97 protein-coding genes and 1 riboswitch (1 of these 98 only partly in view) are annotated in these 114,478 nt (G+C 71.4%); of the genes, 19 read left to right on the forward strand and 78 right to left on the reverse strand.

Annotated features, from left to right (window positions below; translation table 11 throughout):
- The first annotated feature begins 170 nt into the window (after window positions 1-170).
- Complete coding sequence (locus tag ACF09C_RS20605; RefSeq protein ID WP_392093090.1) at window positions 171-476, forward strand: hypothetical protein; 306 nt, start codon at window positions 171-173, stop codon at window positions 474-476.
- Here the strand turns inward: ACF09C_RS20605 and ACF09C_RS20610 are convergent.
- The gene (locus tag ACF09C_RS20610; protein ID WP_392093092.1) at window positions 439-1,611 is read right to left on the reverse strand and encodes an acyl-CoA dehydrogenase family protein; all 1,173 of its coding nucleotides are present in this window, start codon (window positions 1,609-1,611) and stop codon (window positions 439-441) included. The two genes, ACF09C_RS20605 and ACF09C_RS20610, sit on opposite strands and share 38 nt — an antisense overlap.
- A 168-nt stretch (window positions 1,612-1,779) precedes the next feature.
- The gene (locus ACF09C_RS20615) at window positions 1,780-1,926 is read right to left on the reverse strand and encodes an SCO1431 family membrane protein (protein WP_392093094.1); all 147 of its coding nucleotides are present in this window, start codon (window positions 1,924-1,926) and stop codon (window positions 1,780-1,782) included.
- 257 nt (window positions 1,927-2,183) lie between these two features.
- Between ACF09C_RS20615 and ACF09C_RS20620 the strand changes: the two genes are divergently transcribed.
- A complete protein-coding gene (locus ACF09C_RS20620; protein WP_392093095.1) occupies window positions 2,184-2,576 on the forward strand; it encodes a hypothetical protein in 393 nt (130 codons plus the stop codon).
- On the forward strand, window positions 2,573-6,484 hold the full coding sequence (locus ACF09C_RS20625) for a hypothetical protein (RefSeq protein WP_392093097.1): 3,912 nt from the start codon (window positions 2,573-2,575) through the stop codon (window positions 6,482-6,484). Before ACF09C_RS20620 ends, ACF09C_RS20625 begins: the two co-directional genes overlap by 4 nt.
- Before the next feature lie 299 nt (window positions 6,485-6,783).
- Here ACF09C_RS20625 and ACF09C_RS20630 read toward each other — a convergent pair whose 3' ends face one another.
- The 3 genes from ACF09C_RS20630 to ACF09C_RS20640 all read right to left on the reverse strand — a co-directional run bounded on the left by ACF09C_RS20630 (window position 6,784) and on the right by ACF09C_RS20640 (window position 17,945).
- Entirely contained in the window at window positions 6,784-7,527 is a 744-nt protein-coding gene (locus ACF09C_RS20630; protein ID WP_392093099.1) for a barstar family protein, read from the reverse strand.
- Between the two features lie 81 nt (window positions 7,528-7,608).
- On the reverse strand, window positions 7,609-16,404 hold the full coding sequence (locus ACF09C_RS20635; RefSeq protein WP_392093100.1) for a SpvB/TcaC N-terminal domain-containing protein: 8,796 nt from the start codon (window positions 16,402-16,404) through the stop codon (window positions 7,609-7,611).
- Between the two features lie 182 nt (window positions 16,405-16,586).
- The gene (locus ACF09C_RS20640; protein ID WP_392093102.1) at window positions 16,587-17,945 is read right to left on the reverse strand and encodes a peptidase C39 family protein; all 1,359 of its coding nucleotides are present in this window, start codon (window positions 17,943-17,945) and stop codon (window positions 16,587-16,589) included.
- Between the two features lie 207 nt (window positions 17,946-18,152).
- On the opposite strand from ACF09C_RS20640, the gene ACF09C_RS20645 reads away from it, so the two are divergent.
- Entirely contained in the window at window positions 18,153-18,788 is a 636-nt protein-coding gene (locus ACF09C_RS20645) for a uridine kinase (RefSeq protein WP_392093103.1), read from the forward strand.
- A gap of 365 nt (window positions 18,789-19,153) precedes the next feature.
- Complete coding sequence (locus ACF09C_RS20650) at window positions 19,154-21,040, forward strand: AAA family ATPase (protein ID WP_392093105.1); 1,887 nt, start codon at window positions 19,154-19,156, stop codon at window positions 21,038-21,040.
- Window positions 21,041-21,136: 96 nt separating this feature from the next.
- Here the strand turns inward: ACF09C_RS20650 and ACF09C_RS20655 are convergent, their stop codons facing one another.
- From ACF09C_RS20655 to ribD, 10 genes are all read right to left on the reverse strand, one after another.
- On the reverse strand, window positions 21,137-22,195 hold the full coding sequence (locus tag ACF09C_RS20655) for a hemolysin family protein (RefSeq protein WP_392093106.1): 1,059 nt from the start codon (window positions 22,193-22,195) through the stop codon (window positions 21,137-21,139).
- Entirely contained in the window at window positions 22,192-23,532 is a 1,341-nt protein-coding gene (locus ACF09C_RS20660; RefSeq protein WP_392093108.1) for a hemolysin family protein, read from the reverse strand. Before ACF09C_RS20660 ends, ACF09C_RS20655 begins: the two co-directional genes overlap by 4 nt.
- 265 nt (window positions 23,533-23,797) lie before the next feature.
- Complete coding sequence (locus ACF09C_RS20665; protein WP_392093110.1) at window positions 23,798-24,259, reverse strand: PH domain-containing protein; 462 nt, start codon at window positions 24,257-24,259, stop codon at window positions 23,798-23,800.
- Window positions 24,260-24,302: 43 nt separating this feature from the next.
- Window positions 24,303-25,151 (reverse strand): ATP phosphoribosyltransferase, encoded by an 849-nt coding sequence (gene hisG, locus ACF09C_RS20670; RefSeq protein ID WP_392093112.1) that lies wholly within the window; start codon window positions 25,149-25,151, stop codon window positions 24,303-24,305.
- A gap of 73 nt (window positions 25,152-25,224) precedes the next feature.
- On the reverse strand, window positions 25,225-25,506 hold the full coding sequence (locus ACF09C_RS20675; RefSeq protein WP_392093113.1) for a phosphoribosyl-ATP diphosphatase: 282 nt from the start codon (window positions 25,504-25,506) through the stop codon (window positions 25,225-25,227).
- Window positions 25,507-25,541: 35 nt separating this feature from the next.
- Window positions 25,542-26,027, reverse strand: coding sequence for a 6,7-dimethyl-8-ribityllumazine synthase (gene ribH, locus ACF09C_RS20680; protein WP_260231098.1), 486 nt, complete (start codon window positions 26,025-26,027; stop codon window positions 25,542-25,544).
- Between the two features lie 39 nt (window positions 26,028-26,066).
- On the reverse strand, window positions 26,067-27,356 hold the full coding sequence (locus ACF09C_RS20685) for a bifunctional 3,4-dihydroxy-2-butanone-4-phosphate synthase/GTP cyclohydrolase II (RefSeq protein WP_392093115.1): 1,290 nt from the start codon (window positions 27,354-27,356) through the stop codon (window positions 26,067-26,069).
- A complete protein-coding gene (locus ACF09C_RS20690; RefSeq protein WP_392093660.1) occupies window positions 27,353-27,946 on the reverse strand; it encodes a nicotinamide riboside transporter PnuC in 594 nt (197 codons plus the stop codon). Before ACF09C_RS20690 ends, ACF09C_RS20685 begins: the two co-directional genes overlap by 4 nt.
- A gap of 44 nt (window positions 27,947-27,990) precedes the next feature.
- Window positions 27,991-28,599: a riboflavin synthase gene (locus tag ACF09C_RS20695; RefSeq protein WP_392093117.1), complete on the reverse strand. Its 609-nt coding sequence runs from the start codon at window positions 28,597-28,599 to the stop codon at window positions 27,991-27,993.
- Between the two features lie 2 nt (window positions 28,600-28,601).
- Complete coding sequence (ribD, locus tag ACF09C_RS20700; protein WP_392093119.1) at window positions 28,602-29,690, reverse strand: bifunctional diaminohydroxyphosphoribosylaminopyrimidine deaminase/5-amino-6-(5-phosphoribosylamino)uracil reductase RibD; 1,089 nt, start codon at window positions 29,688-29,690, stop codon at window positions 28,602-28,604.
- A gap of 163 nt (window positions 29,691-29,853) precedes the next feature.
- Window positions 29,854-29,983, reverse strand: a riboswitch (FMN riboswitch).
- A gap of 243 nt (window positions 29,984-30,226) precedes the next feature.
- Between ribD and ACF09C_RS20705 the strand changes: the two genes are divergently transcribed.
- Both ACF09C_RS20705 and ACF09C_RS20710 read left to right on the forward strand, forming a co-directional pair.
- Window positions 30,227-32,599, forward strand: coding sequence for a chitinase C-terminal domain-containing protein (locus ACF09C_RS20705; RefSeq protein WP_392093120.1), 2,373 nt, complete (start codon window positions 30,227-30,229; stop codon window positions 32,597-32,599).
- A gap of 125 nt (window positions 32,600-32,724) precedes the next feature.
- On the forward strand, window positions 32,725-33,501 hold the full coding sequence (locus ACF09C_RS20710) for an SDR family oxidoreductase (RefSeq protein WP_392093121.1): 777 nt from the start codon (window positions 32,725-32,727) through the stop codon (window positions 33,499-33,501).
- On the opposite strand, the gene ACF09C_RS20715 is transcribed toward ACF09C_RS20710, so the two are convergent.
- Window positions 33,480-34,604, reverse strand: a complete 1,125-nt coding sequence (locus tag ACF09C_RS20715; protein ID WP_392093123.1) for an ROK family transcriptional regulator — start codon at window positions 34,602-34,604, stop codon at window positions 33,480-33,482. The two genes, ACF09C_RS20710 and ACF09C_RS20715, sit on opposite strands and share 22 nt — an antisense overlap.
- Window positions 34,605-34,706: 102 nt before the next feature.
- Here ACF09C_RS20715 and ACF09C_RS20720 point away from each other — a divergent pair, with 102 nt between their 5' ends.
- From ACF09C_RS20720 to ACF09C_RS20730, 3 genes are all read left to right on the forward strand, one after another.
- Window positions 34,707-35,927 (forward strand): MFS transporter, encoded by a 1,221-nt coding sequence (locus ACF09C_RS20720; RefSeq protein WP_392093125.1) that lies wholly within the window; start codon window positions 34,707-34,709, stop codon window positions 35,925-35,927.
- Window positions 35,928-36,056: 129 nt separating this feature from the next.
- Complete coding sequence (locus tag ACF09C_RS20725; RefSeq protein WP_392093127.1) at window positions 36,057-37,457, forward strand: uracil-xanthine permease family protein; 1,401 nt, start codon at window positions 36,057-36,059, stop codon at window positions 37,455-37,457.
- 75 nt (window positions 37,458-37,532) lie between these two features.
- Window positions 37,533-38,234: a DUF5995 family protein gene (locus ACF09C_RS20730; RefSeq protein ID WP_392093128.1), complete on the forward strand. Its 702-nt coding sequence runs from the start codon at window positions 37,533-37,535 to the stop codon at window positions 38,232-38,234.
- 19 nt (window positions 38,235-38,253) lie between these two features.
- Here the strand turns inward: ACF09C_RS20730 and ACF09C_RS20735 are convergent, their stop codons facing one another.
- Window positions 38,254-39,951 carry a flavin monoamine oxidase family protein gene (locus ACF09C_RS20735; RefSeq protein ID WP_392093130.1) on the reverse strand — a complete coding sequence of 566 codons (1,698 nt, stop codon included), beginning with the start codon at window positions 39,949-39,951 and terminating at the stop codon, window positions 38,254-38,256.
- Window positions 39,952-40,010: 59 nt separating this feature from the next.
- Window positions 40,011-40,817: a carbon-nitrogen hydrolase family protein gene (locus tag ACF09C_RS20740; protein ID WP_392093132.1), complete on the reverse strand. Its 807-nt coding sequence runs from the start codon at window positions 40,815-40,817 to the stop codon at window positions 40,011-40,013.
- A gap of 272 nt (window positions 40,818-41,089) precedes the next feature.
- Between ACF09C_RS20740 and ACF09C_RS20745 the strand changes: the two genes are divergently transcribed.
- The gene (locus ACF09C_RS20745; RefSeq protein ID WP_392093133.1) at window positions 41,090-41,635 is read left to right on the forward strand and encodes a Repetin; all 546 of its coding nucleotides are present in this window, start codon (window positions 41,090-41,092) and stop codon (window positions 41,633-41,635) included.
- A gap of 60 nt (window positions 41,636-41,695) precedes the next feature.
- On the opposite strand, the gene ACF09C_RS20750 is transcribed toward ACF09C_RS20745, so the two are convergent.
- Together ACF09C_RS20750 and ACF09C_RS20755 are read right to left on the reverse strand one after the other, a co-directional pair.
- The gene (locus tag ACF09C_RS20750) at window positions 41,696-42,151 is read right to left on the reverse strand and encodes an Lrp/AsnC family transcriptional regulator (RefSeq protein ID WP_015032260.1); all 456 of its coding nucleotides are present in this window, start codon (window positions 42,149-42,151) and stop codon (window positions 41,696-41,698) included.
- Between the two features lie 10 nt (window positions 42,152-42,161).
- Window positions 42,162-43,643, reverse strand: coding sequence for an amino acid permease (locus ACF09C_RS20755; RefSeq protein ID WP_392093135.1), 1,482 nt, complete (start codon window positions 43,641-43,643; stop codon window positions 42,162-42,164).
- Window positions 43,644-43,998: 355 nt separating this feature from the next.
- On the opposite strand from ACF09C_RS20755, the gene ACF09C_RS20760 reads away from it, so the two are divergent.
- The gene (locus ACF09C_RS20760; RefSeq protein ID WP_392093137.1) at window positions 43,999-44,988 is read left to right on the forward strand and encodes a GDSL-type esterase/lipase family protein; all 990 of its coding nucleotides are present in this window, start codon (window positions 43,999-44,001) and stop codon (window positions 44,986-44,988) included.
- 68 nt (window positions 44,989-45,056) lie between these two features.
- On the opposite strand, the gene ACF09C_RS20765 is transcribed toward ACF09C_RS20760, so the two are convergent.
- The 8 genes from ACF09C_RS20765 to fmt all read right to left on the reverse strand — a co-directional run bounded on the left by ACF09C_RS20765 (window position 45,057) and on the right by fmt (window position 52,275).
- On the reverse strand, window positions 45,057-46,499 hold the full coding sequence (locus tag ACF09C_RS20765; protein ID WP_392093138.1) for a GuaB1 family IMP dehydrogenase-related protein: 1,443 nt from the start codon (window positions 46,497-46,499) through the stop codon (window positions 45,057-45,059).
- 105 nt (window positions 46,500-46,604) lie between these two features.
- Window positions 46,605-46,973 carry a barstar family protein gene (locus tag ACF09C_RS20770; protein ID WP_392093139.1) on the reverse strand — a complete coding sequence of 123 codons (369 nt, stop codon included), beginning with the start codon at window positions 46,971-46,973 and terminating at the stop codon, window positions 46,605-46,607.
- Entirely contained in the window at window positions 46,960-47,370 is a 411-nt protein-coding gene (locus tag ACF09C_RS20775) for a ribonuclease domain-containing protein (protein ID WP_392093141.1), read from the reverse strand. The genes ACF09C_RS20770 and ACF09C_RS20775 overlap by 14 nt, the downstream gene beginning before the upstream one ends.
- A 73-nt stretch (window positions 47,371-47,443) precedes the next feature.
- Window positions 47,444-48,460 (reverse strand): sugar-binding domain-containing protein, encoded by a 1,017-nt coding sequence (locus tag ACF09C_RS20780; RefSeq protein ID WP_362420638.1) that lies wholly within the window; start codon window positions 48,458-48,460, stop codon window positions 47,444-47,446.
- 222 nt (window positions 48,461-48,682) lie between these two features.
- On the reverse strand, window positions 48,683-49,366 hold the full coding sequence (rpe, locus tag ACF09C_RS20785) for a ribulose-phosphate 3-epimerase (RefSeq protein ID WP_392093143.1): 684 nt from the start codon (window positions 49,364-49,366) through the stop codon (window positions 48,683-48,685).
- A gap of 134 nt (window positions 49,367-49,500) precedes the next feature.
- Window positions 49,501-50,922, reverse strand: coding sequence for an RsmB/NOP family class I SAM-dependent RNA methyltransferase (locus tag ACF09C_RS20790; RefSeq protein ID WP_392093145.1), 1,422 nt, complete (start codon window positions 50,920-50,922; stop codon window positions 49,501-49,503).
- 38 nt (window positions 50,923-50,960) lie between these two features.
- Window positions 50,961-51,356, reverse strand: a complete 396-nt coding sequence (locus tag ACF09C_RS20795) for a hypothetical protein (protein ID WP_392093147.1) — start codon at window positions 51,354-51,356, stop codon at window positions 50,961-50,963.
- Window positions 51,343-52,275 carry a methionyl-tRNA formyltransferase gene (gene fmt / locus ACF09C_RS20800; protein WP_392093149.1) on the reverse strand — a complete coding sequence of 311 codons (933 nt, stop codon included), beginning with the start codon at window positions 52,273-52,275 and terminating at the stop codon, window positions 51,343-51,345. Before fmt ends, ACF09C_RS20795 begins: the two co-directional genes overlap by 14 nt.
- A 222-nt stretch (window positions 52,276-52,497) precedes the next feature.
- Between fmt and ACF09C_RS20805 the strand changes: the two genes are divergently transcribed.
- The gene (locus tag ACF09C_RS20805) at window positions 52,498-53,016 is read left to right on the forward strand and encodes a hypothetical protein (protein WP_392093151.1); all 519 of its coding nucleotides are present in this window, start codon (window positions 52,498-52,500) and stop codon (window positions 53,014-53,016) included.
- Window positions 53,017-53,124: 108 nt separating this feature from the next.
- On the opposite strand, the gene ACF09C_RS20810 is transcribed toward ACF09C_RS20805, so the two are convergent.
- The 14 genes from ACF09C_RS20810 to pyrR all read right to left on the reverse strand — a co-directional run bounded on the left by ACF09C_RS20810 (window position 53,125) and on the right by pyrR (window position 69,704).
- The gene (locus ACF09C_RS20810; protein ID WP_392093153.1) at window positions 53,125-55,269 is read right to left on the reverse strand and encodes a primosomal protein N'; all 2,145 of its coding nucleotides are present in this window, start codon (window positions 55,267-55,269) and stop codon (window positions 53,125-53,127) included.
- A 116-nt stretch (window positions 55,270-55,385) separates the two neighbouring features.
- A complete protein-coding gene (metK, locus tag ACF09C_RS20815; RefSeq protein ID WP_392093154.1) occupies window positions 55,386-56,594 on the reverse strand; it encodes a methionine adenosyltransferase in 1,209 nt (402 codons plus the stop codon).
- 257 nt (window positions 56,595-56,851) lie between these two features.
- Entirely contained in the window at window positions 56,852-58,129 is a 1,278-nt protein-coding gene (gene coaBC, locus ACF09C_RS20820; RefSeq protein WP_392093156.1) for a bifunctional phosphopantothenoylcysteine decarboxylase/phosphopantothenate--cysteine ligase CoaBC, read from the reverse strand.
- 68 nt (window positions 58,130-58,197) lie between these two features.
- The gene (rpoZ, locus tag ACF09C_RS20825) at window positions 58,198-58,470 is read right to left on the reverse strand and encodes a DNA-directed RNA polymerase subunit omega (RefSeq protein WP_005319902.1); all 273 of its coding nucleotides are present in this window, start codon (window positions 58,468-58,470) and stop codon (window positions 58,198-58,200) included.
- A 70-nt stretch (window positions 58,471-58,540) separates the two neighbouring features.
- Window positions 58,541-59,104: a guanylate kinase gene (gene gmk / locus ACF09C_RS20830; RefSeq protein WP_362428740.1), complete on the reverse strand. Its 564-nt coding sequence runs from the start codon at window positions 59,102-59,104 to the stop codon at window positions 58,541-58,543.
- Window positions 59,105-59,153: 49 nt separating this feature from the next.
- Window positions 59,154-59,477 (reverse strand): integration host factor, encoded by a 324-nt coding sequence (locus ACF09C_RS20835; protein WP_030693098.1) that lies wholly within the window; start codon window positions 59,475-59,477, stop codon window positions 59,154-59,156.
- A gap of 274 nt (window positions 59,478-59,751) precedes the next feature.
- Window positions 59,752-60,588 (reverse strand): orotidine-5'-phosphate decarboxylase, encoded by an 837-nt coding sequence (gene pyrF, locus ACF09C_RS20840; protein ID WP_392093159.1) that lies wholly within the window; start codon window positions 60,586-60,588, stop codon window positions 59,752-59,754.
- On the reverse strand, window positions 60,585-61,697 hold the full coding sequence (locus tag ACF09C_RS20845; protein ID WP_392093161.1) for a quinone-dependent dihydroorotate dehydrogenase: 1,113 nt from the start codon (window positions 61,695-61,697) through the stop codon (window positions 60,585-60,587). The genes pyrF and ACF09C_RS20845 overlap by 4 nt, the downstream gene beginning before the upstream one ends.
- 55 nt (window positions 61,698-61,752) lie before the next feature.
- Window positions 61,753-65,061, reverse strand: a complete 3,309-nt coding sequence (gene carB, locus ACF09C_RS20850; RefSeq protein WP_392093163.1) for a carbamoyl-phosphate synthase large subunit — start codon at window positions 65,059-65,061, stop codon at window positions 61,753-61,755.
- Window positions 65,054-66,196, reverse strand: coding sequence for a glutamine-hydrolyzing carbamoyl-phosphate synthase small subunit (carA, locus tag ACF09C_RS20855; protein ID WP_362428753.1), 1,143 nt, complete (start codon window positions 66,194-66,196; stop codon window positions 65,054-65,056). Before carA ends, carB begins: the two co-directional genes overlap by 8 nt.
- The gene (locus ACF09C_RS20860) at window positions 66,193-66,759 is read right to left on the reverse strand and encodes a hypothetical protein (RefSeq protein WP_392093165.1); all 567 of its coding nucleotides are present in this window, start codon (window positions 66,757-66,759) and stop codon (window positions 66,193-66,195) included. Before ACF09C_RS20860 ends, carA begins: the two co-directional genes overlap by 4 nt.
- Window positions 66,756-68,042, reverse strand: coding sequence for a dihydroorotase (locus tag ACF09C_RS20865; protein WP_392093166.1), 1,287 nt, complete (start codon window positions 68,040-68,042; stop codon window positions 66,756-66,758). Before ACF09C_RS20865 ends, ACF09C_RS20860 begins: the two co-directional genes overlap by 4 nt.
- Window positions 68,043-68,044: 2 nt before the next feature.
- Entirely contained in the window at window positions 68,045-69,028 is a 984-nt protein-coding gene (locus ACF09C_RS20870) for an aspartate carbamoyltransferase catalytic subunit (protein ID WP_392093168.1), read from the reverse strand.
- Window positions 69,029-69,140: 112 nt separating this feature from the next.
- Window positions 69,141-69,704: a bifunctional pyr operon transcriptional regulator/uracil phosphoribosyltransferase PyrR gene (gene pyrR, locus ACF09C_RS20875; RefSeq protein ID WP_362428765.1), complete on the reverse strand. Its 564-nt coding sequence runs from the start codon at window positions 69,702-69,704 to the stop codon at window positions 69,141-69,143.
- Window positions 69,705-69,958: 254 nt separating this feature from the next.
- Here pyrR and bldD point away from each other — a divergent pair, with 254 nt between their 5' ends.
- Window positions 69,959-70,459, forward strand: coding sequence for a transcriptional regulator BldD (gene bldD, locus ACF09C_RS20880; protein WP_362371794.1), 501 nt, complete (start codon window positions 69,959-69,961; stop codon window positions 70,457-70,459).
- Between the two features lie 166 nt (window positions 70,460-70,625).
- On the opposite strand, the gene nusB is transcribed toward bldD, so the two are convergent.
- The 15 genes from nusB to ACF09C_RS20955 form a co-directional block, all read right to left on the reverse strand.
- Window positions 70,626-71,057, reverse strand: coding sequence for a transcription antitermination factor NusB (gene nusB, locus ACF09C_RS20885; RefSeq protein WP_392093171.1), 432 nt, complete (start codon window positions 71,055-71,057; stop codon window positions 70,626-70,628).
- Between the two features lie 2 nt (window positions 71,058-71,059).
- A complete protein-coding gene (efp, locus tag ACF09C_RS20890) occupies window positions 71,060-71,626 on the reverse strand; it encodes an elongation factor P (RefSeq protein WP_392093173.1) in 567 nt (188 codons plus the stop codon).
- Between the two features lie 49 nt (window positions 71,627-71,675).
- The gene (locus ACF09C_RS20895; RefSeq protein ID WP_392093175.1) at window positions 71,676-72,782 is read right to left on the reverse strand and encodes an aminopeptidase P family protein; all 1,107 of its coding nucleotides are present in this window, start codon (window positions 72,780-72,782) and stop codon (window positions 71,676-71,678) included.
- An 82-nt stretch (window positions 72,783-72,864) separates the two neighbouring features.
- Window positions 72,865-73,779: an AAA family ATPase gene (locus tag ACF09C_RS20900; protein ID WP_392093177.1), complete on the reverse strand. Its 915-nt coding sequence runs from the start codon at window positions 73,777-73,779 to the stop codon at window positions 72,865-72,867.
- A 121-nt stretch (window positions 73,780-73,900) separates the two neighbouring features.
- Window positions 73,901-74,347, reverse strand: a complete 447-nt coding sequence (gene aroQ, locus ACF09C_RS20905) for a type II 3-dehydroquinate dehydratase (protein ID WP_392093178.1) — start codon at window positions 74,345-74,347, stop codon at window positions 73,901-73,903.
- The gene (gene aroB, locus ACF09C_RS20910; RefSeq protein WP_392093180.1) at window positions 74,344-75,438 is read right to left on the reverse strand and encodes a 3-dehydroquinate synthase; all 1,095 of its coding nucleotides are present in this window, start codon (window positions 75,436-75,438) and stop codon (window positions 74,344-74,346) included. Before aroB ends, aroQ begins: the two co-directional genes overlap by 4 nt.
- Complete coding sequence (locus ACF09C_RS20915) at window positions 75,435-75,953, reverse strand: shikimate kinase (RefSeq protein WP_392093182.1); 519 nt, start codon at window positions 75,951-75,953, stop codon at window positions 75,435-75,437. Before ACF09C_RS20915 ends, aroB begins: the two co-directional genes overlap by 4 nt.
- On the reverse strand, window positions 75,950-77,134 hold the full coding sequence (gene aroC, locus ACF09C_RS20920; RefSeq protein WP_392093184.1) for a chorismate synthase: 1,185 nt from the start codon (window positions 77,132-77,134) through the stop codon (window positions 75,950-75,952). The genes ACF09C_RS20915 and aroC overlap by 4 nt, the downstream gene beginning before the upstream one ends.
- A 155-nt stretch (window positions 77,135-77,289) precedes the next feature.
- Window positions 77,290-77,466, reverse strand: coding sequence for a hypothetical protein (locus ACF09C_RS20925; RefSeq protein ID WP_392093186.1), 177 nt, complete (start codon window positions 77,464-77,466; stop codon window positions 77,290-77,292).
- A complete protein-coding gene (locus ACF09C_RS20930; protein WP_392093188.1) occupies window positions 77,463-78,290 on the reverse strand; it encodes a shikimate dehydrogenase in 828 nt (275 codons plus the stop codon). The genes ACF09C_RS20925 and ACF09C_RS20930 overlap by 4 nt, the downstream gene beginning before the upstream one ends.
- Complete coding sequence (mltG, locus tag ACF09C_RS20935) at window positions 78,290-80,068, reverse strand: endolytic transglycosylase MltG (RefSeq protein WP_392093189.1); 1,779 nt, start codon at window positions 80,066-80,068, stop codon at window positions 78,290-78,292. The genes ACF09C_RS20930 and mltG overlap by 1 nt, the downstream gene beginning before the upstream one ends.
- A gap of 101 nt (window positions 80,069-80,169) precedes the next feature.
- A complete protein-coding gene (ruvX, locus tag ACF09C_RS20940; RefSeq protein WP_392093662.1) occupies window positions 80,170-80,634 on the reverse strand; it encodes a Holliday junction resolvase RuvX in 465 nt (154 codons plus the stop codon).
- Between the two features lie 2 nt (window positions 80,635-80,636).
- The gene (alaS, locus tag ACF09C_RS20945; protein ID WP_392093191.1) at window positions 80,637-83,306 is read right to left on the reverse strand and encodes an alanine--tRNA ligase; all 2,670 of its coding nucleotides are present in this window, start codon (window positions 83,304-83,306) and stop codon (window positions 80,637-80,639) included.
- The gene (locus ACF09C_RS20950; RefSeq protein WP_392093192.1) at window positions 83,306-83,656 is read right to left on the reverse strand and encodes a DUF6167 family protein; all 351 of its coding nucleotides are present in this window, start codon (window positions 83,654-83,656) and stop codon (window positions 83,306-83,308) included. The genes alaS and ACF09C_RS20950 overlap by 1 nt, the downstream gene beginning before the upstream one ends.
- Window positions 83,657-83,663: 7 nt before the next feature.
- The gene (locus ACF09C_RS20955) at window positions 83,664-84,098 is read right to left on the reverse strand and encodes a DUF948 domain-containing protein (protein WP_392093194.1); all 435 of its coding nucleotides are present in this window, start codon (window positions 84,096-84,098) and stop codon (window positions 83,664-83,666) included.
- A gap of 170 nt (window positions 84,099-84,268) precedes the next feature.
- Here ACF09C_RS20955 and ACF09C_RS20960 point away from each other — a divergent pair, with 170 nt between their 5' ends.
- Window positions 84,269-86,431 carry an ATP-binding protein gene (locus ACF09C_RS20960; protein WP_392093196.1) on the forward strand — a complete coding sequence of 721 codons (2,163 nt, stop codon included), beginning with the start codon at window positions 84,269-84,271 and terminating at the stop codon, window positions 86,429-86,431.
- Between the two features lie 56 nt (window positions 86,432-86,487).
- Here ACF09C_RS20960 and rpsD read toward each other — a convergent pair whose 3' ends face one another.
- The 6 genes from rpsD to ACF09C_RS20990 all read right to left on the reverse strand — a co-directional run bounded on the left by rpsD (window position 86,488) and on the right by ACF09C_RS20990 (window position 92,331).
- Window positions 86,488-87,102 carry a 30S ribosomal protein S4 gene (rpsD, locus tag ACF09C_RS20965; protein ID WP_362004808.1) on the reverse strand — a complete coding sequence of 205 codons (615 nt, stop codon included), beginning with the start codon at window positions 87,100-87,102 and terminating at the stop codon, window positions 86,488-86,490.
- Window positions 87,103-87,453: 351 nt separating this feature from the next.
- Window positions 87,454-88,155, reverse strand: a complete 702-nt coding sequence (locus ACF09C_RS20970; protein WP_392093199.1) for an HNH endonuclease family protein — start codon at window positions 88,153-88,155, stop codon at window positions 87,454-87,456.
- A 36-nt stretch (window positions 88,156-88,191) separates the two neighbouring features.
- Window positions 88,192-89,544, reverse strand: coding sequence for a replication-associated recombination protein A (locus ACF09C_RS20975; RefSeq protein WP_392093664.1), 1,353 nt, complete (start codon window positions 89,542-89,544; stop codon window positions 88,192-88,194).
- 51 nt (window positions 89,545-89,595) lie between these two features.
- A complete protein-coding gene (locus ACF09C_RS20980; protein WP_392093200.1) occupies window positions 89,596-90,210 on the reverse strand; it encodes a vitamin K epoxide reductase family protein in 615 nt (204 codons plus the stop codon).
- Window positions 90,211-90,350: 140 nt separating this feature from the next.
- Complete coding sequence (gene hisS / locus ACF09C_RS20985; protein WP_392093202.1) at window positions 90,351-91,613, reverse strand: histidine--tRNA ligase; 1,263 nt, start codon at window positions 91,611-91,613, stop codon at window positions 90,351-90,353.
- Window positions 91,614-91,623: 10 nt separating this feature from the next.
- Complete coding sequence (locus tag ACF09C_RS20990; RefSeq protein ID WP_392093204.1) at window positions 91,624-92,331, reverse strand: MBL fold metallo-hydrolase; 708 nt, start codon at window positions 92,329-92,331, stop codon at window positions 91,624-91,626.
- A gap of 152 nt (window positions 92,332-92,483) precedes the next feature.
- On the opposite strand from ACF09C_RS20990, the gene ACF09C_RS20995 reads away from it, so the two are divergent.
- Window positions 92,484-93,281: a peptidylprolyl isomerase gene (locus ACF09C_RS20995; RefSeq protein ID WP_392093206.1), complete on the forward strand. Its 798-nt coding sequence runs from the start codon at window positions 92,484-92,486 to the stop codon at window positions 93,279-93,281.
- Window positions 93,282-93,469: 188 nt separating this feature from the next.
- On the forward strand, window positions 93,470-94,699 hold the full coding sequence (locus tag ACF09C_RS21000; RefSeq protein ID WP_392093207.1) for a DUF349 domain-containing protein: 1,230 nt from the start codon (window positions 93,470-93,472) through the stop codon (window positions 94,697-94,699).
- A gap of 80 nt (window positions 94,700-94,779) precedes the next feature.
- On the opposite strand, the gene ACF09C_RS21005 is transcribed toward ACF09C_RS21000, so the two are convergent.
- The 15 genes from ACF09C_RS21005 to pgsA all read right to left on the reverse strand — a co-directional run bounded on the left by ACF09C_RS21005 (window position 94,780) and on the right by pgsA (window position 110,350).
- Window positions 94,780-97,254, reverse strand: coding sequence for a RelA/SpoT family protein (locus ACF09C_RS21005; protein WP_392093209.1), 2,475 nt, complete (start codon window positions 97,252-97,254; stop codon window positions 94,780-94,782).
- Between the two features lie 199 nt (window positions 97,255-97,453).
- Entirely contained in the window at window positions 97,454-98,005 is a 552-nt protein-coding gene (locus ACF09C_RS21010; protein WP_392093210.1) for an adenine phosphoribosyltransferase, read from the reverse strand.
- Window positions 98,002-99,108: a protein translocase subunit SecF gene (gene secF, locus ACF09C_RS21015; protein WP_392093212.1), complete on the reverse strand. Its 1,107-nt coding sequence runs from the start codon at window positions 99,106-99,108 to the stop codon at window positions 98,002-98,004. Before secF ends, ACF09C_RS21010 begins: the two co-directional genes overlap by 4 nt.
- A gap of 1 nt (window position 99,109) precedes the next feature.
- Window positions 99,110-100,882 (reverse strand): protein translocase subunit SecD, encoded by a 1,773-nt coding sequence (gene secD, locus ACF09C_RS21020; RefSeq protein ID WP_392093214.1) that lies wholly within the window; start codon window positions 100,880-100,882, stop codon window positions 99,110-99,112.
- A 145-nt stretch (window positions 100,883-101,027) separates the two neighbouring features.
- Window positions 101,028-101,486 carry a preprotein translocase subunit YajC gene (yajC, locus tag ACF09C_RS21025; protein ID WP_362426648.1) on the reverse strand — a complete coding sequence of 153 codons (459 nt, stop codon included), beginning with the start codon at window positions 101,484-101,486 and terminating at the stop codon, window positions 101,028-101,030.
- A gap of 176 nt (window positions 101,487-101,662) precedes the next feature.
- A complete protein-coding gene (ruvB, locus tag ACF09C_RS21030; protein WP_392093217.1) occupies window positions 101,663-102,742 on the reverse strand; it encodes a Holliday junction branch migration DNA helicase RuvB in 1,080 nt (359 codons plus the stop codon).
- 270 nt (window positions 102,743-103,012) lie between these two features.
- The gene (gene ruvA, locus ACF09C_RS21035) at window positions 103,013-103,645 is read right to left on the reverse strand and encodes a Holliday junction branch migration protein RuvA (RefSeq protein ID WP_392093219.1); all 633 of its coding nucleotides are present in this window, start codon (window positions 103,643-103,645) and stop codon (window positions 103,013-103,015) included.
- Window positions 103,642-104,184, reverse strand: a complete 543-nt coding sequence (ruvC, locus tag ACF09C_RS21040; RefSeq protein ID WP_362004764.1) for a crossover junction endodeoxyribonuclease RuvC — start codon at window positions 104,182-104,184, stop codon at window positions 103,642-103,644. The genes ruvA and ruvC overlap by 4 nt, the downstream gene beginning before the upstream one ends.
- Window positions 104,185-104,327: 143 nt before the next feature.
- Window positions 104,328-105,080 carry a YebC/PmpR family DNA-binding transcriptional regulator gene (locus ACF09C_RS21045; protein ID WP_260230384.1) on the reverse strand — a complete coding sequence of 251 codons (753 nt, stop codon included), beginning with the start codon at window positions 105,078-105,080 and terminating at the stop codon, window positions 104,328-104,330.
- Between the two features lie 62 nt (window positions 105,081-105,142).
- Window positions 105,143-105,733: a pyridoxal 5'-phosphate synthase glutaminase subunit PdxT gene (pdxT, locus tag ACF09C_RS21050; protein ID WP_392093222.1), complete on the reverse strand. Its 591-nt coding sequence runs from the start codon at window positions 105,731-105,733 to the stop codon at window positions 105,143-105,145.
- A gap of 6 nt (window positions 105,734-105,739) precedes the next feature.
- On the reverse strand, window positions 105,740-106,663 hold the full coding sequence (gene pdxS / locus ACF09C_RS21055) for a pyridoxal 5'-phosphate synthase lyase subunit PdxS (RefSeq protein WP_392093224.1): 924 nt from the start codon (window positions 106,661-106,663) through the stop codon (window positions 105,740-105,742).
- A gap of 123 nt (window positions 106,664-106,786) precedes the next feature.
- A complete protein-coding gene (locus tag ACF09C_RS21060) occupies window positions 106,787-107,329 on the reverse strand; it encodes a hypothetical protein (protein ID WP_392093226.1) in 543 nt (180 codons plus the stop codon).
- A gap of 197 nt (window positions 107,330-107,526) precedes the next feature.
- Window positions 107,527-108,690, reverse strand: coding sequence for a glycosyltransferase family 4 protein (locus tag ACF09C_RS21065; protein WP_392093228.1), 1,164 nt, complete (start codon window positions 108,688-108,690; stop codon window positions 107,527-107,529).
- Window positions 108,687-109,673 carry a phosphatidylinositol mannoside acyltransferase gene (locus tag ACF09C_RS21070; RefSeq protein ID WP_392093230.1) on the reverse strand — a complete coding sequence of 329 codons (987 nt, stop codon included), beginning with the start codon at window positions 109,671-109,673 and terminating at the stop codon, window positions 108,687-108,689. The genes ACF09C_RS21065 and ACF09C_RS21070 overlap by 4 nt, the downstream gene beginning before the upstream one ends.
- Window positions 109,670-110,350, reverse strand: a complete 681-nt coding sequence (gene pgsA / locus ACF09C_RS21075; protein ID WP_392093232.1) for a phosphatidylinositol phosphate synthase — start codon at window positions 110,348-110,350, stop codon at window positions 109,670-109,672. The genes ACF09C_RS21070 and pgsA overlap by 4 nt, the downstream gene beginning before the upstream one ends.
- Before the next feature lie 251 nt (window positions 110,351-110,601).
- On the opposite strand from pgsA, the gene ACF09C_RS21080 reads away from it, so the two are divergent.
- Window positions 110,602-112,809, forward strand: a complete 2,208-nt coding sequence (locus ACF09C_RS21080; RefSeq protein ID WP_392093234.1) for an elongation factor G-like protein EF-G2 — start codon at window positions 110,602-110,604, stop codon at window positions 112,807-112,809.
- Between the two features lie 183 nt (window positions 112,810-112,992).
- On the forward strand, window positions 112,993-114,478 hold the 5' portion of the coding sequence (locus ACF09C_RS21085) for a hypothetical protein (RefSeq protein WP_392093236.1). 173 nt of this gene lie beyond the right edge of the window; 1,486 of the gene's 1,659 nt are visible here — the first part of the coding sequence; its start codon is at window positions 112,993-112,995; the stop codon falls past the right edge of the window.

Raw genomic sequence — 114,478 nt, forward strand, 5'->3', positions numbered from 1 at the left:
GCGGGACCCGATCGCGCCGCACACCGCGCCCCGCACCGCACGCACACCGCGCCCGGCCCGCGCCGGCCGGGCGCGAGCCGGGCGCGGGCCCGGCCGCCGGGTATCCGTCGAACGCCTCCTCGAATCCGCCCGGCGGTGACCCGCGCCGGGCGGGGCGCGTTGGGCACGGCATGACCACGCTGTACACGGCCCCCATCGGCACCGGGCGGCGGAGACTCGCCGAGCCGCGCTTTGAAGAATCGGTTCCCCGGCCGCCCGTGCCGGCACCGGCGCCCGCGCACCTCGCGGACCCGCCCATCTACCGGGCGATGCTCCACCAGTGGGCGAGCAACGGCCGGACCCTCCCGGGCCGGACCGACCAGGAGTGGAACCGGCTGACCGCCGCCCCGGTGTGGGCGGACCGGACCGTGCGCGTGAGCGGGGTCAGCGGGACCCTGGTCAGCGGGACTCCGGGCCGACCAGGTGCCGTGCGATGACCATCCGCTGGATCTGATTGGTCCCCTCGACGATCTGCAGCACCTTCGCCTCGCGCATGTACCGCTCCGCCGGGAAGTCCGCCGTGTAGCCGTAGCCGCCGAGCACCTGCACCGCGTCCGTCGTGACCTGCATCGCGGCGTCCGAGCAGAAGAGCTTCGCCATGGCCGCCGCGCGCCCGAAGGGACGCCCCTCGTCGCGCTGCCGCGCCGCCTCCAGGTACAGCGCACGGCCCGCCTCGATCCGGGTCGCCATGTCGGCGAGCAGGAAGCGGAGCCCCTGGAAGTCGGCGATCGGCCGGCCGAACTGCCGCCGCTCGCGCGCGTACGCCACGGCGACGTCCAGCGCCGCCTGGGCGACGCCCACCGCGCACGCCGCGATCCCGAGCCGCCCCGAGTCCAGGGCGGAGAGCGCGATGGCGAACCCCTGCCCCTCCTCGCCGATCCGCCGCGCGTCGGGGACGCGCACCCCGTCGAGGTGGAGCTGGGCGGTGGGCGAGCCCTTCATCCCCATCTTCCGCTCGGGCGGGGCCGCGCCGAGCCCCTCTGCGTCCCCCGGGACGAGGAAGGCGGTGATCCCCTTGGCGCCCTCCTCGCCCGTGCGGGCCATGACCGTGAGGAAGTCGGCGATCGGGCCGTGCGTGATCCATGCCTTGGTGCCGGTGAGCACCCAGTCCTCGCCGTCCCGCTCCGCCTTCGTCCGCAGCGAGGCCGCGTCCGAACCGGAGGCCGGTTCGGAGAGGCAGTACGCGCCGAGGAGGCCGCCGCCGAGCATCGCAGGGAGGTGGGCGGCCCGCTGTTCGTCCGTACCGAAGTTCGCCAGCGCGTGGCAGGAGAGCGAGTGCACGCTGACCCCGAGCCCGACGGTGAGGCGGGCGGCGGCCAGCTCTTCGAGGACCTGGAGGTACACCTCGTAGGGCTGGTCGCCGCCGCCGTAGGCGGAGTCGTACGGAAGGCCGAGCAGGCCGGAGGAGGAGAGCAGGGAGAACAGCTCGCGGGGGAAGCGGCCGGCGGCCTCCTCCTCGGCGGCGCGGGGGGCGATCTCCCGCTCGGCGATCTCCCGGACCAGGGCGAGCAGCTCACCGGCCTCCTCGGTCGGCAGCCGGCGGTCCACTCCCTGCGGGACGCGGTCGGGCATACGGCGTACTCCTCCCCGTCGGGCGCCGTGCCTGCGCGCGGCGCCACCGGTGGTCACTGCTGCGCCGATGCTGCCCCCGGCGGTTCACGGCGGGGGTCGCCCGACGCCCGTGGCGCGGGGAGTATGCCCGTTCGGCGGCGTCCGGTCACCCGGGCCGCCACTTCGGGCTCACATCAGGCCGGCCTGCGTGACGAACATGGCGAGGACGACGACGAGGGTCCAGCCGAGGACGTGCTCGAGGATCTTCGGACCGTCGTCCTTGGGCCCCCCGGTGCGGGCACGGGAGCGGGCGGCGGCGTGGGTGGTGGCGGTCATGGCGACCACAGTGCCAGCCGGGGGCGGCCGCGCGGTAGAGACGTCGGTCACGCCCCCGGGGCCCGTACGACCCTCGTCAGCGGATGCCGACAGTCGCGAGGCCTTGTCCCGCGCGGGTGTCGGGCGCTCGAGGCCATGGAGGGAGCAGCCCCCTCCTGTGCCGGAGACCACGGCGCCGCTCGCGCTGTACCGTGCCTCGACGCCCGGTCGGGTCGTTGGGCCGACCGAGGGAACCGCCCCGCGGAACGGAGAAGGACATGACAGGTGTCGAGCTGATCCTGGCGGCGCTGGCCACCGGTGCCGCCGCGGGTGTCTCGGAGTCGGCCGGCAGTGCCGTACGGGACGCGTACGCAGGTCTCCGGGACGCGCTGCGGCGTCGCCGGGTGACGGAGGACGGTCGGGAGGACGCGGAGACGGGGGAGCTGCTGGAGGCCGAGGAGATCGAACCGGGGCTGTGGGAAGCGCGGTTGCGGGAGCGACTGGTGGAGGTGGGCGCGGACCGGGACGAGGACGTCATCGCCGCCGCCCGGCTCCTGCTGGAGCGGGCCGACAGGGCCGACGTACGACCGGCGCACTACGAGGTGCACGCCGATCAGGCCAAGGGTGTGCAGGTCGGGGACCACAACACGCAGACGAACACGTTCTCTTGACCGGCGCCGCGGCCCCTCCGCCGGGCGGCGCGGCCGACGGCCCCCAGCGGTTCGGCCGGCCGGCGCCCGGCGCGCGTATCGACGCCTCGCACGCGCGTGGGGTGCAGATCGGCGACGGGGGCGTCCAGACGAACGTCTTCGTCACCGTGGGGACGCCGGTCCGCTCCGCGTACCTGCACCAGGTGCGGGCCATCGCACCCTCCGAACTCCGCGACCGAAAGGCGGAGTTGGAGGAGCTGACGGCGTTCTGCACGGATCCCGTGAGCCCCGGCTACCTGTGGTGGCGGGCGCCCGCGTGGGCGGGCAAGTCGGCCCTGATGGCCTGGTTCGCTCTGCACCCGCCGGCGGGCACACGCGTGGTGAGCTTCTTCGTCACCGGGCGCTTCGCCGGCCACGCCGACCGGACCGGCTTCACCGACGTCGTACTGGAGCAGCTGGCCGATCTGCTCGACCGACCGCTGCCGGCGCATCTCTCCGAGGCCACGCGCGGCGCGCACCTCATCGCCCTGCTCACGGACGCCGCGGCGCTGTGCGAGGAGCGCGGGGAGAGGTTGGTCCTTCTCGTCGACGGGCTCGACGAGGACCGCGGCGCCGCGTCGGGGCCGGAGGTCCACAGCATCGCCGCGCTCCTGCCGGCCACCCTGCCGCACGGACTGCGGGTCGTGGTCGCGAGCCGTCCCGATCCACCGCCGGCGGCCGACGTGCCGGACGATCATCCGCTACGGAACGGGGAGGTCCTTGTCCGGGAGCTCGGCATGTCGCCACACGCCCAGGTGGTACGCCGGGATGCCGAACGTGAGCTCAAGCGGCTGTTGCACGGTTCCCCGGCGGAACAGGACCTGTTGGGGCTCGTCACCGCGTCCGGTGGCGGGCTGCGAGCGGCCGATCTCGCGGAGCTGACGGGCCTCGACCGGTGGCGCGTCGACGAGCTGCTCGGGACGGTGACGGCCCGCACCTTCACCCGGCGCAGGGCTGCCGCAAGCGGCGTGGTGAACGCGGCCGAGGGTGCCGCTCCGGACGCGTACCTGCTCGCGCACGAGGAACTCCAGGCCGCGGCGCGCCGGTTCCTCGGGGCTCAGCTCGTCGCCCACCGGCAGCGGTTGTGCGCCTGGGCGGATGCGTACCGCGCGCGTGGCTGGCCGGAGGACACCCCCGACTACCTGCTGCGCGGATACACCGCCATGCTCGCCGACAGCGGCATGGCCAGGGAGCTGACGGCCTGCGCCACGGACGGCGCCCGCCACGCGCGGTTGCTCGCCCGCACCGGAGCGGACGCGGCGGCGCTGGCCGAGATCGGCACCGCCCAGGACGCGGCCCTCGCCCAGCAGCCGCCCGACCTGTCGGCGCTGGGCGTGCTGGCGGTCCATCACGGCTTGCTGGCCGCCCGCAACGCGGCCCTGCCGACGGCGCTGCCCAGCGCGTGGGCGGTACTCGGCGACTTCGCCCGAGCGGAGGCCCTGGCCGGTGCGACCCCGGAGCCGCGCACCCGAGCCGCGCTCCTGACGGACCTCGTGGAGCGGGCGGCCCGCGCCGGAGACCGCGCGCGGGCCGTGCGCCTCGCCGACCGGACGAGCGCGACCGCCCGCGGCATCGTCAACACTCATCTCCGGGGCGAGGCGTCGGCCGCGCTCGCGGGCGCGCTGGCCGGAGCCGGACTGGTGGACGAGGCGACAGCGGTGGTCGGCGCGCTCACGGACGAGGCGCAGCGCCGCGGCGCGGCCGGCGCCTGTGTCGAGGCGCTGGCACGAACCGGACAAGACGCGCGGCTCCGCACCCTGATCGCCGCGGTGGTCCGACCCGAGGGCCGGGAGGACGCCTGGCGAACCGTGGCGGACGTGTGGGGCCGGCAGGGCCGCGTCGAGGAGACCGAGCGGGTCGCCTCCGCGCTGACGTCGCGGGCCCGGGCCTTCGCACTCGAGTCCGTGGTGGGGGCCCAGGCCGCCGCCGGCCGGTACGCGACGGCCGAGGCGACCGCCGCCACCGTGCCGGATCCCTTCCTGAGGGAGCGTGCCCTGAAGCGGGTGGCCGTCGAACTGGCCAGGGCCGGCCGGTTCGACCGCGCCGAGGCGATCGTGGACCGGATCGGTGAGCCGATGCTGCGCAACGCGGGGCTGCAGCAGCTCGCGGCCGTCGCGGCTGACGGGCTGGTGCGGAACACCGCCGGGGCGGAGGAGCGGGCCCGGGCCACCCGGCTCTGGACGCGCGCGTGCGCCGGCGTCGACGCGCTGCCGGATCCCTCGTCGCGCGTACGAGAGTGGACCTACCTGGTGGAGCACGCCGCGCCGGCGGGGGGCCCGGCGGAGGTGGGCCGTCTCGCCGACCGCGCCGAGGCGGCGGCGCGCACTCTCAGAAGGAGTCACGCAGCGTCGTTCGCGCTGTCCCAGCTTGCGAAGGCGCTCGCTCGGGCCGGCGCGTACGACCGCGCCGAAGAGCTGATGCGCACGCTCTCCTCCTACACGGCCCAGGAGACGGCATGCGACCTGATCGAGGTGGCGGTCCGTCAGGGGCTGCACGTACGCGCCGAGGCTCTCGTCCGGTCCGGCGACAGCACCGTCGTACGGGACCGCTTGCTGCTGGCCATGGTGCACGCGCTGCGCGCGGAGGGGCGGCTGACGGAGGCCCTGGCTGCGGCGCGCACGCTCCGCTCGCCCCGGCGCCGGGCCGAGGGGCTGGCGGGCCTGGCGCTGGCGCTCGCCGAGGCCGGCGAGCGCCCCGAGGCGGCGGAGACGGCCGCCGAGGCGGAGCGAGGGGCGCGCTTCCTGGACGGTGGCGAGGAGGCCCGGTCTCTGGCCGCTCTGCTGCGTGGCCTCACGGTCGCAGGCGACAGGGCGCGCGCCGGCGTCCTGGCACAGAGGGCGGGTACGGCGGACAGCAGGCTCGCCGAGGAACCTTCGTTCACCAACGCTCTGCCCGAGCTGGTGGAGGCGCTCTACCGGGCGGCGACGCTTCAGCCGGCGGGACAGCTCCTGCGCGAGGCGCGGCCGGCGGTGCGGGCCGCTTGTCTCACGGCCCTCGTCGGCGCGGCCGGGCGCGCGAGGCGTCCGGCACATGTCACGGCGTTCGCCGCGAAGGCCCTCGCCGCCGCGAGGACCGATCCCTCCGACTCGGACTCGGCCGCGTACCAGGTGAGCCGACTCGCGCAGGCGCTGTACGCGGCAGGTTCGCCCCGGCGTGCCGAGGCCCTGCTGGCGGCGGTGAAGCACCCCGCGGCGCAGGTGCGCGGCTGGCGGGAGATGGTGATCACGACACCGCACGAGGATCACGCGCAACTGCATCGGATCGCGGACCTGGCGGAGGCGGCAGCCGCCGAGGCGACGCCCTCCAACGCCCTCGACGAAGCGCTGCTGTGGCTGGCCGAGGCGCTCGTTGGCGCCGGGCTGCACCACCGGGCCGAGCGGCTCGCCCGCCCGCTCCTGCACCCGTACGCGCGGGACGTCCGCACGACGGTGCGGATGCACGTCGCGGCGGCGAGGGGCGACCTTCTGGAGACCGCGCGGCTCGCGGGCACGATGCAGTCGCCCGGTTGGCGGCGTCGCACGATGTCGCTGCTCGCGGCCACGGCGGCGCGCGCAGGCGACGCCGGGGCGGCGCGCGAACTGCTCGGTGTGGCGACGCAAGGGGTCGGGCCGGAGGAGTGGCACGACTTCGTCGGTGAGGTCGCGGTCGCCATGGCGGCGTGCGGAGACCCGGACGCGGCCCTAGCCCTCGCCGAGAGCGTGCCGATCCCCGCGGAGAGGGCCCTGGTCCTCGTCGACGTCGCCCGGAAACTGGATCCCGCCCAGGCCCGCCCACTCTTGGCGCGCGCCTTGCGCGAGGGCGACTGGCGTCCGTGCGTGGGCGCCCTCGCCCGGAAGTGGCCGGAGGCGGTGGCCGCGATGGCCGACGCGTTCGTCGAGGCGACGGGGTGAAGGGACGGTCCACCGTGGCCCCGACCGACGGAGTCCCCCTTCACGAGGCGAACATGCTCACACCAGCCCGAGCGACCGCAGCGCGCGGCGCTGACTTGTTGGCGTCCGTTCCGGTCCCTTCAGGTGCCTCGTGCTGGATCGGTGTCTCGGCGCCTGCCCCGGACTCGCGGCGCGCCATGCCCGCCTGGCGGCAGTCCCGCTCCTAGTCCGCTGACATTGCCTTCGACTACTGCCGTCAGACGCCTCTGAGGCCTCACCAGTCACACCTGACGGGACCTCAGGTTCGCCACCATGAACATTCACGAGAGGCGGCGAACAGAAACAGCTACGCGGAATTCCCGGAGGAGGTCCATGAGCGACGCGACGAAGCCATCGCTCAGCGAACGCCGGGACGTTTCGAAATCGCTCCACACAATTTCCGCCAAGGGCCCGTTTCCGCAACTTGAGGACATGCAGTCCGCAAGTGCATCAAGATTCGACCCGAAGTATCCGCCAGGGCCGTTCACCGCCTCTCCCAGCGCACAGTAAAAGCCGGAAGGCGTGAGGATCTGTGCGCCATCCAGGTTCACAACCTCATCAGGACCGTAGCGCGCAGCTCGCCGTCCCACAGTGAACCACGAGTTTTGAACGACGTGGAGCCAGGCTTCCTGGAAACTCGCCGACTGCTGTACCCACTCCCCTTTGGGCAATTCGGCGACCGCCGCCCATCGCCGCCAAATCTCCGCAGCTTCACGGTATTCACAGCGATTACCGAAGGAGTGATACGAGACACTCGATGGCCTACCTTCCGGCGTCAGCGCATCGACGCCGCCAAGCACAGCCCGCCCGATGAAATACTCGCCGATCACCCTTCCCAGATGATCTCTGACCTCAAGCACCGCATCGTCAGTCCTACGCTTCCCTTCCCGCATCTCGTGGATTCCAAGGAAAGTCACCTCCGGTGACTCGTCAAAGAACCCCAGGACGTCTTCAGCCGAAATAAGTACGTCCCGCGACTCTTCTTCAATGACCACATAGAGAGGAATCCCTACAGGGAGATTCATGAAAACCTCGCCAGGTACGCGCCCTCACGTTCGAAGGAGCGGCATCTGAAGATGCCACTACCCAAACGGTCGATGCGTATCTCAGTTCCATCCAGAATCCGGGAAATGGGGCGCACTGAATTTTTGGATCTTTCGATAGTGCGTAGAAGTCCATCCGTACACCTCGACGCCATTGTCCAGCGTCTTCACGAGGATCCTTTCGGTTTCCGGCCGACCGGGAACCCTATACTCCCTCGCCCCTGCCCACCACGGGTACTCACGCCCTCCGTAGATGTCATGCGACTGAATTTTCCCAGCCTTCACGTCATCATAGGCAGAGGCGATCTTGTTGTTCATCCCCGGCGGAAGGGGATCGGACAGCTTTCCGTTCGAGCAGTTGTGAACGAGTACCGGCGTCTCGCCCGCCAGCACATGGTACGTGTGCAGGTCATCGACCGTGAGGTTGTGGACCCGCTTGTGCTGGGTCCATGTGCGCACGGCGCTCACCTGGATGTAGGAGCCGTTTCCGGTCTGCAGCAGCAGTCCGGGGACGATTTCCTTGGCGTAGAGCCACTTGCCCAGTTCGGGCGCCCAGAACGGGTGTCCGTCCGTTGCGACGACCTTGCCCGGATCTCCGCCGGAGTTGGTGACGGTGATCTCGACCAGGTTCTTCTCGCCCTCGCCGGTAATGAGCGCGGTGACCGTGCGCGGGCCGTTCTCTCCCGTCACCGGGTCGGTGGCGGTGACCTTGTCGCCGATGCGCACCTGGCCTATGGCCTTGTGGTTGCCATCGGCCATCACGACCAGGGTGTCCGGGGTGAAGCTGTTGCCGGTGGTGCCGCAGCTGCCTGGCGTGTTGTCGGCAGCCTTGGGGGTGGATCCGCTGTCGGCCGGCTTGGGTGCGGGAGGGCTGTCCGCCGCCTTGGGTACGGGTGCGGTGTCGGCCGCTTTGGCCGCCTTGGCCCCGTCGACGGCGTTGCCCGCGTTCTTGGCGGCCTGTGCGGCGTCGAGCGCCATGTTGCCGAACTTCGCCGCGTTCGCCCCGTAACCGGCGCCGGGGATGGCCGCAGCAGCGGAGAGGGCGGCCAGGCCGTAGTTGCCTTCCGCGGCGTACCAGCCCGCGTTGGCCAGGTCGGCGGCCTCACCTACGACCGGGACCATGCCGACGACGTCGAGAGTGGTGTGGCCGATTGTCTTCCAGGACGGCATCTTGGGCCACTTGCCGGTCGGGTCGGTGAGCTTGACCGGGTTGTTGTGGGTGTAGGTGTAGGCGGCGAGGTTGCGCGGCTCGGCGATGCCGCCCGCCATGCCCCCGTCGAGGTAGTCGGGAAGCACCGGGTCGGTGCTCGCCCAGAGCTGGGTCCTTGGGTTGTAGTAGCGGGCTCCGTAGTAGTAGAGCCCGGTCTCCGCGTCGAGTTCCTTGCCGGTGAACTGGTACGGCGTGTCCGCCTGTCCGGTCCGTTCCTCCACCCAGGTTTCCCCGTACGGGAAGTACTCCAGGTGCTCGGTGACCTTGCCCTGCTTGTCGGTGACATATCCGGAGGAGCCGATGTGGTCGGCGTGGAAGAACTGCTGGGTGTCCTCGGGACCCGTGGTCTCGACGGTTTTGGTCGTCACGCGGCTGTCGCCGACGAAGACGTGCTTGTAGCCGGTGGTGTCGCGTTCGCTGTAGTAGCGGTTCGGGTACAGCGAGAGCCCGTCCTCGCTCCGCTTGACGAGGCGGTCGCCCTTGTCGTCGTAGACGTAGGAGACGGTGGCGCCGGCGCAGCCGCTCGGGTCCTGCGTGAGGGTGCCGGTCGCTGTGTCCTGGTTGCAGACGAGGCGGTTCTCCTCGTCCCACACGTACTGCCGGCGCTTGTCGGTGACGGCCGTGTTGACCGTGCCTGTCAGGTTGCCGTTCGCGTCGTAGGCGTGCTCTATCGGACCGACCTTGGTCGGGGCATGCGGCCTGGCTCCGTCATAGGCGTATGTGTAGGCGTACGTGGTCCGGTCCTGGACGTCGCCCGGGTTGGACGGGTCCTCGACCGGTTCGATCGGCCCGGCTCCGCCGCCTCCGACCGGGAAGGCCGGGGTGCCACCGGTGACTTCGTGGGTCTGCGACTTGAGCGTGGTGTTGTGGATCGAGTCGTAGCCCAGGCTCAGTGTGTACGTGTTGACTGCGTTGTTCTTGTCCGTGTACCGGCCGGACGCGGAGGTGAGCCGGTACTGATCGTCGTATCCGTAGGTCTGGCTGCTCGGACCGCCGATGTCCCCGCCCTGCGGCGCGTTGTTCGCCAGCGAGGTGATGTTGCCGATCTTGTCGTACGTGTAGCCCAGGTTCTGGAACGCGGTTCCGCCCGGCGCCACGGACTTCAGTGCTCCGAGTCGGCGGTCCTCGGTGTCGTAGGTGTAGGTGGTGCGTACCCCGTTGCCGGTCTGCTGCAGGATCTTCTGGCCGAACTTGTCGTAGTCGAGCCGGTCCAGGTACGTGTAACTGGCGCCGTTCTTGGATCCGGTGGCCCGGCTGACCTGTCCGCCCGAGTCGTAGTCGTAGGTCAGGACCTCGCCGTCGGGATAGGTCATCTCCAGCACACGATGGAAGGCGTCGTAGCGCCAGGCGGTGGTGTAGGTGCGCGGGGCGTCGCGGACCGCGGTGATGGTGCGGGTCTCCTTGATCACCTCGCCCAGCGCCCCGTAGGAGCGCTGCACCGTTCCCGCCGCGTCGTGGACCTCGGTGACGCGCGAGGCCGCGTTGTCCGGTGCGCCGGGGGCTCCGTACTCGTAGGAGACGTTGTTCTCCGGGAACGTCGGGTAGCGGATGGCCTTCAGCCGCGAGTACTCGTAGTCGTACTCGACGGCCTTGTCCGCTGCCCGCAGGTTCGCGGTGGTCTTCGACGTGACGTTCCCGGCAAGGTCGTAGCGGGTCTCGGAGCGCCCGGCGTCCGGGCTGTCGAACGAGACGCGGCGTCCCAGCGCGTCGTAGCCGGCGCGCGTGACGTTGTTCTTGTCGTCGGTGATCGTCGCGACCTGACCCATGGGGTCGTACGCGTAGCTGGTCCAGATCTCCGAGGAGCCGTTGAACTCCTTCACCGAGGTGGTGGCACCCCGGACGTCGGTATAGGTGCGGCGCTCCTTGCCGTTGCCGTCGGTCACCGTCCGCTCGAAGCGGGCCGTGCCCGACCGGTCCTCACCGAAGCCGTATCCGGTGCTGGTGACGACGCCGTCCGGTTGGACGGTCCTGACCGAGCGGTCCAGGACGTCGAAGGTCTCCTTCGTGGGTGCCACGGAGTCGAAGGAGGCGTTGAACGTGGTGTTCGCGGCTCCCTTGTCCTCGGTCACCGGGTAGTACTTCTCCACGGCGCGGCCGAGGTGGTCGAACTTCAGCCGGCCGGAGACCGTCATCACCTGGGTGGGCGTCGCCCCGGGCGAGGCTGACACCGCGGCGTCCTTCTTGGTCTGCAGGGCACGCTTGAGGCCGTCGCTGAAGGTGACGGTGTCGATGGTGTCGTCGCGTAAGCCCGAGGCGGCACGGTCGAGGTGCTTGGTCGTGGCGTACGGGACGGTCGCCTCCGGGTGGTAGCCGAAGGTGATCGTGGCCTGGTCGCCGTCCTTCTCGTAGGGCCCTGTCACCTTGTCGAGGCGGCCGACACTGTCGTAGGACATCCGGAGCGGCTGGCCATTGTGATCGGTGTTCAGCTCGGGCTGGCCGTATTTGAGGTTGTACGCCGTGGACGAGCGGTAGCCGAAGGTGTCTTCGATGGACTCGACGTGTACGCCGACGGTGGTGTCGTAGCCGTACTCCAGCTTGTAGCGCTGCCCCTTCGCGTTGGCCGGACCGGTCACCGATTTCAGGTTCCCGTCCGGGTGGTACGTCAGGTCGGAGGCGGCGGCGGTGTCTTTGTCGAGGTACTCGCGTACCTGGTGCACGGCGCCGGTCACGCAGTCGACAGTGGATTCGCGGTGGCGGAGGAGTGCGCCGGTGGCCGCGGCCTTCTGCCGTATCGCGTCGGCGATGCCGACGAGGTACCGGTCGCGGCACCGCGCGTCGGAGCCGCTGTACGCGTAGGTGGTCTCCAGGTCGTCCGCGGTGCCCTCGTCACCCGTGTCGAGGGTGCGGGTGACGTTGCCGTACTCGTCGTAGGAGAGGTCGGTGAAGGTGGACTTTCCTGCGGCGGCCGCGCCTTCGTAGTGCTTGTCCTCGACGCGGGTGAGCTGGGGGAAGACGGTGGCGGTCCGGCTCTTCGGGTCGGCTTCCTGGTCTGTGGAGGTGTCAAACAGCCGGTAGGTGTTGAGTGTCTCGCGGTACGGGCGGCCGGCGCCGTCCTCGGTCAACGTGCGGGCGAGCAGGCCGCGGCTCACGTAACCGTCGGTGCGGTACTCGTCGGTCACCGTGCGACGAACGGCGTCGCCCGCACCGGAGTCGCGGTCCTCGGTCACCACGCGGCCGAAGCCGAGGAACTCGCGCTCCAGCCGGTCATAGCGGCCCTGGTCGTAGTGGAAGGTGGTCAGCCGCGTGTCGGCACCGTCACCCGCGAGCCCGTCGAAGACCGAAGTGCGGGCCAGCACCCAGCGGCTCTCCTGCATGTCGGTCGTGTTGCCCGATCGGGTGTAGTCCAGGTCGATACGGGCGCCCATCGGCCTGCTGACCGAGCGCAGCAGGTTGGTGCGACCGGTCTTGTTGACAGCGACCAGGAGTTCGTCGTCCCGGGTGGACTTGACGTGGTCGGCCAGGCCGTCACCGTTCACGTCCCGCAGGCTGGTCTCTGCCCGGCTGATGCCGGTGGAAGCGTTGACGCCGGGGTTGAAGACGAAGACGCCGACGGGAGTGGGCAGGCCGACGGTGAAGTAGACGCCCCCGCCGAGACTGGCGTTCTTGTCGACGGCGATCTGGGGGAAGCTGCCGCGGAAGGGGGCGGGCGCGGTGAAGCCGGTGCCGGTGTTGACGGCGACCTTGATCGGGTTGGCCCCGTCGGTGAACACCCGGTCGGTGAGGCCGTCGCCGTTGACGTCCGTCATGCTCGCGTTGGTGTACGAGGTTCCCAGCTCCGCGGACACTCCGCCCGCGAAGCCGTAACGGTCGACGTTGAACCCGAGGTTGACGCCGGTGTTGCGGGTGGACGCGTCGTTGATCGGTCCGGCCGACCAGGGTTCGCGGGCGGCGAAGGAGTAGCCGAGGTTCAACTGGGCGTCGCCGTTGCCGAACACCTTGTCCGGCAGCCCGTCCCCGTTGATGTCGATCAGGTCGACGCGGACGTCGGACTCGCCGCCGCCGAGGCTGCCGCCGATGCCGAGCGACGGCTGGACCGCGCCGGTGGTGGCGGTGTTGGCGCTGGTGCCCGCGTCGGGCGCGGCCATGCCCAGCGCGCTGGCGATGGTCGCCGTCTCGCTGCCCGCGGAGAGCGACACGTTGCCGGAGACGTTGTCCGCCTCGCGGACGTTGCCGCCGAGGGTGCCGCGCGTGGCGCCGAGCGCGCCGTTCATGTCGGAGAACTGGATCTCCTTGGCGCCCACGACGTCGGGGTAGCTGTCGCCGTTGAGGTCGAGGTAGTCGACCGAACCCGCGGTGATCCCGCCGACCACGGTGCCGCCGAACGGGCCGGCCGCGAGGGTGGCGGACACCTGGCCGGTGACACCGCGGCGCATCACCGCCCGGTCGCCCGCCACGTCGGCGTCGGTGACGACGTCGATGGTGTCCGCGCCGAGGCGGGAACTGGTCGCCATCGCGGCGGTGACCCAGGAGGACTGGTCCTGAGCGGCCCAGCCGCCCTTGGCGGGAACGGGGGCGAACACCGCGAGGCGCGGCATGTTCAGCCGGGGATTCGCGGCGAACGGCGCGACGTCCGCTTCCTTGGGCTCCTTGGGAAGCGCGTCCTTGAAGCTCTGGTCCAGCGTGAGTTCGGCCTGCTTGAGCGGTTGGGTGGCGCGGTCGCGGTTGCCCTGGTAGCCGATCACACCCCAGCCGCGGTAGGGCTGGGCGAAGGCTCCCTGCCCGACCGAGACGTGCAGGGCGCTGGGCGCCGGGGTGAAGGCCGGGAAGCTGGAGGTCACGTCGTAGGTGACCGAAGCGGACTGCTCGACGAGCTGGGCGAGCAGCCGGTTCTCCGTCGTGGAGTAGTCGATGTAGAGGTCGTCGCCGGCGGTGACCGGCACGGTCAGGTCCAGATTCTTGCCGCTGAAGGGGGAGGCGTCCTTGGCTTGGAAGATCCGTTTGCCGACCAGTTGCCCGCCGCGCTTCTTCACGGTGAGCGCGATCTTGGCGTCGCCTTGGAGGGTGAAGCCGAAGGAGACCTTCGGCCGCACCTTCAGCTGGCCGGTCCTGGTCGCCTTGAAGGTCTGCTGCGGCACGGTGAGGGTGTTCGCCGGGTACATGTCCATGTCGTACGGCGGGGTGATCACCAGCGTGGGGTCGCCCGCGGCGTCGACGACCGACTCGACCCCCTGAGCGGCCGTGTAGTGCGCCTTCGGCGCCCAGCTCACCGCCGAGGCGTCGATCGGGGAGTCGGTCTTCAGCTTCCACGACATCTTCTCGAACGTCCTGACCGGAATGCTCAAGTCGATCGCGGTGGTGCCGGTCGACGCGGCAGGCAGGACCTTGCTGAACACCTCCGTGCCGGCGTGGACACCGTTGCCCTTCTCGATCACGACGGTCACGTCGTCCGAGGTCGCCTTGGACTTGACCACGTCACCGGTCAGCCGCAACGTGCCGTTCACCGGCACGGTCACCACGGACGGCCTGCCACCGAAGGTGAAGTCGTCCGACGCACGGAACACGGTGTTCGCCAACCCGTTCGCGTCCGTGCCGGCCGGCAGGTCGGTGTAGGTGATCTCCGGGTCCCACGCCACGGTGTCGTACTTGCCGTCGAGAATGGACTGGGTGCGGAAGTAGAGCGCGTCGCCCTTCTTCACCGGGATCGACGCCACATTGCCCGGGGTGAACTCGCTGTGGTCGTCGGGGCCGATCCGCTGCGCCCAGAGTTCGGCGTCCTTGTGCTGGATGGTGACCCGCACGCCGTCGGCCTTGGTGTAGGCCGCCCGCGCCTGCGAGGGGTCCTGGGTCAGCTGCACGCCGCCGTCCACGCGGACGCTGCCGTCGAACGGTGCGACCCAGCGGCGCACCGTGTCAAGGAGAGGCGAGTTGTCCACCTGCTGGTTGAACTGCGCGGTCTGATCGCCGACGATCTCGCCGGTCACCGCGCCGCCCCCGATCGGCACCGGGGTGCGCGTGGAGTCCGCGCTGTAGGCGGGTTGTCCGTTCGCGTCCAGGTAGCCGAAGAGCACGCCGCCGTTGTTCACCAGGTCGGCTATGCCGTCGCCGTTGACGTCGCTGAAGAACCGGTCCGAGGTGGTCGTGGTGCCCACGAAGTCCAGCTGGGCCGAGGTGGTGAGGACGTACGACTCGACGCCGATGGTGCCGGACAGCGTGCGCTCGGTCGAGATTCCCGGAAGGTCGGTGAGCTTGATCGGCGCGGCACCGAACTTCGGCTCACCACCTGGTGTGGCCAGATTGGGCCGGTAAAATACGTCCTTGCCCTTGCGGAACACCTTGTCAGGCAGGTTGTCGCCGTTTACGTCGGCCAGCGTCGAGAGGCCGTCGGACTGGCCCGCGCTGAACCCGACCTTCAACCCGACGGAACCCTCCTTGGTCGTCAGCCCCTGCACGTTGTAGCCCGCGAACAGGTGCGCGCCGAAGCCGACCGACGTGTTGGCTGAGATCGCGCTCGCCTCGCCTTCGCGGATGTTCACCCCGAGGTCGTCGTCCGGCACCGACCAACCCGCAGCGTCGGCGAAGGCGGTGTAGTTGCCCGACGGGTCGCGCACGTCGTCGAAGTAGTCGAACGTGTGGGTGTTGAACAGCTTGTTGCTCTCGCTGAACTGCGACACCGAGGTGAGCAGCGTCTTGGCGAACGCGCCGGTCCGGTAGTTCAGTTCGTAGGCGCGGATCAGCTGGTCGTCCAGCTTGACCTCGACGCGCCGCAACAGGTCGGCGGTGACCTTCTTGAACCCGTACTTGGCGTCGATCCGCACGTCCGCCCGGCGGGGCTCGCCGCGCTCACGGTCCCGGATGAACGTCACCGAGTACCTGCCGTCGGTGTCGCCGCGGCCGGTGTAGGTGATCTTCTGCGGGTACAGTTCGCTGCCCGGCACCGTGGCGCCCGCCGTGCCGCCGTCGGCCACCTTGGCGTACCGGTAGCGCATGACGTTGTCGTTGCCGTCGCGGATCTCCCGCGCCGCCCAGGTGGCGACGCGTCCCTTGCCGTCGGCCAGCGTGCTGTCGGCCGTGCCGCCGAAGAGCGTGCGGACACCCTGCTTGTCGGTGACCTCCCACCAGTAGTTCGTGGGGCTGTCGCCGTGGCGCACGATCCGGTCGAACCGGCCCTCCACCCGGGAGTGGAACACCTTCTCCGCGGTGCGCGCCTGCAACGCGCTCCGGTGCGCCACCGGGGTCAGCTGCTCGCCGTTGAACAGGTAGGTCTCGGTCTCAAGGCCGGCGTCGTAGCGCGGCACACCCCACCGTGTGTCGACCGTGATCATCGGGGTGGCGAGATCCCACCCGACGCCGAGCCACCCGTTCGTCCCGGACGAGTTGTAGGTGACGGCCAGACTCGGCTCCAGGCCCGCGCGGCCCTTCGGTACCTCCAGCGGGTACGACAACCGCGCGTCACCGCTGTTGTTCGCCGAGGGCGCCTCGACCAGGTTCACCCCGGAGCCGGGGTCGGCCGCCTTGATGTCCTTGATCTGGTTCGGGTTGAACGACGTGCCCTCCGGCCCTTCCGGCCCGGTGACCGCCGACCCGGCGTCCGGCCCCGTCGTGGCGGCGCTGCGTAACAGTTCGGGCGAGGTCAGCCCGGACATGGTGAGCACCATGGCCAGGATGATGGTCACGCCCGTCCGGCCGCGGACCACGCGCTGGACAGTCATCAAAGAGCCCCCCGTAACGCCGGACATCCCCCGGAGCACGAGTCGTCCGACGACCCTCCGCCCCCATTACTAGCGAACGGTAGATCCCGAGCAGATTCGTTCGTACACGCTTTCTGGACAAGACCAGCCCGGGTGGTCACGATCCGGCAACGGGAGTTCTGACCGTTGTGGGGCCGTACTTCTCACACCAGGCCGAGCGACCGCAGCGCGCGGCGCTGACCTGGTGTCGGCCTGACCGGCCAGAAGAGGTAGCAGACTCCGCCCGTACCGCTTCTGACCTTGCCGTTCGCGTCGTAGCGCTTGGTCCTCAACCAGATGTTCTCCCACTCGCGCCGTGCGTAGACCCGGCGGACGGCCTCGTTGCTGGGGGACGCGGGGTCGTTGGCGATCACGTCGCCGGTCTCCGTGAAGCCGATCACGGTCATCAGATGGCCCGAGGTGCCGTAGCCGGCGCCGGCCAGTTCCTCCTTGCGGAAGGACTGGGACGTTATGGCCGGAATGCCCGCCCGGATCAGGGTCTCCAGGTCCGTGAGCGAGCGCAGCCGGGTCACCACCGCGTTCATGTCGGGGTAGGTGGCGGCGTACGCGGCGTTGAAGGGCCAGTTGCCGCAGCCCTCGTACTGGTGGTCGTAGGTGAAGCGGGCCGCGTGGCAGACCTGGGGGTCGGCGAAGTCCGGGTCGACCCAGGCGAGGTCCTCGGCGCGGGGGCTGCGGCCCCAGTACTCGACGATCATCTGCGAGGAGGTCGGGCTGCACCAGGCCTCGCCGCCGTTGTCGTACTCCGGGTACTGGCCGACATGGGTGTTCTGGGAGTAGCGCGGCACCGCCAGTTCACGGGCGAGGCCCGGCGTCGAAGCGGGCACGGTGAAGCGGTCGGGGATGTCCGAGGCCATCGCGCCGAGCCGCCACACGGTGGGCGTGAGACGGGTGCCGGGGGTGCGGTACAGGGTCAGGCGCAGCTGGTGCGAGACGAGCCGGAGGCCGCTCGCGGGATCGTCCACGGCGAAGGTGTCGGTCCAGATCGAGCTGCGGCCGTCGCTCTGGTCGTCGACCGAGGTGCGCCGGATGTCGCCGTCGCCGGACGCCCAGCGGCCCATCACGTACCAGGGGGTGGCGGTGGCGTCGGTGTAGGTGCCGCGCATCTCGATCTGGATCCAGGTGCCGGGCGGGGTCTGAGCGTTCCAGGAGGCGATGACCTCGGTGGCCGGGACGGAGGAGGTGTGCACCGGGGAGGTCCAGGTCGCGTACTCCCAGGTGGAGACCGTACCGGTGTGCGGGTCGGTGTAGTCGGTGACGCCGGCGGGGGCGCCGATCGCCAGGCCGGGGCGGCGGCCGAGGACGGGCCGGGTGCCGGCGCGGGTGCCGGTCCACCAGTCGGTCCAGGAGGTCCAGAAGCGGTGGTCGACGAGGCCCGGGTCCGGGGCGGGGCGACGGTCACGGTCGTCCGCGACGGCGGCCGGCGCGGTGGAGGCCACGGCGGTGCCCGCGACGGCGGCGAGGGCGGCGGCGAGGACGGTTCTGCGCGGAGCGGAGTCGGTCATGAGCGGTGACGACCTCCAGTCGGGAGCGACGGATCGGAAGCGACCGATGGCGGCGAGGGCCGCGCGAGCGTGGACCACTATCGCCGGTCCCCGAGCGCTTCGGCCAGCGATTCGGCACGCGTCGCCGGACCAATATTGGTCTCCACCACTGGCAGCCCCACGCCCCTGACCTGCGATACCTACCGGCGGAATCGTTACGCTTGCCTCATGACCGACGGGATCGACCTCGACCGCGCCGCCGCCGCGCTGCGCGCCCTGCCGCCCTCCTGCGGGCCGGTCGGGCTGATCGCGGTCGACGGCCACGCGGGCTCCGGCAAGTCGACCTTCGCCGCCCGGCTCGCCGGCCGACTCGACGCGCCGGTGCTCCACCTCGACGACCTCGCCAGCCACGCGGAGCTCTTCGCGTGGACCGGGCGGATGCGCGAGGAGGTGCTCCTCCCCCTCTCCCGGGGCGAGACCGCGCGCTATCACCCGTACGACTGGAATCTGCGGACCTTCGGCGCACCCCGGGAGCTGCCCCCGGCCCCGGTCGTCCTGGTCGAGGGAGTCGGCGCGGGACGGCGGGCGCTGCGCCCCTTCCTTGCGGCGCTGCTGTGGATGGAGCGGGGCCCCGAGGAGTCCTGGGCGCGGGGCCGGCACCGGGACGGACCTGCGCAGAGCGACTTCTGGGACGGATGGACGGTGGCGGAGACTCGCCACTTCTCCGAGGACCCCTCGCGCCCCTTCGCCGACACCCTGGTACGGGAGTGTCCAGGGGGATACGAATGGCTCACTGGGCCCTCAGTGACAGCGGGCCCGAACCAGTTCATCACAGAGCGTGATACCGCTCGCGCGCGGAAATGAGTAGCCGAAAGGCGACTTCCGCAAGTGCTTCAACTCCGCTTGACCCAAGGGGCGTACAGGTCTTACGTTCTCAATGTGCGGCTTTTCGGAGCCGCCGCGGACGCGAAGCCCCCGGTTGTTCCCCCGTGATCGGGGGCTTCGTTCTGCCCTGATCATCCCTTTCTCCGCGCCGTCGACGACCTTGATGCTCACCCAGGGTCACGGCTACCGGATCATGCGCTTCTCCTTAATAGCGCCCCCTCTGCGCAGGTACGATGCCCCTCGGTGGGGTCAATTCCCGTCCACGAGAAGGCGGTTCTGTACGGCTTCCGGCGGGCACCCGCCAGCCGGGACAGCAAGCGGGGGCACGTTTTGTGGGGGACCCGATGGACATCGGCACGCAGGGCGGACCGGCCCCGGCCGAGCTCGCCTGGCTGCGGGGAGTCGACGCCTACACCATGGGCGCCTATCCGCAGGCGGAGGAAGAGTTCCGGACGGCGGTACGGATCGACCCCGGCATGGCGGACGCCTGGCTCGGGCTGCACGCGCTGCGGGTGGACACCACCACCGCGCTGCTGCGCATGTACCGCAACCGCGACCGGTTCGGCGAACAGCGCGCCCGCCACCGCCGGACCCTGAACTCCTGGTACTGGCTGGGCTGGTGGGTGCAGCCCGTCCTGGAGAGCCCGCGCGACCTGCTCCTCGCGCACGCCTCGCACTGGCTCGACGGCCGCCATGTGCCCGAGCTGGACCGGGCGTTGGCGGGCCTTCCGCCGGTCGACACCGATCCCCAGGTCCGCTTCCTGCACGCCTGCCGGTCCTATCTCGTCAAGGACTGGGACCAGTTGGTCCGGCACACCGAAACCCTGGTCGACGATCCCCTCCTCGGCATCGAGGCAGGTCTCTTCGGCGGGATGGCCCGGGTCCGCCTCGAGATGTTCGGCCAGGCCGAACCGCTGCTCTCGGCCGCCCTGATGCGCTGCCGCAGCGAACAGCCGCAGCGCAAGGAGCTGCGCTACTGGCTCGCCAGGGCGCACGAGGGCACCGGGCGGAGCGCCGCCGCTCTCCCGCTCTACCGGGCCGTCCACCGGATCGACCCCGCCTTCATGGACACGGCGGCCCGGCTGGCGGCGATCACCGAGTACGACGGGTTCGAGGGACCTGACGAGACCGCGGGGCTCGCGACCGTCGCGCTCGGCGGGGTCGGTCAGGACACCGCTGCCGACGCGGCGCAGACCGACGTCGACGGCCCGGCCACCGACCCGCCGCGGCTCGGTACGGAGCCCCCGGCCCCGACCGCCCCCGCGGGACCGCCCGAGCCCCCCGACGTCGTACGGCAGAAGGCGTCCCTGCCCGCCCAGCCCGCCCCGCCGCGGTTCCCCGCGAGCCCCACCGACCCCGCGCTGCTCGCCGAGGCGCTCGCCGAGCTGGAGCGCATGGTCGGGATGGAGCCGGTGAAACGCCAGGTCAAGGCCTTGTCGGCGCAGTTGGAGATGGCCCGGCTGCGCGCCGGGCAGGGGCTGCCCGTCCAGCCGCCGAAACGTCACTTTGTCTTCTCCGGCCCCTCGGGCACCGGGAAGACCACCGTCGCCCGCATCCTCGGCCGGGTCTTCTACGCGCTCGGGCTGCTCGGCGGCGACCATCTGGTCGAGGCCCAACGGTCCGACCTCGTCGGCGAGTTCCTGGGCCAGACCGCGGTCAAGGCGAACGAGCTGATCGACTCGGCCATCGGCGGGGTCCTCTTCGTGGACGAGGCGTACTCGCTCTCCAACACCGGCTACAGCAAGGGCGACGCGTACGGCGACGAGGCGCTCCAGGTGCTCCTCAAGCGGGCCGAGGACAACCGGGACCACCTCGTGGTGATCCTGGCCGGCTACCCGGAGGGCATGGACCGGCTGCTCGCCACCAACCCGGGGCTCTCCTCCCGCTTCACGACCCGGGTCGACTTCCCTTCGTACCGTCCGCTGGAACTGACCGCGATCGGCGAGGTCCTCGCGGCGGCGAACGGGGACGGCTGGGACGAGGAGGCGCTGGACGAGCTGCGCTCGATCAGCGGGCACGTCGTGGACCAGGGCTGGATCGACGAGCTGGGCAACGGCCGCTTCCTGCGCACGCTGTACGAGAAGTCCTGCGCGTACCGCGACCTGCGGCTCGCCGGGTACCCGGGCACGCCGACCCGCGACGACCTCGCGACACTGCGCCTCGCGGACCTGATGCAGGCGTACGGAGAGGTCCTCTCGGGACGCCGGGGGCCGCGGGACCCCTCCGCGTGACCCGGCGCCGGACCCCTCGGCCCTACCGCCACCGGACCCCTCGGCCCGACCGGCGCCGGGCCCCACGAGGGAGACCGGCGCCGGGCAGAGTCCGCCTCAGGCCGTGAGCACCTGATCGGCCGACGACGCCGACGCGCGGTGGGCGGGGTCGCGGACCTCGCCCACCAGCATTTCCAGCACGTCCTCCAGGGCGACCAGGCCGAGGACCCGCCCCGACCCGTCCGCCACCTGGGCGAGATGGGTGGCCGCGCGCCGCATCACGGTGAGCGCGTCGTCGAGCGGCAGCTCGGACCGGACCGTCGCCATCGGCCGCCAGACGTGCTGCGGCACCGCGCGTTCCCGTTCCTCCAGGTCCAGGACGTCCTTCACGTGCACGAAGCCCATGAACGTCCCGCGACCCTCGGCGCACACCGGGAAGCGTGAGTAACCCGTGCGGACGGTCAACTCCTCGATCTCCCGGGGCGTGACCGCCGGGGTGACCGTCACCAGGGCAGCCGGAGCGATGAGGACGTCCGTGACCGGGCGGCTGCCCAGCTCCAGGGCGTCCCCGAGCCGCTCCTGCTCGACCGGGTCGAGGAGCCCCGCCTGACCCGCGTCCGCCACCAGCCGGCCGAGCTGGGCGCTGGTGAAGACCGCCTCCACCTCGTCCTTCGGCTCGACCCGGAAGGCCCGCAGCACCAGACCGGCGCACGCGCCGAGCGCCCGGGTGACCGGCCGGCAGAGCCGGGCGAAGCCGACCAGGGCGGGGCCGAGCCAGAGCGCGGTCCGCTCCGGCGCCGCCATCGCCAGGTTCTTGGGCACCATCTCCCCGATGACGAGGTGGAGGAAGACGACCGCGGCGAGCGCAAGCACATAGCCCAGCGGATGGATGAGCCCGGCCGGCACGCCGACGGCGTGGAAGACCGGTTCGAGGAGGTGCGCCACGGTCGGCTCGGCGACCGCGCCCAGGGTGAGAGAGCAGACGGTGATGCCGAACTGGGCGGCCGCCATCATCCGCGGCAGGTTCTCCAGGCCGTACAGCACCTGGCGGGCCCGCTTGCCACCGAGCGGCTCGATCTGACTGCGGCGTACGGAGACGAGCGCGAACTCGGCGCCGACGAAGAAGCCGTTGGCCACCACCAGAAGGGCCGCGAACAGCAGTTGGAGCAGGCTCATCGGACCGCCTCCGCCGCCGCGGACGGTTCGGTGGTCCGGACGATCCGCACCCGCTCGGCGCGGTAGCGGTCGACCTGGCGCACCATCAGCCGCCAGCCGGGGAGTTCGGCGCGGTCGCCGGGGGCCGGGATGCGGCCGAGGAGATCCGCGACGAGTCCGGCGACGGTCTCGTACGGCCCGTCGGGCACGTCGAGCCCTATCCGGTGCAGGGTGTGCACCCGGCAGGAGCCGTCGGCCTCCCAGGCGGGGTGGCCGTCCTCGGCGGCGACGGCGGCCAGTTCGGGCCGCTCGTCGGCGGCGGTGTCGTGCTCGTCGCGGACCTCTCCGACGAGCTCCTCCACGATGTCCTCCAGGGTGACGACCCCTGCCGTGCCGCCGTACTCGTCGACGACGACGGCGATCGGCTGCTCGCGCCGCAGCCGCTCCAGGAGCACCTGCGCGGGCAGGGTCTCCGGGACGAGCAGCGGCGGGACGGCGATCCGGCCGACCGTGGTGCGGTGGCGCTCCTCGGGCCGTACGGCGAGGGCGTCCTTGAGGTGGACCATCCCGACGATCTCGTCGATCCGCTCGCGGTAGACGGGGAAGCGGGAAAGGCCCGTCGCCCGGGTGAGGTTGAGGACGTCGGCGGCGGTGGCGTCGGACTGGAGGGCGCTCATCCGCACCCGCGGGGTCATGGCCTCCTTGGCGGTGAGCCCGCCGAGCGTGAGGGTCCGTACGAAGAGATCGGCGGTGTCCTGTTCCAGGGCGCCCGCCCGGGCCGAGTGCCGGGCCAGCGCGACCAGCTCGCCGGGGGTGCGGACGGAGTCGAGTTCCTCGGTGGGCTCGACGCCGAACAGCCGGACGAGCCGGTTCGCCACCCGGTTGAGCAGGGCGATGACCGGGCGGAGGAGCGAGGAGAAGAGGTGCTGCGGCCCGGCGACGAACCGGGCCACCTGGAGGGGGCGCGAGACCGCCCAGTTCTTCGGGACGAGCTCGCCGACCACCATCTGGACGGCGGAGGCGAGCAGCATCCCGACGGCGACCGCGATCGCGGAGACCGCGCCGTCGGGCAGTCCCGTCGCGGTCAGGGGTCCGTCGAGGAGCTGGGCGAGCGCGGGCTCGGCCAGCATGCCGACGACGAGGGAGGTGATCGTGATGCCGAGCTGGGTGCCGGAGAGCTGGAAGGACAGCTCGCCGAGCGCCTTGACGACGGTGCGGGCGCGCCGGTCACCGGCGGCCGCGGCCCGTTCGGCCTCGGGGCGTTCCACCGTGACGAGGCCGAACTCGGCGGCCACGAAGAAGCCGTTGGCGAGGATCAGGAGGAAGGCTGCGGCGAGCAGCAGAAGGGGGATGATCATGCCGCCGCCTCCGTGGAGGGGGCGGCGCGGGTACTACCGGACTTTCCGTCCATTGCCGGAGGGAGTCACTCCTCGGTTCGCAGGGTGGCCCCGCGGGCCGCCGGCGGCGGCCTTGCACATGCGAGGCGGTGGTGCCGCTGGGCACCACCGCCTCCAGATTAGTCACGGGACCCCCGCCGGGGGCAGGGGGTCGGCCCCGTATGGGGGATCCGCCGGGGTTCCGTCGGGGATCCGCCGGGGGGATCCCTCCGGGTTCAGTCCGGGCTCAGTCCGCGTCCGGCCCGGTGCCGCGGCTGTCGGCCAGGGCGCGCAGAGCGCGGGCGTCCCGGATCGCCTGCTCCCTGGCGATGCCCGGCTGGATGCCGAGCGCGGGCATGCTGGTGCCGTCGCTGAGGTCGAGGAAGACCCAGGGGTCGCCGGGGCGCAGGTTGACCTGGAGGATCTCCGCCCAGGCCAGCCGGCGGGTCCGGGTGATGTTGACGACCGTGACCCCGCTGTCGTCGGCGACGACCTTGGGGCGGCTCAGCATCACGAGGACACCGAGGAAGAGCGCGCCGACGAAGATGAAGCTGACCCGCTCCGCGGGGCTGAGCCGCTCCAGCATCAGCGTGACCGCGGTGATGACGGCGAACATGACCGTCCCGATCGTCAGCAGGACCGCGCGGGTGCGGCCCGGCCGGAAGGTGACCGGGAGTGCGGGCAGGGTGGGCGTCGGGGCGTCGGACATCGCTGTTCCTCGGTGCGGTGCGTACGTCGGTGCCGGGCGGCCGTCAGAGACGGCAGGCGTGGATCGCCGTCGTCAGGATCGCGCGGGCGCCCAGCTCGTACAGGTCGTCCATGATCCGCTGCGCGTCCTTGGCGGGGACCATGGCGCGGACGGCGACCCAGCCCTCGTTGTGCAGGGGCGAGATGGTCGGCGACTCCAGGCCCGGGGTGAGGGCGACCGCCTGCTCCAGGTGCTCGGCGCGGCAGTCGTAGTCCATCATCACGTAGCTGCGGGCCACCAGGACGCCCTGGAGGCGGCGCAGGAAGGTCTGGACCCGGGCGTCCTCGGTGCCGGCGCCGGACTGGCGGACGACGACGGCCTCGGAGGTCAGGATCGGGTCGCCGATGACCTCCAGGCCGGCGTTGCGCAGGCTGGTGCCGGTCTCGACGACGTCCGCGATGATCTGGGCGACCCCGAGCTTGATGGCGGTCTCGACGGCGCCGTCGAGGTGGACGACGGAGGCGTCGATGCCCTGGTCGGCGAGGTGCTTGGCGACGATGCCCTCGTAGGAGGTGGCGATCGTCATGCCGTGGAAGTCCTCGGGACCCTTCGCGGTACCCGGGCGGGTGGCGTAGCGGAAGGTCGAGCGGCCGAAGTTCAGCGGGAGGATCTCCTCCGCGTTGGCCCCGGAGTCCAGCAGCAGGTCACGGCCGGTGATGCCGATGTCCAGCTTGCCGGAGGCCACGTAGATGGCGATGTCCTTCGGGCGCAGGTAGAAGAACTCGACCTCGTTCTCGGGGTCGATGACCACGAGTTCCTTGGACTCCTTGCGCTGCCGGTAGCCGGCCTCATGGAGCATCGCCGACGCAGGTCCGGACAGTGAACCCTTGTTGGGGACGGCGATGCGCAGCATGGGGAGAGCTTCCTTTGCCTGGGGAGTGTTCGGGGAGGGGGTGGTGCGTGGACGTGCGCTCGGCGGCGGTACGTCAGAGATGGGCGTAGACGTCGTCGAGCGAGATCCCGCGGGCGACCATCATCACCTGGACGTGGTACAGCAGCTGCGAGATCTCCTCGGCGGCGGCTTCCTTGCCCTCGTACTCGGCGGCCATCCAGACCTCGGCGGCCTCCTCGACGACCTTCTTGCCGATGGCATGGACGCCCTTGTCCACCAGTTCCGCGGTACGGGAGGTGGCCGGGTCGCCGGTCTCGGCCTTGAGCTTGAGCTCGGCGAAGAGCTCTTCGAAGGTTTTGGGGGTTCGGTTCGCCATGATGGTCCTAAGAGTACGGGGTGCCTGGCTGCTACTCAGCGCCAGGGTTCGCTGACCGTCCGCAGGGTGGTCGCGGTGGCGACGGCGGCGGTGACGGCCTCGTGGCCCTTGTCCTCGCGGGAGCCTTCGAGACCGGCCCGGTCGAGGGCCTGCTCCTCGTTGTCCACGGTCAGGACACCGAATCCGACGGGTACGCCGGTGTCGATCGAGACCTGGGTGAGGCCGTGGGTGACGCCCTGGCACACGTACTCGAAGTGCGGCGTTCCGCCGCGGATGACGACGCCGAGCGCCACGATGGCATCGTAGCCGCGACCGGCGAGCACCTTCGCCACCACCGGCAGCTCGAAGCTGCCGGGGACGCGCAGCAGGGTCGGCTCGTCGATGCCGAGCTCGTGCAGGGCGCGCAGCGCGCCGTCGACGAGGCCGTCCATGATCTTCTCGTGCCACTGGGCCGCGATGACGGCCACGCGCAGGTCGCCGCAGTTCTTCACGCTGAGGACGGGTGCGCCCTTGCCGCTCATGTCTCTCCTTGTGCCGTACTGATCGGTGGATCGGTGGGGTTACTGGTTTCCGCAGGTGGACGCGGTGGACGCGTCCAGCCAGGGCAGGTCGTGGCCCATCCGGTCGCGCTTGGTGCGCAGGTACCGGAGGTTGTGCTCGCCCGCCTGGACCGGCATGGCCTCGCGGCCCTGGACCTTCAGGCCGTGCCGGGTGAGGGCGTCGATCTTGTCGGGGTTGTTGGTCATCAGGCGCAGGCTGCGGACGCCGAGGTCGCCGAGGATCTGGGCGCCGGCCGCGTAGTCGCGGGCGTCGGCGGGCAGGCCCAGCTCCAGGTTGGCGTCGAGGGTGTCGCGGCCGCGCTCCTGGAGCTCGTACGCGCGCAGCTTGGACAGCAGGCCGATGCCGCGGCCCTCGTGGCCGCGGAGGTAGACCACGACGCCGCGGCCCGCCTCGGTGATCCGGTCCATGGAGGCCTGCAGCTGGGGGCCGCAGTCGCAGCGCAGCGAGTGGAAGATGTCGCCGGTCAGGCACTCGGAGTGGACCCGGACCAGGACGTCCTCGCCGTCGCCGATCTCGCCGTGGACGAGGGCGACGTGCTCGACGCCGTCGACGGTGGAGCGGTAGCCGTACGCGGTGAAGTCGCCGTGGGCCGTGGGCAGCTGGACCTCGGCCTCGCGGCGGACGGTCGGCTCGGAGGAGCGGCGGTACGCGACGAGGTCCTCGATCGAGATGATCGTGAGGCCGTGCTTGCGGGCGAACGGGACGAGCTCGGGCAGCCGCAGCATGACGCCGTCCTCGCCGGCGATCTCCACGATGGCGCCGGCCGGGCGCAGGCCCGCGAGGCGGGCGAGGTCGACGGCGGCCTCGGTGTGGCCGTTGCGGACCAGGACGCCGCCGGACTTGGCGCGGAGCGGGAAGATGTGGCCGGGGCGGACGAAGTCGCCCGGCTCGTGGGCGCCGCTCGCGAGCATCCGCAGGGTGGTGGCGCGGTCGGCGGCGGAGATGCCGGTGGTGACGCCGTGGGCGGACGAGGCGTCGACGGAGACGGTGAAGGCGGTCTGCATCGACTCGGTGTTGCGCTCGACCATCTGCGGGAGCTGGAGCCGCTCCAGTTCGTCGCTCTCCATCGGCGCGCAGATCAGGCCGCGGCACTCGCTCATCATGAAGGCGACGACCTCGGGGGTGGCCTTCTCGGCGGCGATGACGAGGTCGCCCTCGTTCTCGCGGTCCTCGTCGTCGACGACGACGACCGGGCGGCCGGCGGCGATGTCGCGGATGGCCTGCTCGACCGGGTCGAGGGAGAGGTCTTCGGCGTCCCAGGGGGGAAGGGCGCTGATCGGCCGGCTCATGCGTGTGCTCCTTCCAGAGCCGAGGGAGCCGTACGCGTCCGGAGCCACCAGTCGCGCAGGCCCCAGATGACGAGGGCGAAGTAGATGACGTAGACCAGGCCGGAGAAGGCGAGGCCGCTGTTGAAGGCGAGCGGGACGCCGACGAGGTCGACGAGGAGCCAGGCGAACCAGAACTCGACCAGGCCGCGGGCCTGGGCGACCATCGCGACGAGGGTGCCGACGAAGATGTACGCGTCGGCCCACGGGGACCAGGAGAGCGACGGGTAGAGGGTGAAGAGGCCGCCGACCGCGAGGGTGCCGAGGACGGCGCCCGCGAGGAGGTAGCCGCGCTCCTTCCAGCTGGCGAAGCGGACGGCGATGGAGCCGTCCTGGGCCTGCTGCCGGCCGCGGTTCCACTGCCACCAGCCCCAGGCGGCGACGCCGATGACGAGGAGCTGCTTGCCGACGCCGCCGCTGAGGTGGGCGGAGGCGTAGGCGCCGACCAGGATCACGCCGGAGAGCAGCTGGGCGGGCCAGGTGAGGATGGAACGGCGCCAGCCGAGCGCGAGGGCTATCAGACCGATCGTGTTGCCGATCATGTCGGACCACATGATGTGCTGGTCGAGGACGGTGAACGCCTCGGAGTTGAGCCAGTTCACTTGAGGTTCCCCCCGGCGTTCGGGCCGAGCAGCCGCTCGACGTACTTGGCGATGACGTCCACTTCGAGGTTGACAAGTGCGCCGCTCTGCTTGATGCCGAGCGTGGTCAGGGCGAGCGTGGTGGGGATGAGGCTGATGGTGAACCAGTCCTCGGCGGCCTCGACGACGGTGAGGCTGACGCCGTCGACCGTGATCGAGCCCTTCTCGACGACGTAGCGCGAGAGGTGGGCGGGCAGGGCGACCTTGACGATCTCCCAGTTCTCGGAGGGGGTCCGGTCGAGGATGGTGCCGGTGCCGTCGACGTGGCCCTGGACGATGTGGCCGCCGAGCCGCTCGCCGACGGCCATGGGGCGCTCCAGGTTGACCCGGGAGCCGACGTCGAGCGCGCCGAGGGAGGACCTCTTGAGGGTCTCGGCCATCACGTCGGCGGTGAACTCGCCGTCGCCGTGCTCCACGACCGTGAGACAGACACCGTTGACGGCGATGGAGTCGCCGTGCTTGGCGCCTTCCGTGACCAGGGGGCCGCGCAGGCGGAAGCGGGAGGCGTCCGCCAGCTTCTCGACGGCGGTGACCTCGCCCAGCTCTTCGACGATTCCGGTGAACACGGTCAGGCTCCCTTGAGGGTCGCGGTGATACGGAGATCGGGTCCGATGCGCACGGTCTCGGTGATGTCGAGCCGCAACGCTTCGGCGATGGTGGTGATTCCGGCGTCGGCGAGGGCGTGCGGGCCCGCGCCGAGGAGGACCGGGGCGAGGTAGCCGACGACCTGGTCGACGGCGCCCGCGCGGACGAAGGCGGCGGCCAGGGTGGGCCCGCCTTCGAGGAGGACGGAGCGGACGCCCTGCTGGTGGAGCATGGCGAGGAGCTCGGTGAGGTCGAGGCCGCCGCCGGGAGCGCGGGACAGTCTCCACGTCTCGGGGAAGTGGACGGTCTCCTCGATCAGCATGTCCTCGGCGACCGCGATCACGGTGCGCGCCGCGTCGTCCAGGACCCGGGCGCCGGGCTTGACGGCGCTCGCCTCGGTGTCGACGACCACCCGGAGCGGCTGGACGGCGCCTTCGACGCCGCGGACGGCCAGGTGGGGGTCGTCAGCGCGGGCGGTGCCGGAGCCGACGAGGACGGCGTCGGCCTCGGCGCGCAGCCGGTGGACGTCGGCGCGGGACTCGGCGGAGGTGATCCAGCGGGAGGTGCCGTCGGCGGCGGCGATGCGGCCGTCGAGGGTTGCGGCGTACTTCCAGCGGACGAAGGGGCGGCCGAGGCGTACGGAGGTGAGCCAGGCGAGGTTGCCGGCCTCGGCCTCGTCGGCGAGCAGCCCGCCCTCGACCTCGACACCGGCCGCGCGCAGGGTGTCCGCACCGCCCGTGGCCTGCGGGTTCGGGTCTCCGACCGCGTAGACGACGCGGCGCACGCCGGCGTCGATCAGCGCCTGGGCGCAGGGGCCGGTGCGGCCGGTGTGGTTGCAGGGTTCGAGGGTGACGTAGGCGGTGGCGCCACGGGCGCGGTCGCCGGCCGCGCGCAGGGCGTGGATCTCGGCGTGCGGACCGCCCGCCCGCTGGTGGTAGCCCTCGCCCACGGGCTGTCCCGAGGCGTCGAGGAGGACGCAGCCGACGACCGGGTTGGGGCTCGTGGAGCCGAGGCCGCGGGCGGCGAGCGCGACGGCGCGTCGCATGGCGGTGATGTCGGCGTGCTCCGCCACCGGGTCCTCCTGCCTCTTCGGGCACGGACTCCGGGGCCTGTCGATGACGACAGAGAGCGGGTACGACGGTTCGCACAGGGGTGCCGAGGCCGGACACACCGGTCGCCGACAAGGGCGACCAGCGGCGAAACGGCCGACAGCGCCCGCGGAGAAGGGTCGCCCGCCGCGCACTGCCTCCCATCCGGACTTTCACCGTCGGTCCAGGAATTTCACCTGGTCAACCGGCCGCTGGCTGCGGACGGGTCGCGGACTATACCGCCGGTTCGGAATTACACCGACCCCGGAGTGCGCTGCTGCTGATACAGGGCCAGTGTGCCACGGCCGGTCGTCGGCCATGCGGGCGAGGTCCTGTGGGCTGGCTCACAGGGCACAAACCTTCCCTTCTTTGGTCCAGACCTATTGACGCACTGGTCTAGTCCTCTTAATCTCCGTGTCACCTCCGAGGAACGGCCCGTCGGTGTGCGCACTCCACGGGCCCAACACGACCCACCGCCTTGTTCGTTGTGTTTTTTCAACCTCCCCTGGAGGAACCGATCGTGTTGTCCCCCACGAAGACGAGAGTGTCGCTGCTCGCGTCCGGCGCGGCCGTCGCCGGGCTGCTGATCAGCTCCCTCGCCGGCGGTGTCTCGTACGCCGCCGACAACGAGAGCTGTCGCCCGGACGGTCTGTACAAGACCCCGGGTGTCGACGTCCCGTACTGCTCGGTCTACGACACCGAGGGCCGCGAGAAGATGGGCGCGGACCACCAGCGCCGCGTCATCGGCTACTTCACCGGCTGGCGTACCGGCAAGAACGGCGAGCCCGCCTACCTCGCCAACAACATTCCGTGGGACAAGATCACCCACATCAACTACGCCTTCGGGCACGTCGGTTCCGACAACAAACTGTCCGTCGGGGCGGACGGGCCGAACAACGCCGCCACCGGGATGACCTGGCCGGGCGTCGCGGGCGCCGAGATGGACCCGGGCTTCGCCTACAAGGGCCACTTCAACCTGCTGAACAAGTTCAAGAAGCAGCACCCGGACGTCAAGACGCTGATCTCGGTCGGCGGCTGGGCGGAGACCGGCGGCTACTTCGACGACAACGGCACCCGGGTGAACTCCGGCGGCTTCTACTCGATGGCCACCAACGCCGACGGCTCGGTCAACCAGGCCGGCATCGACACCTTCGCGGACTCGGCCGTCGCCTTCATCAAGAAGTACGGCTTCAACGGCGTCGACATCGACTACGAGTACCCGACGACGATGAAGGACGCGGGCAACCCGCTCGACTGGCAGCTCGCCAACGCCCGCCGCGCGGGCCTGGTCAAGGGCTACGACGCCCTGATGAAGTCGCTGCGCGAGAAGCTGGACCGGGCCGGCGCCGCCGACGGCAAGCACTACCTGCTGACCGTCGCCGCGCCCTCCTCCGGCTACCTGCTGCGCGGCATGGAGACCTTCCAGATGCAGAAGTATCTGGACTACGTCAACATCATGTCCTACGACCTGCACGGCGCCTGGAACGAGTACGTCGGTCCCAACGCCTCGCTCTTCGACGACGGCAAGGACGGCGAGCTGGCCGCGGCGGGCGTCTACGGCTCGCAGCAGTACGGCGGCATCGGCTACCTCAACACCGACTGGGCGTACCACTACTTCCGCGGCTCGATGCCGGCCGGCCGGATCAACATCGGCCTGCCGTACTACACCCGCGGCCACAAGAACGTGCAGGGCGGCACCGACGGCCTGTGGGGCAAGGCCACCGCGACCACCTGCCCGGCCGGCGCGGGCCTGACCAAGTGCGGTGACGGCGCCGTCGGCATCGACAACCTGTGGCACGACAAGGACACCAACGGCGCCGAGTCGCCGGCCGGTTCCAACCCGATGTGGCACGCCAAGAACCTGGAGAAGGGGATCGTCGGCGACTACGTCACGCAGTACGGCTTCCCCGCCAACACCACGCTGACCGGCACCTACGCCCGCAAGTACGACTCGACCCTGGTCGCGCCGTGGCTGTGGAACGCGCAGAAGAAGGTCTTCCTCTCCACCGAGGACGAGCAGTCGGTGGCCGCCAAGGCCGACTACGTGGTCAGCAAGGGCATCGGCGGCACGATGGTCTGGGAGATGGCCGGCGACTACGACTGGAACGCCGGCAAGGGCCAGTACGAGATGGGTGACACGCTCACCTCGCTCATGTACGACAAGTTCAAGACGGCCACCCCGTACGGCGCGAAGAAGTCCAACGCCACGCTGCCGACCCAGGCCGTGAACGTGGGCGTGGAGTTCACCGAGTTCAAGCTGGGCGACTCCAACTACCCGATCACGCCCAAGCTGAAGATCACCAACAACACCGCGACCACCCTGCCGGGCGGCACGGAGTTCCAGTTCGACTACTCCACGGCGGCCCCGGCCAACGCCTCCGACCAGTCCGGCTTCGGTACGAAGGTCATCAGCAGTGACCACACCGGGAACAACGTGGGCGGTCTGAAGGGCGACTTCCACCGGGTCTCGCTGAAGCTCCCGGCCTGGCAGACGCTGGCCCCCGGCGCCTCGGTGGACCTGGCGTTCAACTACTACCTGCCGGTGTCCACGCCGTCGAACTGGACGGTCAACATCAGCGGTACGACGTACGCGCTCGCCGGTGACCTGGCGCGCGGTGTGACGGTGGTGGAGCCGGGCACGACCACCCCGCCCACGACGCCGCCGACCACGCCCCCCACCACCCCGCCGACGACTCCCCCGACCACGCCGCCCACCACGCCTCCGACGGGTGGCACGTGCACCGCTCCGGCGTACGTGGCCGGCACGGTCTACAACGGCGGCACCGAGGTCTCCCACAAGGGCCGCAAGTGGAAGGCCCAGTGGTGGACGCAGAACGAGGAGCCGGGCACGACCGGCGAGTGGGGCGTCTGGAAGGACCTCGGCGCCTGCTGACGCCCTGACCTCCTCCCCGTAAGCGCCCGGCGGCGGTTCTCACGGCCCTTGCCGCCGCCGGGTCCTCCCGCTCTTCGCCGCGGTCCGCATGTGCGGGCCGCGGCGAAGGCGTTCACCCTGGAACCATGACCACGTTTCTGGTGACCGGAGGTACGGGGACGCTCGGCCACCCCGTCTGCGAACGACTGCGCGGGGCCGGCCACGAGGTGCGCGTCCTGAGCCGGCACGCGCCGCCATACGCGGTCGACCTGCGCAGGGGCGGGCCGCTCCTGGACCGGGCGGTCCGGGGCGTGGACACGGTCGTCCACTGCACGAACATCCTGCGGGGCGACGACCAGGCGGTCCGGAACCTGCTCGACGCCGCGCGCCGGGCCGAGGTCCGGCACCTGGTCTACATCTCGATCGTCGGCGTGGACCGGGTGCCGCTGCCGTACTACAAGGCCAAACGGGCGGCGGAGCGACTGATCGAGCAGTCCGGGATCGACTGGACGATCCTGCGGACGACCCAGTACCACGACCTGATCCTGCGGCTCCTGGCCGGCCTCGCGAAGCCGCCGGTGATGCTGGTCCCCAAGGACGTGCCGGACCAGCCGATGGAGGTCACGGAGGCCGCCGAACGCCTCGCGGAGCTGGCCCAGGGCGAGCCCGCGGGCCGGGCGGAGGACATGGGCGGCCCCGAGGTCCGTACGCTCGCCGAACTGGCGGCCGCGTATCTGAGGGCGACCGGCACGGACCGCAAGATCGTGGAGGTCCCGCTCGCGGGCAAGGCGTACCAGGGGCTGCGCGACGGCGGCCACCTCGCCCCGGAGCAGGCGGTGGGCCGGGTGACCTTCGAGGAGTTCCTGCGGACCCGATTCGGCGACACCCCGCACGAGACCCCTCAGGGGAAGAGCGCGTCCTGAGCCGCGTCGCGGGCGGCAAGGAGGGCGCCGCGCAGGACCGCCGTGTCGCCGAGAGTGGTGGCGCGGACCTCCGTACGGAGCGGGGAGAGCCGGGCGACCTCGGCCTCGACGCGGGCGGCGAGTGCCGGGCCGCCCAGATGGCCGGTCCGGCCGCCGAGGACCACGCAGCCCGGGTCGAGGACCGAGGCGACGGCGGCCGCGCCGACCGCGAGCCGACGGGCGAGGGCGTCCAGGAACGGGCCGTGCCCGGAGGAGAGCGCACCGGCCGGGTCGAGGCCGTGCTCCCCGGCGAGGGCCTCCACCGCGGCCGTGCAGGCCAGCTCGTGGAAGCCGCCCTCGCAGCCGGTGGCCGAGGGCAGCCCGGAGGTGCCGGGCACCGGCAGGAAGCCGAGTTCGCCCGCCCCGCCCGAGGCCCCGCGGCGCAGCCGGCCGTCCAGGACGACGGCCGCGCCGACGCCCTGGCCGAGCCAGAGCAGCACGAAGGTGTCCCGGTCGCGGGCGGCGCCGATCCGCTGCTCCGCGACGGCCGCGAGGTTGGTCTCGTTCTCGACGAGCACGGTCGCGGGCAGCCGTTCCTGGAGCGCGGCCATCAGCCGTCTGTGCCACTCGGGCAGCCCCGAGGAGTCCCGCAGCTCCCCCGTCGCCGGGTCGATCAGGCCGGGCGCGCCGACGACGACACTGTGGAGTCGCTCCGCGCCCGCCGATTTCGCGGTCCGCTCCAGGAGCGCGACGGCCTTCTCGACGGCCGGCCCGGTCCCGTCCTCCCCGCCGATCGGGGCCGAGGCCTCGGCGAGCGTCGTGCCGAGCAGGTCGGCGACGGTGAGGGCCACGGAGTCGGTGCGCACGTCGAGCGCTGCCAGGTACGCGCGGTCGGCGACGATCCCGTAGAGCTTGGCGTTGGGGCCGCGGCGCTCCGCGCCGGACTCCCCCACGACGCCGACGAGCCCGGAGGCCCGGAGCCGCTCGACGAGGTCGGCGACGGTGGGCCGGGAGAGCCCGGTCAGGGTCTTCAGCTGGGTGGCCGTCAACGGGCCCTCGTCCTGGAGCAGTCGCAGGGCGAGCCGGTCGTTGAGGGCTCGGGCGGTGCTCGGGGATGCGGCCATGCCGGGATCCTCTCAGACGCGTGCGCACGGTCTTCGCCTTACCCACTATTTATCAGGCAGGGTTCCTGATAGTTTACCGCCCACCAACCGAGGGAGGGCAACATGGCGGGCGAGACCGTCTTCACCACCGAACGACTGCGGCGGGCTCGGTTCGCCGTCGCCGCCGTCTTCTGCGTCCACGGCGCGGTCACCGGCAGCTTCGCCACCCGCATCCCGTGGATCCAGGACCACGCGGGCGTCAGCGCGGGCCAGCTCGGCCTCGCCCTGGCCTTCCCCGCGATCGGCGCCTCGCTCGCGATGCCGCTGGCCGGCGCGATCAGCCACCGCTTCGGGGCCCGCACCGCCCTGCGCGGCCTCCTCGCGCTCTGGACGATGGCCCTCACCCTGCCGTCGCTCGCCCCCAACATCTACGGGCTCTGCGCGGTGCTCTTCGTCTACGGCGCCACTGCCGGCATGTCCGACGTGGCGATGAACGCCCTCGGGGTCGAGACCGAGAACCGGCTCGGCAAGTCGATCATGTCGAGCCTGCACGGCATGTGGAGCGTGGGCGCGCTGATCGGCTCCGCCGCCGGCACCGTCGCCGCCCACGTGGGCGGGGACGCCCGGCTGCACCACCTGATCGCGGCGCTCGTCCTGACCGCGCTGGGCCTGTTCTTCTGCCAGGGCGTCCTCGACCTGCAGTCCACCCCGGAGGAGGAGGCGCCGCCGCGCTTCTCGCTGCCCCCGAAGTCCGCCCTGATCATCGGCGCGATCGGCTTCTGCGCGGTGTTCGCCGAGGGCGCCAGCCTGGACTGGTCGGCCGTCTACCTCCGGGACGAGCTGGGCTCGTCGGCCGGTGTCGCGGCGGCCTCCACCACCGCCTTCGCGCTGACCATGGCGATCGCCCGGCTCGCCGGCGACCGCGTGGTGGACCGGTTCGGCGCGGTGCGGACGGTACGGGTCGGGGGCGTCGCCGCGACCGTGGGCGGGCTGCTGGTGGTCCTCGCCCCGCACGCCGCCGTGGCGATGGCCGGTTTCGGACTCATCGGCCTCGGTGTCGCGGTCGTCGTACCGCTGGCGTTCGCGGCGGCCGGGAAGAGCGGCCCGAACCCGAGCCAGGCCATCGCGGGCGTCGCCACCATCACGTACACCTCGGGTCTCATCGCCCCCTCGGCCATCGGCGGCATCGCCGACGCGACCTCGCTGATCTTCTCCTTCGGCCTGGTCACCCTGCTCGCCCTCGGTCTGGTGCTCGGCGCCGGAGTGCTCCGCTCCGCGGGCGGGGCCACGACCGCCCGGGCGGCGAGCGGCAGCCCGGCGACGAGCTCAGGGAAGGTCTCGTAGCCCTCCGACTGGGCGTCGGGACCCCGGTGACCTGCGGCGCACTACCATGTGTCTGATCTTTTTCGGCCGATCTGCCGCTGTTTCGCGCGGCGGACCGGCCGGCCGTCACCGGAGAACTGGAGCGACCACATGAACCTCGGCGTGCGCTGGACCCTGCACGGCGACGGACGAACACCCGCTCCAGGAGCCGTCGTCCGCCCGGACGAGCGGCTCTCCTGGCCCCGTACGGCCGGCCTCGGCGCCCAGCACGTGGTCGCGATGTTCGGCGCCTCCTTCGTGGCGCCCGTCCTGATGGGGCTCGACCCGAACCTCGCCATCATGATGTCCGGCGTCGCGACGGTGATCTTCCTGCTCGCGACGCGCGGCACGATCCCCAGCTACCTGGGCTGCTCGCTCTCCTTCGTCGGTGTCGCCGCGGCGATCCGGGCCTCGGGCGGCGACAGCGCGACCGTCACCGGCGCGGTCCTCGTCGTCGGCGCGGTGCTGTTCCTGGCGGGCCTCGCGGTGCGGAAGTTCGGCGCGCGGATCATCCACACGGCGATGCCGCCGATCGTGACCGGCGCGGTCGTGATGCTGATCGGCTTCAACCTCGCCCCGGTCACCGCCGCCACCTACTGGCCGCAGGACCAGTGGACGGCGCTGCTGGTCATGCTCTTCACCGGCCTGGCCGTGGTCTGTCTGCGCGGATTCTGGTCGCGCATCGCGATCTTCCTCGGCCTGATCTTCGGCTACGCCATCTCCTGGGTCTTCGACCTGGTCTTCGGCAAGATCCACTCGATGTCGCCGAGCGGCGAGGTCACCGACCACTGGCGGCTCGACCTCTCCGGCGTCTCCCAGGCCGACTGGATCGGCCTGCCGTCCTTCCACGGACCGAGCTTCGAGTGGTCGGCGATCCTCGTCGCGCTGCCGGTCGTGATCGCCCTCATCGCCGAGAACGCCGGTCACGTCAAGGCGGTCGGCGAGATGACCGGCGACCCGCTGGACGACAAGCTCGGCACCGCCATCGCCGCCGACGGCGCCGCCTCGATGCTGTCCACCGCCGTGGGCGGCCCGCCGAACACCACGTACTCCGAGAACATCGGCGTCATGGCGGCCACCCGCGTCTACTCCACCGCGGCCTACTGGGCCGCGGCCGGCTTCGCCCTGCTCTTCGGTCTCTGCCCCAAGTTCGGCGCGGTCGTGGCCGCGATCCCGGGCGGGGTGCTCGGCGGTATCACGGTGATCCTGTACGGCATGATCGGCCTGCTCGGCGCCCAGATCTGGATCAACGCCAAGGTGGACCTGCGCAACCCGCTCAACCTGGTGCCGGCCGCGGCGGGCATCATCATCGGCGTCGGCGGGGTCAAGCTGACCTTCACCGACACCTTCGAGCTCGGCGGCATCGCGCTGGGCACGATCGTCGTCATCACCGGCTACCACGTGCTGCGGGCCTTCGCCCCGGCGCACATGAAGCAGCAGGAGCCCCTGCTCGACTCCGGCACCAGCTCGTACGAGAGCGGTACGGACGAGGAATCCGCCACCAAGTCCTAGCCAGGTTCGCCCGTTCTGGGGAAGCCGGGCCGGAGGAGTTCCCTCCCGGGCCCGGCTGCTGGGACGCTGCTGCCCATGGCGCAGACCACGCAGATCGGGCAGTTCACCGCCGTCGACCCGGTGGTGGAGCGGATGCGGTCCATCCGCTCGGCCTGGCATCCCGCCGACGGCGTCGGCGTCTTCAACCGGGTCTATCTGACCGTCACGGAGGAGATCGGCCGGGCCATCGCCGCCGGTACGTTCGCCGACCGGCGGGCGGCCGCGACCCTCGACGTGCGGTTCGCCGAGCGCTACCTCGCGGTCGTCGACGCCGTCTCCACCGGCGCCCCCGCGCCGGCCTGCTGGCGCCCGCTCTTCCACTACCGGCGCCATCCCGGCGTACGGCCGCTGCAGTTCGCGCTGGCCGGGATCAACGCGCACATCGGGCACGACCTGGCACTCGCCGTGGTCGACACCTGCCGGACGCTCGACTGCGCGCCGCACGACCTGGAGGACGAGTTCGACCGGGTCGGCGACATCCTCGTGCTGCTCGAAGAGCGCATCAGGGAGGAAGTGATGCCGGGCCCGGACCTCCTGGAGATCACGGACCCGTTGACCCATCTGCTGGGCTGCTGGAGCCTCGACCGGGCCCGCGACGGAGCCTGGCTGGCGGCCCGCTCGCTCTGGCAGCTGCGCGAACTGCCCGACCTGGCCGAGGAGTTCACCGAACGCCTCGACCGGTCGGTGGGCCTGGTGGGACGGATGCTGCTCACCCCACTGGCCGCCCCGAGGGGCTAGGGACACCCGCCCGGGACCGTCAGTCCTCGGGGAGCTCGACCGGGGCGATCTCGTCGTAGACGTCGCCCGGGCCCGGGTTGGTGGCGTCGGTCGAGCCACCGAAGTGGTGCATGACGCCCCACACGGCGTTGAGCGCGGTCTGCACGGCGCCCTCGGCCCAGCCGGCCGTCCAGGAGATGTCGTCGCCCGCGAGGAAGATGCCCCGCTTGTCCTCCGGCAGCCGGTCCTGCATGAAGTGCGTGAACAGGCGGCGCTGGTAGCGGTAGTGGCCCGGCAGGTTCGCCTTGAAGGCGCCCATGAAGTAGGGCTCGTTCTCCCAGGAGACCGTCACCGGGTTGCCGATGATGTGCTTCCGGATGTCGACCTTCGGGTAGATCTCGCCGAGCGACTTCAGCATGACCTCCATCCGCTCGTTCGCGGAGAGCGGCAGCCACTTGAGGCTGTCGTCGCACCACGTGTACGAGAGGCAGATCGTGGCCGGCTTGTCCGGGCCGTCGTCCAGGAGATACGTGCCGCGGGTCATCCGGTCGGTCAGCGTCATCGACATGACGTCCCGGCCGGTCTCCTCGTCCTTGTCCAGCCAGAACGGCCGGTCCACGGGCACGAAGAGCTTCGAGGACTCCATGTAGTGGGTGCGCTCGATCGCGGTCCAGTGGTCGATCGGGAAGAGCGAGTCGTCACAGGCGATCTTGGAGAGCAGCATCCACGACTGTGCGGTGAAGATGGCCGCCTGGTACGTACGGATGTCACCGGAGGCGTCCGTGACCGTGATCCGGTTGCCCGCGGTGCGGTTCAGCCGGGTGACGGCCGGCTTCGGGGCGCCCTCGTGCAGGGAGCTGAGCGAGGTGCCCTGCGCCCAGTGGACGATCTTCTCCGGCTCGCGCTCCCACAGGCGCAGCGGCAGCTGCTGCGAGCCGCCCACGATCCCGCGGTGGTGGTCGTCGGCCTCGGTGTAGACGACCCGGAGGATCTCCAGGATGGAGTTGGGGAAGTCGGTGTCCCAGCCGCCGGTGCCGAAGCCGACCTGGCCGAAGATCTCGCGGTGCCGGAAGGACTTGAAGGACTCGGACTCGCAGAGGAAGCCGTAGAAGGTCTGGTTGTCGAGCTTCTCGACGAGCTTGGACCAGATCTCGCGGATGCGCGGGACGTCCCGCTCGCGCATGGCCTGGTTCATGTCGGAGAAGTCGGCGCCCTCGTCCAGGCAGGCGTTCCACGCGTTCATCACGTCGCGGTAGACCTGCGGCAGGTCGTCCACGGTCTGTGCGTAGTGCGACTCGCCCTTGAGGTCGACGACGGTCGACGGGGTGGACTCGGCGAGCGGGTTGGGGAACGGCTGCGTCTCCAGGCCCACCAGGTCGATGTAGTGCTGGAACGCGGTGGAGGAGGGCGGGAAGCGCATGGCGCCCATCTCCGCCGTGAGGCCCTCGGTGCCGGTGCCCTCGAAGCCGACGGTCCGCAGCCGGCCGCCGATCTGGTCGGCCTCGTAGACGACGGGCTTGAGGCCCATCTTCATCAGCTCGTACGCGGCGATGATGCCCGACAGACCGCCACCGATGACGGCGACCTCGGTGCCGTGCTCGGTCGCGGGTATCTGGCCGAGCCCGGCCGGGTGGGCCAGGAAGTCGTCGTAGGCGTACGGGAAGTCCGGACCGAACATGGTGATCGGCGGCTGGCCGTCGCTGTGCGGGACGGCGGTCGTGGGCACCGTGGACGTCATGGGGTACGGACTCCTTGCGGGAAAAGCGGGAAAGCGGGGGCGGGAAGAAGGGGGGCGGCTCAGACGAGGGAGCCGTAGAGGCCCGGGCGCCGGTCGCGGAGGTAGGGGTTGTCCTTGCGCGAGGCGGCGAGGAGGGCGGGGTCGACGTCGCCGACGACGAGGTCCTCGCCGCGGCCGGCCCTGACCCGGGCGGTGCCGTCGGGCGCGGCCAGCGTGGAGAGGCCGACGAACTCGAAGTCGCCCTCGGGGCCGGTCCGGTTGGCGTACGCGATGTAGAGCTGGTTCTCGAAGGCGCGCACGGGGACGACGGACTCGGGCACGACCTCGGCGGGGTGCATCAGCGCGGTCGGTACGAGGAGGAGGTCGGTACCGGCCAAGGCGTGCGCCCGGACGTTCTCGGGGAACTCGACGTCGTAGCAGATCATCATCGAGACCGTGAGGCCGCCGAGCTCGGTCTGGGCGACGACGTCCTCGCCTGGCGTGAACCAGTGGTGCTCGAAGTCGCCGAAGAGGTGGGTCTTGCGGTAGCGCAGGAGGGTGGCTCCGTCGGCGCCGATGAGCTGGGCCGCGTTGTAGAGGACGCCGTGCTGCTCGGTGTCGCGCTCCGGGTAGCCGTAGCCGATGGCCAGGTCGTGGCGGGCGGCGAGGGCGGCGACGGCGCGGGCGGAGGGGCCGTCGGCCGGTTCGGCCAGACGGGCCATGTCGGCGCCGATGGCGTAGCCGGTGAGGAAGAGCTCGGGGGCGAGCAGCAGGTCGGCTCCCGCGGCGGCCGCGCGGGCGGCGGCCTCGTCGAGGACCTTGAGGTTGGCGGCCACGTCGCCGAGCTCACCGGAGCTCTGGAGCAGGGCGGTACGCAGCGCGGGCATGGACCATCCTCGAGGGTCGGAGTACAGGGGGAAGCCGTTAAAAACGGTACGGTTCCGGGCTCGGCCGGGACAAGGCGGGACCGTTGCGGACCGACCGTCGAACCGTTGCGCGATCGGCCGTCGTCCCGGTGATTCGTTGCGTACGGCTCCGGCGACGGTCGTACGGCCCCTCCGCCGCGCGGCGGAGCACGGACCGTTCCCTGGCCCGACGCCCCGGCGCGGCCCGGCCGGAAGAGTGGTGGTCGTCCGGTTGACCTGCCGAAAGGACCAAGATGAACCGCCGTACGAAGATCGCCGCCCTGGCCGCCGCACTGCTGATCACCGCCGGCGCCGCGGGCTCCGCCGTCGCCTCGGGCGACGGGCGGGGCGGCAGCCGGGAGGCCGCCGCGCTGACGGGCACGGCGAAGCTGTACCGGCCGGCCGGGGACGACATCACGTTCACCTTCGACGCCCACCTGGCGGCGAAGGACCGACAGGACCCGATGGCCGCCACCGGCACGTTCAGCTTCAGCCACTACAAGGGCGACTGGGGAGGCACCGCGAAGGTGAAGGTCGACTGCCTCACCACGGGCGGCAAGGTGGCCGTCGTCACCGGGGTGGTCGTCGAGACCGATGTGAAGGAGTTCCAGGACAAGCGCGTCGGCGTGACGGTGCACGACAACGGCAGGAACGACCGGCTCGGCTACTCCTGGGCGTCCTCGGACCCGGCGAAGGACGTGGTGCCGCCGTGCCTCAGCGGCGCGCCCTTCGAGAAGGTCAAGGCCGGCACGGGCGACTTCAAGGTCCTCCCCTGGGAGTTCGTCTACCCGACCGAATAGCCCGAAGGGCGGCGCGGGAACCACGGCCCGCGCCGCCCTTCGTCCCGCCGCCCGCCGGGGCTACGCGGGCGAGCCGGAGGAGAAGCGCCGCAGCAGCGGCGAGAGCACCAGGACGGACTTGGTGCGCTCCACGAACGGCTCGCCCGCGATCCGCTCCAGGACCCGCTCGAAGTGGCGCATGTCGGAGGCGAAGACCTGGACGACGGCGTCCGCGTCGCCGGTGACGGTCGACGCGGACACCACCTCGGGGTACCGCTCCAGACCTCGCCTGATGTCGTCCGGCGAGGTGTTGTGGCGACAGTAGATCTCGACGAATCCCTCGGTCTCCCAGCCGAGCGCCGCCGGGTCCACCCGTACGGTGAAGCCGGTGATGGCGCCCTCGGCCCGCAGCCGGTCCACGCGCCGCTTGACGGCGGGCGCGGACAGGCCGACGAGCGAACCGATGTCGGCGTACGAGCGGCGGGCGTCCTCCGCGAGGGCGTGGACGATGCGTTCGTCGAGGTCGTTGAGTCGCACTACGGGTGGATCACTTCTCTGTCTGGACGGCCCCGGCTTCGGTGGCCAGGCGGGAGCGGCGCATGCCGTACAGGAAGTAGAACACGAGGCCCGCGGCCATCCAGCAACCGAAGACCACCCAGGTGACCGAGTCCAGGCTGAACATGTTGTAGACGCAGAACCCGAAGCCGAGGATCGGGAAGGTCCAGCCCAGCGGCACACGGAAGGTGCGGTCCATGTCCGGACGGGTGCGGCGCAGGACGATCACCGCGATGTTGACCAGGGCGAAGGCGAACAGGGTGCCGATGCTGGTGGCGTCGACGAGCTTGCCCAGCGGGATGACGGAGGCGAGGGCGGCGCAGAACAGCGAGACGATGACGGTGTTCACGCGCGGGGTGCCGGTCTTGCCGCTGACCTTGCCGAAGACCTTGGGCACGAGGCCGTCGCGGGACATCGCGAACAGCACGCGGGTCTGGCCGTAGAGGACGGTCAGCACGACGCTGGCGATCGAGATGACGGCGCCGGCGGCGAGCAGGGTGCCCCAGAACTTCTGGCCGCTGACGTCGTTCATGATCGCGGCGAGCGAGGCCTCGGAGCCCTCGAAGTCCTTCCAGTTCCACGCGCCGACGGCGACGGCCGCGACGAGGACGTAGAGGACGGTGACGATGAGCAGCGAGAGCATGATCGCGCGGGGCAGGTCGCGCTTCGGGTTCTTCGCCTCCTCACCGGCGGTGGAGGCGGCGTCGAAGCCGATGTACGAGAAGAAGAGGCTCGCTCCGGCGGCGCTGACGCCGGCCATGCCGAGCGGCATGAAGTCGGCGTAGTTGCCGGACTTGAAGCCCATGAAGCCGATGGCGCAGAAGAGGACGAGCGCGGCGATCTTCACGAACACCATGACGGTGTTGACGAGCGCGGACTCGCGGGCGCCGCCGAGCAGGAAGACCATCGCGAGCAGGACGACGATCAGGCCCGGCAGGTTGAGGATGCCGCCCTCACCGGGGGCGGAGGAGAGCACGTCGGGGATGGTGACGCCGATCGTGCCGTCGAGCAGCTCGTTGAGGTACTCGCCCCAGCCGACCGCCACGGCGGCGACGGAGACGCCGTACTCCAGGACCAGGCACCAGCCGCAGACCCAGGCGACGAGTTCACCCATCGTTGCGTACGCATACGAGTACGAGGAACCCGCGACCGGTATGGAGCCGGCCAGCTCGGCGTACGAGAGGGCCGAGAAGAGCGCGGTGAGACCGGCGATGACGAAGGCGATCGTGACGGCGGGGCCGGCCTTCGGGACTGCGTCGCCGAGGACGACGAAGATGCCGGTGCCGAGCGTGGCACCGATGCTGATCATGGTGAGCTGCCACATCGACAGCGAGCGGCGGAGCGAGCCGCCCTCACCCTGGCCACCCTCGGCGACCAGGCGTTCTACCGGCTTGCGCCGGGTCAGGGCGGAGAGCCCGGAGGTCTTGGGGACGGTCGGCTCGGTGGCCGGTGAGGCTGTGCCTTGATCCAGCACTGCGAAGGCTCCTTGATCGCTGCCTGTCGAAATGCGACGACCACGGCGGTACGCGGGCAGCACGAATGAGCCCGCGAGGGAAGGGGGAACCGCCGAGAAGGCGGTCGCCGCCACTCCTGGTACGAGGCATGAGCCTAAGCCCACGCGCTTCGCGCTCGTAATGCAGGGTTGTTGCGCACCCACAGAAGATCATTGCGCGCTCGCGGCCCAGACGGGGAAACATTGCGCCCCACCGCATGAATCGGCACATTGGGGCCCGAACGGGGGTGTGAAGCGGGTCCCGCGTGCGCATTGACTCCTCGTGCCCGATGAACGACTCTGCGAGCCCTCGGCGTCCCCTCGATCGGAGGCTTCGGTGGGCTGGCTGGAACCCGCTCCCTTCCTGCGCGGCACGGCCTGGCTGGACGGTGGCCGGGCCGTCCGCGCCGACCCCGACGATCTGGCCCGGCTGCCCCGGGACACCGCCGAGCGGGCGGCGCTGCCGATCGGCGTACGGGTGGAGTTCACGGCCTCGCCGGACACGCGCGCGGTCGAGCTGCGCTACCGCGCGGCCGTTCCCGGCCGCGGGGACGCGATGGGCGCGCTGCGGCACTGCTTCGCGCTCTGGCGGGACGGGGCCTGCGTGGGTGAGAGCTTCGCCGACCCGGCGGCGGAGGGCACGGTCGCGCTCGAACTCCCGCCCGGGGGCGGGACGTTCGCGGTCCATCTGCCGGAGAGCCAGGCTCCGGTGGTGCTCGGGCTGCGGGCGCGCGAGGGCGCCCTCTCCCCCGCCCCGAGGCGGCCGCGCTGGCTGGTGCACGGGGACTCGATCACCGAGGGCTGGTGGTCGACCCGGCCCGCGCACTCCTGGCCGGCCACGGCGGGGCGGGCGCTGGGCCTGGACACGGTCAACCTCGGCTTCGCGGGCGGGGCGCGCGGCGAGCTGCCGCTGGCCGAACAGCTCGCGAGCCTCCCGGGCAAGCTCGTGACCCTCGCCTTCGGCACCAACTGCTGGTCCAGGGCGCCCAGTTCGGCCGGGTGGCTGTACGAGACGGTACGGGCCTACGTGGGCCTGGTGCGCCGGGGCCACCCGGACGCCCCGCTGCTGATCCTCTCCCCCGTCCTGCGCCCCGAGGCCGAGGCCGCCCCCAACGCCCTGGGCGCCACGCTGGCGGAGCTGCGCACGGCCATGGAGGCCGCGGGCCGGGACCTCGCGGCGGAGGGCGACGGGCGGCTCCTGGTGCTCTCCGGCCGCCCCCTGCTCGACCCGGAGGACCTGGCGGACGGCCTGCACCCCAACGACCGGGGCCACGCCCGGATCGCGGCGGCGGTCGCGGGGGCGCTGGGCCCGTACGTACCCGGGTGAGACGGCGGTGGACACGCAGGAGCCCCCGCGAGTCGGAACTCGCGGGGGCTCTCCTTGCGACGGGGTGACTAGCTCCAGCTGGCGTGCAGCGGCTTGCCCTCGGCGTAGCCGGCGGCGCTCTGGATGCCGACCACGGCCTTCTCCTCGAACTCGGCGAGGGAGGCCGCGCCCGCGTAGGTGCAGGAGGAGCGGACACCGGCGATGACCGAGTCGATCAGGTCCTCGACGCCCGGGCGGGCCGGGTCGAGGAACATCCGCGAGGTGGAGATGCCCTCCTCGAAGAGCGCCTTGCGGGCCCGGTCGTACGCGGACTCCTCGCTCGTGCGGTTGCGCACGGCGCGGGCGGAGGCCATGCCGAACGACTCCTTGTACGCACGGCCCTGGGCGTCGTGCTGGAGGTCGCCCGGGGACTCGTAGGTCCCGGCGAACCAGGAGCCGATCATCACGTTGGACGCACCGGCGGCCAGCGCCATGGCGACGTCGCGCGGGTGGCGGACACCGCCGTCGGCCCAGACGTGCTTGCCGTACTTCTTCGCCTCGGCGGCGCACTCCAGGACGGCGGAGAACTGCGGGCGGCCGACACCGGTCATCATGCGCGTGGTGCACATGGCGCCGGGGCCCACCCCGACCTTGATGATGTCCGCGCCGGCGTCGATGAGGTCCTTGACGCCCTCGGCGGCGACGATGTTGCCGGCGACGATCGGGACCTGCGGGTCCAGGGCGCGCACGGCCTTGATCGCGGAGATCATCGACTCCTGGTGGCCGTGGGCCGTGTCGATGACGAGCGTGTCGACGCCCGCGTCGAGGAGCTGCTTGGCCTTGCCCACGAAGTCGCCGTTGATGCCGACGGCGGCGGCGATGCGCAGCTTGCCGTTCGCGTCGGTCGCGGGGGTGTACAGGGTCGCGCGCAGGGCGCCCTTGCGGGTCAGGATGCCGACGAGACGGCCGTCCTTGTCCACGGCCGGGGCGTAGCGGCGGTTGGCGTGGTCGAGCGTGTTGAACGCGTCGCGCGGCTCGATGTCGGCGTCGAGGAGCAGCAGGTCCTTCGACATGACCTCGGAGAGCTGCGTGAAGCGGTCCACGCCGGACAGGTCCGCGTCGGTGACGACACCGACCGGACGGCGGTCCTCGTCCACGACCACGCCGGCGTTGTGCGCGCGCTTGGGCAGCAGCGAGAGCGCGTCGGCGACGGTCTGGTGGGGCTCGAGGACGATCGGGGTGTCCAGGACGTGGTGGCGGCTCTTGACCCACGAGATGACGTCGGTGACGACCTCGATCGGGATGTCCTGGGGAATGACCACCAGGCCGCCGCGGCGGGCGACGGTCTCGGCCATGCGGCGGCCGGCGATCGCGGTCATGTTGGCGACGACCAGCGGGATCGTCGTCCCGGTCCCGTCCGGCGAGGCGAGGTCCACGCCCTGGCGGGAACCCACGGCCGAGCGGCTCGGCACCATGAAGACATCGTCGTACGTCAGGTCGTAGGGCGGCTTGACGTCATTGAGGAAACGCACGTGCTGACATCCCAGTCGTTCGGATCGGCCCCTAGGCATTTCAGCCAGGGGAAAAAGCACGTAGTTCATTGTCCCACGCCTGTGGCCGTGCCAGGCCCGGGCGTTTCATCCGAGGCTTGCCGGACCCCCTTCGTCCGATCCTCCAAGCGTGCTCTCCCGGGGGTTCCCCTGCGGGGTCCCCAGGGCGAGGAGGACGGTGAGGCCCGTGGTGCTGGTGTCGGCGGCCGTGGCGAAGACGTCCTGGGCGGTCTCCCAGTCGCTCGGCCGGGCCGTGGCATAAGCCTGCCACCCGGTGACGACGAGGGCCACAGGGCGGGGCAGATCGGTCAGGCAGTCGGCGAGGGCGTCCCAGTTCCGGCCGAACCAGCGCGGCAGCGCGAGGGCGCCCGCGCAGCGGTCCATGAAGGCGGCCTTGTCCACGACCCCGCGCAGATCGAGGACGACGGGGTCCCGCAGCGCCTCAGCGAGCTTCATCGGGCCGTACCTCCCGAAAGGTCTCGTAGTGGTCGTCGGTGTAGTAGACCTCGCCGCCCCGCCCGGTGACGAGACGCCGGGCGCCCCGGTCACGTTCGCCGGGGGTGCGGACGGTGTACTCCCGGTAGTAGCCGCGCTCGCGCCGGGGCAGGATCCGCTCGAAGTTGGAGAAGGTCGCGCCGTCCTTGGCGTACGGGAAGGGCCCGCCGCGCTCGATGAGCCGGAGGGTCGCCCGCGCCTCGTCCGGGAGCTCCGCGACCCGGACCGTCGCCAGACCGGAGGAGCCGGTGGGGGCCGTGGGGGCGGCGCTTCCGCCGCTCTCGGCGATGGAGCAGCCGACGAGCACGCCGACGCACAGGAAGAGCCCGAGGAGGGCGCGCAGGGGCCGGAGCAGCATGCCCCGACGCTACGACGAGCCAGGCCGCCCCGCCCGCCGTGCGCGCGGACGGGGGGCCGGTCGGGCCGGTGTCTCAGACGCCGTCCGGGTCGGCGCGCTCCAGCGCGGGGCGCGGGGCCGGGGCGGACTCGGTGAGGAGGTAGTCGGCGGCGGCCCGGTCGGTCACGAGGCTGGTGACGAGCCCGGAGCGGAGGACCGCCCCGATCGCCGCCGCCTTGCGCTGGCCGCCGGCGATCGCCACGACCTCGGGGATCCGGCGCAGCCGGTCCGCCTCGACCGTGATGCAGCGCTCGCCCAGGTCCCGGCCCACCCGGCGGCCCTCGGTGTCGAAGAGGTGGGCGGACATCTCGGCGGCGACACCGAGTGAGGCGTAGTGGGCGCGCTCCTCGTCGGTGAGCATGTCGTGCACGGTCGAGATGCCCGGCTCCCAGGAGCCGATGGAGACGCAGGCGACGGTGACCTTGTCGAAGTACTCGAAGGCGCGGGCGATGCCCGTCTGGTTGCGCAGCGCGGCCGCCGTGGCCGGGTCGGGCAGCAGCATCGGCGCGTAGATGGGGTGCGCCTCGCCGCCGGAGACCTGGGCGGCACGCCGTACCGCCTCGACGGAGCCGCGCTCGGCGGTCCCGGCGTCGTACACGCCGGTGAGCTGGACGACCGTGCACGGCGGCAGCCGGTCGAGGGCGGCGGCCATGTGGATGGTCGAGCGGCCCCAGGCGAGACCCAGGACGTCACCCTCGTTGACCAGCTCGCCGAGCAGGTCGGCGGCGACCTCGCCGAGGTTCTCCGGGTCGGGCGACTCGTCCTCGCCCTCCGCGGGGGACTCGACGACGACGGCGTGGCGGAGCCCGTAGCGGGCGCGGAGCGCGTCGGAGCGCTCGGCGTCCAGCTCGGCCGGGACGCGGATCTCGATCCTCACGAGGTCGCGTTCGAGCGCGGTCTCCAGGACCCGGGCCACCTTGAAGCGGCTCACGCCGAACTCCTCGGCGATCTGGATCTTGGACTTGCCCTCGAGGTAGAAGCGGCGCGCCATGGCCGCCGCCTGAACCAGCTCCGCGGGTCCCATCCGCAGGGCTGACCGTCCCGCCGAGATTCCCGCCACCGCGATCTCCTTAGCTCTGTTCACGTACCGCTGCTCACGTGCCGCGTCGTGGTGCTGGTCGTCGTACTGCCGTCGTGCTGCTGTCGTACTGCTCTGTGCTCAGGTCGTGCCGGGGCCGTTCACACTCTGGACCCGCTGTTCATCCTGTCAGATCCGGCGGGTCCCGATCGGTCCTGTCGGCGCCCCGACGGACCGCGTTCATCTGCCGGAGGGTCAGTGGCCACACGTCCACGCCGCCGTGGCGGTCGTGGCGTCGGCCTTGGCGCGGAGCGAGCGGACGGCCTCGGCCGGGTCGTGGGCGCCGTAGACGGCGGATCCGGCCACGAAGACGTCGGCGCCGGCCTCGGCGCACCGTTCGATGGTGGACTCGGCCACGCCGCCGTCGACCTGGAGCCACAGCTCAAGACCGTGCTTGGAGATCAGCTCACGGGTGCGGCGGATCTTGGGCAGCATGATGTCGAGGAAGGCCTGGCCGCCGAAGCCGGGCTCGACGGTCATGATCAGCAGCATGTCGAGCTCGGGGAGCAGGTCCTCGTAGGGCTCGATGGGCGTGGCGGGCTTGAGGGCCATCGAGGCCCGCGCCCCCTTGGCCCGGATCTCGCGGGCGAGCCGCACCGGGGCGGCGGCCGCCTCGACGTGGAAGGTGACGGACCCGGCGCCGGCCTCCACGTACTGCGGGGCCCAGCGGTCCGGGTCCTCGATCATGAGGTGGCAGTCCAGCGGGGTGTCCGTGGCCTTCGCGAGCGACTCGACGATCGGCACACCGAGGGTCAGGTTCGGGACGAAGTGGTTGTCCATGACATCGACGTGCAGCCAGTCGGCGCCGTCGACGGCCTTCGCCTCCTCGGCGAGGCGGGCGAAGTCTGCGGACAGGATGCTGGGGTTGATCTGCGCCATGTGCCAAGCCTGCCATGTTCTTGGGCACTTCTTTGCCGCGAAGCGGTTTCGGACCCGTATCTGGGCACCTCCGGACCCGATTCCGGCACGGAAGGCCGGGATGTAACCGACCTTCCGGGCCTTTCGGTCGACTGTCAGGAGGTCCGGCGGAGCAGCGCCAGGTACATCGCGTCCGTGCCGTGGAGGTGGGGCCAGAGCTGGACGTCCGGTCCGTCGCCGAGCGCGGGGACGCCGGGCATCAGCGGGCGTACGTCGATCCACTCGGCCTCGACCGCCGGGCCGCCGCGCCCCTTGAGGACGTCCTCGACGACGATCCGGGTCTCGGCCAGGTGGGGCGAGCAGGTCGCGTACCCGACGACGCCGCCGACGCGCACGGCGGACAGCGCCTCGCGGAGCAGCCCGCGCTGGAGCGGGGCGAAGCCGTCCAGGTCCTCGGGGCGGCGGCGCCAGCGGGCCTCGGGGCGGCGGCGCAGGGCGCCGAGTCCCGAGCAGGGCACGTCCATGAGGACCCGGTCGAAGGAGCCGGGCCGCCACGGCGGGCGGGTGCCGTCGGCGGCGATGACCTGGTACGGGCCGGGGTTGCCGGCCAGCGCGCGCTCGACGAGGCGGGCGCGGTGGGGCTGCTTCTCGGAGGCGAGCAGCGCGGCGCCGCGCTCGGCGGCGAGGGCGCCGAGGAGGGCCGCCTTGCCGCCGGGTCCCGCGCAGCCGTCGAGCCAGCGTTGGTCGCGGCCCTCGAGCGGCGCGTTGGCCAGCGCGATGGCGACGAGCTGGCTGCCCTCGTCCTGGACGCCGGCCCGGCCCTCCTTGACGGCCTCGATGGCGCCGGGCTCGCCGCCCTCGGCCAGCCGTACCGCGTACGGCGACCAGCGCCCGGGCAGCGTGTCCTCGCCGGTCAGCTCCTCGGTGGTGGCCCGCCCGGGCCGCGCGACGAGGGTGACCTCGGGCCGCTCGTTGTCGGCCTCCAGGAGGTCCTCGATGCCGGCCCGGCCGCCGCCGAGGGCGTCCCAGAGGGCCGAGACGACCCAGCGGGGGTGGGAGTGGACGACCGCGAGATGGTCCTCGGCGTCGTCCTCGTAGGCCGGGGCGACCTGCTCGACCCAGGTGTCGAGGTCGTGCTGCGAGATCTTCCGCAGCACGGCGTTCACGAACTTGGCCCGCCCGTCCCCGAGCACCACCCGCGCGAGCTCGACGCTGGCGGACACGGCGGCGTGCGTCGGGATCCGCGTACCGAGCAGCTGGTGCGCGCCGAGCGACAGCACGTCGAGCACCGGCGGATCGACCTCGCGCAGCGGCCGGTCGATGCAGGCCGACACGATCGCGTCGTACGTCCCCTGCCGCCGCAGCGTCCCGTAGACCAGCTCGGTCGCGAGCGCCGCGTCCCGCCCGTCGAAGTCACCCTTCTCCCGCGCCTTCTTCAGCAGCGGCGGCAGCACGAGATTCGCGTACGCGTCCCGCTCGTCGACCGCCCGCAGCGCCTCGAAGGCCAGGATCCGCACGGGATCCTTCTTGGGACGCCGGTACGGCTTGGGGGGACGGCGACGTGCCTGCTCGCTCAAAAGGTGCTCCGCATGAGAAATGACGAGGTCGAACCCCCTCAGCCTACGTCCGAGGCCCCCACCCGCGGAAAACGCCCCACGACGACATCGAGCGTCTCGGCCGCGATCAGGCACGAGGCAGGTTCCGTCCCCCCGCCATCGGCCTCGAAGGCGACCAGCACGGCCGGCTCCTCGCCGAGCAGACGGGCGATCTTCGCGCGCTCCTCCACGGTCGGCGCGCGGAACTCCGGATCGAGGAAGTCGAAGGGGCACAGGACGTAGGAGGCGTCGGTGAAGACCAGTTCGAGGCCGTAGTGGTACGCGAGGTCGTACCCGGCCACGAGGCGGAGCCGACTGCCGTCGTGACCGGCCACCGTCCAGTCCCGCCAAGAGCCCTCGGGCAGCCGGAGCACGCCGTGCTCGTCGACCCCCGCCCCGGCGCTAGACGCCGACACGCTCGCCGGGGGCGATGCGGACGCCGCGGGCCCAGTCGGCGGCCTTCATCGGCTTCTTGCCCTGGGGCTGGACCCAGAGGAGTTCGACGGCGTGCGAGCCCGTGCCGACGTGGACGTTGTTCTTGCCCGCCGCGAGCTCGCCCGGCGTGAGGTCCGTGCGGTCGGGGAGCAGGGCCGTCTGGATCAGCTTCAGGCGCTCGCCGCGGAACAGCGTCCAGGCTCCCGGGGCGGGCGTGCAGCCGCGTACGACGCGGTCCACGCGGAGCGCCGGGGCCTTCCAGTCCACGTGGGCGTCCTCGACCTGGATCTTGGGCGCGAGGGTGATGCCATCGGCGGGCTGCGGTACGGCCTTGAGCGTGCCGTCCTCGATGCCGTCCATCGTGGCCGCGAGCAGCCCGGCGCCCGCGAAGGCGAGCCGGGTGAGCAGGTCGCCGCTGGTGTCGGTGGGACGCACGTCCTCGGTGATCACGCCGTAGACCGGGCCGGAGTCGAGCCCCTCCTCGATCTGGAACGTCGACGCGCCGGTGACCTCGTCGCCCGCCATCACCGCGTGCTGGACCGGCGCCGCGCCACGCCACGCGGGCAGCAGCGAGAAGTGCAGGTTGACCCAGCCCTGGGCGGGGATGTCGAGGGCGACCTTCGGCAGCAGCGCGCCGTACGCGACGACCGGGCAGCAGTCCGGGGCGATCTCGCGCAGCCGCGCGAGGAACGCCTCGTCACGCGGCCTCGCCGGCTTGAGGATCTCGATCCCGGCCTCCTCCGCCCGCTCGGCGACCGGGCTCGCCACCAGGCGCCGGCCACGGCCTGCGGGGGCGTCGGGGCGGGTGACGACGGCGGCCACCTCGTGCCGGCCGGAGGCGAGCAGGGCGTCCAGGGCGGGCACGGCGACCTCGGGGGTGCCTGCGAAGACCAGCTTCACTCGGAAAACCTCGCATGTCGGGGTGGTGGAGGGCAGCGCACCAGTCTAGAGGCCGGGGCAGCAGGGGGCGTACGTGGCGACGAGCGCCCCGTGCATATGCGTGTACGCCCCCGCAGCGTGACCCAACCCCGGGTGGCGCGTTGGTCAAGAGAGATTGACCGAAACGGGCCCGCCCTCGTCGTGGCCCGACCCTTTTCCACGCCGGTTCGAGAGGCTTTTCACATGGCCGACCACGCAACCCACGACGCCCAAGCCCGGGCAAGTCTGCACCTGTTGGTGCGGGACATCGAGCGGGTCCGGCGGCAGGTCGACGCACTGCGCACGCTCACGGCCCAGTTGGGCAATGTCTACCGCCCGCGCCGCTCCGGCCCGTCGACGGGCTTCGTCGTCTACGGGCGGGCGCCCGCCCCGACCGTCCGGCTGGCCCAGGAGCTGCGGGACAGCGTCGAGACCCTGGTGACGGCGGCCGTCGACTTCGACCGCTCGCTCGGGTTCTCGTGGGACGCGGTGGGCTCGGCGCTCGGGGTCACGAAGCAGGCCGTCCACCGCCGCTACGGCGCGCGCCGCACGCCCCAGCCCGGGCTCGTCGTGGACCAGGAGCACGCGCCCGAGCCGGGCACGACGCGCACCATGCCGGTGGTGCCACCGGCCCGCACCATGCCGCCGCAGCCGACCTCCGTGACCCCGTCCCTCCGCGAGGACCCCCGCCCGCCGGCCTTCCCGGGCCCGCGCAACGGCTGACCTTCGCCGCCCCGGCCACGCAGCGCCGGCCACGGACCGCTGGCCTCGGACCGCCGGCCCGGCCACGGACCGTCGGCCGCAGAGGGGCGGCCATCGAAGGCGCGGCCGTCACCCGATGTCCGGTGGGTCCACCCTGACCCGTACCGGGTCCCCCGCGCCGCGCGACAGCCGCGCGGCGCGGGCGTGTTTGAGGGCCGTCGCCAAGGCCGCGCCCGTGCCGGGCGGGACGCGGATCAGGGCCCGGTCCCACTGCTCCCCCGGTGGCGGGTCCCCCGGTCGGCGCTGTCCGCCGGGGCGTACGACGGGGAGCGGCACCGGGCCCAGGACCTCCGCGTCGCCCGGGAGTTCCGCACCGGTCAGGAAGGCCTCGACCGCCTCCGGCGGGCCGGAGACCGCGGCCATCCGGGAGACCGGGGGGAAGCCGAGCTCCGCCCGCTCCGCCAGCTCGCGCTGGGCGTGGCCGACCGGGTCCCACCGCACCAGCGCCTGCACCGGCCGCAGCGTCGGCTCGGCGACGACCACGACCGTGCCGCCCTCCCCCTGGCCCCGCACCAGCGCGGCCGCGTCGATCCAGCGCCGTAGCGCCTCCTCGCCCGCGCGCAGGTCGGGGCGGCCGAGCATGGCCCAGCCGTCGAGGAGCAGCGCCGCCGCGTAGCCGCCCTCGGCGACCGGTTCCGCCCCCGGGGTGGAGACCACGAGCGCGGGTCGCCCCGGCACGCTGTCCAGGACGTGGTCCCGCCCCGACGTCCGTACCGGCACCGCGGGAAACGCCCGGCCCAGCTCCTCGGCCGTGCGGCGCGCGCCCACGATGCTGGCCCGCAGCCTCGACGAGCCGCACTCCACGCAGTGCCAGTCCGGGGCGCCCCGCCCGCACCAGCCGCACCGCAGCTCCTGCTGCTCGGGCGCCTCCAGCGGGCCGGCGCAGTGCCGGCAGCGGGCGGGCGTGCGGCAGCGCTCGCAGGCCAGCCTCGGTACGTAACCCCTGCGCGGCACCTGGACGAGCACCGGGCCGGTCTTCAGGCCCTCCCGCACGGTCTCCCAGGCCAGCGACGGCAGCCGGGCGGCCCGGGCCGCCTCGTCGCGGGCGAGCAGCTCGTCGCCCACGGTCCGTACGAGCGGGGCGGCGATCCGCACCTGATCGCGTCCGGCGACGAGCGGCGCGGCCCAGCCGGTCGCCACGAGCTGGGCGGCCTCGACCGTGCAGCTGGTGGAGCCGAGCAGGAAGGCGCAGCGGCCGTGGGCGGCGCGCAGCAGCAGGACGTCGCGCGCGTGGGGCTGCGGGGCGTGCGGCTCGCTGTGACTGCCGTCGCCGTCGTCCCAGATGGCGACGAGCCCGAGGTCGCGGACGGGCGCGAACATCGCGGCGCGCGTGCCGACGACCGCCCGCACGGAGCCGCGCCGTACCGCGAGCCACTGGGCGTACCGCTTCTCAGGACCGGCGTCGGCGGTGAGCAGGGCGTGCCGCCCGGACCCCAGGAGCGCCGTCAGCGCCTCGTCCACGCGGCCCGCGGCCCGCCCGTCGGGGACGACGACGAGGGCGCCGCGCCCGGAGGCCAGGGTGGCGCCGACCGCGCGGGCGAGTTCCTCGGCCCAGTGGGGCCCCGGCAGCGCGTTCCAGACGGCCCGTGGGGCCGCGCCGCGCGCGAGGGCGTCCAGGAAGCCGGGACCCCGCTCGTACCGCGTCCAGGTGCCCGTCTCGGGCCGTGCGGGCGGCGGCAGCGGGTCCGGGGAGGCCTTGCCCTCGGCCCGCGCGCTGCGGGGCGGCACGGCCAGCTGGAGGACGTCCGCGAGGCTGCCCGCGTACCGGTCGGCGACCGCCCGCGCGAGTCCGAGCAGCTCGGCGCTGAGGACCGGCTCGGGCGACACGACGTCCGCGAGCGCGGCCAGGGCGCCCTTGTAGTCCGACTCGGCGCGCCGCTCGACGAGGAAGCCGTCGATCAGCCGTCCGCCCTCGCGACGGCCGTCCCTGATCTGGTGCGCGCCGGCGCCGAACCGCACGCGTACCCGGACTCCGGGCTGCGCGACGGCGTCGAGCTCCTCGGGCACGGCGTAGTCGAAGAACTGGTCGAGGTGGAGCACGCCCTTGTTGACCACCACCCGCGCCACGGGCAGCTCCTTGGCGAGCGCGGCCCCGCGCCAGGTCCGCGGCTTGGCCCGGGGCACCTTGGCCTTGCGGACCGTCTCCCGGATGAGCGCGAGCTGCTCGTGCGGCTCACCGGCCGCGTCCTCGGGCGTCTCGTTCTCGCTGCTCACAGCCTCATACCTACCAGAACGCTCGGACAGTCGTCCCGGGCCTCGCGTCCGCCGTACGCGGAAGCCCGGCACCCCCGAGGGGGTGCCGGGCTTCCGGCGGGTGCGAGGGGCGGGTCCTAGAGGCCCGCCGCCTTCTTCAGCGCGTCCACGCGGTCGGTGCGCTCCCACGTGAAGTCGGGAAGCTCACGGCCGAAGTGGCCGTAGGCCGCGGTCTGGGAGTAGATCGGGCGGAGCAGGTCGAGGTCGCGGATGATCGCGGCCGGGCGGAGGTCGAAGACCTCACCGATGGCGTTCTCGATCTTCTCGGTCTCGACCGTGTTGGTGCCGAAGGTCTCGACGAACAGACCCACGGGCTCCGCCTTGCCGATCGCGTACGCGACCTGGACCTCGCAGCGCGAGGCGAGGCCGGCGGCCACGACGTTCTTGGCCACCCAGCGCATGGCGTAGGCGGCGGAGCGGTCGACCTTGGACGGGTCCTTGCCGGAGAAGGCGCCGCCACCGTGGCGGGCCATGCCGCCGTAGGTGTCGATGATGATCTTGCGGCCGGTGAGGCCGGCGTCGCCCATCGGGCCGCCGATCTCGAAGCGGCCGGTCGGGTTGACCAGCAGGCGGTAGCCGTCGGTGTCCAGCTTGATGCCGTCCTCGACGAGCTGCTTCAGGACGTGCTCGACGACGAACTCGCGGATGTCGGGCGCGAGCAGCGACTCCAGGTCGATGTCCGAGGCGTGCTGCGAGGAGACCACGACCGTGTCGAGACGGACGGCCTTGTCGCCGTCGTACTCGATGGTGACCTGGGTCTTGCCGTCGGGGCGCAGGTACGGGATGGTCCCGTTCTTGCGCACCTCGGTGAGCCGGCGGGAGAGCCGGTGCGCCAGGTAGATCGGGAGCGGCATGAGCTCGGGGGTCTCGTCGGAGGCGTAGCCGAACATCAGGCCCTGGTCGCCGGCGCCCTGCTTGTCCAGCTCGTCCTCGTCGCCCTCGACGCGCTTCTCGTACGCCGTGTCGACGCCCTGCGCGATGTCCGGGGACTGCGACCCGATGGAGACCGAGACGCCGCAGGACGCGCCGTCGAAGCCCTTCTTCGAGGAGTCGTACCCGATCTCGAGGATCTTGTTCCGTACGAGGGTGGGGATGTCGGCCCACGCCTTCGTGGTGACCTCTCCGGCGACGTGCACGAGGCCGGTGGTGATCAGCGTCTCGACGGCGACGCGGGACGTGGGGTCCTCGCGCAGCAGCGCGTCGAGAATGGTGTCGCTGATCTGGTCAGCGATCTTGTCGGGGTGACCTTCGGTCACGGACTCCGAAGTGAACAGACGACGGGACACAATGCTCCCTGGGGTTGCAGCGGCTGCTGGCTGAACAATGTCGGACGGCAGGGGGCTGCGCCCCGCGTCGTACCGAGAACAGTCTATCGGGCGTCATCGGGCATTGGGGCAGGTGTCTCGCAAGGTGGGAGCCCTGCGGTCACCGAATCCGGCCCCACCCGCCCCACGGACACCCCTCCCGCCCGCCCGCGAGGACGGGAATCCCGGGGTGTTCACTCGGCCGGGACGGTGAATTCCGGCCAGGGGTGAGATTTCCCCTAGTTTCCCGGGGGAAGGGAGCGCAGACGGGGTGCCACGAGGTCCCAGACCGTCTCGGCGAGTGCTTCCTTCGGCCCGTACGGCACGGGCGTGTCGGAGCCGTCGGCGGCGAGGACCACGGCCTCGTTCTCCTCGGAGCCGAAGGTCTTGCGCTCGCCCACCTCGTTGACCACGAGCAGGTCGCAGCCCTTGCGGCGGAGCTTCTCGCGGCCGTTGGCGAGCACGTCGTCCGTCTCGGCGGCGAAGCCCACGACGACCTGTCCGGGCAGGGCACGGTCGGCGGAGATCTCGGCGAGGATGTCGGGGTTGCGGACCAGTTCCACGACCGGGGCCTCGACGCCGTCCTGCTTCTTGATCTTGCCGGTCGCGTAGACGGCCGGGCGGAAGTCGGCCACCGCGGCGGCCATGACCACGGCGTCGGCGTCGGAGGCGGCCTTGAGCACGGCCTCGCGGAGCTGGATCGCGGTGCCCACGTGGACGACGTCGACCCCGGCCGGGTCGGGGATGCCGGTGTTCGCCTCGACGAGCGTGACGCGGGCGCCCCGGGCCGCGGCGGCCTTGGCGAGGGCGTAGCCCTGCTTGCCGGAGGAGCGGTTGCCCAGGTAGCGGACCGGGTCGAGGGGCTCGCGGGTGCCGCCGGCGCTGACCACGACGTGGCGGCCGACGAGGTCGGGCGCGGCGGCGCCGCGGGAGAGGATCCTGCGGCAGACCTCGAAGATCTCGGCGGGGTCGGGCAGCCGGCCCTTGCCGGTGTCGACGCCGGTCAGCCGGCCGACGGCGGGCTCGATGACGATCGCGCCGCGGCGGCGGAGGGTGGCCACGTTCTCCTGGGTGGCGGGGTGCTCCCACATCTCGGTGTGCATCGCCGGGGCGAAGACGACCGGACAGCGGGCCGTGAGCAGGGTGTTGGTCAGGAGGTCGTCGGCGAGGCCGTGGGCCGCCTTGGCGAGCATGTCGGCGGTGGCGGGGGCCACCACGACGAGGTCGGCGGCCTGTCCGATCCGTACGTGCGGGACCTCGTGGACGGACTCCCACACCTCGGTCGAGACGGGGTTGCCGGAGAGCGCGGACCAGGTCGCGGCGCCGACGAAGTGGAGCGCCGAGTCCGTGGGTACGACCCGGACGTCATGGCCCGACTCCGTGAGCCGCCGGAGCAGCTCGCAGGCCTTGTAGGCGGCGATCCCGCCGCTGACGCCCAGAACGACCTTCGGCTTGGTCACCACTGCCACTCCCGCACTCGGATTGCGTACTCGATGCGTACTCGGATGCGTACGCATCCATGAGACACCACAGGCCCGGCGGTTTCCGCCGGGCCTGTGGTGAGAAACGTAACGTGCTGACGCGCTTACTGCGCCGGGCCCTCGATGGCCTCGGAGGTCAGCAGACCCGCGTTGATCTCGCGCAGGGCGATCGAGAGCGGCTTCTCGTGCACGTGGGTGTCGACGAGCGGGCCGACGTACTCGAGCAGGCCCTCGCCGAGCTGCGAGTAGTACGCGTTGATCTGGCGCGCGCGCTTGGCCGCGTAGATCACGAGGCTGTACTTCGAGTCCGTCGCCTCGAGCAGCTCGTCGATCGGCGGGTTGATGATGCCCTCGGGCGCGGTGATGGAAGAGGACACGCTCTAGCCTTCCGAAGAAACTTCTGGGTGAGCTGATCCGGGTGATCAGATCCAGGTGATCAGAAAAAGATCAAACAACGTTCATCAAGGCTAGCAGCTCACGCGCCACGTCCTCGACGGAGGTGTTGACCAGGGTGGTGTCGAACTCCGGCTCGGCGGCCAGTTCGACCTTGGCGGCCGCGAGCCGGCGCTCGATGACCTCGGGCGACTCCGTGCCCCGGCCGGTGAGCCGGCGGACGAGTTCGTCCCAGCTCGGCGGGGCGAGGAAGACCAGCTGGGAGTCCTTCATGGACTCCTTGACCTGCCGGGCTCCCTGGAGGTCGATCTCCAGGAGGACCGGCTCACCGGCCTCCAGACGCTCCAGGACCGCCTGACGCGGCGTGCCGTAGCGGTTGCCCGCGAACTCGGCCCATTCGAGGAGCTCCCCGTTGGCGACCAGCTTGTCGAATTCGTCGTCCGTGACGAAGAAATACTGGACGCCGTGCTTCTCGCCGGGGCGCGGCTTTCGTGTCGTGGCCGACACCGAGAGCCAGACCTCGGGGTGGACCTTGCGCATATGAGCGACGACCGTGCTCTTGCCGACCCCTGAGGGGCCGGAGAGCACGGTCAGCCGCGGACGTACCTCTGCTGCCATGCAGCGATTATTCCAGCTTTACGGGGGTGCCTGGGACGGCGATCCCGCTTCAGGCGCCGGTGGAGCCGAACTCGCGCTCCAGGGAGGCGATCTGGTTGGAACCGAGCCCCCGCACGCGGCGGCTCTCGGAGATGCCGAGTCGCTCCATGATCTGCTTGGCGCGGACCTTGCCCACGCCGGGCAGGGACTCAAGGAGCGCGGAGACCTTCATCTTGCCGATGACGTCGTTCTCCTGGCCCGACTTGATGACCTCGTGGAGGGAGGCGCCGGAGTGCTTGAGTCGATTCTTGACCTCGGCCCGCTCCCGGCGAGCCGCGGCGGCCTTTTCGAGCGCGGCTGCGCGCTGTTCAGGGGTAAGGGGCGGAAGAGCCACGCCTACGTCACCTCGGATGTCGAACTGTCGGATACGGACCGGTGCGAAGGCTGGACGCCCCACACCAGTGGAGCAACGAACAACGTGGGAACCGCTGAACGCTGACTCTGCCCCGGAGACTAGCGGCGAAAGTGCCTCCAGTCAGCGAGAACAAGCGAAAAGTCCTGGTCAGCATCTACCGACCAGGACTTTTCAGACATAACGACCGGGATTTGGGTAAGGATCCTGTCAAGGAGTGAGACGGCCCTCACCTGCGGATTGCTCCCGCGGGCCGTCAGAGGGCGACGGCCTCGCGGATCTCGGTCGCGTAGCGCTCCGCCGAGGCGCGCAGGGCGGCGGCGTCCGGACCGTGCTTGAGGACCCCCCGGCTGACGTTCGGGACCACGTTGCGGACCGCCGCGCCGAAGACCGCGGGGAGGTCGGCGGGGGTCGCTCCCTGGGCACCGAGACCGGGTGCCAGGAGGGGGCCGTTGATGTCCAGGTCGAAGGAGGACAGGTCGCCCAGCGTCGCGCCGACGACCGCCCCGAAGGAGCCCATGGGGGTCTCCCCCGCGTTCTCCGCGGCGAGGTGGGCGAGCATGGTCGCGCCGATGGTCCGGCCGTCCTCGCGGACCGCCCGCTGGACCTCCGCGCCCTCCGGGTTGGACGTCAGCGCGAGGACGAACAGGCCGGCGCCGTTCTCCCGCGCCAGGTCGACGGCCGGCTTCAGGGAGCCGTAGCCGAGGTAGGGCGAGACCGTCAGCGCGTCCGAGAACAGCGGGGAGTCCTTGCGCAGGAACGCCTCGGCGTACGCGGCCATGGTGGAGCCGATGTCGCCGCGTTTGGCGTCCATGACCACGAGACCGCCCGCGGCCCGCAGATCGGCGGTGGCGCGCTCCAGGACGGCGACCCCGCGGGAGCCGAAGCGCTCGAAGAAGGCGGCCTGCGGCTTGAAGACCGCGACGGTGTCCGCCAGCGCCTCGACGACCGTGAAGGTGAAGCGCTCCAGGCCGGCGATGTCGTCGGTCAGGCCCCAGGAGTCGAGCAGGGCCGCGTGCGGGTCGATGCCCACGCAGAGCGGACCGCGCTCGTCCATCGCGGAGCGGAGGCGGGTGCCGAAGGAGAGCGTCACGGGGTGGTGGCCTTTCGGTTGTCGGCGCCGACGGCCTCGGCGAGGGTGGCGTACGGGGAGGCCGCGAGGCGCGCCGCGAGGCCCTTGTGGATCGCGCGGGCGTAGAAGGGGCCCTCGTAGATGAAGGCGCTGTAGCCCTGGATCAGCGTGGCGCCGGCCAGGATGCGCTGCCAGGCGTCCTCGGCGTTCTCGATGCCGCCGACGCCCACGAGGACGAGCCGGTCGCCCACGCGCGCGTGCAGGCGCCTCAGGACGGCCAGGGAGCGCTCCTTGACGGGGGCCCCGGAGAGACCGCCGGTCTCCTTGACCAGAGCCGGGTCGGACGTCAGGCCGAGGCCCTCGCGGGCGATGGTCGTGTTGGTGGCGATGATGCCGTCGAGGCCGAGTTCGAGGGCCAGGTCGGCGACGGCGTCGACGTCCTCGTCCGCCAGGTCGGGGGCGATCTTGACCAGGAGGGGGACGCGCCGGTCGGTGACCGTGCGGTCGGCGGCCTCGCGCACGGCCGTGAGGAGCGGGCGCAGGGACTCGGTGGCCTGGAGGTTGCGCAGGCCGGGGGTGTTCGGCGAGGAGACGTTGACGACGAGGTAGTCGGCGTGCGCGGCGAGGCGCTCGGTGGACTTCACGTAGTCGGCGGCGGCCTCGGCCTCCGGGACGACCTTGGTCTTGCCGATGTTGACGCCCACGACGGTCCTGAAGACCGGCACGCGCGCGTGGAGCCGCTCCGCGACGGCGGCGGAGCCCTCGTTGTTGAAGCCCATGCGGTTGATCAGGGCGCGGTCGGGGACCAGCCGGAAGAGCCGCTGCTTGGGGTTGCCCGGCTGGGCCTCGCCGGTGACCGTGCCGATCTCGACGTGGTCGAAGCCGAGCATCGACATGCCGTCGATGGCGACGGCGTTCTTGTCGAAGCCGGCGGCGAGCCCGAAGGGGCCGTGCATGCGCAGGCCGAGCGCCTCGGTGCGCAGCTCTTTGTGCCGGGGCGCGAGGACGGCGGCGACGAAAGTGCGGAGCACGGGGACGCGGGCGGCCAGCCGGATCCAGCGGAAGGCCAGGTAGTGGGCCTCCTCCGGGTCCATCCGCTTGAAGACGAGGTGGAAGAAGAACTTGTACATGTGGGTGTCCTCAGCAAGAGGGGGACACCGTTTCCGGTGTCCCCCTCGTGGGTTGCTAGTCGCGGGCCGCGGTCAGGTGCTCCGCGTGTTCCTGGAGCGAGCGGACGCCGACGTCGCCGTGGCCGAGCGCCTCGATGCCCTGGACGGCGGCGGCGAGCGCCTGGACCGTGGTGAGGCACGGGACGGAGCGGGCCACCGCCGCCGTACGGATCTCGTAGCCGTCGAGACGGCCACCGGTGCCGTACGGGGTGTTGACGATCAGGTCGACCTGGCCGTCGTGGATCAGCTGGACGATCGTCTTCTCGCCGTTCGGGCCCTCGCCCTCGGACTGCTTGCGCACGATCGTGGCGTTGATGCCGTTGCGCTTGAGGACCTCGGCCGTGCCGGAGGTGGCCATCAGCTCGAAGCCGTGGGCGACCAGCTCGCGCGCCGGGAAGATCATCGAGCGCTTGTCGCGGTTGGCGACGGAGATGAACGCGCGGCCCTTGGTGGGCAGCGGTCCGTACGCGCCTGCCTGCGACTTGGCGTACGCCGTGCCGAAGACGGAGTCGATGCCCATGACCTCGCCGGTGGAGCGCATCTCCGGGCCGAGGACGGTGTCCACGCCGCGGCCGTGGATGTCGCGGAAGCGGGTCCACGGCATCACGGCCTCCTTGACGGAGATCGGCGCGTCGAGCGGCAGGGTGCCGCCGTCGCCGGTCTTCGGCAGCAGGCCCTCCTCGCGCAGCTCGGCGATGGTGGCGCCGAGCGAGATGCGGGCGGCGGCCTTCGCGAGCGGCACCGCGGTCGCCTTCGAGGTGAAGGGGACGGTGCGGGAGGCGCGCGGGTTGGCCTCCAGGACGTAGAGGATGTCGCCGGCCATGGCGAACTGGATGTTGATCAGTCCGCGCACGCCGACGCCCTTGGCGATGGCCTCCGTGGAGACCCGCAGGCGCTTGATGTCGTGGCCGCCGAGGGTGATCGGGGGCAGGGCGCAGGCCGAGTCGCCGGAGTGGATGCCGGCCTCCTCGATGTGCTCCATGACGCCGCCGAGGTAGAGCTCGTGGCCGTCGTAGAGCGCGTCGACGTCGATCTCGATGGCGTCGTCGAGGAAGCGGTCGACCAGGACCGGCCGGGTGGGGCTGATCTCGGTGGACTCGGCGATGTACGACTCCAGGCGGGTCTCGTCGTAGACGATCTCCATGCCGCGGCCGCCGAGCACGTACGAGGGGCGTACGAGGACGGGGTAGCCGATCTCGTCGGCGATGGCCTTGGCCCCGGCGAAGGTGGTCGCGGTGCCGTGCTTGGGGGCCGGGAGGCCCGCCTCGGCGAGGACCTGGCCGAAGGCGCCGCGGTCCTCGGCGGCGTGGATGGCCTCCGGGGAGGTGCCGACGACCGGCACGCCGTTGTCCTTGAGCGCCTGGGAGAGGCCGAGCGGGGTCTGGCCGCCGAGCTGGACGACGACACCGGCGACGGGGCCCGCCAGGGTCTCGGCGTGGACGATCTCCAGGACGTCCTCGAGCGTGAGCGGCTCGAAGTACAGGCGGTCGGAGGTGTCGTAGTCCGTGGAGACGGTCTCCGGGTTGCAGTTGACCATCACGGTCTCGTAGCCGGCGTCGCTGAGCGCGAAGGAGGCGTGGACGCAGGAGTAGTCGAACTCGATGCCCTGGCCGATGCGGTTCGGGCCGGAGCCCAGGATGATCACGGCGGGCTTGGTGCGCGGCGCGACCTCGCTCTCCTCGTCGTACGAGGAGTAGAAGTACGGGGTCTTGGCCGCGAACTCGGCGGCGCAGGTGTCGACCGTCTTGTAGACCGGACGGACGCCGAGGGCGTGCCGGACCTCGCGGACGACGTCCTCGCGCAGGCCGCGGATGTCGGCGATCTGGGCGTCGGAGAAGCCGTGCCGCTTGGCCTCGGCGAGCAGCTCGGGCTCGAGCTTCTCGGCGGCGGCCAGCTCGTCGGCGATCTCCTTGATGAGGAAGAGCTGGTCGACGAACCAGGGGTCGATCTTGGTGGCCTCGAAGACCTCCTCCGGGGTGGCCCCCGCGCGGATGGCCTGCATGACGGTGTTGATGCGGCCGTCGGTCGGGCGGACCGCCTCGCGCAGCAGCTCGGCCTTGTCACCGGGCTCGCCGGTGAAGGCGAACTGCGAGCCCTTCTTCTCGAGCGAGCGGAGGGCCTTCTGGAGCGCCTCGGTGAAGTTGCGGCCGATGGCCATGGCCTCGCCGACCGACTTCATGGTGGTGGTGAGGGTGGAGTCGGCCTGCGGGAACTTCTCGAAGGCGAAGCGCGGGGCCTTGACCACGACGTAGTCGAGGGTGGGCTCGAAGGACGCCGGGGTCTTCTCCGTGATGTCGTTCGGGATCTCGTCCAGCGTGTAGCCGACGGCGAGACGCGCCGCGATCTTGGCGATCGGGAAGCCGGTCGCCTTGGAGGCGAGTGCGGAGGAGCGGGAGACGCGCGGGTTCATCTCGATGACGATGATCCGGCCGTCGTCCGGGTTGACCGCGAACTGGATGTTGCAGCCGCCGGTGTCGACGCCGACCTCGCGGATGATCGCGATGCCGATGTCGCGCAGCCGCTGGTACTCGCGGTCGGTGAGCGTCATCGCCGGGGCGACGGTGATCGAGTCACCGGTGTGGACGCCCATCGGGTCGAAGTTCTCGATGGAGCAGACGACCACGACGTTGTCGGCCTTGTCGCGCATCAGCTCCAGCTCGTACTCCTTCCAGCCGAGGATGGACTCCTCCAGGAGCACCTCGGTGGTCGGGGAGAGCGTGAGGCCCTGGCCCGCGATGCGGCGCAGCTCCTCCTCGTCGTGGGCGAAGCCGGAGCCGGCGCCGCCCATGGTGAAGGAGGGGCGGACGACGACGGGGTAGCCGCCGAGCGTGTCGACACCGGCGATGACGTCGTCCATGGAGTGGCAGATCACGGACCGGGCGGACTCGCCGTAGCCGATCTTGGCCTTGACGGCCTCGACGACGCCCTTGAAGAGATCGCGGTCCTCGCCCTTGTGGATGGCCTCCACGTTGGCGCCGATCAGCTCGACGCCGTACTTCTCCAGGACGCCCTGCTCGTGCATGGAGATCGCGGTGTTGAGCGCGGTCTGGCCGCCGAGGGTGGGCAGGAGGGCGTCGGGGCGCTCCTTGGCGATGATCCGCTCGACGAACTCGGGGGTGATCGGCTCGACGTACGTGGCGTCGGCGATCTCCGGGTCGGTCATGATCGTGGCCGGGTTGGAGTTGACCAGGATCACGCGCAGGCCCTCGGCCTTGAGGATCCGGCAGGCCTGGGTTCCGGAGTAGTCGAACTCGGCGGCCTGGCCGATGACGATCGGGCCGGAGCCGATGACCAGGACGGACTGGATATCGGTGCGCTTAGGCACGCTCGGCCTCCATCAGGGATACGAAGCGGTCGAAGAGGTACGCGGCGTCGTGCGGGCCCGCGGCCGCCTCGGGGTGGTACTGGACGGAGAAGGCCGGCTGGTCGAGCAGCTGGAGGCCTTCCACGACGTTGTCGTTCAGGCAGACGTGGGAGACCTCGGCACGCCCGTAGGGGGTGTCGGAGACCTTGTCGAGGGGCGCGTCGACGGCGAAACCGTGGTTGTGCGCGGTGACCTCGACCTTGCCCGTCGTGCGGTCCTGGACGGGCTGGTTGATGCCGCGGTGGCCGTACTTCAGCTTGTAGGTGCCGAAGCCGAGGGCGCGGCCGAGGATCTGGTTGCCGAAGCAGATGCCGAAGAGCGGCGTCTTCCGCTCCAGGACCGCCCGCATGACGGAGACCGGGTGGTCGGCGGTGGCCGGGTCGCCGGGGCCGTTCGAGAAGAACACGCCGTCCGGGTTCACCGCGTACACGTCCTCGACGGTGGCGGTGGCGGGCAGCACGTGCACCTCGATGCCGCGCTCGGCCATCCGGTGCGGGGTCATGCCCTTGATGCCGAGGTCCACGGCGGCGACGGTGAACTTCTTGGTGCCGATCGCGGGGACGACGTACGTCTCCTTGGTGGCGACCTCGGCGGAGAGGTCGGCGCCCTTCATCTCGGGGGCCTGGCGGACCTCGGCGAGCATCGTGCCCTCGTCGGGCAGCGCGTTGCCGGAGAAGATGCCGACGCGCATGGCGCCGCTCTCGCGCAGGTGGCGGGTGAGGGCGCGGGTGTCGATGCCGGAGATGCCGACGACGCCCTGGGCGGCGAGCTCCTCGTCCAGCGAGCGCTTGGCGCGCCAGTTGGAGGAGACGCGGGCGGGGTCGCGCACGACGTAGCCGGAGACCCAGATGCGGGAGGACTCGGGGTCCTCGTCGTTGACGCCGGTGTTGCCGACGTGCGGGGCGGTCATCACGACGACCTGGCGGTGGTACGACGGGTCGGTGAGGGTCTCCTGGTAGCCGGTCATACCGGTGGAGAACACGGCCTCGCCGAAGGTCTCCCCCACGGCCCCGTAGGCACGGCCGCGGAAGATGCGGCCGTCCTCCAGGACGAGTACGGCGGGAACTTTGCCGGTTCCCCGGGTGGAGGTCGTCATCGTGCGGTGCCTTCCGTAGTCTTGATCATGCTGTTGACGGCCTCGACCCAGGCGGCGTGTTCCGCCGCCCGGTCGGACCGGAAGCCGGAGTCGAGGAGCTTCTCGCCGTGCGCCCACGTGACGATCAGCAGCCCGCCCTCGGCGAGGACCTTGCCCGCGATGCCCTTGTCGAGCCGGGCCTCGCGCAGGGCCTCGGCCGGGATGAAGAAGTCGTTCGCCCCGGGGCGTACGACCTCGATCCCCGCGTCCGTGAGCGAGAGCTCGACGCGGCTCCGGGTGCCGAGGCCGTGGGCGACGATCCGGTCGAGCCACTGCCCGGCCGTGGTCGAGCCGTGGTACCGCCCGCTCAGGGACAGTGTCGCCGCACCGGCGTCCTCGGGCATTCCCGGCAGTTCGGGCAGGTCCGACTGGAGGCTGCCGCGCCACTTCCATCCCTGGCGCATCAGCCAGTAGACGAAGGCGATGAAGAGCAGGAGGCCCACGACCCAGCCGATCCGTCCGGCCCAGTCGGTCACCTCCGCCGACTTCTTCTCGGCCTCGGCGGCCAGTTCGATGAGTGTCACGCCAGCTTCCCGTCGATGAGCGTTGCGCGGCCCCGGAGGAAGGTGTGGGTGATGCGTCCCGGCAGTTCGCGGCCCTCGTAGGGAGTGTTGCGGCTGCGGGAGGCGAAGCCCGCGGGGTCCACGAGACCACGGTATGCCGGATCGACCAGGGTCAGGTTGGCGGGCTCACCTGCCGAGACGGGGCGGCCGTGGCCCTCGGCCCGCCCGATGGCGGCCGGCTTGACGGACATCCGGTCGGCGACGCCGGCCCAGTCGAGCAGCCCGGTCTCGACCATCGTCTGCTGGACGACGGAGAGCGCGGTCTCCAGGCCGACCATGCCCATGGCGGCCGCGGCCCACTCGCAGTCCTTGTCCTCGTGCGGGTGCGGGGCGTGGTCGGTGGCGACGATGTCGATGGTGCCGTCGGCCAGGGCCTCGCGGAGCGCCATCACGTCACGCTCGGTGCGCAGCGGCGGGTTGACCTTGTAGACGGGGTTGTACGAGCGCACCATCTCGTCGGTCAGGAGCAGGTGGTGGGGCGTGACCTCGGCGGTGACGTCGATGCCGCGGGACTTGGCCCAGCGGACGATCTCGACGGAGCCGGCGGTGGAGAGGTGGCAGATGTGGACGCGGGAGCCGACGTGCTCGGCGAGCAGCACGTCGCGGGCGATGATCGACTCCTCGGCGACGGCGGGCCAGCCGCCGAGACCCAGCTCGGCGGAGACGACGCCCTCGTTCATCTGGGCGCCCTCGGTGAGGCGGGGCTCCTGGGCGTGCTGGGCGACGACGCCGCCGAAGGCCTTCACGTACTCCAGGGCGCGGCGCATGATCACGGCGTCGTCGACGCACTTGCCGTCGTCGGAGAAGACCGTGACACCGGCGGCGGAGTCGTGCATGGCGCCGAGCTCGGCGAGCTTCTTGCCCTCCAGGCCGACCGTGACGGCGCCGATGGGCTGCACGTCGCAGTAGCCGGACTCCTTGCCGAGCCGGTAGACCTGCTCGACCACGCCGGCGGTGTCGGCGACCGGGAAGGTGTTGGCCATGGCGAAGACGGCGGTGAAGCCGCCGGAGGCGGCGGCGCGGGTGCCGGTGAGGACGGTCTCGGAGTCCTCGCGGCCGGGCTCGCGCAGGTGGGTGTGGAGGTCGACCAGGCCGGGCAGCAGGATCTGGCCCTCGGCCTCGATCACGGTCGCGTCCTCGGCCGACAGGCCCGTACCGACCGCGGCGATGGTCTCGCCCTCGATCAGGACGTCCTGCGGCTCGCCGCCCAGCACCTTGGCACCGCGGATCAGGATCTTGCTCATGATTACTTGCTCTCCTCGGTACGGGTGGTGGCGGTGGCCGCGGGCTCGGAGCCGCCGAGCAGCAGGTAGAGGACGGCCATGCGGACGGAGACGCCGTTGGCGACCTGCTCGACGACCGTGCAGCGGTCGGAGTCGGCGACCTCGGCGGTGATCTCCATGCCGCGGACCATCGGGCCGGGGTGCATCACGATGGCGTGCTCGGGCATCTTCGCCATCCGGTCGCCGTCGAGCCCGTACCGCCGCGAGTATTCGCGCTCGGTCGGGAAGAAGGCCGCGTTCATCCGCTCGCGCTGCACACGCAGCATCATCACCGCGTCGGACTTCGGAAGCACGCTGTCGAGGTCGTAGCTGACCTCGCAGGGCCAGGTCTCGACGCCGACGGGGACCAGGGTCGGCGGGGCCACCAGGGTGACCTCGGCGCCGAGGGTGTGCAGCAGGTCGACGTTGGAGCGGGCGACCCGGCTGTGCAGGACGTCTCCGACGAGCGTGATGCGCTTGCCCGCGAGGTCCTGGCCGAGGCCGGCGTCGCGGCCGACGAGGCGGCGGCGCATCGTGAAGGCGTCCAGCAGGGCCTGCGTGGGGTGCTGGTGGGTGCCGTCCCCCGCGTTGATGACGGGGGCGTCGATCCAGCCGGAGGTGGCGAGGCGGTACGGCGCGCCGGAGGCGCCGTGGCGGATGACGACGGCGTCGACGCCCATCGCCTCCAGGGTCTGCGCGGTGTCCTTGAGCGACTCGCCCTTGGAGACGCTGGAGCCCTTGGCCGCGAAGTTGATCACATCGGCGGAGAGGCGCTTCTCGGCGGCCTCGAAGGAGATCCGGGTGCGGGTGGAGTCCTCGAAGAAGAGGTTGCAGACGGTCCGGCCGCGCAGGGTGGGCAGCTTCTTGATCGGCCGGTCGGCGACCCGGGCCATCTCCTCGGCTGTGTCGAGGATGAGGACGGCGTCGTCGCGGGTGAGGTCGGCGGCCGAGATGAGGTGACGCATCATCGGGGTGTGCTCCGTGGTCGGGAGGTGTGGGGGCCCGGGGGTGTCCCCGTGAGGCCCGTCGGGGTGCGGGCACGCAGGGGTGTGCCCTGGACCCGTCGGGGTGCCGGACCGGCTAGTCGGTGGTCTTGCTGCCGAGCAGCACGGTGTCGCGACCGTCCTCCTCGGCGAGCTGGACCTTGACCGTCTCGCGCAGCGACGTGGGCAGGTTCTTGCCGACGTAGTCGGCGCGGATCGGGAGCTCGCGGTGGCCGCGGTCGACGAGGACCGCGAGCTGCACGGCGCGCGGGCGGCCGATGTCGCCGAGCGCGTCGAGCGCGGCGCGGATGGTGCGGCCGGAGAAGAGCACGTCGTCGACCAGGACGACCAGGCGGCCGTCGACGCCGTCACCGGGGATCTCGGTGCGGCCCAGCGCGCGGGCGGGCTTCATCCGCAGGTCGTCGCGGTACATGGTGATGTCGAGGGAGCCGACCGGGATCTTGCGGCCGGTGATCTCGGCGAGCTTGTCGGCCAGCCGGCGGGCGAGGAAGACGCCCCGCGTCGGAATGCCGAGGAGCACCACGTCGTCGGCGCCCTTGGCGCGCTCGACGATCTCGTGGGCGATGCGGGTCAGGACCCGCGCGATGTCGGGGCCCTCGAGAACCGGGCGTGCCGCATCGGAGTGCTGCTGTGTGTCCATATGAAACGGACCTCCTTCTCCGCCTCACGGGACGGACCTTAAAGGACGTCGGAATTGCGCCATCGACTCTACCAGGGGCGGGTGACTGCCCTGCTCACCACCCCGGCGCCACTCCGGGCGCCGTCCCCCGAGAGGGGGCGGTATGGACCATTCGGCTTGACGGGAAAGAGTAACGCTGCGTAACCTCACAGTGAGTTACCAGCCACGCGGCGGAGCCGCACGTTGTCTACAGCGTCCAGCGTCCGGGGAGCTATATGTCCAGCGAATACGCAAAGCAGCTCGGGGCCAAGCTCCGTGCCATCCGCACCCAGCAGGGCCTTTCCCTCCACGGAGTGGAAGAGAAGTCCCAGGGCCGCTGGAAGGCCGTCGTCGTCGGCTCGTACGAGCGTGGTGACCGCGCCGTGACGGTGCAGCGCCTCGCCGAGCTGGCGGACTTCTACGGCGTCCCGGTGCAGGAGCTCCTGCCCGGCACGACCCCGGGCGGGGCCGCCGAGCCCCCGCCGAAGCTCGTCCTCGACCTGGAGCGTCTCGCCCACGTCCCGCAGGAGAAGGCGGGCCCCCTGCAGCGCTACGCGGCGACGATCCAGTCGCAGCGCGGCGACTACAACGGCAAGGTGCTGTCGATCCGCCAGGACGACCTGCGCACCCTCGCCGTCATCTACGACCAGTCGCCCTCGGTGCTGACCGAGCAGCTCATCAGCTGGGGCGTCCTCGACGCGGACGCGCGGCGCGCGGTCGTCCACGAGGACAACTGAGCAGAACTGAGCAGAAACGTTGCCGCCGGGGCGGGACGGTCTTCGGACCGCCCCGCCCCGGCGGTTTTCGTCCCGCTCCGGACCGCCGTCCGCCCTCTCCGCGCACGTCGAAGGGGCCCGTGACACTTGATGTGTCACGGGCCCCTTCGACGTGTCTACGGGCCGCTCAGGCGTCCCGGCGCAGGCGCGGCTTCAGGTCCTTGAAGCGGGCCAGCAGGCCGTTGACGAAGGTCGGCGACTCGTCCGTGGAGAACTCCTTGGCGAGCTGCACGGCCTCGTCGATCGCCACCGCGTCCGGCGTCTCGTCCAGCCAGATCAGTTCGTACGCACCGAGGCGCACGATGTTCCGGTCGGCGACCGGCATCCGGTCCAGGTCCCAGTCCACCGCGTACGTGGCGATGAGCTCGTCGATCCGGTTCGCGTGGTCCGCGTACCCCTCGACCAGCACCATGGTGAACTCGTTGACCGGCGGCTGACGGTCGTCGGACCGTGCGTGCCGGACCCAGTCCGCGAGGACCTCCTGCACGGACGCACCGCGCTGGTCGGCCTCGAAGAGGATCTGGAAGGCGCGCTTACGGGCGTTGCTGCGGGCAGCCACGGTTAGTCGTTCACCCGGCCGAGGTAGTCGCTCGTGCGGGTGTCGACCTTGATCTTCTCACCGGTGGTGATGAAGAGCGGGACCTGGATCTCGTGGCCGGTCTCCAGGGTCGCCGGCTTGGTGCCGCCGGTGGAGCGGTCGCCCTGGACGCCCGGGTCGGTGTGCTGGATCGTCAGCGTGACGGCGGCCGGGAGCTCGACGTAGAGCACCTCGCCCTCGTGCTGGGCCACGGAGGCGGTGAAGCCCTCGATGAGGAAGTTGGCGGCGTCGCCGACGGCCTTGCGCTCGACCATGAGCTGGTCGTAGGTCTCCATGTCCATGAAGACGAAGTAGTCGCCGTCCATGTAGGAGAACTGCATGTCGCGGCGGTCGATGGTGGCCGTCTCGACCTTCACACCCGCGTTGAAGGTCTTGTCGACGACCTTGCCGGACAGCACGTTCTTGAGCTTGGTGCGCACGAAGGCCGGGCCCTTGCCGGGCTTGACGTGCTGGAACTCGACGACGGACCAGAGCTGGCCGCCTTCGAGCTTGAGCACCATGCCGTTCTTGAGGTCGTTCGTGGAAGCCACGGTTGCGGAATCTCCTGGACTGACGTGGGACCGGGGAGGCGTGCGCGCCCTACAGCGCGAGCAGCTCCTTGGTCGTAATGGTGAGTAGCTCGGGTCCGCCGTCCGCCTCCTGGCGCACGACGAGCGTGTCATCGATCCGGACCCCGCCCCGGCCCGGGAGGTGGACCCCCGGTTCGACGGTGACCGGCACACAAGCGTCCAGTTTACCCATGGCCGCGGGTGCGAGCTGCGGGTCCTCATCGATTTCGAGGCCCACGCCGTGCCCGGTGACCGGCGGAACGGCCTCCGCGTGGCCCGCCGCGTCGATGATCTGGCGGGCCGCGCGGTCGACGTCGCGGTACTCGGCGCCGGGGGCGAGCGACTCCCGCCCGGCCCGCTGAGCGGCGAAGACGAGGTCGTACAGGTCGATCTGCCAGTCCGCGGGGGTCGTCCCGATGACGAACGTACGGCCGATCTCGCAACGGTAGCCCCGGTAGTTGGCGCCCAGGCAGACGGAGAGGAAATCTCCCTCCTCGACGCGGCGGTCCGAGGGCCGGTGGCCGCCGCGCCCGGAGTTCGGTCCGGTGCCGACGGAGGTCGGGAAGGCGGCGCCGTCCGCGCCGTGGTCGACCAGGCGCCGCTCCAGCTCCAGCGCGAGGTGCCGCTCGGTCCGCCCCACCAGGATCGATTCGAGAAGCTCCCCCAGCGCCTGGTCGGCGATCTCGGCGGCGATGCGCAGACAGGCGATCTCGTCCTCGTCCTTGACGATCCTCAGTTGCTCGACGGCTCCGCCGAGATCGGCGAGCTGGAGCTGGGGCGCGACGGAGCCCATCGCGCGGTGCCGGGCCACGGTCAGGTGGTGCTCCTCGACGGCGAGACCGCCCGCACCCGCCTTGCGGGCGAAGTCGACGGCCGCGACCGCGGGGTCGCCGCCCGCCACGGGCAGCACGGCCTGGCGGAGCTGCTCGTCGAGGCGCCCGTCGGCCGGATCCCCGCCGGGTGCGGTGGGGCAGAGCAGCACGTCCTCGTCCGGTCCGAGCAACAGGACGGCGCCTGCGGGCGAACCGCCCGCGAGATAGCGGACGTTGGCGGGGCGGGAGACCAGGGCCGCCTGGCTGCCGGCCGCCGCGCAGCGGTCGCGCAGCCTCACTCGGCGGTCCGCAAACACCTCTGACATGTTCCGAGCCTACGAGGGGCCGGGCGTCCCGGCCCGCCCAGCGCGGCCGACCGGGCCACGGCCGACCGCTTCGCGGGGGCCGTCACCAGGAGGGCGGGCTCGCCAGGGAACGGGCCAGGACCTCGTCGAGGACCCGGGCGGTGGTCTCGACGTCGTACGTCGAGTTGTCGATGATCGGCAGTCCTGAGCCGTACCAGCCGGCCATCCGGCCGTGGATGGAGGCGACCTCCTCGTCCGAGAGGCGCCGGTTCCCGCTCCGTTCGGCGTTCCGCTCCAGGACGATCTCCAGGCCGGGCAGCAGAACGACCGGAAGCAGTCCCGGGCCCACATGGCGCTTCCAGCCGCCGAGGCCGACGACGGGGCGGTCGGGGAAGACGGCGTCGTCGAGGATGCAGGAGATGCCGTTGGCCAGGAAGTTGCGGGCGGCGAAGCCGCAGGTGCGGCGGGCGAGCCGGTACTGCGCCTCGGAGTGCTCGTTCCAGCCCGACTGGGGGTCGGCGAAGCCGGAGCAGACCCATTCGCGGACGTCGTCGAGGCTGATGTGCGCCGTGGGCACCCGGCGGCGGGCGGCCCAGTGGCGAGCGACGGTCGTCTTGCCCGCGCCTGCGGGGCCGATCAGCAGGACGGCCAGCGTCGCGGCGCCGGTGCCTCGCTCGGCCTGCGGCGGAGCGGGGAGGGCGACGGGCGGCAGCGGCACATGTCCGGTGACCTCGTGCGGTGGGGGCACGGGCGGTCCCGGGTGCCCGGGTATGCCGGGGGCGCCCCAGCCGGGGGCGGGCGGCGAGGAGTACGGGGCGGCCGCACCGGGGGGCGGCGGGGCGTGGTGCGGCTGCTGGGGATGGTGCGGGGCGTGCGGGGGCTGCGGGGCGTGCGGGTGCGGTGCGGGGTGGCCGCCCTGTGCCGTGGGAGGCGCGGGGGGCATGGGGGGTCGACCGGTGCCGGGCGTCAAGGCCGAGGGGTCCTGCGGCGGCAACGGAGCCCCCATCTCGTGCTGCATCCGGTGCCACTCCGTCTCGTACGGCCGATACTTCCGGGTACGTTACCGCCCCCGGCCCCCGCGAAGGGAACGCCCGGGGGCGGTGGAAGGTGCCTGCGCCCGCACCCGTGTCCGGATGTCGTCAGGCGGTGACTTCCTCGGCGAGGGCCCGCAGGGCGAGCCGGTAGGAGCCGATGCCGAAGCCGGCGACCGTGCCGGTCGCCACGGCGGCGACGACAGACGTGTGCCGGAACTCCTCGCGGGTGTACGGGTTGGAGATGTGCACCTCGATCAGCGGCGCGGTCCGCTGGGCGGCCGCGTCGCGCATCCCGTACGAGTAGTGCGTGAACGCCCCGGGGTTGAGCACGACCGGAATCGTTCGGTCCGCCGCCTCGTGGAGCCAGCGGATCATCTCGCCCTCGTCGTTGGTCTCGCGGACCTCGACGTCGAAACCGAGCTGCTCGCCGAGGGTCTGGCAGGACTCCACCAGACCCTTGTACGAGGTGGCGCCGTAGATGTCCGGCTCGCGGGAGCCGAGACGGCCGAGATTCGGGCCGTTCAGGACAAGGACGTGGCGCGGATCGCTCACGCGGACACCTCGCCGTAGGCGGCGACGAGGACGGCGGGGTCGGGGCCTTCGAGGACGGTCGGCTTGCCGAGACCGTCCAGGACGATGAAGCGGAGCAGGTCGCCCCGGGACTTCTTGTCGACCTTCATGGTCTCCAGGAGCTTGGGCCACTGGTCGCCGCGGTAGGTGAGGGGCAGACCGACCGACTCCAGGACCGTGCGGTGCCGGTCGGCGGTGGCGTCGTCCAGCCGGCCCGCGAGCCGCCCGAGCTCGGCCGCGAAGACCATGCCGACGGAGACGGCCGCGCCGTGCCGCCACTTGTAGCGCTCGTTCTTCTCGATGGCGTGGGCCAGGGTGTGACCGTAGTTCAGGATCTCCCGGCGGCCCGACTCCTTCAGATCGCCGGAGACCACCTCGGCCTTGACCCGGATCGAGCGCACGAGCAGCTCGGCGGTGTGCGGACCGGCCGGCGTACGGGCGGCCTGCGGGTCGGCCTCGATGAGGTCGAGGATCACCGGGTCGACGATGAAGCCGGCCTTGATGATCTCCGCGAGTCCGCTGACGTAGTCGTGCACGGGCAGCGAGTCCAGGGCCGCGAGGTCGCAGAGCACCCCGGCCGGCGGGTGGAAGGCACCGACCAGGTTCTTGCCCTCGGCGGTGTTGATCCCGGTCTTGCCGCCGACGGCCGCGTCGACCATGGCGAGGACGGTGGTCGGTACGGCGATCCAGCGCACACCGCGCAGCCAGGTCGCGGCGACGAAACCGGCCAGATCGGTGGTGGCGCCACCGCCCACCCCGACGATGACGTCGGTGCGGGTGAAGCCGGTCTGTCCCAGCGCCTTCCAGCAGTACGCGGCGACCTCGGCGGTCTTCGCCTCCTCGGCGTTCGGCACCTGGATGGCGACGGCCTCGAAGCCCTGGTCGGCGAGGTCCGCGCGGAGCGCCTCACCGGTCTCCGCGAGCGCCTCGGGGTGGATCACGGCGACGCGCTTGGCCTTGGTCCCGATCAGGGCGGGCAGCTCACCGAGGAGCTGCCGCCCGACCAGTACCTCGTACGGATCCGTGCCCGCCGAACCGCCTACCTGGATTCGGGTCACTTCCTGGTCCGTCATACGTCCTTCTTCAACTCCAGAGCGTCGAGGACCGCGTCCGCGACCTCTTCGGGCGTGCGGCCCTCGGTGGCCACGACCACCCGGGCGACTTCGGTGTAGAGATGGCGGCGCGCCTCCATCATCTCGCGCCACTGGCGGCGCGGGTTGACGGCGAGCAGCGGCCGCGCGGTGTTGAGGCCGACGCGTCGGACGGCCTCGTCGACGTCCATCGAGAGATAGGCGACGGGCAGTGCGCTGAGCAGTTCGCGGGTGCCCGCGTCCAGGATCGCGCCGCCGCCGAGCGCGAGGACGCCCTCGTGCTCGGCGACGGCGGTCCGCACGGCGTCCCGTTCGAGGGCGCGGAAGTGCTCCTCGCCGTCCTCGACGAAGATGTCGGAGATCTCGCGGCCCTCGGCGGCGACGATGTCGGCGTCGGTGTCCCGGTAGGGCGCGCCGAGCAGCTCGGCCAGGAGCGCGCCCACCGTGGACTTGCCGGAGCCCATCGGCCCGACGAGGACGACCAGGGGTCCGGTCACCGGATCTGGAGGTTGTCGAGGTACGACCGGACGTTCCGGCGGGTCTCCGGGACGCTGTCGCCGCCGAACTTCTCGACGACGGCGTCCGCGAGGACGAGCGCGACCATGGCCTCGGCGACGATGCCGGCGGCTGGGACGGCGCAGACGTCGGAGCGCTGGTGGTGGGCCTGGGCGGCCTCGCCCGTCACGACGTCGATGGTGGCGAGCGCGCGCGGGACGGTCGCGATCGGCTTCATCGCGGCGCGGACGCGCAGCAGCTCACCGGTGGTCAGGCCGCCTTCCGTACCGCCGGAGCGGCCGGAGGTGCGCTTGATGCCGTCCTCGGTGTTCACGATCTCGTCGTGGGCCTGCGAACCGGGTACGCGGGCCAGCTCGAAGCCGTCGCCGACCTCGACGCCCTTGATCGCCTGGATGCCCATGAGCGCGGCGGCGAGCCGCGCGTCGAGCCGCCGGTCCCAGTGCACGTGCGAGCCGAGGCCCACGGGCACGCCGTAGGCGAGGACCTCGACGACACCGCCCAGGGTGTCGCCGTCCTTGTGGGCCTGGTCGATCTCGGCGACCATCGCCTTCGACGCGTCCGCGTCGAGGCAGCGGACCGGGTCGGCGTCGAGCTTCTCGACGTCGGCGGGGGTCGGGTAGACGCCGTACGGGGCCTTGGCCGCGGCCAGCTCGACCACGTGCGAGACGATCTCGATGCCCGCGGCCTCCTTGAGGAAGGACCGGGCCACGGCGCCGAGGGCGACGCGGGCCGCGGTCTCCCGGGCGCTGGCGCGCTCCAGGATCGGCCGGGCCTCGTCGAAGCCGTACTTCTGCATGCCGGCCAGGTCGGCGTGGCCCGGACGCGGCCGGGTCAGCGGCGCGTTGCGGCCGGTCTCCTTGAGCTCGGAGGGGTCGACGGGGTCGGCCGCCATGACCTTCTCCCACTTCGGCCACTCCGTGTTGCCGACCATCACGGCGATCGGGGAGCCGAGCGAGAGTCCGTGCCGGACCCCGCCGAGGAAGGTGATCTCGTCCTGCTCGAACTTCATCCGCGCGCCACGCCCATAGCCGAGGCGCCGCCGCGCAAGATGGTCCGCCACCAGCTCAGTGGTGACCGGGACGCCGGCGGGAAGACCCTCCAGCGTCGCGACCAGCGCGGGTCCGTGGGACTCCCCAGCGGTCAGCCAACGCAACCTGCTCAACGATGCTCCTCATGCTCGCGCCTGGAACTGCTGCGGCGCGACCGGGTGCGCGGCCCTGGCCCGCCGCTACCGATCCTCCCACGTCCGGGGGCCGAACCTGGCCGTCGGTCCAGCTGTCGGACGCGGAGAATGTCAGATCGGACGGGGCTGTGGCATCAGTCCGCGGCCCGCGAGGCCCTGACCAGGCGCAGCAGCCGACGCCCGCCGACCACAGCGAGCCCGGTGACCGCGAGGGTGACGACGGTGGTCTCCGCCCACTCGGGCAGCAGGTTCACGAGCAGCTTGAGCAGCGGGCCCACCCAGTCGGCGGCCAGGTTCTCCGTACCGTTCACGCGGCGGCCAGGGCCCGCTCGCCCGCGTCGCGCATCGCGGCCAGCGGGGCTTCCGCGACGCCCGTCATCAGTTCCACCTGGAGGACCGCCTGGTGGACGAGGAGGTCGAGTCCGCCGAGCACCGGGCCGCCGTGCGCGGACCAGGCGGCGGCGAGCGGGGTCGGCCACGGGTGGTAGAGCACGTCGAAGAGCGTGCCGGGGGCGTCCGGGACCTCCGCCGCGAGCGCGTCGGTGGCACCGGCCGGGGTGGTGGAGACGACGAGGGGGGCGGCGAAGGCGCGGTGCGCGTCCGCCCAGTCGGCGGTACGGACGTCCACGCCGAGCCGCTCGCCCCAGCCCCGCATCTCCTCCGCCCGCGCCGCGCTCCGTACGTACGCGGTGACCGGGCCCGCGCAGATCCGCGCGAGCGCGGCGAGCGCCGAGGAGGCGGTGGCACCGGCGCCGAGGACCGCCGCCGAGTCGACCTTCTCCACGCCCCGCTCGCGCAGGGCCGCGATCAGGCCGGGGATGTCGGTGTTGTCGCCGGTGCGGCGGCCGTCGTCGGTGAGGACGACCGTGTTCACGGCCTCGACCGAGGCGGCCGTGTCACTGATCTCGTCGAGCAGCGGGATGATCGCCCGCTTCAGCGGCATGGTCAGCGACAGACCGGCCCAGGTCGCGTCGAGCCCGGTGACGAACGCGGGCAGCCCGGCCTCGTCGACCTCGAACCGGTCGTACGACCAGCTGTCGAGGCCGAGCGCGGCGTAGGCCGCCCGGTGCAGGACGGGCGAGAGCGAGTGGGCGATGGGCGACCCGAGAACGGCCGCACGACGCTGCGCCTGCATCAGTTGTTCCTCGACTTGTTGAACTCTTCGACCAGCTTCTGGTGCTCGGTGTTGGTCTTGGTGAACTTGGACGTCTTGCCGTCCAGCGAGATGAAGTAGTACCAGCCGTCCTTGGTCGGGCTGACCACACCCTTGAGCGCCTCGGCGCCCGGGTTGCCGATCGGCCCCGGCGGCAGGCCCCGGTAGAAGTACGTGTTGTAGACGTTGTCGAACTTCCGCAGCTCTTCCAGCGTGAGGTCGATCTTGCTCTGGTTCTTGATGTAGTTGTACGTCGAGTCGAACTCGAGCTTGCCGAAGGTCTGCGGGTTGTTGGTCTTGAGGCGGTTGTAGACGACCTCGGCCATCTTGCGGAAGTCGTCGTGCGACGTGCCCTCCGCCTGGACGAGGCTGGCGATCGTGATCAGCTCCCAGGGACTCTCGACGCCGAGTTCCTTCGCCTTGGCCTCCAGCTCGTACTTGGCGTACTCCTGGTTCGCCCGCGCCACCATCTTGCGCAGCACGTCCTCGGGCTTGTTGCCCTTCACCATCGGGTACTTCGCCGGGTAGAGGAAGCCCTCCAGCGGGTCCTTCAGGTTCTTGTGGTTCTTGGCCCAGTCCGGCAGGCCGAGGTCGTTCGCCTTGGCCTTGGCGACGCCCTGCGTGGTGCCCTTCTCCACGCCGAGCTTCTTGTCGATCTCCTCGTAGACCCAGACGTTCCGCTTGCCCTCGGGGATGACGAGCCCGGACTGACTCTGCGGGTCCAGCATCATCGCGACGGCGCTCTGCGCCGACATCCCGGTCCTGAGCGTGTAGGCACCCGCCTGGATGGCGTTGCCCTTGGGGTTCTTCTCCGTCGCCGAGACGAAGGCGTCGACGCTCTTGACGACGCCCGCCTTCTTCAGGATGTTGCCGATCTCGTAGCCCCCGGCGCCCTTGGGGATCTCGACCTGGACCTCGCCGGTTCCGTCACCCGCGAAGTCGGGCGCCGCGCCGAACTGGCCCTGCCAGAACTGGTAGCCGAAGTAGCCGATGCCGCCCACGCCGCCGACGAGGACGAGCGCGACGACCAGGCAGGCGACACCGTTCTTGCCCTTCCGGGCCTTGCCGCTCTTGCCGCCCCGGCGCTCGCGACCGCCGCCGCCGCGCGAGGAGCGGCGCCCTGCGGGCTCGTCCTCGTCCTCGTCGTCGTAGTCGTCCTCGGAGCGCCGGCGCTCGGGCTCGCTGTCCTCACCCGTGAAGAAGGGGTGCCGCTCCTCCTCCTCGGGCTCCGCGTCCCAGTCGGTCACGGGCTGCGGCGGCACCTGCCGCCGGCCCGGGGGCTGCGGCGGCGGGTACGCCTCGGGGGTGCCGTAGAGGTCCGGGTTCTGGCCGCCGTACGGATCCGCGGGGGGCGTGCCGTACGGCATGGCCGCCTGGCCGGTCTCCCAGCCGGGGTCGTACTGCTGTGCGGGGTACCCGGGCGTGTCGTATCCCTGTCCGGGCTGCCCCTGCTGGTAGCCGCCGTACGCCGCCGGATCGACGTACTGCTGCGGCTGCTGCGCGTGCTGCTGGTACTGCTGCTGGTACTGGGGGTCGTAGCCCTGCGCCTGCCCCTGGGCGTACTGCTCCTGGGTGTACTGGCCCTGGCCGTACTGGTCCTGGTGGCCGTACTGAGCCTGGCCGTACGGGTCCTGGTGGCCGTACTGCTGGTCCTGGTGCGGGTACTGCTGCTGACCCTGACCTCCCCATCCCTGGTCCCCGTACAACGGGTCCGTGGGATGCCACGGTTCGGAGCCGGAGCCCCGGCCATACTCAGTCATCGATCCCCAACCAGCCGCGAGGCTTCCGGACGATCCGCCTCTACGTTGTGCGGCAGCTGTTCGAACACCGCCACATCGCGCGGAACGTTACCGTATCGCGATCAGATGACCACTTCGACGCCCTCGCCGGGAGGATTACCTGATACCCGTTCGGCCTCAAGAGCGTTCTGAAGGATGATCACAGCGGCGGCCTGGTCGATGACGGACCGCCCCTTCTTGGACTTCACGCCCGAGGCGCGCAGCCCCTGGGTCGCCGACACCGTCGTCATCCGCTCGTCGACCAGCCGGACCGGTACCGGAGCGATGCCCTTGGCCAGCTCCCCGGCGAAGCGCCGGACCTTGGCCGCGGCCGGGCCCTCGCCCCCGGAGAGGGAGCGAGGGAGGCCGACCACGACCTCGATCGGTTCGTACTCCTCGACGAGTCCGCGCAGCCGCCGGTGGGCGGCCGGGACGTCACGTCCCGGCACGGTCTCCACCGGGGTGGCGAGGACCCCGTCGGGGTCGCACGAGGCGACCCCGATCCGGGCGTCCCCGACGTCGACCGCGAGTCGACGGCCGCGACGCATCGTCACGCCGTCTCCACGACGAGGCGCTCGACGGCGTCGATGGCCTCGCCGACGGCCTCGGGGTTCTGGCCGCCGCCCTGGGCGACGTCCGGCTTGCCGCCACCGCCGCCACCGAGGGTCTTGGCGGCCGTGCGGACCAGCTCGCCGGCCTTCAGACCGCGCTCGCGGGCGGCCTCGTTGGTGGCGATGACCGTCAGCGGGCGGCCGTTGGCCGTGGTGAACAGGGCCACGACGGCCGGGCGGTCGGAGGAGATCCGGCCGCGGACGTCGAGGACCAGCTTGCGCAGGTCGTCGGCGGAGGTGCCGTCCTGGACCTGGCCGGTGACGAGGGCCACGCCACGGATGTCCTTGGCGCCCTCGACCAGACCGGCGGCGGCCTGCAGCACCTTCTCCGCGCGGAACTTCTCGATCTCCTTCTCGGCGTCCTTCAACTTGCCGAGCATGGAGGAGATCTTCTCCGGCAGCTCCTCCGGGCGGCCCTTGACCAGCTCCTGGAGCTGGGCGACGACCGTGTGCTCCCGGGCGAGGAAGTTGTACGCGTCGACGCCGACGAGGGCCTCGACACGGCGCACGCCGGAGCCGATCGACGACTCGCCGAGCAGCTTCACCAGGCCGAGGGCGGCGGTGTTCTTGACGTGCGTACCGCCGCACAGCTCCTTGGAGAAGTCGCCGATGGTGACCACGCGGACGGTCTCGCCGTACTTCTCGCCGAACTCGGCGATGGCGCCCTGGCGCTTGGCCTCGTCGATCGGCATGACCTCGGCGTGCACGTCGAGCTCGCGCGAGAGGACCTCGTTGATCTTCTGCTCGACGTCCATGAGGACCGTGCCGGGCACCGCGTTGGGCGAGCCGAAGTCGAAGCGGAAGCGGCCGGGCGAGTTCTCCGAACCGGCCTGGGCGGCCGTCGGGCCGAGGGCGTCGCGCAGGGCCTGGTGCGTCAGGTGCGTGGCCGAGTGGGCGCGGGCGATGGCCCGGCGGCGGCGCACGTCGATGGCGGCGTAGGCGGTGGAGCCGACCGTCACCTCGCCGACCTGGACGGAACCCTTGTGCACGGAGACACCGGGGACCGGCTGCTGGACGTCGCGGATCTCGATGACGGCGCCGCTGTGCAGCTTGATCCGGCCGTGGTCGGCGAGCTGGCCGCCGCCCTCGGCGTAGAAGGGGGTGCGGTCCAGGACGACCTCGACCTCGTCGCCCTCGGAGGCGGCCGGCGACGGGACGCCGTTGACCAGCAGACCGACGACCGTGGACTCGCCCTCGGTGTTGGTGTAGCCGGTGAACTCGGTGGCGCCGTTGCCGTCGGCGATCTCGCGGTAGGCGGCGACGTCGGCGTGACCGGTCTTCTTGGCCTTGGCGTCGGCCTTGGCCTTGTCCCGCTGCTCCTGCATGAGGCGGCGGAAGCCGGCCTCGTCCACGGAGAGCCCCTGCTCGGCGGCGATCTCCAGGGTCAGGTCGATCGGGAAGCCCCAGGTGTCGTGGAGCAGGAACGCCTTGTCGCCGGGCAGCACGGTGGAGCCGGCGGCCTTGGTCTCGGTGACGGCACCGTCCAGGACGTTCGAGCCGGCGTTCAGCGTCTTGAGGAAGCGGGCCTCCTCGGCCAGGGCGACGGTCTCGATCCGCTTGCGGTCGGTGACCAGCTCCGGGTACTGCTCGCCCATGGTGTCGATGACCACGTCGACGAGGTCCTGCACGACCACGCCCGTGGCGCCGAGCAGGCGCATGTTACGGATGGCGCGGCGCATGATGCGGCGCAGCACGTAGCCGCGACCCTCGTTGCCCGGGGTGACACCGTCACCGATGAGCATCACGGACGTGCGCATGTGGTCGGCGACCACGCGCAGCGAGACGTCGCTGTCGTGGGCCTTGCCGTAGTCCACGCCGGTGAGTTCGGTGGCCTTGTCGATGACGACCTTGAGGGTGTCGGTCTCGTACATGTTCTGCACGCCCTGCAGGATCATCGCGAGGCGCTCGAGGCCGAGACCGGTGTCGATGTTCTTGGACGGCAGCTCGCCGAGGATCGGGAAGTCCTCCTTGCCGGAGCCCTCACCGCGCTCGTACTGCATGAAGACCAGGTTCCAGATCTCCACGTAGCGCTCGTCGTTGACGGCCGGGCCGCCCTCGACGCCGAACTCCGGGCCGCGGTCGTAGTTGATCTCCGAGCACGGGCCGCAGGGACCGGGGACGCCCATCGACCAGTAGTTGTCCTTCTTGCCGAGGCGCTGGATGCGCTCGGCGGGGACGCCGACGACGTCGCGCCAGATCCGCTCGGCCTCGTCGTCCTCGAGGTAGACGGTGATCCAGAGCTTCTCCGGGTCGAGCCCGTAGCCGCCGTGCTCCACCGAGGTGGTCAGCAGCTCCCAGGCGAGCTTGATGGCGCCTTCCTTGAAGTAGTCGCCGAAGGAGAAGTTGCCGCACATCTGGAAGAACGTGCCGTGGCGGGTGGTCTTGCCGACCTCTTCGATGTCGGGCGTACGCACGCACTTCTGCACGCTGGAGGCGCGCGGGAACGGCGGCTTCACCTCGCCGAGGAAGTACGGCTTGAAGGGAACCATGCCGGCGGGGACCAGAAGCAGAGTCGGGTCGTCCGCGATGAGCGACGCCGAAGGCACGACGGTGTGCCCGCGCTCCTCGAAGAAGCTCAGCCAGCGGCGGCGGATTTCAGCCGACTCCATCAGTGGTCCTCATTCCGGTTGTACGACATCGTGCGATACGAATACGTGGTGGTCTGCGGGGTGGGATCGAGCACGGCCCTGCGGCGCGGCCCGGGGAGCTCGCGCTCGGCGGGTGCGTCGACCGGTGCCTCCAGGCCGAGCGCCTCGCCGAGTTCGGCCTCGCGCTGGACCATGCCCGCCCTGACGTCGAGGGCGAAGTCCTTGAGCCGGTGGCCGGTCTCGATCGCCTTGTTCGCCGCCTGCGCGGCGAGGCTCTCCGGAGTCAGCTGCTTGAGCTTCCGGTTGACCTTGGTGGTGGCCCACACACCGGCTGCGGCGCCTGCGGTGAACCAGAACGTACGGCGGAACATCGGCGGTTCAGCCCTTCTGCTTCCGGCGCCGCGCGGACGGCACGGTGCGACCGACGACGGTACGGCGCGCGGGTGCGGGCGCCGTGGACGCCTCGTCCCGGCCGCGGCCGAGCGCCTTGCGCACGCCGTAGCCGAAGGCGGCGACCTTGACGAGCGGGCCGCCGAAGGTGGAGGCGACGGTCGTGGAGAGCGCGGAGGCGTTGGAGGTGACCTCCTGGACGTCCGAGGCGATGGCGTCGACCCGGTCGAGCTGGGTCTGCGCCGACCGCACGGTCGCCGAGGCGTCGGCGAGCAGCGGGACAGCCTGTTCGGTCACGTCCGCCACCAGCTTGGTGGTCGCCTTGAGCGTCTGCGCCAGCCTCACCAGAACCACGGCGAGGAAGGAGACGAGAATCGCCCAGAACACGGCCACCAGAATCCCGGCAACCTCTCCACCGGTCACTCCGCACCGCTCTCTGCTGTCGTTGGGCCCTTGCGAAAAGTCGTCCTCCGACCCTATCGCGCCCGGGGTCTTTCCCTGTACCGCATTTGCCCCTGCGACGCGGCCGGGGACAGCGGATTCGCCCCGGTCGATTGTACGGAGCGCGCGCGGGTGGGTACGCTCCGTGTCCCATGCGAAGGAGCAATCTCCCGGCTGAGCTGAACCGGTTCATCGGACGGGTCGGCGAAGAGCGTGAACTCTCCCGGCTCCTGGGCGAATCCCGCCTGGTCACGGTGGTCGGGATGGGTGGCGCGGGGAAGACCCGGCTGGCCCTGAGAGCCGCCGCCGCGGCGGAGAAACGCTACGCCGACGGGGCCTGGCTCGCCGATCTCTCGGCGCTGCGCGACCCCGATCTCGTGGCACTCGCGCTCGTCGAGGCGCTGGGGCTGACCGACCACACGCTGCGCACCCCGGAAGAGACGCTGGCCGACCATCTCGCGCCCCGCCGGACCCTGCTGGTCGTGGACGGCTTCGAGCACCTCGTGGAGGAGTGCGCTCCGCTGCTGCGGCAGCTCCTCGAAGGCTGCCCCGGTCTCTCCGTGCTCGCGGTGGGCCGCCGTCCGCTGCGGGTGGCCGGGGAGACGGTGTTCGCCCTCGCCCCGATGGGCGAGGAGGACGCGGAGCGGCTGTTCCTCGAACGGGCGGCGGCACACGGCGATCCGGCCGCGCCCGCCGCCGATCCGGCCGCCGTGCGGGAGCTGTGCCGGCGCCTCGACGGGATCCCGCTGGCCGTCGAGCTGGCGGCCGCCCGGATGCCGCTGCTCACCGTGGAGCAGGTGCTCCGCCGGCTCGACGACCGGTTCCGGCTGCTCACGGACGGGGCGCGGGGCGCGCCGCCCCGGCACCAGACGCTGCGGACGGCGATCGGGTGGAGTCACGAGCTGTGCACCCCGGAGGAGCGGCTGCTGTGGGCGCGCCTGTCGGTCTTCGCCGGCCCCTTCGACCTGGAGGCGGTGGAGTACGTCTGCGCCGGGCGTGAGCTGCCGCCGGAGCGGGTCCTGGACGTGCTCGGCGGTCTGCTGGCGCAGTCCCTGGTGGTACGGGAGATCACTCCCGCCGGACCGCGGTACCGGATGGTGGCCACGGTCTCCGCGTACGGTGCCGAGTGGCTGGCGGCGCTCGGGGACACCGAGCGGATGCGCCGCCGCCATCGCGACTGGTACATGGGTCTTGCCACCTGGTGCGAGCTGGAGTGGTTCAGCCCGCGTCAGGCCGAGGTCGCGGCCTGTCTGGACGCGGCGCTGCCGAATCTGCGGGCGGCGCTCGAACTCTGCCTGGAGCGGCCGGACGAGGCGCATCTGGCGCAGCAGCTCGCGGGGACGCTCTGGTTCGCGTGGGTGGGCTGCGGCCGGCTGTCGGAGGGCCGGCACTGGCTCGATCGGTCGCTCGGCGGCGAGCCGACCGAGGACGAACACCTGTCGGCCCGGCTGAAGGCGCTGTGGGTGCTCGGCTATGTGGCGATCCTGCAGGGCGACGGCACGGCGGCGGTGGCGGCGCTGCACGAGTGCGGTGAGCGGGCCCGCGCGACCGGCAACGCCCTGGCGGAGGCGTACGCGACGCATCGGATGGGCTGTCTGGCGCTGCTCACGGACGACATGCGGCGCGCGGAGGAGCTGATCGGCCGGGCCCTGGCGGCGTACCGCGAGCTCGGCGAGCTGAACAGCAATGTGCTGATGGCCCAGGTCGAACTGGCGATGGCCCGGGTCTTCCTGGGCGATCTGGAGGGCGCGGTCGCGCTCTGCGTGGACGCGCGCGAGATCTGCGAGGAGCGCGGCGAACGCTGGACGCGGGCGTACGCGCTCTATGTGCTGGCGTACGCGGCGTGGACCAGGGGCGAGCACGACGAGGCGCGGGCGCTGCTGACCGAGTGCGTGACGATCAACCACACCTTCCACGACCTGGTGGGCCTGGTCCTGGCGATCGAGCTGCTGGCGCTGGTGACGGCGGGCGAGGGCGATCCCTCGGAGGCGGCCGTGCTGCAGGGCGCGGCGCTGCCGGTGTGGGACACCGTGGGCCTGCAGCTCTTCGGCTCCGGGACCTTCAACGGTCCGCGGGCGCTCTGCGCGCGGGAGGCGGGCGAGCTGCTCGGCGCGGAGCGGTACGGGGCGTCGGTGCGGGAGGGCCAAGGGCTCTCGCTGGACGCGACGGTGGACCGGGCGCTCAGCGAGCGCCGGGATCCGGCCGCCCGGGTGCCGGGAGCGCGGTCGCCGCGCCCGTTCCGTAGCAAAGTCCCGGAGAACCCCGGGAACCCCGAGAACCCCGAGAACACGGAAGCCCGCCGGCTCCCCCACTGACGTGAGTGGGGAAGCGGCGGGCCGAACACCGCGGGGGTGGTACTACGACAGCTTGATCAGCGGGCGTAGTACTCGACGACCAGCTGCTCGTCGCAGATGACCGGGATTTCCTTGCGGTTCGGGTCGCGGTCGAGGCGGAAGGCCAGGGCCTTCAGGTTGACCTGCAGGTAGCGCGGGGTCTCACCGTCGGCGGCGAAGCCACCCTCGCGGGCGACCTGGAACAGGGCCTTGTCGCGCGAGCGCTCGCGGATCATCACGACGTCGTCGGGACGGACGCGGAAGGACGGCTTGTCGACCTTGCCACCGTTGACCTGGACGTGACCGTGCACGACCATCTGGCGGGCCTGGTAGATGGTGCGGGCGATGCCCGAACGCAGGACCAGGGCGTCGAGGCGACGCTCGAGCTCGACGACCAGCGCCTCGCCCGTCTTGCCCTCGGCCTTCTTGGCACGGTCGTAGGCGCGCGCCATCTGGCGCTCGCTGATGTCGTACTGGGCGCGCAGACGCTGCTTCTCGAGCAGACGGACCTTGTAGTCCGAGTTCTGCTTGCGGCCACGGCCGTGCTCGCCCGGCGGGTAGGGGCGGGCCTCGAAGTACTTGACGGCCTTCGGGGTCAGAGCGATGCCGAGGGCACGCGACTTCTTGACCTTGGGACGGGACTGGTTCGGCATGAACCAACCTCTCTATCTGTACGAATACGGCTTCACCAGGGTTAGAGGAGGTCGCATCCGCAGCCGGGGAAACCCGTCGGTCGGCAAGGACCTGTCGGGCAGCCGCTCCCTGGTCTGGGCACATACGTGCAGCACGCGAACGGCCCATCGCCTGGTCCCGGTACCGGGGAGGTGATGGGTTGCCCGCGACACCTTCGAAGGTGCGCGACACTCCTGGAGATCCCGCCCGAGGCGGGCCTCCGGCTGCTTGTCCCGTTCTGGTGGCGCCGGCCGAAGCCGGACACAGGACGCAGCACTCCGCACGAGTGTACCGGGTCGACCGGGGGCCCGTGCACGCGGCCGACGGCATCCTCAGGCGCAGGTGGCCAGGAGCTCTTCGAGCGCGCGCTTCTCGGGCGGGGAGACCGTCAGGCCGTACTTGGCCTTGATGCCGGTCCAGCGCCGGCCGTACTCGCACCAGTACGCGTTCCGCGGCGGCTTCCACTTGTCGGGGGTCTTGCTGCTCTTCTCGTAGTTGGTCTGCTTGTCGGTGGCGAGCAGCACGTCCAGGTCGTTGGCGTAGGCGAGGCGCCGCTCCGGGGTCCAGGCCCACGCGCCCGCGCGCCAGGCCGCACCGAGCGCGACGACATGGTCGGTCTGGATCTGCGAGGCCTTGCGGTACGAGTACGGCAGCTCCTTGCCCGTGTACGGGTCGTGGAGGACGCCCGACAGCACGACGCACGGGTTGCGGTCGCCCTGGCGCAGCTCGTCGAGGTCGCGGCGCAGCACGTCGTCGCGGGTGTCGCAGCCGTTGCGCCCGCCGGGGGCGTCGGTCTCGTCGGACCAGGTCGTGCCGAACTCCGCCCTCCTGTACGTCTGCCAGTTCTTGCCCCAGGCGACGGTGAGCCGGGCCAGCCGGCCGCGCGCCTCGGCGGCGGTGGGCGGGAAGCCCGGGCTGACGAGCGGCACGGCCGAGGCGGACGGAGCCGCGGCCCGCTCCTCGGTGCCCGTCGCGCAGCCGGCGACCGTCAGGGCCACGAGGACCAGGGCCGGGAGCCGTGCCGTGCGGATCATGGGCCGAGCGTAGGGGCCGCCCGACGGTGGCGCGCGTCAGCCGTCGCCGCGCAGCCGTTCCCGCACCTTCTCGACCACGTCCGCGTACCGCGCCTCCGCGCCGTAGCGGGTCGGTTCGTAGTAGCGCTTCCCGTGGACCTCGTCCGGGGCGTACTGCTGGGCGGCGATACCGCCCGGGACGTCGTGCGGATAGACGTACCCCTGGGCGTGGCCCAACTTGGCCGCGCCCTTGTAGTGGCCGTCGCGCAGATGCGCCGGGACGGGGCCGGCCAGACCGTTCCGCACGTCCGCCTGGGCGGCGAAGATCGCGGTCGTCGCCGCGTTCGACTTGGGGGCGAGGGCCAGCGCGATCGTGGCGTGGCTCAGGGTCAGGGCCGCCTCGGGGAAGCCGATCATGGCGACGGCCTGGGCGGCCGCCACGGCGGTGGGCAGCGCGGTGGGGTCGGCCAGGCCGATGTCCTCGCTCGCGGAGATCATCAGCCGGCGGGCGATGAACCGGGGGTCCTCCCCCGCCTCGATCATCCGGGCCAGGTAGTGCAGCGCCGCGTCCACGTCCGAGCCGCGGATGGACTTGATGAGGGCGCTGGCCACGTCGTAGTGCTGGTCGCCGTCCCGGTCGTACTTCACGGCCGCCCGGTCGACGGTCTCCTCGACCGTGGCGAGGGTGATCTCCGGCTCGCCCTTGGCGATGGCCGCACCGGCCGCGGCCTCCAGGGCGGTGAGCGCGCGCCGTGCGTCGCCGCCGGCGATGCGCAGCAGGTGTGCCTCGGCGTCCCCGGGCAGCGTGACGGCCCCGCCGAGCCCTCGGTCCTCGGTGAGCGCCCGCTTGAGGAGATCGCGCAGGTCGCCGTCGGTGAGCGGTTCGAGCGTGAGCAGGAGGGAGCGGGAGAGCAGCGGGGAGATGATCGAGAAGTACGGGTTCTCCGTCGTCGCCGCGATCAGCGTCACCCAGCGGTTCTCCACGGCCGGGAGCAGCGAGTCCTGCTGGGCCTTGGAGAAGCGGTGGATCTCGTCGAGGAAGAGGACGGTCTCCTTGCCGAAGCCGCCGGCCGCGCGCCGGGCGCCCTCGATGACGGCCCGGACCTCCTTGACGCCCGCGGTGATCGCGGAGAGCTCCACGAACCGCTTGTTGGTCGCCTTGGAGACGACGTACGCGAGGGTGGTCTTGCCGATGCCGGGCGGGCCCCACAGGATCACGGACGAGGAGCCGGCCGGTCCCCCGCTGCCGTCGCCGACGAGCCGGCGCAGCGGCGATCCCGGCTTGAGCAGGTGCTGCTGGCCGAGGACCTCGTCCAGGGTGCGCGGGCGCATCCGGACGGCCAGGGGGCTGCTGGACGGGTCCTTCTCCTGGCGTTCTTCGGCGGCTGCGGTAAAGAGGTCGGGCTCCACAGTCATGAAGCCTAAGTCAGAGCACTGACAGCCCGGCCGGGCCCGGCCCGGTCAGCTGGTCCAGAAGTCCCACCAGCGCGTCAGGATCAGCATGCCGATGATCCCGATGTGCAGCACCGGCAGCACCCAGGTGAACTCGTCGAAGAAGGTCCGCAGGCCGCGCGGGGCGGGGATGACGCCACTGCGGACGTTGTGCGAGGTCACGTACCAGAACATGACGATGGTGGCGACCCAGGCGAGGCAGCACCACAGGCAGAGCGCGTTGATCTCGTACAGGGACTGCTGCATGAGCCAGGTGCAGAAGCCGACGCCGAAGAGCGTGCCGGCGTTCAGGCCGAGCCAGTACCAGCGGCGGTAGCGGGCGCCCGCGAGGAGGGCCACGCCGATCGCGACGACCATCGCGTAGGTCACGAGGCCGAGCATGGGGTTCGGGAAGCCGAAGACCGCGGCCTGCTCGCTCTTCATGATGTTGCCGCAGGAGACGACCGGGTTGAGGCTGCACCCGGGGGTGAAGTTCGGGTCCTCCAGGAGCTTGAACTTGTCGATCGTGATCACCCAGGCGGCGAGCAGCCCCGCGGCTCCGGTGATCACAAGCAGCCAGGCGAAGGCGCGGCTCGCGCCGATCGTGTCGCGCGTCGTCGACTCGTCCACGCTTGCGTTCGTCATAGATCCGTTCCATCGCTCGCCGGCCTGCTGGGCACGGTCATTGTGCCGCACACCGACTCGTGTCCACCGTTCGGTGGACATAAGGACGGGCCCCGGCGCGCGTGGCGCCGGGGCCCGTACCCGTGTCCGTCCCGTGGGGATCAGGCCAGCTTGGCCCGGAGGGTGGCGACCAGCTCGTCCAGGGCCACCGGCTCCTGCTCGCCGGCCTCCATGTCCTTGAGCTGGACGACGCCCTCGGCCAGGTCGCGCTCGCCGGCCACGATCGCGAAGCGCGCGCCCGAGCGGTTGGCGTCCTTCATCGAGCCCTTCAGGCCCTTGCCGCCGAAGGAGAAGTCCGCCGCGACACCGGCCTTGCGCAGCTCGGTGACCTTGCCGAAGAGGACCCGCCGGGCCTCCTCGCCGAGCGCCACCGCGAAGACGCTGGTGGCCGCCGGGATGGCCGGCTCCACGCCCTCCGCCTCGAGGGCCAGGACCGTGCGGTCCACACCGAGCGCCCAGCCGACCGACGGGAGCGCCGGGCCGCCGATCATCTCGGAGAGGCCGTCGTAACGGCCGCCGCCGCCCACCGCGGACTGCGAGCCGAGACCGTCGTGGACGAACTCGAAGGTCGTCCGCGTGTAGTAGTCCAGGCCGCGCACCAGCTTGGCGTCGTCCTCGAAGGCCACGCCCGCGGCGGTGATCAGCGCGCGCACCTCCTCGTGGTACGCCTTGCACGCGTCGCACAGGTAGTCCCGCAGCAGCGGGGCGCCGACGAGCTGCTTCTGCACGGCCTCGCGCTTGTCGTCGAGGACGCGCAGCGGGTTGATCTCGGCCCGGCGGAGGGTGTCCTCGTCCAGGTCGAGGCCGCGCAGGAAGGTCTGCAGCGCCTCGCGGTAGACGGGACGGCACTCCTTGTCGCCCAGCGAGTTGAGCAGGATGCGGAAGTTCCGCAGGCCCAGCGAGCGGTACGCCTGGTCGGCCAGGATGATCAGCTCGGCGTCGAGCGCCGGGTCCTCTGCGCCGATCGCCTCGGCACCGACCTGCGAGAAGTGGCGGTAGCGGCCCTTCTGCGGGCGCTCGTAGCGGTAGTACGAGCCCGAGTACCAGAGCTTGACGGGCAGGTTGCCCTGCTTGTGCAGGTTGGCCTCGAGGGCCGCGCGCAGCACGGAGGCGGTGCCCTCGGGGCGCAGGGCGAGCTTGTCGCCGCCCTTGGTCTCGAAGGCGTACATCTCCTTGGAGACGATGTCGGTGGACTCGCCGACACCGCGGGCGAAGAGGTTCACGTCCTCGAAGCCGGGCGTCTCGACGTAGCCGTAGCCGGACATCCGCAGTGGTGCGGAGATGGCGTCACGGACCGCCAGGTACTTCGCGGAGTTCGGCGGGATCAGGTCGTACGTGCCCTTGGGGGCCTTGAAGGTGCTCACTGCGTTCTCGTCACATTCCTCGTCGGGGAGCCTTCGCGCTCCCGAGGCCGGCCGCCACGTCCCGCAGATACGGGTTCGTGGCGCGCTCCTGGCCGATGGTCGTCTGGGGACCGTGTCCCGACAGCACCACGGTCGAGTTGTCGAGCGGCAGGCACACGCGGGCCAGCGATTCGAGCATCTCGTCCATGTCACCGCCGGGCAGGTCGGTGCGTCCGATGGAGCCGGCGAAGAGCAGATCGCCCGAGAAGAACACGGAGGGGATCTCCGTGGTCTCGGGCATCCGGAAGGTCACCGACCCCTTGGTATGACCGGGCGCGTGGGCGACGGAGAACTCAAGACCGGCGAGCTCCAGCTTCGCGCCGTCGGTGAGCTCGTGCACGTCGTCCGGCTCGCCCACGGTCAGCTCGCCCATGAGGGGCATCCCGATGGAGCGGCCGAGGGCCTTCTCCGGGTCGCTCATCATGTACCGGTCGGCGGGGTGGATCCACGCGGGTACGTCATGGGCGCCGCAGACCGGGACGACTGAGGCGACGTGGTCGATGTGGCCATGGGTGAGGACCACCGCGACGGGCTTGAGCCGATGCTTCTTGAGCGTCTCCTCGACTCCCTGGGCCGCCTGGTGGCCCGGGTCGATGATCACGCACTCCTCGCCCGCGGCGGGGGCGACCAGATAGCAGTTGGTCCCCCAGGCCCCGGCGGGGAACCCGGCAATCAGCACGATCGTCCTTAAATGTCGTCCGGCACGGGGTGCGGCGGAGCGGAAGCGGCAGATCAGAGCCTACCGGCGCTGCGTATTCCACAGCCAACCCGTATACGGTACGGGCACACCCGGCCAGGACAGGAACAGACGAGCGACAAGGAGCGGACCCCGTGGTCAGCAGCGATCAGCGGCGGCGGCAGCTCGCCAGGGAGAAGTACGTACGCCAGCAGCAGCGGCGGGATCAGGCGCGGCAGAAGGCCAAGCGCCGCAACACCGTGATCGCCGCCTCGCTCGCCGTGGTCCTGGCCGCGGGTGGCGCGGTGTACGCCTCCGTGGCGCTGACCGGCGGAGACGACAAGAAGTCCGACAACACGGCGGCGGGCGACAACACGACGGCTCCGACGCCCTCGGCGAGCGAGTCGACGGCCCCCGAGCCGGCGATGGCCATCGACAAGAAGGCCGCGTACACGATGTCCCTGAAGACGAACCGGGGCACGGTCGCGATCGCCATGGACGCCGCGAAGACCCCCCACACGGTGAACTCCTTCAAGCACCTGGCGGACAAGAAGTACTTCGACGGCACCAAGTGCCACCGGCTGACCACCGAGGGCATCTTCGTGCTCCAGTGCGGTGACCCCAAGGGCGACGGCACCGGCGGCCCCGGCTACAACATCCCCGACGAGAACCTGGACGCGCTCGGCAAGGCCGGCGCGGACGGCACGGTGACGTTCCCGGCGGGCACGGTCGCGATGGCCAACACCGGTCAGCCGGGCAGCGGCGGGAGCCAGTTCTTCCTGGTCTACAAGGACACCAAGCTGCCTCCGAGCTACACCCCGTTCGGCACGATCGACGCGGCCGGTCTGAAGGCCGTGGAGGAGGTCGCGAAGGCCGGGGTCGAGGGCGGCGCCAAGGACGGCGCGCCCAAGTCGGCCGTCACGATCGAGTCGGGCACGGTCACCAAGAAGTGACACACCGCGTGACCGTGGAATTTCGGTCGCGCGGAGAGCGGACAGCCGGGCGGCCGGTCGCCTAGATTGGCGTTGTGCAGCGCGGTCCTGTATCCGCGTTGTTGAGGGCGGGCGAGGCCCGCCGGGAAACTGTGGACGATGCCCAGGGGGCGAGAGCCCCCTCGTCGGCATCATGTGGAGGAGGCGCTGTGAGCAGCGACCCGTGGGGCCGCGTCGACGAGACGGGCACCGTGTACGTGCGTACTGCCGAGGGCGAGAAGGTCGTCGGATCGTGGCAGGCCGGCACTCCCGAGGAGGCACTGGCCTACTTCGAGCGCAAGTACGAGGGCTTGGTTGTCGAGATCGGCCTCCTCGAGAAGCGGGTGAAGACCACCGACCTCTCGGCAAAGGACGCCACTGTCGCGATCGAGCACATCCGGCAGCAGGTGGACGAGCACCACGCCGTGGGTGACCTCGCCGCGCTGAAGACGCGTCTCGACAAGCTGGTCGAGACCGTGGAGTCGCGCCGCGAGGAGCGCAAGGTCGAGAAGGCCAAGCAGGCGGACGAGGCGCGTGGCGCCAAGGAGGCGCTGGTCAAGGAGGCCGAGGAGCTCGCGCAGAGCGAGCAGTGGCGGGCCGCCGGTGAGCGGCTGCGGGCTCTCGTGGACACCTGGAAGGGCCTGCCCCGGCTCGACCGGAAGTCCGACGACGAGCTGTGGCACCGCTTCTCGCACGCCCGCTCGGCGTTCTCCAAGCGCCGCAAGGCGCACTTCGCCTCGCTGGACGCGCAACGCGAGGAGGCCCGCAAGGCCAAGGAGAAGCTGGTCGCCGAGGCCGAGTCGCTGTCGAACTCCACGGACTGGGGTGGCACGGCCGCCCGCTACCGCGAGCTGATGGCGGAGTGGAAGGCCGTGGGCCGTGCCCAGCGCGAGCACGAGGACGACCTGTGGAACCGCTTCCGCGGCGCCCAGGACGTGTTCTTCGCCGCGCGGGGTGAGGTCTTCGCCGAGCGCGACGCGGAGCAGACCGAGAACCTCAAGCTGAAGGAGGAGCTCGCGGTCGAGGCCGAGAAGCTGGTGCCCGTGGGGGACCTGAAGGCGGCCCGTGCGGCCTTCCGCTCCATCAACGAGCGCTGGGAGGCCATCGGCCACGTTCCGCGCGACGCCCGGCCGAAGGTCGAGGGTCGGATGCACGCGGTGGAGCGGGCGATCCAGGAGGCCGAGGAGTCGGAGTGGCGCCGGACGAACCCGGAGGCACGCGCGCGTGCCGCGGGTCTGACGGGCCAGCTCCAGGACGCCGTCGACAAGCTCCAGAAGCAGATCGACGCGGCCCGCGCGGCGGGGAACGACGCCAAGGCCGACAAGCTGGCGCGCGAGCTGGAGGGCCGCCAGGCGCTCCTCGACCAGGCTCTGAAGGGCCTGCAGGAGTTCGGCGGCTGATCCCGCGTACGGACAGAAGGAAGGGCCCCGGTACCTGTGACAGGTACCGGGGCCCTTCCCGTGGGCGCGGGGACGAGCGGCTACGGCCGGCGGGCCGAGGTCACGCGGTAGACGTCGTAGACGCCCTCCACGCCCCGGACGGCCTTCAGGACGTGGCCGAGGTGCTTCGGGTCGCCCATCTCGAAGGTGAAGCGCGAGGTGGCCACCCGGTCGCGGGAGGTCTGGACGGCCGCCGACAGGATGTTGACGTGCTGGTCCGACAGGACCCGGGTGACGTCGGAGAGCAGCCGGGACCGGTCCAGGGCCTCGACCTGGATGGCGACCAGGAAGACCGAGGACTGGGTGGGCGCCCACTCGACCTCGAGGATCCGCTCCGGCTCGCGCGAGAGCGAGTCGACGTTGACGCAGTCGCTGCGGTGCACGGAGACACCGCTGCCGCGGGTGACGAAGCCGATGATCGGGTCGCCCGGCACGGGCGTGCAACAGCGGGCCAGCTTGACCCAGACGTCCTCGACGCCCTTGACGACCACGCCCGGGTCGGCGCTGGAGCGGCGCTTGGCGCGGCCGCGCGAGGGCGGGGCGGTCTCGGCGATGTCCTCGGTGGCGGCCTCCTCGCCGCCGAGCGCCTGCACCAGCTTCTGGACGATGGACTGGGCGGTGACATGGCCCTCGCCGATCGCCGCGTACAGCGAGGAGATGTCGCTGTAGCGCATCTCGTGGGCGAGGGTGACGAGCGAGTCGCCGGTCAGGATCCGCTGGATCGGCAGGTTCTGCTTGCGCATGGCGCGCGCGATGGCGTCCTTGCCCTGCTCGATCGCCTCGTCGCGGCGCTCCTTGGAGAACCAGGCGCGGATCTTGTTGCGGGCGCGCGGCGACTTGACGAAGCCCAGCCAGTCCCGGGAGGGACCGGCTCCCGCGGCCTTGGAGGTGAAGACCTCGACCAGGTCGCCGTTGTCGAGCGTGGACTCCAGCGGGACGAGCCGGCCGTTGACCCGGGCTCCTATCGTGCGGTGGCCGACCTCGGTGTGGACGGCGTAGGAGAAGTCCACGGGGGTGGCGCCGGCGGGCAGCGCGATGACATCGCCCTTGGGGGTGAAGACGAAGACCTCGTTGCGCGACAGGTCGAAGCGCAGGGACTCCAGGAACTCGCCGGGGTCCTCGGTCTCCTTCTGCCAGTCGAGCAGCTGGCGCAGCCACGCCATGTCGTTGAGGTGGTCGTCCTTGCCGGCGCTCTTCGGCACGTCGGTGCGCACCTTGGAGGCGGCACCGGCGGAGGGGTCCTGCTTGTACTTCCAGTGCGCGGCGATGCCGTACTCGGCGCGGCGGTGCATGTCGAACGTACGGATCTGCAGCTCGACGGGCTTGCCGTTGGGGCCGATGACCGTCGTGTGCAGCGACTGGTACATGTTGAACTTCGGCATCGCGATGTAGTCCTTGAACCGGCCGGGGACCGGGTTCCATCGCGCGTGGACGGTGCCGAGGGCCGCGTAGCAGTCGCGGACGGTGTCCACGAGCACGCGGATGCCGACCAGGTCGTAGATCTCCGCGAAGTCACGGCCGCGGACGATCATCTTCTGGTAGACGCTGTAGTAGTGCTTCGGGCGGCCGGTGACGGTCGCCTTGATACGGGCGGCCCGCAGGTCGGTCTGGACCTCGTCGGTCACTATGGCGAGGTACTCGTCCCGCTTGGGGGCGCGCTCGGCGACGAGCCGGACGATCTCGTCGTACATCTTGGGGTAGAGGATCGCGAAGGCGAGGTCCTCCAGCTCCCACTTGATGGTGTTCATGCCCAGGCGGTGGGCGAGGGGCGCGTAGATCTCGAGGGTCTCGCGCGCCTTCTTCTCCTGCTTCTCACGCTTGAGATAGCGCATGGTGCGCATGTTGTGCAGGCGGTCGGCGAGCTTGATGACCAGGACGCGGGGGTCCTTGGCCATGGCGACGACCATCTTGCGGACGGTCTCGGCCTGCGCGGCCTCGCCGAACTTGACCTTGTCGAGCTTGGTGACGCCGTCGACGAGCAGCGCGACCTGGTCGCCGAAGTCCCGGCGCAGCGTGTCCAGGCCGTACTCGGTGTCCTCGACGGTGTCGTGCAGCAGACCGGCCATCAGCGTCGCCGGGTCCATGCCCAGCTCGGCGAGGATGGTGGTGACGGCGAGCGGGTGGGTGATGTACGGGTCGCCGCTCTTGCGCTTCTGGCCGCGGTGCCAGCGCTCGGCGACCTGGTAGGCCCGCTCGACCTGGCGGAGGGTCGCCGTCTCGATCTTCGGGTCGTTGGAGCGGACGATCCGGAGCAGCGGTTCGAGGACCGGGTTGTACGGGGAGGAGCGCTGCACGCCGAGCCGGGCGAGGCGGGCGCGCACGCGGTTGGACGAGCCGCCGGAGCGGGTGGCGGGGGCGGGCGCGGGCTTCGGTGCGGGGGCCGCCGGGGCGGGCGCCACGGGCGCGGGCCGGCTCTCCGCGGCCTTGTTCTGGGGCGTCGCGGGTCCCGCCGCAACGGCCTTTTCGGCCTGCGGGTCGGGCTGCGCGGCGGAGAGTGGCTGGGCCTCGTCTGGCAAGAGCGCTCCTCGTGCGGTACCGGGTCCCCCGGTCAGGCCCGGAAAGGCCATGGTATCGACCCGGGGGCCACCATGCTCACGCGTGCGAGTGGTGAGACGGGCGCCACGCGCGCATGCGTCCCCTTCCGGGACATACCGGAAGAACGGAAGGGGCGTCCCGGGGAATTCCCCGGGACGCCCCTCACACGGACCGGCCGTGTCAGACCGTGATCAGCGCCTCCAGCGGAGCGCCGCGCAGGGCGGGCTCCAGGCGGGTCCGGCCGGGCAGGAAGCCGAGCTCCATGAGGACGGCCACGCCCGCGACCTCGGCCCCGGCACGCCGGATGAGCTCGATGGAGGCCTCGGCGGTGCCGCCGGTGGCGAGGACGTCGTCGATGACCATGACGCGGTCACCCGCGGCCAGGTCCTCGGCGTGCACCTCGATCTCGGCGGTGCCGTACTCCAGTTCGTACGCCTGCCGCAGGGTCGCGCCGGGGAGCTTGCCGGCCTTGCGGACCGGGACGAAGCCCAGGCCCGCGCGGACGGCGACCGGCGCCGCGAGGATGAAGCCGCGCGCCTCGAGGCCGACGATCTTCGTCGCGCCGTGCGTGGCGCACAGCGCGGCGAGGCTGTCGGTGAGCGCGGTGAACGCCTCCGGGTCCGCGAGCAGCGGCGTGATGTCCTTGAACAGCACACCCGGCTTCGGGTAGTCGGGGACGTCCCGGATCCGGCTGAGGAGCAGGGCTGTGGTGTCCTGTGCCTCGGCCGTCATCCGCGCTGCTCCGACGCCCGGCCGCGGCGGCCGCGCGGGCCGACGACGGCGGTGCGGTCCTCGTCCTCGTCGAAGGCGTCACGGTGCACGTCGGAGTCGCCGTCACCGTCCTCCAGGCTCTCGCCCTTGGCGGCGGCCGCCGCCCGCTTGGCGAGCACACGCTTGGTGTGCGCCCTGATCGCCGGCTCGCGCTCCTTGAGGTCGGCGACGAGCGGGGTGGCGATGAAGATCGAGGAGTACGCACCGGCGGCGAGACCGACGAAGAGCGACAGCGAGATGTCGTTCAGCATGCCGGCGCCGAGGACGCCACCGCCGATGAAGAGCAGACCGGCGACCGGCAGCAGGGCGACGACGGTGGTGTTGATCGAGCGGACCAGGGTGCCGTTGATCGAGCGGTTGGCCAGCTCGCTGTAGGTGTACCGGCTCTGCTTGGTGATGTCCTTCGTCTGCTCCTTGAGGGAGTCGAAGACGACGACGGTGTCGTACAGCGAGTAGCCGAGGATGGTCAGCAGACCGATGACCGTACCGACGGTGACCTCGAAGCCGACGAGTGTGTAGATGCCGACGGTGATGGTCAGGTCGTGGATCAGGGCGATGAGCGCCGCGACCGCCATTCTCCATTCGAAGGCGATGGCCAGATAGATGACCACCAGGATCATGAAGACGGCGAGACCGGTCCATGCCTTGTTGGCGATCTGCTCGCCCCAACTGGGGCCGACCAGCTCCGCCGCGATCTTGGTCTCCTCGATCCCGAGGTCCTTGGCGAGCTCGGCGCGGACCTGGTCGGACTTCGCGGTGTCGAGGCCGCCGACCTGGATGCGGAGCGCGCCGCTGCCGAGCTTCTGGACGACCGCGTCGTGGCCGGAGGCCTCTTCCGCGTACTCCTGGGCCTGGGAGACCGAGACCTCGGACTTCGGGGTGGTGAAGACGGCACCGCCCTGGAACTCGATGCCCATGTTCAGGCCGCGGACGGCAAGCGCCACGATCGCCGTGATGGTGATCAGGATGGAGAGGCCGTACCAGAGCTTGCGGTTGCCGATGAAGTCGTAGGCGATTTCACCGCGGTTGAGCCGGGCGCCGAGACTGTCGCGCTTCTTCGCCATCTCACGCCTCCTTCGGGTGGTCGACGGGGGCGTTGACACGGCGGGAGCGGCGCAGCGGCGGCTTGGCGCCGAGGCGCTTCGGGTCCAGTCCGGACCAGGCGTGACCGTTGCCGTAGAACTTCGTGCGAGCCAGCAGCGTCATCAGCGGCTTGGTGAAGAGGAACACCACGACCACGTCGAGCAGGGTGGTCAGACCGAGGGTGAACGCGAAGCCCTGGACCTTGCCCACGGTGACGACGAAGAGCACCGCGGCGGCGAGGAACGACACGAAGTCGGAGACCAGGATCGTGCGCCGGGCACGCGGCCAGGCGCGCTCGACGGCCGGGCGCAGCGTGCGGCCCTCGCGGACCTCGTCGCGGATGCGTTCGAAGTAGACGATGAACGAGTCCGCGGTGATACCGATGGCGACGATGGCGCCACAGACGGCCGGCAGGTTCAGCGCGAAGCCGATGGCCGGGCCGAGCAGGGCCATGAGCACGTACGTCAGCAGGGCGGAGACGCCGAGGCTGAGCAGGGCGATCAGCGACAGACCGCGGTAGTAGATCACCAGGTACAGGACGACCAGGGCGAGACCGATGGCGCCGGCGATCAGACCGGCCTCCAGCTGCTCACCACCGAGGGCGGCGGTGACGGTGTCGACGCTCTGGGTCTCGAAGGCGAGGGGCAGGGCGCCGTAGGACAGGATGTTGCCGAGGTCCTGGGCGGACTGCTGGGTGAAGCTGCCGGAGATCTCCGCGTTGGCGCTCAGGGTCGTCCGCACGGACGGGGCCGAGACGACCTCGCCGTCCAGGACGATCGCGAACTGGTTCTGCGGCTCCTGCTGCTGCGAGAGCTTGCTGGTGATCTTCGAGAACTTCTTGGCGCCCGCGTCCGTGAACTCCATGTTCACGATCCACATGCCGCGCTGCTGGTCGAAGGTGCCCTGGGCGTCGTCGACGTCCTTGCCGTCCACCTCGGCCGGGCCGAGCAGGTACTTCTCCCACTGGCCGATCGAGTTCTTGCCGCAGGCGACGATGGAGTCGCTCGGCGTGGCGCCCTGGGAGGCGGCGGCCCGCTGCTTCGGGTCGAGGCAGTTCAGGGTGGCGAACTTCTGCTCGAGGGCGGAGGTCGCGGGGTCGGCGCTCGGGGTGCCGGAGGCCTTGGGCGTCTCGGAGGCCTTGGGGGTGGCGGAGCCGCTCGGGGTGGCCGTCGGGCTCGGGGCCTTCAGGGCCTCGGAGACCGCGCGGCCCTGGGTGGAGGAGCTCGCCGACGGCGTGGCCGACGCCCCGTCCTTGCCCTTGTCCGCGGTCGAGCCGGAAGCGGTGGGCTTGGGGGACGTGGAGGAGCTGGCGCTCGGCGCCGGCTGCTCGCCGGCGGACGGCGCGTAGGTCACCACGGGCCGGAAGTAGAGCTGGGCGGTGGTGCCGACCTGCTCACGGGCCTGCTTCTCGTTCACACCCCGGGGGATGTTGACGATGATGTTCTCGCGGCCCTGCGTCTGGACCTCGGCCTCGGACACACCCAGACCGTTGACACGGCGCTCGATGATGTCGACCGCCGTCTTCATGTTGGTCTCGTTGACGGCGTCTTCCTGGCCGGGCTCGGCCTTCGCCTTCAGCGTGATCGACGTACCACCGGCGAGGTCGATGCCCAGCCTCGGTGTGGTGTGACCGGACCAGAACATGCCGCCCGTGAGCGCGACCATGGCGATGATGATCAGAGCCAGGGCACGCCCCGGCCTGCTCTGGCCCCCCGGGCCCCCCGCCGGCCTTCGGCCCTTCTTCGGTGCTGCCACCTTGTCGTTTCTCCCTGTCCAACCGTCCCGCGCCGGGTGTGCGCGGTGCGGCCACGAAGTGTGTGTGGGGACCTGCCCCCGCAGACCAGCAACCGTGCCGAGGACCGCGGACGCCGGGTGGGCGCTCCGCGGTCCTCGGTCTCGACTACTTCGCCTCGGTCTCGCCGTCCGTCTTGCCGTCCTTCTTGACCTCGGCGTCGGCCTCGACGGCCTCGACCTTCTTGGTCAGGTCGGGCTTGGCGTCCTCGGCCGGCTCCCCCGCCTCGGCCGACTCGGTCAGCGAGGACGCGTCGTCCGGGACGACCGTCTCCGACTCCGGCTCGTCGCCGTGGACGATGCGGTTGTACTCGTCGTCGGCGAGGACCGCGCCGATCGCGTTCTTCGCGTAGACGGCGTGAACGCCGGGAGCGACCTCGAGGAGGACGGTCTCGTCGGCGATCTCCTTGACGGTGGCGTACATCCCCCCGATCGTGCGTACGCCGGTGCCGGGCTGCATCTCGTCGCGCATCTGCGCGGCCGCCTGCTGCTTCTTCTTGGCAGAGCGGGTCATCAGGAACATGGCCCCGATGAGGACGATGAAGGGGAGGAGGGTCACGATGCTCACGGGACGGGTTTCCTTCGCACGGACGCGGAGATCCCGCGGCCTGATCTTCGGGGGTGGGCGTGCCGGCCAGAATGGTCGGCATCGGCGGAGTCTAGGCGAGTCCGCATCGTTGGAACAACGTCCAGCATCGCACCCTGGTTCCCCGTCCGACGAGTCTCCGCGCCGTCACCGTGCCGTCACGCCCCGAAGAGCCCCTGTTGTCCGCTTCCTGGCGCGCCCGGGGCCGCTGCCTGCGGCGGAACGAGTCCGAGATGCGTCCATGCCGCGGGAGTGGCGACCCGACCACGGGGCGTACGGGCCAGGAGTCCTTCGCGTACGAGGAAGGGCTCGGCGACCTCCTCGACGGTCTCCCGCTCCTCCCCCACGGCGACGGCGAGGGTGGACAGACCGACGGGCCCGCCGCCGAAGAGCTTGAGGAGGGCCTCCAGGACGCCCCGGTCGAGCCGGTCGAGGCCGCGGCTGTCCACCTCGTAGACACCGAGGGCGGCGGCGGCGACCTCCTGCGTGATCACGCCGTCGGCCCTGACCTGGGCGTAGTCGCGGACGCGCCGCAGCAGGCGGTTGGCGATGCGGGGGGTGCCGCGGGAGCGGCCGGCGATCTCGGCGGCTCCGGCGGTGTCGATCTCGACGTCGAGGAGGCCGGCCGAGCGGTGGATGACCCGCTCGAGCTCGGAGGGGTCGTAGAACTCCATGTGCCCGGTGAAGCCGAAGCGGTCCCGGAGCGGGGGCGGCAGGAGTCCGGCCCGGGTGGTGGCGCCGACCAGGGTGAAGGGCGGCAGCTCCAGGGGGATGGCGGTGGCGCCGGGGCCCTTGCCGACGATCACGTCGACGCGGAAGTCCTCCATCGCCATGTACAGCATCTCCTCGGCGGGCCGGGACATCCGGTGGATCTCGTCGAGGAAGAGGATCTCGCCCTCCTGAAGGGAGGAGAGGATCGCGGCCAGGTCGCCGGCGTGCTGGATTGCGGGGCCGGAGGTGATCCGGATCGGGGCGTTCATCTCGGCCGCGATGATCATCGAGAGCGTGGTCTTGCCGAGTCCCGGGGCGCCGGAGAGCAGGACGTGGTCGGCGGTGGCGCCGCGCTGGCGGGCGGCCTTGAGGACGAGGTCGAGCTGCTGGCGGACCTTCTCCTGGCCGACGAACTCGTTGAGGTCCTTGGGGCGCAGCGCCGCCTCGACGGCCTGGTCGTCACCCTCGGCGGCCGCGGCGACGATGCGGTCGTCGGTGTGCGGTGCGGTGTCGTCGTCCCAGTTCACGTGGTCTGCCTTCGTGGTGGTGATGCGGGTGCGGGTGCGTGCAAGGGGGCCGCTGCGCGGGGCTTCTTCCCCACCCCGCCCCTTCCCGAACCGGGGCTCCGCCCCGGACCCCGCGCCTCAAACGCCGGCGAGGCTGAATTTTCGCCCTGCGGGCGAAATTCAGCCCGTCCGGCGTTTGAGGACACGGCCGCAGGCCGTACGGGGGCCTGGGGGCTTGCCCCCGGTTCGGGAAGGGGCGGGGTGGGGAGAAGGCCCCGCGCAGCGGTCATGTCAGCGGGATCGGTTCAGCGTCTGGAGGGCCGCTCGGAGGAGTTGCGGGACCGGGGCCGTGCCGCCCGCGGCGATCGCCGCCTCCGCCTGCGGGGTCACCGCCGCGACCGCGTCCTCCGCCTCGCGCGACGCGTAGCCGAGGCCGATCAGCGCCGCGGAGAGCTGCTCCGTCCACGGCGCCGGGCCGGAGGCCACCGCGCGCTGGGCGCCGACGAGGCCGCTGGTGCCCAGCGGGGCGCCGAGCTTGTCCTTCAGTTCCAGGAGGAGCTTCTGCGCGCCCTTCTTCCCGATGCCCGGGACAGCGGTCAGCGCCTTCTCGTCACCCGTCGCGACGGCGAGCCGCAGCGCGTCCGGGCTGTGCACGCCGAGCATGGCCTGGGCGAGGCGCGGCCCGACGCCGCTCGCGGTCTGGAGCAGTTCGAAGACCTGGCGTTCGTCGTCGTCGGCGAAGCCGTACAGCGTCAGGGAGTCTTCCCGGACCACCAACGACGTGGCGAGCCGGGCCTCCTGACCGATCCTCAGCCCGGCGATGGTGTTCGGCGTGCACTGGACGGCCATGCCGACGCCACCGACCTCGACGACCGCGGTGGTGGGGGCGAGCGCGGCGACCGGGCCGCTGACGAAGGCGATCATGCGGAACGGCCTTTCGATGCGTGGTGTGCGTGGTGCGCGGCGACCGCCTGCTGCAGGCGGTTCTGGGCCGGGGCCCGCCAGATGTGGCAGATGGCGAGGGCGAGGGCATCCGCCGCGTCGGCCGGTTTCGGCGGGGCGGAGAGCCGCAGCAGCCGGGTCACCATGGCGCCGACCTGGGCCTTGTCGGCCCGTCCGCTGCCGGTGACGGCGGCCTTGATCTCGCTGGGGGTGTGCAGGGCGACGGGGATGCCGCGGCGGGAGGCGCAGAGCATGGCGACCGCGCTGGCCTGGGCGGTGCCCATGACCGTACGGACGTTGTGCTGGCTGAACACCCGCTCCACGGCGACCAGTTCGGGCGAGAACCGGTCGAGCCACTCCTCGATGCCGCGCTCGATGGCGACGAGCCGGAGCCCGGTCTCCGCGTCCGCCGGGGTCCGTACGACACCGACGCCGAGCATGGTCAGCGGACGGCCGGCCACTCCCTCGACGACACCGATACCGCACCGGGTCAGCCCCGGGTCCACCCCGAGCACGCGCACCTGAGCCCCTCCCTGGACCGTACGTCGACCTGTATTCGTCAATCTGTTTGTGCAGGCTATCCGCTGGCACTGACAACGCCGCACAAACGGCGGCGGGCCGACGGGGGTGTGTCCCCGTCGGCCCGCCGTCCGAGCGATCGACCTCAGGCGTCGACCTTCTCCATGACCTCGTCGCTGACGTCGAAGTTGGCGAAGACGTTCTGCACGTCGTCGCTGTCCTCCAGTGCGTCGATCAGCTTGAAGATCTTGCGCGCGCCCTCCTCGTCCAGCTCGACCTGCATGGTCGGCAGGAAGTTGGAGTCCGCCGAGTCGTAGTCGATACCGGCCTCCTGGAGGGCGGTACGGACGGCGACCATGTCGGTGGCCTCGCTGATCACCTCGAAGCTCTCACCGAGGTCGTTGACCTCTTCGGCACCCGCGTCGAGGACGGCGCCGAGGACGTCGTCCTCGGTGAGCTCGCCCTTGGGCAGCACGATGACGCCCTTGCGGTTGAACAGGTACGAGACCGAGCCCGGGTCAGCCATGGAGCCGCCGTTGCGGGTCATGGCGACGCGGACGTCGGAGGCGGCACGGTTGCGGTTGTCGGTGAGGCACTCGATGAGCACCGCGACACCGTTCGGGCCGTAGCCCTCGTACATGATCGTCTCGTAGTCGACGCCGCCGGCCTCGAGGCCGCCGCCGCGCTTGATCGCCGAGTCGATGTTCTTGTTCGGGACCGAGCTCTTCTTCGCCTTCTGCACGGCGTCGAAGAGGGTCGGGTTGCCGTCCAGGTCGGCGCCGCCGGTCCGGGCGGCGACCTCGATGTTCTTGATCAGCTTCGCGAAGAGCTTGCCGCGCTTGGCGTCGATCACGGCCTTCTTGTGCTTCGTCGTAGCCCATTTAGAGTGGCCGGACATCTGCCTGTCTCCTTCGCGTAACCAATTTCTGAACGAACCCCAGAGATCCTACCGGGACCTCGTCACAGCGCGGCGCGCACCATGTCGACGAACAGGGCGTGGATGCGGTGGTCACCGGTGAGCTCCGGGTGGAACGAGGTCGCCAGGGCGCGGCCCTGTCGTACGGCGACGACGTGGCCCTCGTGCTCGGCGAGCACCTCGACCTCGGCGCCGACGGACTCGACCCACGGGGCGCGGATGAAGACGCCCTCGACGGGGCCGTCCTCGATCCCCCGCACGGCGACGCCCGCCTCGAAGGACTCGTTCTGCCGCCCGAAGGCGTTGCGGCGGACGATCATGTCGATGCCGCCGAAGGTCTCCTGGCCCGAACGAGGGTCGAGGATCTTGTTCGCGAGCATGATCAGGCCGGCGCAGGTGCCGTAGACCGGCAGGCCGGCGGCGATGCGCTCGCGCAGCGGCTCCATGAGGCCGAAGAGGTCGGCCAGCTTGGAGATGGTGGTGGACTCGCCGCCGGGTATGACGAGGCCGTCGACCTCGGCGAGCTCCTCGGGGCGCCGGACCGGCCTGGCCACGGCGTCAGCCGCGGCCAGGGCGATCAGGTGCTCCCGTACGTCGCCCTGGAGGGCCAGGACACCGATCACGGGGTTGGTCATGAGTGATTACCAGCCGCGGTTGGCGTAGCGCTCGGACTCGGGGAGGGTGTCGCAGTTGATGCCGACCATGGCCTCGCCCAGGTTGCGGGACGCGTCCGCGATGATCTTCGGGTCGTCGTAGAAGGTGGTGGCCTTCACGATGGCGGCGGCGCGCTTGGCCGGGTCGCCGGACTTGAAGATGCCGGAGCCGACGAAGACGCCCTCGGCGCCGAGCTGGCGCATCAGCGCGGCGTCGGCGGGGGTGGCGACACCACCGGCGGAGAAGAGGACCACCGGCAGCTTGCCCAGCTCGGAGACCTCCTTGACGAGCTCGTACGGGGCGCGCAGCTCCTTGGCGGCGGCGTACAGCTCGTTGTTGTCGAAGCCGCGCAGCTTGGCGATCTCGTTCTTGATCTGGCGCAGGTGGCGGACGGCCTCGACGACGTTGCCGGTGCCGGCCTCGCCCTTGGAGCGGATCATGGCCGCGCCCTCGGCGATGCGGCGCAGGGCCTCGCCCAGGTTGGTGGCACCACAGACGAAGGGGGTGGTGAAGGCCCACTTGTCGGAGTGGTTGATCTCGTCGGCCGGGGTGAGGACCTCGGACTCGTCGATGTAGTCGACGCCGAGGGACTGCAGGACCTGGGCCTCGACGAAGTGGCCGATGCGGGACTTGGCCATGACGGGGATGGAGACCGCGCCGATGATCTCCTCGATCATGTTCGGGTCGGACATCCGGGCCACGCCGCCGTCCTTGCGGATGTCGGCGGGGACCCGCTCCAGGGCCATGACGGCCACGGCGCCGGCGTCCTCGGCGATCTTCGCCTGCTCGGCGTTGACCACGTCCATGATCACGCCGCCCTTGAGCTGCTCGGCCATGCCGCGCTTGACGCGCGAGGTGCCGATCGCCGAGGAGTCTGCGGACTGGGAGCCGTTGGGAAGCGTGGTGGACACGGGGGACCTCACTCGTGAAAGCGGTGTTGAGACAAGAGTGAGGAAACATTCCTCCACCAGTCCACATCAAGGGCCAATGTGGAGCCGGTGGATCGTTTTCGTTGTTTTCGCAGGTGACGGCGGTCAGGCCGGGCGATCGGCAAGGGCGACGGGCGGTTCGTCGTCCATTTCGAAGGCCAGCGGGAACGGGGCGTGGCCCGCGAGCCGGAACCAGCGCACCTTGCGGTGGCGGCGCAGCGCCCGCGCGGCGCGCACGGCGTCGTTGTGGAACCTGCGGGCCATCGGTACGCGGCGGACGGCCGCCGCGAGTTCGCCCGCCGCCTCCTCGCCGCCCGGGGCCTCACGTACCGCCTCGACCTGCTCGGGCTCGCCGAACACGGCGCGCAGCGCCTGGCTCAGCTCGCTCTCGGCGACCTCACGGTGATCCTCCTCGGCCTGCCGGGCGGCGTGGGCGGCCTCGTAGAGCACGATCGAGGCGGCCGGGTCGAGCACTCCGGACGTGGCCAGCTCCTGGGCGACCGAGGCGCGACGCAGCAGCTGGGCGTCGAGGGCGGCGCGGGCCGCGTCGATCCGGGCGTGCAGTCGGTCGAGCCGGCCGGCGGTCCAGCTGAGGTACAGACCGATCGCGATCAGCGCGACAACGGTCCAGATCAGGGTTTGGGTCACGGGCGCACAGGCTACCGGGGCATGCGGTGACGACCGGAACGGGCACCGGTCGGGGCATGTGTTCCCTCAGCCGGAACCCCCGCGGGCCGCCCGCTGCGGGGCGCGGCCCCGGCCGCCCAGCGGCGGGCGGGGCCGCGGCCGTTCCGCCCGCCGCTACTTCGGCGACACGCCCTGGGGCCTGATCCGCCGGACAGGCCCTAGTCCCGCGACGCCAGGCCCAGCCGTGCCCGCAGGCCCACGCGTTCGTCCGTCGCGACCGAGGCCGCGCCGTCCGTCACCGTCTCGTAGACCGCGAGGATGTCCGCGCCCACCGTCGACCAGTCGAAGCGCCGGACGTGCGCGCTGCCGCGCTTGCGCAGCTCCTTGCGCCGGGCCTCGTCCCCGAGCAGCTTGACCGCCGCGTCCGCGAGCGCGTCCGCGTCCTCGTTGGCGAAGAGTTCGCCCGCCGCGCCCTGGTCCAGGACCTGGGCGAAGGCGTCCAGGTCGGAGGCGAGGACCGGGGCGCCCGCCGACAGCGCCTCGACCAGGATGATCCCGAAGCTCTCGCCGCCGGTGTTCGGCGCCACGTACACGTCGACGCTGCGCAGCAGCCGCGCCTTGTCCTCGTCGCTGACCATCCCGAGGAACTGGACCCGCTCCCGCAGCTCCTTCGGCAGCGAGGCCACCGCCTCCTCCTCGTCGCCGCGCCCGGCGACCAGGAGCCGCGCCCCCGGCCGTTCCGCGAAGATCCTCGGCAGCGCCTTCATCAGAACCGGGAGGCCCTTGCGCGGCTCGTCGATCCGGCCGATGAAGCCCAGGGTCTCGCCCTGCCACTCCGCCTTCGGCTCGGCGCCCGCGAAGAAGTCGACGTCGACGCCGTTGGGGATGACGACCGCGTCGCCGCCCAGGTGCTCGACCAGCGTCCGGCGCGCGTACTCGCTCACCGCGATCCGCGCGCTGATCTTCTCGAGCGCGGGCTGCAGGATCGGGTACGCGGCGATCATCGCCCGCGAGCGCGGGTTCGAGGTGTGGAAGGTGGCGACGATCGGCCCCTGCGCCGCCCAGCAGCTCAGCAGGCCCAGCGAGGGCGAGGCCGGCTCGTGGATGTGGATGACGTCGAAGGTGCCGTCGTGCAGCCAGCGCCGGACCCGCGCCGCCGAGAGGAAGCCGAAGTTGAGCCGCGCCACGGATCCGTTGTACGGCACCGGCACGGCACGCCCCGCCGAGACGACGTACGGCGGCAGCGGCGTCTCGTCGTCGGCGGGGGCGAGCACGGAGACCTCGTGGCCGAGCCTGATCAGGTGCTCGGCGAGGTCCCGGATGTGGAACTGGACGCCGCCGGGAACGTCCCAGGAGTAGGGGCAGACGATGCCGATCTTCACGGCTGCCGCTCCTCGCCGAGCGGTGCGCGCTCCTCGCCGGGCGGGCGCCCCTCGTCCCGAGGCTGTCGCTCCTCGTCGAGCGGCACGCGCTCCTCCAGGTCCTTCAGCCACAGCCGCTGCAGCATGTGCCAGTCCTCCGGGTGGTCCGCGATTCCGGTGGCGAAGGCATCGGCCAGCGCCTGTGTCATCACAGACGTCCTCTCGGCCCGCGTACCTGACTCGGGTACGTCGACGGGCGGGTGGATCCGCCCCTTCATGACCGGGGTCTCGTCGTACCAGAGCGTCACCGGCAGCAGCAGCGCGCCGGTCTGCTGGGCGAGCATCGCCGGGCCGGCCGGCATCCGCGCCGTCTCGCCGAAGAAGTCGACCTCGATGCCCGAGGCGGACAGATCGCGGTCGGCGACCAGGCAGATCAGGCCGCCCGCCCGCAGCCGCCGCGCCAGCGTCCCGAAGGCGGAGCCGCCGGTGTGCGGCAGGACCTCCATGCCCAGCGACTCGCGGTAGGCGACGAACCGGTCGTACAGCGTCTCCGGCTTGAGCCGCTCGGCGACCGTGGTGAACGGCACGCCGAGCGAGCGGGTGACCCACACACCGGCGAGGTCCCAGTTGGCCAGGTGGGGCAGCGCGAGGATCACGCCCCGGCCGGAGGCGAGGCCGTCCTTGAGGTAGTGCACGTCCTTGATGTCGAAGCCGCCGTCGACGCGCTCCTTGGTCCAGGTCGGCAGCCGGAAGGACTCCATCCAGTACCGCATGTAGGAGCGCATGCCGGCCTGCGACAACTCCGCCAGCCGCGCGGGCGTGGCGTCGGGCACCACGCGCGCGAGGTTGGACTCCAGGCGCAGCACGCTCTTGCCTCGCCGCTTCCAGGCGGTGTCCGCGATGCGTCGGCCGAGTCCGGCCGCCACCGGCTCCGGCAGCCTCTTCACGGTCGCCCAGCCGAGCCCGTACAGGGAATCGGTCAACCGGTCCTTCATCGCACTCATGACGTCGCCTCGTTCCCCCGCGCCCCGGGCGCGTCCGCCGCGGCGGCCGCGTCGGCCTCCGCGGACTCCCGCCGTACGGTGACCACCCGCTGGCCGAGGGTCACCGCGCTGCCCACCGCCACGACCCACAGCGCGATCGGCAGCAGGACGTCGACGCCGGGCACGCCGAAGGCGTGGAGTCCGGCGAGGCCGGCGGCGACCAGCGAGATCACGAGCCGCTCGGCCCGCTCCACCAGGCCGTTCACGGCGACCGGCAGGCCGATCGATTCTCCGCGCGCCTTGGTGTACGAGACGACCTGACCGCTGGCCAGGCAGAAGATGGAGACCGCGCACAGCACGTTGTCATTGCCGGTACCCGCGTACCAGAGCGCGAAGCCTCCGAAGATGGCGCCGTCGGCGACCCGGTCGAGGGTCGAGTCGAGGAACGCGCCCCAGCGGCTGGAGATCCCCGCCTGCCGGGCCATGTTGCCGTCGACCAGGTCGGAGAAGACGAAGAGGGTGATGACGATCGTGCCCCAGAAGAACTCTCCCCTGGGGAAGAAGACCAGGGCCCCCGCCATCACTCCGGCCGTGCCGATGAGCGTGACCGCGTCGGGGCTGACACCCCTGCGGAGCAGAAACGCGGCGAACGGTGTGAGGACACGCGTAAAAAAGGCACGCGCGTACTTGTTCAGCATGGCCTTCCCGAGGTTCGGTGGGCCGCGCGGCCCCTACGACCACCGGCCCGCCCATCGTAGCCAGCGCGGCTCCCGCCGGACCGCGGGGCACCCGCCCGTCGCGTCGCGTACGACGTATGGACGCACCATGACGTCGGTGCAAAGCTCGAAGGACAACCGCGGGCACCTCCGGAGCTGCCCAGCGTCTCCCCCCGCGCCCGCGCCCCGCCTCACCGTGCGAGCGAGCGGTGCAAGCGATCGGGAGGACCATCATGGGCGACAAGGCGAACGCACACTCCGGGGCCGCCGGCAGGGCTCCGACGGCCGACCGGCCCTCGGACGTACGGAACGTGGTGCTGGTCGGCCACAGCGGATCGGGAAAGACGACCCTCGTCGAGGCGCTCGCGCTGACCGCGGGTGCGGTCAACCGGGCCGGACGGGTCGAGGACGGCGGAACGCTCTCCGACTACGACGAGATCGAGCACCGCCAGCAACGTTCCGTACAGCTCTCGCTCGTCCCGCTGGAATGGGGCGGGTGCAAGATCAATCTCCTCGACACACCGGGATACGCCGACTTCGTCGGGGAGCTGAGGGCCGGTCTGCGTGCGGCGGACGCGGCCCTCTTCGTCGTCTCGGCCGCGCAGGAGGCCGAGGCGATCGCGGGGGCGACCCGCATGGTGTGGGAGGAGTGCGCGGCCGTCGGCATGCCCCGGGCGATCGTCGTGACCCATCTGGAGACCGCGCGCACCGGCTTCGACGAGCTGACGGCCGTCTGCTCCGAGGTCCTCGGCGGGGACGACCCCGACGCCGTACTCCCCCTGTATCTGCCGCTGTACGGAGCCGAGGCGCCGGACGGGCACGCGCCGACCACCGGTCTGGTCGGGCTGCTCTCGGAGCGGATCTTCGACTACTCCTCGGGCGAGCGGCAGGAGAGCCCGCCGGACGACACCCAGCGGCCGCTGATCGCCGAGGCCCGCAACCGGCTCATCGAGGGCATCATCGCCGAGAGCGAGGACGAGACCCTCATGGACCGCTATCTCGGCGGCGAGGAGATCGACATCAAGTCGCTGATCGACGACCTGGAGAAGGCCGTCGCCCGGGGCACCTTCCATCCGGTGCTCGCCGCGGCGCCCGCCACGGACGGGGCGAAGCAGGGGCTCGGCACCGTCGAACTGCTGGAGCTGATCACGGGCGGCTTCCCGACACCGCTGGAGCGCGAGGCCCCGGCCGTGACCACGCCGGACGGCGTACCCCGGCCGGCGGTCACCTGCGACCCCGACGGGCCGCTCGTCGCCGAGGTCGTCAAGACCGCCTCCGACCCGTACGTGGGCCGGATCTCGCTGGTCCGGGTCTTCTCCGGCACGCTGCGGCCGGACGAGACGGTCCATGTGTCGGGGCACGGTCTGGCCGACCGGGGGCACGAGGACCACGACGTCGACGAGCGGGTCGGCGCGCTGACCTCTCCCTTCGGCAAGCAGCAGCGGCAGGTGGGGCGGTGCATCGCGGGCGATCTGGCCTGCGTGGCCAAGCTGGGGCGCGCGGAGACCGGTGACACGCTCTCCGCCAAGGACGATCCGCTCCTGATGGAGCCCTGGACGATGCCCGACCCGCTGCTGCCGCTCGCGATCGAGGCGCACAGCAAGGCCGACGAGGACCGGCTCTCGCAGGGGCTCGCCCGGCTCGTCGCCGAGGACCCGACGATGCGTCTCGAACAGAATCAGGACACCCATCAGGTCGTCCTGTGGTGCCTGGGTGAGGCCCACATGGACGTGGCCCTCGAGCGGCTGCGCAGCCGGTACGGGGTGCGGGTCGATGCCGTTCCGCACAAGGTGGCGCTCCGGGAGACCTTCGGCGGCCCTTCGGCGGGCCGGGGCAGGCACGTCAAACAGTCCGGCGGCCACGGCCAGTACGCGATCTGCGAGATCGACGTCGAGCCGCTGCCCACGGGCAGCGGGGTCGAGTTCGTCGACAAGGTGGTCGGAGGGGCGGTTCCGCGCCAGTTCATCCCGTCCGTCGAGAAGGGCGTCCGGGCGCAGGCCGCGCGCGGGGTCGCGGCCGGCCACCCGCTGGTGGACGTGCGGATCACGCTGCGGGACGGCAAGGCCCACTCGGTCGACTCCTCCGACGCCGCCTTCCAGACCGCCGGCGCCCTGGCGCTGCGCGAGGCGGCGGCCGAGGCGAGCATCCGGCTCCTGGAGCCGGTCACCGAGGTGCGGGTGCTCGTCCCCGACGAGTACGTGGGGCCGGTGATGAGCGATCTGTCCGGCCGCCGGGGCCGCGTCGTCGGCACCGAACAGGCGGGGCCGGGGCGGACGTTGGTGCGCGCGGAGGTGCCCGAGATCGAGATCGGCCGGTACGCGGTCGACCTCCGGCAGATCTCGCACGGCACCGGACGCTTCGACCGCTCGTACGCCCGTCACGAACCGATGCCGCCCCAACTCGCCGAGAAGATCCGCGAACAGGCGGAGAAGGGCTCGTAGAGGCCACAGAGGCGTCCGGATGCCGCCCGTCAACTCCCCTCCGACGGGCGGCATTCGGCCGACCGGTGACGCATCCGCCGGTACCCGGCTACGCTGTGGTGCCCAGCTCAGCAGGTGTGCGGGGTGCGGTCGTCGGGAACAGGCCGCAGAGGGATACGCGGTGAACCACGCGGGCACGCGGCGATGGGGGCATCAGTGACGATCGGCAGTTTCGGACCCGGGGCGCAGATTCCCCTGCAGGGCTCGGACGGACAGACCGCGGCGACCCATGCCCTGGCCTCCGCCGCGTACCGCGACAGCAAGGTGGAAGCGATCCTGGACGCCAACAACGACTGGCACAAGTCCAAGGTGACAGACGGCCGGTGGGCGAAGCTGTTCCGGCCCGACCTCGGCGAGGCCTTCTCGCGCGCGGTCCAGGTCCGGATGCTCGGCGGCGCCCGCAAGCCGCTCATCCAGTCCTTCGGCACCGACCCGCAGCCCGTGGTCGAGCACTGTCTGGCCGCCACCGGCATCCGCAAGCGGCGGGACGTCAAACTGACCCTGGTCACCTTCGTCTTCGGGGTGCTGTTCCTGCCCGGGCTGCTGCTCTGGCTCGGGGTGATCCAGCTGCGCCGGATGGTCGCGGGCTCGGAGAACAAGCGGACGAGCGCGGTGGGTACCGCGATCCTGATCGGCGCGGGCCTGCTGGCAGCGCTGGTCCTGATCAAGCTGCCGATCACCGGGGTGCTGTCGATCTACATCCGCGCGATGATCGTCGCCCCGGTCGTCGGCTGGTTCCTCGCCAAGCGGATCTGCGAGAACACCGCCGTCGACCTGCGGGAGCGCTGGACCGCGCTGCTGAGCGGCGGCGGCATCGGCGCCAAGATCCCCGAGGCGGTGCCCGGGGACCCGGGCGAGAAGTCCGCCGAGGACCTGCGACAGAACCTGGAGAAGCTCTCCGCCGAGCAGCAGTCCAACATCGTCTTCTACGCGGGCCCCAAGGGAATACTGGGCATGGGCACCCGCTGGGGCAGCTGGACGCTCGCCGAGGAGCTGCTCCCCAAGGACGGCCGCGAGATCCACGACTTCCGCGCCTGGGACGTCGTACGGAAGATCCACGACCAGCTCACCCTGCTTGAGCGGGGCTCCCTGAAGACCGGCTTCCCCAAGCCGACCGTCAAGCACTGGATCGTCGCCCCGGTCGGCGAGGGCGCCGACGAGGTCGCCCGGCCGGAGGGCGACAACATCGTGCACTTCCAGGTCAAGCCGCACGAGATACAGCGCATCTGCAACGACCAGCAGTTCGGCGCCGGCAACCGGCACTACCTCGGGGTGCAGTTCACGCTCTGGGACGGCCAGCTCGTGCTGACGATGATGATCACGGTGACCTCGCTCCACCACACCCTGCGCGTGGAGGTCACCGGGCACGCGCTCGGCCCGGTCCACTCGCTCTTCACCAGCAAGCCGGCGGCGAAGACCAAGGACGTCTCCAAGACGGTCAAGTTCTGGGAGACGCGTACGGTCCAGCTGCCGCTCCTGGAGACGGACGAGATCGTCCGCAAGGCGGTCCGGGCCCCGCTGACCTGGTTCCCGCCGATCCTGGACTTCCTCGGCGGCAAGCTGGTGCTGCCCGAGCCGTTCGGACTGCGGCACGCCTGGGCCGCCGCGCCCTGGCGGCACCGCTTCATGG

Source organism: Streptomyces sp. NPDC014870, assembly GCF_043081505.1.
Classification (GTDB): domain Bacteria; phylum Actinomycetota; class Actinomycetes; order Streptomycetales; family Streptomycetaceae; genus Streptomyces.

Excerpts from the sequence above, each read along its gene's own strand:
- ACF09C_RS21045 (WP_260230384.1), bottom strand. The coding sequence starts at position 105,080 with ATGTCCGGCCACTCTAAATGGGCTACGACGAAGCACAAGAAGGCCGTG.
- gmk (WP_362428740.1), bottom strand. The coding sequence starts at position 59,104 with ATGGCAGCAGAGGTACGTCCGCGGCTGACCGTGCTCTCCGGCCCCTCA.
- ruvX (WP_392093662.1), bottom strand. The coding sequence starts at position 80,634 with ATGCGTCGCGGCCGTCGACTCGCGGTCGACGTCGGGGACGCCCGGATC.
- ACF09C_RS20635 (WP_392093100.1), bottom strand. The coding sequence starts at position 16,404 with ATGACTGTCCAGCGCGTGGTCCGCGGCCGGACGGGCGTGACCATCATC.
- ACF09C_RS20655 (WP_392093106.1), bottom strand. The coding sequence starts at position 22,195 with ATGAGCCTGCTCCAACTGCTGTTCGCGGCCCTTCTGGTGGTGGCCAAC.
- ACF09C_RS20870 (WP_392093168.1), bottom strand. The coding sequence starts at position 69,028 with ATGATGCGTCACCTCATCTCGGCCGCCGACCTCACCCGCGACGACGCC.
- ACF09C_RS20690 (WP_392093660.1), bottom strand. The coding sequence starts at position 27,946 with ATGTGGTCCGACATGATCGGCAACACGATCGGTCTGATAGCCCTCGCG.
- ACF09C_RS20930 (WP_392093188.1), bottom strand. The coding sequence starts at position 78,290 with ATGCAGGCGCAGCGTCGTGCGGCCGTTCTCGGGTCGCCCATCGCCCAC.
- ACF09C_RS20745 (WP_392093133.1), top strand. The coding sequence starts at position 41,090 with ATGAACCGCCGTACGAAGATCGCCGCCCTGGCCGCCGCACTGCTGATC.
- ACF09C_RS20775 (WP_392093141.1), bottom strand. The coding sequence starts at position 47,370 with ATGCTGCTCCGGCCCCTGCGCGCCCTCCTCGGGCTCTTCCTGTGCGTC.
- ACF09C_RS20665 (WP_392093110.1), bottom strand. The coding sequence starts at position 24,259 with ATGTCCGACGCCCCGACGCCCACCCTGCCCGCACTCCCGGTCACCTTC.
- bldD (WP_362371794.1), top strand. The coding sequence starts at position 69,959 with ATGTCCAGCGAATACGCAAAGCAGCTCGGGGCCAAGCTCCGTGCCATC.
- ACF09C_RS20615 (WP_392093094.1), bottom strand. The coding sequence starts at position 1,926 with ATGACCGCCACCACCCACGCCGCCGCCCGCTCCCGTGCCCGCACCGGG.
- ACF09C_RS20725 (WP_392093127.1), top strand. The coding sequence starts at position 36,057 with ATGAACCTCGGCGTGCGCTGGACCCTGCACGGCGACGGACGAACACCC.
- ACF09C_RS21070 (WP_392093230.1), bottom strand. The coding sequence starts at position 109,673 with ATGAGTGCGATGAAGGACCGGTTGACCGATTCCCTGTACGGGCTCGGC.
- pgsA (WP_392093232.1), bottom strand. The coding sequence starts at position 110,350 with ATGCTGAACAAGTACGCGCGTGCCTTTTTTACGCGTGTCCTCACACCG.
- aroB (WP_392093180.1), bottom strand. The coding sequence starts at position 75,438 with ATGACGGACCAGGAAGTGACCCGAATCCAGGTAGGCGGTTCGGCGGGC.
- ACF09C_RS20845 (WP_392093161.1), bottom strand. The coding sequence starts at position 61,697 with ATGTACAAGTTCTTCTTCCACCTCGTCTTCAAGCGGATGGACCCGGAG.
- coaBC (WP_392093156.1), bottom strand. The coding sequence starts at position 58,129 with ATGCGTACGCATCCGAGTACGCATCGAGTACGCAATCCGAGTGCGGGA.
- ACF09C_RS20900 (WP_392093177.1), bottom strand. The coding sequence starts at position 73,779 with ATGCAGCACGAGATGGGGGCTCCGTTGCCGCCGCAGGACCCCTCGGCC.
- ACF09C_RS21010 (WP_392093210.1), bottom strand. The coding sequence starts at position 98,005 with ATGACGGCCGAGGCACAGGACACCACAGCCCTGCTCCTCAGCCGGATC.
- ACF09C_RS20645 (WP_392093103.1), top strand. The coding sequence starts at position 18,153 with ATGACCGACGGGATCGACCTCGACCGCGCCGCCGCCGCGCTGCGCGCC.
- ACF09C_RS20970 (WP_392093199.1), bottom strand. The coding sequence starts at position 88,155 with ATGATCCGCACGGCACGGCTCCCGGCCCTGGTCCTCGTGGCCCTGACG.
- rpe (WP_392093143.1), bottom strand. The coding sequence starts at position 49,366 with ATGGCGCAGATCAACCCCAGCATCCTGTCCGCAGACTTCGCCCGCCTC.
- pyrR (WP_362428765.1), bottom strand. The coding sequence starts at position 69,704 with ATGGACACACAGCAGCACTCCGATGCGGCACGCCCGGTTCTCGAGGGC.
- ACF09C_RS20715 (WP_392093123.1), bottom strand. The coding sequence starts at position 34,604 with ATGGCCGCATCCCCGAGCACCGCCCGAGCCCTCAACGACCGGCTCGCC.
- carA (WP_362428753.1), bottom strand. The coding sequence starts at position 66,196 with ATGACGACCTCCACCCGGGGAACCGGCAAAGTTCCCGCCGTACTCGTC.
- ACF09C_RS20650 (WP_392093105.1), top strand. The coding sequence starts at position 19,154 with ATGGACATCGGCACGCAGGGCGGACCGGCCCCGGCCGAGCTCGCCTGG.
- ACF09C_RS20770 (WP_392093139.1), bottom strand. The coding sequence starts at position 46,973 with ATGAAGCTCGCTGAGGCGCTGCGGGACCCCGTCGTCCTCGATCTGCGC.
- ACF09C_RS20675 (WP_392093113.1), bottom strand. The coding sequence starts at position 25,506 with ATGGCGAACCGAACCCCCAAAACCTTCGAAGAGCTCTTCGCCGAGCTC.
- ACF09C_RS20685 (WP_392093115.1), bottom strand. The coding sequence starts at position 27,356 with ATGAGCCGGCCGATCAGCGCCCTTCCCCCCTGGGACGCCGAAGACCTC.
- ACF09C_RS20605 (WP_392093090.1), top strand. The coding sequence starts at position 171 with ATGACCACGCTGTACACGGCCCCCATCGGCACCGGGCGGCGGAGACTC.
- alaS (WP_392093191.1), bottom strand. The coding sequence starts at position 83,306 with ATGGAGTCGGCTGAAATCCGCCGCCGCTGGCTGAGCTTCTTCGAGGAG.
- ACF09C_RS20730 (WP_392093128.1), top strand. The coding sequence starts at position 37,533 with ATGGCGCAGACCACGCAGATCGGGCAGTTCACCGCCGTCGACCCGGTG.
- ACF09C_RS21080 (WP_392093234.1), top strand. The coding sequence starts at position 110,602 with ATGGGCGACAAGGCGAACGCACACTCCGGGGCCGCCGGCAGGGCTCCG.
- ACF09C_RS20630 (WP_392093099.1), bottom strand. The coding sequence starts at position 7,527 with ATGAATCTCCCTGTAGGGATTCCTCTCTATGTGGTCATTGAAGAAGAG.
- pdxT (WP_392093222.1), bottom strand. The coding sequence starts at position 105,733 with ATGACCAACCCCGTGATCGGTGTCCTGGCCCTCCAGGGCGACGTACGG.
- ACF09C_RS20865 (WP_392093166.1), bottom strand. The coding sequence starts at position 68,042 with ATGAGCAAGATCCTGATCCGCGGTGCCAAGGTGCTGGGCGGCGAGCCG.
- hisG (WP_392093112.1), bottom strand. The coding sequence starts at position 25,151 with ATGCTGCGCATCGCCGTCCCCAACAAGGGTTCACTGTCCGGACCTGCG.
- ACF09C_RS20720 (WP_392093125.1), top strand. The coding sequence starts at position 34,707 with ATGGCGGGCGAGACCGTCTTCACCACCGAACGACTGCGGCGGGCTCGG.
- ribH (WP_260231098.1), bottom strand. The coding sequence starts at position 26,027 with ATGAGCGGCAAGGGCGCACCCGTCCTCAGCGTGAAGAACTGCGGCGAC.
- ruvA (WP_392093219.1), bottom strand. The coding sequence starts at position 103,645 with ATGATCGCCTTCGTCAGCGGCCCGGTCGCCGCGCTCGCCCCCACCACC.
- ACF09C_RS20895 (WP_392093175.1), bottom strand. The coding sequence starts at position 72,782 with ATGTCAGAGGTGTTTGCGGACCGCCGAGTGAGGCTGCGCGACCGCTGC.
- ACF09C_RS20805 (WP_392093151.1), top strand. The coding sequence starts at position 52,498 with ATGGCCGACCACGCAACCCACGACGCCCAAGCCCGGGCAAGTCTGCAC.
- ACF09C_RS20735 (WP_392093130.1), bottom strand. The coding sequence starts at position 39,951 with ATGACGTCCACGGTGCCCACGACCGCCGTCCCGCACAGCGACGGCCAG.
- ACF09C_RS20950 (WP_392093192.1), bottom strand. The coding sequence starts at position 83,656 with ATGTTCCGCCGTACGTTCTGGTTCACCGCAGGCGCCGCAGCCGGTGTG.
- mltG (WP_392093189.1), bottom strand. The coding sequence starts at position 80,068 with ATGACTGAGTATGGCCGGGGCTCCGGCTCCGAACCGTGGCATCCCACG.
- rpsD (WP_362004808.1), bottom strand. The coding sequence starts at position 87,102 with ATGCCGAACCAGTCCCGTCCCAAGGTCAAGAAGTCGCGTGCCCTCGGC.
- ACF09C_RS20710 (WP_392093121.1), top strand. The coding sequence starts at position 32,725 with ATGACCACGTTTCTGGTGACCGGAGGTACGGGGACGCTCGGCCACCCC.
- ACF09C_RS20620 (WP_392093095.1), top strand. The coding sequence starts at position 2,184 with ATGACAGGTGTCGAGCTGATCCTGGCGGCGCTGGCCACCGGTGCCGCC.
- ACF09C_RS20960 (WP_392093196.1), top strand. The coding sequence starts at position 84,269 with ATGCGAAGGAGCAATCTCCCGGCTGAGCTGAACCGGTTCATCGGACGG.
- ACF09C_RS20610 (WP_392093092.1), bottom strand. The coding sequence starts at position 1,611 with ATGCCCGACCGCGTCCCGCAGGGAGTGGACCGCCGGCTGCCGACCGAG.
- ACF09C_RS20980 (WP_392093200.1), bottom strand. The coding sequence starts at position 90,210 with ATGACGAACGCAAGCGTGGACGAGTCGACGACGCGCGACACGATCGGC.
- ACF09C_RS20660 (WP_392093108.1), bottom strand. The coding sequence starts at position 23,532 with ATGATCATCCCCCTTCTGCTGCTCGCCGCAGCCTTCCTCCTGATCCTC.
- secF (WP_392093212.1), bottom strand. The coding sequence starts at position 99,108 with ATGGCGAAGAAGCGCGACAGTCTCGGCGCCCGGCTCAACCGCGGTGAA.
- ACF09C_RS20640 (WP_392093102.1), bottom strand. The coding sequence starts at position 17,945 with ATGACCGACTCCGCTCCGCGCAGAACCGTCCTCGCCGCCGCCCTCGCC.
- ACF09C_RS20740 (WP_392093132.1), bottom strand. The coding sequence starts at position 40,817 with ATGCCCGCGCTGCGTACCGCCCTGCTCCAGAGCTCCGGTGAGCTCGGC.